The sequence below is a fragment of the Cryobacterium sp. Y82 genome, from assembly GCF_002929495.1.
GTDB lineage: Bacteria > Actinomycetota > Actinomycetes > Actinomycetales > Microbacteriaceae > Cryobacterium > Cryobacterium serini.
Genome location: NZ_PJJJ01000031.1, coordinates 115,343 through 205,110 on the forward strand (window position 1 = coordinate 115,343; position 89,768 = coordinate 205,110).

79 protein-coding genes and 4 pseudogenes (1 of these 83 cut by a window edge) are annotated in these 89,768 nt (G+C 64.4%); 30 read left to right on the plus strand and 53 right to left on the minus strand.

Annotated elements, in window-relative coordinates:
- From CXY70_RS08455 to CXY70_RS08550, 21 genes and pseudogenes are all read right to left on the minus strand, one after another.
- On the minus strand, window positions 1-444 hold the start of the coding sequence (locus CXY70_RS08455) for a flagellar hook protein FlgE (RefSeq protein WP_104191924.1). It extends 753 nt beyond the left edge of the window; only the first 444 of its 1,197 coding nucleotides appear in the window; it begins with the start codon at window positions 442-444; its stop codon lies off the left edge, out of view.
- Between the two features lie 63 nt (window positions 445-507).
- A complete protein-coding gene (locus tag CXY70_RS08460; protein WP_104191925.1) occupies window positions 508-978 on the minus strand; it encodes a flagellar hook capping FlgD N-terminal domain-containing protein in 471 nt (156 codons plus the stop codon).
- Window positions 979-991: 13 nt separating this feature from the next.
- Entirely contained in the window at window positions 992-2,353 is a 1,362-nt protein-coding gene (locus tag CXY70_RS08465; RefSeq protein WP_146066095.1) for a flagellar hook-length control protein FliK, read from the minus strand.
- Between the two features lie 104 nt (window positions 2,354-2,457).
- The gene (locus tag CXY70_RS08470) at window positions 2,458-3,126 is read right to left on the minus strand and encodes a C40 family peptidase (protein ID WP_104191927.1); all 669 of its coding nucleotides are present in this window, start codon (window positions 3,124-3,126) and stop codon (window positions 2,458-2,460) included.
- Window positions 3,123-3,587 carry a flagellar FliJ family protein gene (locus CXY70_RS08475; protein WP_104191928.1) on the minus strand — a complete coding sequence of 155 codons (465 nt, stop codon included), beginning with the start codon at window positions 3,585-3,587 and terminating at the stop codon, window positions 3,123-3,125. Before CXY70_RS08475 ends, CXY70_RS08470 begins: the two co-directional genes overlap by 4 nt.
- Window positions 3,584-4,921, minus strand: coding sequence for a FliI/YscN family ATPase (locus CXY70_RS08480; RefSeq protein ID WP_104191929.1), 1,338 nt, complete (start codon window positions 4,919-4,921; stop codon window positions 3,584-3,586). The genes CXY70_RS08475 and CXY70_RS08480 overlap by 4 nt, the downstream gene beginning before the upstream one ends.
- Window positions 4,918-5,535, minus strand: coding sequence for a FliH/SctL family protein (locus CXY70_RS08485; RefSeq protein ID WP_104191930.1), 618 nt, complete (start codon window positions 5,533-5,535; stop codon window positions 4,918-4,920). The genes CXY70_RS08480 and CXY70_RS08485 overlap by 4 nt, the downstream gene beginning before the upstream one ends.
- A complete protein-coding gene (gene fliG, locus CXY70_RS08490; RefSeq protein WP_104191931.1) occupies window positions 5,525-6,541 on the minus strand; it encodes a flagellar motor switch protein FliG in 1,017 nt (338 codons plus the stop codon). The genes CXY70_RS08485 and fliG overlap by 11 nt, the downstream gene beginning before the upstream one ends.
- Complete coding sequence (gene fliF, locus CXY70_RS08495; protein ID WP_104191932.1) at window positions 6,538-8,154, minus strand: flagellar basal-body MS-ring/collar protein FliF; 1,617 nt, start codon at window positions 8,152-8,154, stop codon at window positions 6,538-6,540. Before fliF ends, fliG begins: the two co-directional genes overlap by 4 nt.
- Window positions 8,154-8,459 carry a flagellar hook-basal body complex protein FliE gene (gene fliE, locus CXY70_RS08500; RefSeq protein ID WP_104191933.1) on the minus strand — a complete coding sequence of 102 codons (306 nt, stop codon included), beginning with the start codon at window positions 8,457-8,459 and terminating at the stop codon, window positions 8,154-8,156. The genes fliF and fliE overlap by 1 nt, the downstream gene beginning before the upstream one ends.
- On the minus strand, window positions 8,459-8,848 hold the full coding sequence (locus CXY70_RS08505; RefSeq protein ID WP_104191934.1) for a flagellar basal body rod protein FlgC: 390 nt from the start codon (window positions 8,846-8,848) through the stop codon (window positions 8,459-8,461). Before CXY70_RS08505 ends, fliE begins: the two co-directional genes overlap by 1 nt.
- Window positions 8,845-9,186 (minus strand): flagellar basal body protein, encoded by a 342-nt coding sequence (locus CXY70_RS08510; protein ID WP_092110173.1) that lies wholly within the window; start codon window positions 9,184-9,186, stop codon window positions 8,845-8,847. The genes CXY70_RS08505 and CXY70_RS08510 overlap by 4 nt, the downstream gene beginning before the upstream one ends.
- A 178-nt stretch (window positions 9,187-9,364) precedes the next feature.
- Window positions 9,365-9,676: a hypothetical protein gene (locus tag CXY70_RS08515; protein WP_146066096.1), complete on the minus strand. Its 312-nt coding sequence runs from the start codon at window positions 9,674-9,676 to the stop codon at window positions 9,365-9,367.
- Window positions 9,669-10,097, minus strand: coding sequence for a flagellar export chaperone FliS (gene fliS / locus CXY70_RS08520; RefSeq protein ID WP_104191936.1), 429 nt, complete (start codon window positions 10,095-10,097; stop codon window positions 9,669-9,671). Before fliS ends, CXY70_RS08515 begins: the two co-directional genes overlap by 8 nt.
- 5 nt (window positions 10,098-10,102) lie before the next feature.
- A complete protein-coding gene (fliD, locus tag CXY70_RS08525; RefSeq protein ID WP_104191937.1) occupies window positions 10,103-11,482 on the minus strand; it encodes a flagellar filament capping protein FliD in 1,380 nt (459 codons plus the stop codon).
- A gap of 112 nt (window positions 11,483-11,594) precedes the next feature.
- On the minus strand, window positions 11,595-12,707 hold the full coding sequence (locus CXY70_RS08530; protein WP_369852266.1) for a flagellin: 1,113 nt from the start codon (window positions 12,705-12,707) through the stop codon (window positions 11,595-11,597).
- A gap of 196 nt (window positions 12,708-12,903) precedes the next feature.
- A complete protein-coding gene (locus CXY70_RS18655) occupies window positions 12,904-13,626 on the minus strand; it encodes a flagellin (protein WP_369852298.1) in 723 nt (240 codons plus the stop codon).
- Window positions 13,627-14,291: 665 nt separating this feature from the next.
- A pseudogene (locus tag CXY70_RS18015) lies at window positions 14,292-14,751 on the minus strand (flagellin); the annotation flags it as partial.
- 204 nt (window positions 14,752-14,955) lie between these two features.
- Window positions 14,956-16,104: a flagellin gene (locus CXY70_RS08540; RefSeq protein ID WP_369852268.1), complete on the minus strand. Its 1,149-nt coding sequence runs from the start codon at window positions 16,102-16,104 to the stop codon at window positions 14,956-14,958.
- A gap of 188 nt (window positions 16,105-16,292) precedes the next feature.
- The gene (locus tag CXY70_RS08545; protein ID WP_158250938.1) at window positions 16,293-16,628 is read right to left on the minus strand and encodes a flagellin; all 336 of its coding nucleotides are present in this window, start codon (window positions 16,626-16,628) and stop codon (window positions 16,293-16,295) included.
- Between the two features lie 73 nt (window positions 16,629-16,701).
- On the minus strand, window positions 16,702-17,535 hold the full coding sequence (locus CXY70_RS08550) for a sigma-70 family RNA polymerase sigma factor (RefSeq protein WP_104191942.1): 834 nt from the start codon (window positions 17,533-17,535) through the stop codon (window positions 16,702-16,704).
- 309 nt (window positions 17,536-17,844) lie between these two features.
- Here CXY70_RS08550 and CXY70_RS08555 point away from each other — a divergent pair, with 309 nt between their 5' ends.
- From CXY70_RS08555 to CXY70_RS08570, 4 genes are read left to right on the plus strand one after another with little or no spacing between them, the layout of a single operon-like run.
- A complete protein-coding gene (locus CXY70_RS08555; protein WP_104191943.1) occupies window positions 17,845-18,330 on the plus strand; it encodes a flagellar protein FlgN in 486 nt (161 codons plus the stop codon).
- A gap of 35 nt (window positions 18,331-18,365) precedes the next feature.
- Entirely contained in the window at window positions 18,366-19,823 is a 1,458-nt protein-coding gene (gene flgK / locus CXY70_RS08560) for a flagellar hook-associated protein FlgK (protein ID WP_104191944.1), read from the plus strand.
- 3 nt (window positions 19,824-19,826) lie between these two features.
- The gene (flgL, locus tag CXY70_RS08565) at window positions 19,827-20,768 is read left to right on the plus strand and encodes a flagellar hook-associated protein FlgL (protein ID WP_104191945.1); all 942 of its coding nucleotides are present in this window, start codon (window positions 19,827-19,829) and stop codon (window positions 20,766-20,768) included.
- Window positions 20,765-21,163, plus strand: coding sequence for a flagellar assembly protein FliW (locus tag CXY70_RS08570; RefSeq protein ID WP_104191946.1), 399 nt, complete (start codon window positions 20,765-20,767; stop codon window positions 21,161-21,163). Before flgL ends, CXY70_RS08570 begins: the two co-directional genes overlap by 4 nt.
- A gap of 227 nt (window positions 21,164-21,390) precedes the next feature.
- Here the strand turns inward: CXY70_RS08570 and sufU are convergent, their stop codons facing one another.
- Together sufU and CXY70_RS08580 are read right to left on the minus strand one after the other, a co-directional pair.
- Entirely contained in the window at window positions 21,391-21,870 is a 480-nt protein-coding gene (sufU, locus tag CXY70_RS08575) for a Fe-S cluster assembly sulfur transfer protein SufU (protein ID WP_104191947.1), read from the minus strand.
- Window positions 21,867-23,207 carry an aminotransferase class V-fold PLP-dependent enzyme gene (locus tag CXY70_RS08580; protein ID WP_104191948.1) on the minus strand — a complete coding sequence of 447 codons (1,341 nt, stop codon included), beginning with the start codon at window positions 23,205-23,207 and terminating at the stop codon, window positions 21,867-21,869. Before CXY70_RS08580 ends, sufU begins: the two co-directional genes overlap by 4 nt.
- A 108-nt stretch (window positions 23,208-23,315) precedes the next feature.
- Between CXY70_RS08580 and clpS the strand changes: the two genes are divergently transcribed.
- Complete coding sequence (clpS, locus tag CXY70_RS08585; protein ID WP_104191949.1) at window positions 23,316-23,600, plus strand: ATP-dependent Clp protease adapter ClpS; 285 nt, start codon at window positions 23,316-23,318, stop codon at window positions 23,598-23,600.
- Window positions 23,597-24,133: a DUF2017 family protein gene (locus CXY70_RS08590; protein WP_104191950.1), complete on the plus strand. Its 537-nt coding sequence runs from the start codon at window positions 23,597-23,599 to the stop codon at window positions 24,131-24,133. Before clpS ends, CXY70_RS08590 begins: the two co-directional genes overlap by 4 nt.
- Here the strand turns inward: CXY70_RS08590 and CXY70_RS08595 are convergent.
- On the minus strand, window positions 24,115-25,608 hold the full coding sequence (locus tag CXY70_RS08595) for an NAD(P)/FAD-dependent oxidoreductase (RefSeq protein WP_233205836.1): 1,494 nt from the start codon (window positions 25,606-25,608) through the stop codon (window positions 24,115-24,117). The two genes, CXY70_RS08590 and CXY70_RS08595, sit on opposite strands and share 19 nt — an antisense overlap.
- 263 nt (window positions 25,609-25,871) lie before the next feature.
- On the opposite strand from CXY70_RS08595, the gene CXY70_RS08600 reads away from it, so the two are divergent.
- From CXY70_RS08600 to CXY70_RS08610, 3 genes are all read left to right on the plus strand, one after another.
- The gene (locus tag CXY70_RS08600) at window positions 25,872-26,693 is read left to right on the plus strand and encodes an FAD binding domain-containing protein (RefSeq protein ID WP_104191951.1); all 822 of its coding nucleotides are present in this window, start codon (window positions 25,872-25,874) and stop codon (window positions 26,691-26,693) included.
- Window positions 26,690-29,560, plus strand: coding sequence for a molybdopterin-dependent oxidoreductase (locus CXY70_RS08605; RefSeq protein ID WP_233205837.1), 2,871 nt, complete (start codon window positions 26,690-26,692; stop codon window positions 29,558-29,560). The genes CXY70_RS08600 and CXY70_RS08605 overlap by 4 nt, the downstream gene beginning before the upstream one ends.
- Before the next feature lie 373 nt (window positions 29,561-29,933).
- Window positions 29,934-30,641, plus strand: coding sequence for an NTP transferase domain-containing protein (locus tag CXY70_RS08610; protein ID WP_104192015.1), 708 nt, complete (start codon window positions 29,934-29,936; stop codon window positions 30,639-30,641).
- 182 nt (window positions 30,642-30,823) lie between these two features.
- Here CXY70_RS08610 and CXY70_RS08615 read toward each other — a convergent pair whose 3' ends face one another.
- From CXY70_RS08615 to CXY70_RS08625, 3 genes are all read right to left on the minus strand, one after another.
- A complete protein-coding gene (locus tag CXY70_RS08615; protein ID WP_104191952.1) occupies window positions 30,824-32,149 on the minus strand; it encodes a nucleotide disphospho-sugar-binding domain-containing protein in 1,326 nt (441 codons plus the stop codon).
- Window positions 32,146-34,479 carry a glycosyltransferase gene (locus tag CXY70_RS08620; RefSeq protein ID WP_104191953.1) on the minus strand — a complete coding sequence of 778 codons (2,334 nt, stop codon included), beginning with the start codon at window positions 34,477-34,479 and terminating at the stop codon, window positions 32,146-32,148. The genes CXY70_RS08615 and CXY70_RS08620 overlap by 4 nt, the downstream gene beginning before the upstream one ends.
- Window positions 34,480-34,879: 400 nt before the next feature.
- The gene (locus CXY70_RS08625; RefSeq protein ID WP_104191954.1) at window positions 34,880-36,274 is read right to left on the minus strand and encodes an OFA family MFS transporter; all 1,395 of its coding nucleotides are present in this window, start codon (window positions 36,272-36,274) and stop codon (window positions 34,880-34,882) included.
- Between the two features lie 206 nt (window positions 36,275-36,480).
- Here CXY70_RS08625 and CXY70_RS08630 point away from each other — a divergent pair, with 206 nt between their 5' ends.
- Window positions 36,481-38,781 (plus strand): FdhF/YdeP family oxidoreductase, encoded by a 2,301-nt coding sequence (locus CXY70_RS08630; RefSeq protein WP_104191955.1) that lies wholly within the window; start codon window positions 36,481-36,483, stop codon window positions 38,779-38,781.
- Between the two features lie 6 nt (window positions 38,782-38,787).
- Here CXY70_RS08630 and fdhD read toward each other — a convergent pair whose 3' ends face one another.
- The 7 genes from fdhD to CXY70_RS08665 all read right to left on the minus strand — a co-directional run bounded on the left by fdhD (window position 38,788) and on the right by CXY70_RS08665 (window position 48,350).
- Window positions 38,788-39,639 (minus strand): formate dehydrogenase accessory sulfurtransferase FdhD, encoded by an 852-nt coding sequence (fdhD, locus tag CXY70_RS08635; protein WP_104191956.1) that lies wholly within the window; start codon window positions 39,637-39,639, stop codon window positions 38,788-38,790.
- 49 nt (window positions 39,640-39,688) lie between these two features.
- A complete protein-coding gene (gene moaA / locus CXY70_RS08640) occupies window positions 39,689-40,705 on the minus strand; it encodes a GTP 3',8-cyclase MoaA (RefSeq protein WP_233205852.1) in 1,017 nt (338 codons plus the stop codon).
- Window positions 40,706-40,937: 232 nt separating this feature from the next.
- Entirely contained in the window at window positions 40,938-42,155 is a 1,218-nt protein-coding gene (gene fdhA / locus CXY70_RS08645) for a formaldehyde dehydrogenase, glutathione-independent (protein WP_104191958.1), read from the minus strand.
- Between the two features lie 180 nt (window positions 42,156-42,335).
- On the minus strand, window positions 42,336-44,366 hold the full coding sequence (locus tag CXY70_RS08650) for a PhoX family phosphatase (protein ID WP_233205853.1): 2,031 nt from the start codon (window positions 44,364-44,366) through the stop codon (window positions 42,336-42,338).
- A 184-nt stretch (window positions 44,367-44,550) separates the two neighbouring features.
- The gene (locus CXY70_RS08655; RefSeq protein WP_104191960.1) at window positions 44,551-45,909 is read right to left on the minus strand and encodes a GntP family permease; all 1,359 of its coding nucleotides are present in this window, start codon (window positions 45,907-45,909) and stop codon (window positions 44,551-44,553) included.
- Window positions 45,910-45,944: 35 nt separating this feature from the next.
- Complete coding sequence (locus CXY70_RS08660; protein ID WP_104191961.1) at window positions 45,945-47,117, minus strand: glycerate kinase; 1,173 nt, start codon at window positions 47,115-47,117, stop codon at window positions 45,945-45,947.
- A gap of 75 nt (window positions 47,118-47,192) precedes the next feature.
- Window positions 47,193-48,350: a sugar diacid recognition domain-containing protein gene (locus CXY70_RS08665; protein WP_158250939.1), complete on the minus strand. Its 1,158-nt coding sequence runs from the start codon at window positions 48,348-48,350 to the stop codon at window positions 47,193-47,195.
- 208 nt (window positions 48,351-48,558) lie between these two features.
- Between CXY70_RS08665 and CXY70_RS08670 the strand changes: the two genes are divergently transcribed.
- Window positions 48,559-48,831: a hypothetical protein gene (locus CXY70_RS08670; RefSeq protein WP_104191963.1), complete on the plus strand. Its 273-nt coding sequence runs from the start codon at window positions 48,559-48,561 to the stop codon at window positions 48,829-48,831.
- Entirely contained in the window at window positions 48,828-52,259 is a 3,432-nt protein-coding gene (locus tag CXY70_RS08675) for a DNA polymerase III subunit alpha (protein ID WP_104191964.1), read from the plus strand. The genes CXY70_RS08670 and CXY70_RS08675 overlap by 4 nt, the downstream gene beginning before the upstream one ends.
- 14 nt (window positions 52,260-52,273) lie before the next feature.
- On the opposite strand, the gene CXY70_RS08680 is transcribed toward CXY70_RS08675, so the two are convergent.
- Complete coding sequence (locus CXY70_RS08680; protein WP_158250940.1) at window positions 52,274-54,553, minus strand: transglycosylase domain-containing protein; 2,280 nt, start codon at window positions 54,551-54,553, stop codon at window positions 52,274-52,276.
- A gap of 175 nt (window positions 54,554-54,728) precedes the next feature.
- Between CXY70_RS08680 and CXY70_RS08685 the strand changes: the two genes are divergently transcribed.
- The 4 genes and pseudogenes from CXY70_RS08685 to CXY70_RS08700 all read left to right on the plus strand — a co-directional run bounded on the left by CXY70_RS08685 (window position 54,729) and on the right by CXY70_RS08700 (window position 57,032).
- A complete protein-coding gene (locus CXY70_RS08685) occupies window positions 54,729-54,971 on the plus strand; it encodes a hypothetical protein (RefSeq protein WP_104191966.1) in 243 nt (80 codons plus the stop codon).
- 90 nt (window positions 54,972-55,061) lie between these two features.
- Window positions 55,062-55,409 (plus strand): annotated as a pseudogene (locus CXY70_RS08690) (glutamate-cysteine ligase family protein); the annotation flags it as partial.
- A 301-nt stretch (window positions 55,410-55,710) separates the two neighbouring features.
- Window positions 55,711-56,154, plus strand: a complete 444-nt coding sequence (locus CXY70_RS08695; protein WP_104191968.1) for a hypothetical protein — start codon at window positions 55,711-55,713, stop codon at window positions 56,152-56,154.
- A gap of 317 nt (window positions 56,155-56,471) precedes the next feature.
- Window positions 56,472-57,032, plus strand: a complete 561-nt coding sequence (locus CXY70_RS08700; protein ID WP_146066098.1) for a PKD domain-containing protein — start codon at window positions 56,472-56,474, stop codon at window positions 57,030-57,032.
- A 171-nt stretch (window positions 57,033-57,203) separates the two neighbouring features.
- Here the strand turns inward: CXY70_RS08700 and CXY70_RS08705 are convergent, their stop codons facing one another.
- Together CXY70_RS08705 and CXY70_RS08710 are read right to left on the minus strand one after the other, a co-directional pair.
- On the minus strand, window positions 57,204-58,700 hold the full coding sequence (locus CXY70_RS08705) for a flotillin family protein (RefSeq protein ID WP_158250941.1): 1,497 nt from the start codon (window positions 58,698-58,700) through the stop codon (window positions 57,204-57,206).
- A 399-nt stretch (window positions 58,701-59,099) separates the two neighbouring features.
- A complete protein-coding gene (locus CXY70_RS08710; RefSeq protein WP_104191971.1) occupies window positions 59,100-59,573 on the minus strand; it encodes a caspase family protein in 474 nt (157 codons plus the stop codon).
- A gap of 33 nt (window positions 59,574-59,606) precedes the next feature.
- On the opposite strand from CXY70_RS08710, the gene CXY70_RS18335 reads away from it, so the two are divergent.
- From CXY70_RS18335 to CXY70_RS08720, 3 genes are all read left to right on the plus strand, one after another.
- On the plus strand, window positions 59,607-59,765 hold the full coding sequence (locus CXY70_RS18335; RefSeq protein WP_233205839.1) for a hypothetical protein: 159 nt from the start codon (window positions 59,607-59,609) through the stop codon (window positions 59,763-59,765).
- Window positions 59,766-59,826: 61 nt separating this feature from the next.
- Window positions 59,827-60,351, plus strand: a complete 525-nt coding sequence (locus CXY70_RS08715) for a bacterial transcriptional activator domain-containing protein (RefSeq protein WP_104191972.1) — start codon at window positions 59,827-59,829, stop codon at window positions 60,349-60,351.
- A 43-nt stretch (window positions 60,352-60,394) separates the two neighbouring features.
- Window positions 60,395-61,249, plus strand: coding sequence for a TIGR00645 family protein (locus CXY70_RS08720; RefSeq protein ID WP_233205840.1), 855 nt, complete (start codon window positions 60,395-60,397; stop codon window positions 61,247-61,249).
- Between the two features lie 6 nt (window positions 61,250-61,255).
- On the opposite strand, the gene CXY70_RS18660 is transcribed toward CXY70_RS08720, so the two are convergent.
- From CXY70_RS18660 to CXY70_RS08735, 4 genes and pseudogenes are all read right to left on the minus strand, one after another.
- Window positions 61,256-61,489 (minus strand): hypothetical protein, encoded by a 234-nt coding sequence (locus CXY70_RS18660; protein WP_369852302.1) that lies wholly within the window; start codon window positions 61,487-61,489, stop codon window positions 61,256-61,258.
- 137 nt (window positions 61,490-61,626) lie between these two features.
- Window positions 61,627-61,671 (minus strand): annotated as a pseudogene (locus CXY70_RS18665) (hypothetical protein); the annotation flags it as partial.
- A gap of 70 nt (window positions 61,672-61,741) precedes the next feature.
- Window positions 61,742-61,971, minus strand: a pseudogene (locus CXY70_RS08730) (glycine radical domain-containing protein); the annotation flags it as partial.
- Window positions 61,972-61,974: 3 nt separating this feature from the next.
- Window positions 61,975-63,678, minus strand: a complete 1,704-nt coding sequence (locus tag CXY70_RS08735) for an AMP-binding protein (protein ID WP_104191974.1) — start codon at window positions 63,676-63,678, stop codon at window positions 61,975-61,977.
- 133 nt (window positions 63,679-63,811) lie between these two features.
- Between CXY70_RS08735 and CXY70_RS08740 the strand changes: the two genes are divergently transcribed.
- Window positions 63,812-64,312 carry a GNAT family N-acetyltransferase gene (locus tag CXY70_RS08740; protein ID WP_104191975.1) on the plus strand — a complete coding sequence of 167 codons (501 nt, stop codon included), beginning with the start codon at window positions 63,812-63,814 and terminating at the stop codon, window positions 64,310-64,312.
- A 695-nt stretch (window positions 64,313-65,007) separates the two neighbouring features.
- Entirely contained in the window at window positions 65,008-66,561 is a 1,554-nt protein-coding gene (locus CXY70_RS08745) for a phosphotransferase (protein ID WP_104191976.1), read from the plus strand.
- Between the two features lie 53 nt (window positions 66,562-66,614).
- Here the strand turns inward: CXY70_RS08745 and CXY70_RS17785 are convergent, their stop codons facing one another.
- Complete coding sequence (locus tag CXY70_RS17785; RefSeq protein ID WP_158250942.1) at window positions 66,615-66,761, minus strand: hypothetical protein; 147 nt, start codon at window positions 66,759-66,761, stop codon at window positions 66,615-66,617.
- A 71-nt stretch (window positions 66,762-66,832) separates the two neighbouring features.
- Between CXY70_RS17785 and CXY70_RS18485 the strand changes: the two genes are divergently transcribed.
- Window positions 66,833-67,003: a nitrilase-related carbon-nitrogen hydrolase gene (locus CXY70_RS18485; RefSeq protein WP_369852283.1), complete on the plus strand. Its 171-nt coding sequence runs from the start codon at window positions 66,833-66,835 to the stop codon at window positions 67,001-67,003.
- A 131-nt stretch (window positions 67,004-67,134) separates the two neighbouring features.
- Here the strand turns inward: CXY70_RS18485 and CXY70_RS08755 are convergent, their stop codons facing one another.
- On the minus strand, window positions 67,135-67,968 hold the full coding sequence (locus tag CXY70_RS08755; RefSeq protein WP_104191977.1) for a Ku protein: 834 nt from the start codon (window positions 67,966-67,968) through the stop codon (window positions 67,135-67,137).
- A 71-nt stretch (window positions 67,969-68,039) separates the two neighbouring features.
- Between CXY70_RS08755 and CXY70_RS08760 the strand changes: the two genes are divergently transcribed.
- Both CXY70_RS08760 and CXY70_RS18340 read left to right on the plus strand, forming a co-directional pair.
- On the plus strand, window positions 68,040-70,532 hold the full coding sequence (locus CXY70_RS08760) for an ATP-dependent DNA ligase (RefSeq protein ID WP_104191978.1): 2,493 nt from the start codon (window positions 68,040-68,042) through the stop codon (window positions 70,530-70,532).
- Window positions 70,533-70,732: 200 nt separating this feature from the next.
- The gene (locus CXY70_RS18340; RefSeq protein ID WP_369852286.1) at window positions 70,733-70,993 is read left to right on the plus strand and encodes a phosphatase PAP2 family protein; all 261 of its coding nucleotides are present in this window, start codon (window positions 70,733-70,735) and stop codon (window positions 70,991-70,993) included.
- Here CXY70_RS18340 and CXY70_RS08775 read toward each other — a convergent pair.
- Together CXY70_RS08775 and CXY70_RS08780 are read right to left on the minus strand one after the other, a co-directional pair.
- On the minus strand, window positions 70,940-71,743 hold the full coding sequence (locus tag CXY70_RS08775; protein WP_104192016.1) for a DUF1206 domain-containing protein: 804 nt from the start codon (window positions 71,741-71,743) through the stop codon (window positions 70,940-70,942). The genes CXY70_RS18340 and CXY70_RS08775 overlap by 54 nt on opposite strands.
- Before the next feature lie 48 nt (window positions 71,744-71,791).
- On the minus strand, window positions 71,792-72,208 hold the full coding sequence (locus tag CXY70_RS08780; RefSeq protein WP_104191980.1) for a VOC family protein: 417 nt from the start codon (window positions 72,206-72,208) through the stop codon (window positions 71,792-71,794).
- A gap of 124 nt (window positions 72,209-72,332) precedes the next feature.
- Here CXY70_RS08780 and CXY70_RS08785 point away from each other — a divergent pair, with 124 nt between their 5' ends.
- Together CXY70_RS08785 and CXY70_RS08790 are read left to right on the plus strand one after the other, a co-directional pair.
- Complete coding sequence (locus tag CXY70_RS08785; RefSeq protein ID WP_104191981.1) at window positions 72,333-72,647, plus strand: hypothetical protein; 315 nt, start codon at window positions 72,333-72,335, stop codon at window positions 72,645-72,647.
- Window positions 72,648-72,689: 42 nt separating this feature from the next.
- A complete protein-coding gene (locus tag CXY70_RS08790; protein ID WP_104191982.1) occupies window positions 72,690-73,691 on the plus strand; it encodes a glutathione S-transferase family protein in 1,002 nt (333 codons plus the stop codon).
- 10 nt (window positions 73,692-73,701) lie between these two features.
- Here the strand turns inward: CXY70_RS08790 and ligD are convergent, their stop codons facing one another.
- The gene (gene ligD / locus CXY70_RS08795; protein ID WP_104191983.1) at window positions 73,702-74,724 is read right to left on the minus strand and encodes a non-homologous end-joining DNA ligase; all 1,023 of its coding nucleotides are present in this window, start codon (window positions 74,722-74,724) and stop codon (window positions 73,702-73,704) included.
- 59 nt (window positions 74,725-74,783) lie between these two features.
- Window positions 74,784-75,617 carry an aldo/keto reductase gene (locus CXY70_RS08800; RefSeq protein WP_104191984.1) on the minus strand — a complete coding sequence of 278 codons (834 nt, stop codon included), beginning with the start codon at window positions 75,615-75,617 and terminating at the stop codon, window positions 74,784-74,786.
- A 360-nt stretch (window positions 75,618-75,977) separates the two neighbouring features.
- On the opposite strand from CXY70_RS08800, the gene CXY70_RS08805 reads away from it, so the two are divergent.
- The 3 genes from CXY70_RS08805 to CXY70_RS08815 all read left to right on the plus strand — a co-directional run bounded on the left by CXY70_RS08805 (window position 75,978) and on the right by CXY70_RS08815 (window position 78,178).
- On the plus strand, window positions 75,978-77,264 hold the full coding sequence (locus CXY70_RS08805) for an MFS transporter (RefSeq protein WP_104191985.1): 1,287 nt from the start codon (window positions 75,978-75,980) through the stop codon (window positions 77,262-77,264).
- Between the two features lie 9 nt (window positions 77,265-77,273).
- The gene (locus tag CXY70_RS08810) at window positions 77,274-77,762 is read left to right on the plus strand and encodes a DUF427 domain-containing protein (RefSeq protein WP_104191986.1); all 489 of its coding nucleotides are present in this window, start codon (window positions 77,274-77,276) and stop codon (window positions 77,760-77,762) included.
- Between the two features lie 98 nt (window positions 77,763-77,860).
- The gene (locus tag CXY70_RS08815; protein WP_104191987.1) at window positions 77,861-78,178 is read left to right on the plus strand and encodes a DUF6457 domain-containing protein; all 318 of its coding nucleotides are present in this window, start codon (window positions 77,861-77,863) and stop codon (window positions 78,176-78,178) included.
- Between the two features lie 9 nt (window positions 78,179-78,187).
- Here CXY70_RS08815 and CXY70_RS08820 read toward each other — a convergent pair whose 3' ends face one another.
- Window positions 78,188-80,479 carry an FdhF/YdeP family oxidoreductase gene (locus tag CXY70_RS08820; protein WP_104191988.1) on the minus strand — a complete coding sequence of 764 codons (2,292 nt, stop codon included), beginning with the start codon at window positions 80,477-80,479 and terminating at the stop codon, window positions 78,188-78,190.
- A gap of 168 nt (window positions 80,480-80,647) precedes the next feature.
- On the opposite strand from CXY70_RS08820, the gene CXY70_RS08825 reads away from it, so the two are divergent.
- Window positions 80,648-81,100, plus strand: a complete 453-nt coding sequence (locus tag CXY70_RS08825; protein ID WP_104191989.1) for a hypothetical protein — start codon at window positions 80,648-80,650, stop codon at window positions 81,098-81,100.
- Here CXY70_RS08825 and CXY70_RS08830 read toward each other — a convergent pair.
- The 5 genes from CXY70_RS08830 to CXY70_RS08850 form a co-directional block, all read right to left on the minus strand.
- Window positions 81,097-81,636, minus strand: coding sequence for a hypothetical protein (locus CXY70_RS08830; protein WP_104191990.1), 540 nt, complete (start codon window positions 81,634-81,636; stop codon window positions 81,097-81,099). The genes CXY70_RS08825 and CXY70_RS08830 overlap by 4 nt on opposite strands.
- A 243-nt stretch (window positions 81,637-81,879) precedes the next feature.
- Window positions 81,880-85,266, minus strand: coding sequence for an ATP-binding protein (locus CXY70_RS08835; protein ID WP_104191991.1), 3,387 nt, complete (start codon window positions 85,264-85,266; stop codon window positions 81,880-81,882).
- Window positions 85,263-85,952, minus strand: a complete 690-nt coding sequence (locus CXY70_RS08840) for a DUF4194 domain-containing protein (RefSeq protein ID WP_104191992.1) — start codon at window positions 85,950-85,952, stop codon at window positions 85,263-85,265. Before CXY70_RS08840 ends, CXY70_RS08835 begins: the two co-directional genes overlap by 4 nt.
- The gene (locus CXY70_RS08845) at window positions 85,945-87,456 is read right to left on the minus strand and encodes a DUF3375 family protein (protein WP_158250943.1); all 1,512 of its coding nucleotides are present in this window, start codon (window positions 87,454-87,456) and stop codon (window positions 85,945-85,947) included. Before CXY70_RS08845 ends, CXY70_RS08840 begins: the two co-directional genes overlap by 8 nt.
- 59 nt (window positions 87,457-87,515) lie before the next feature.
- On the minus strand, window positions 87,516-89,624 hold the full coding sequence (locus CXY70_RS08850; protein ID WP_104191994.1) for a prolyl oligopeptidase family serine peptidase: 2,109 nt from the start codon (window positions 89,622-89,624) through the stop codon (window positions 87,516-87,518).
- Window positions 89,625-89,768: the final 144 nt, after the last annotated feature.

Genomic DNA, 89,768 nt, shown 5'->3' on the forward strand with positions numbered 1-89,768 from the left:
TCCGCCAGCGTTGACGACTCCGTTGGTTGCGCCCCAGCCCTGCACGATCGCGCCGTCGGGCGAGACTAGTCGCCCAGCCGAATCGAAGTTGAAAGAACCGGCCCGGGTGTAGAGGGTTTCTCCGCCGAGCGACGTGACGAAGAAGCCGTCGCCGTTGATCATGAAGTCGGTGGTCTTGCCGGTCGCCTGCGAGGACCCCTGGGCGAAGTTCGTGGAGATTCCCGCTACCTGCACACCGAGGCCGACCTGGGCCGGGTTGGTACCACCGGTAGTGGCCGTGGCGCCGCCAGCGGCCTCGGTCAGCTGCGACAAGGTGTCTTGAAACTGAGCGGCGGACGCCTTGAATGCCGTCGTATTCACGTTGGCGATGTTGTTACCGGTCACGTCGAGCATGGTCTGGTGCGAACGAAGGCCAGAGATACCGGAGTAGAGAGAACGAAGCATGGGATGCTGCCTTTCAGAAAAGAATTATGCGGTGCTGTTGATGGGTCGAGGACAAGCCGCGGATCAGGCCGCAGTCGTCGCCTCCGCGGCGTCTTCGGTGTCTTCGGCACGGGCGCTGGTCACGCCGGAAATAACATCAAGGGCCACCGGTTCACCGTTGACGGTAACCGTAGGCACGGGGCCGGCGAACGAAACCGACGAAACGAGCCCCGTGACTTCGGCGCCGTCGGGGTCGGTATAGGTGACCGTCTCCCCTACCAGGGCTGCCGCCGAGGTGCGCATCTGCAGGGAGAAGCCCTCCCCACTGGCCGTGGCCATTTCGGTGAGCTTTTCCATCATGGCGAGCTGGGTGGTCTGGGCGATCATCTCGTTGGTATCCATCGGGGCGCTGGGATCCTGGTTTTGCAACTGCGTCACCAGCAACGACATGAACACCTCCGAGTCCATGGACTGGTTGGGGGTGCGCGTCGTGGTCGTGGACGAGTACATTCCGGTCGGAGCGGCGGCAGTGGCCGCCACGGCGTCGATTGTCACGATTTTTCTCCTTCTAAGCCAGTACGTCGATGGTGTGGGTGGATCCGAATTGGGGTGGTCGCTGCTCCTGGGGAGTGTCCGGTGCTCGATTGTCCGGTCTACGAGCGTCGGGATTGCGTCCGTCAACCTCGGAGCGGGGCTGGCGGGTAGCACTGGGATTGCCGGCCTGGCTATCGGATGACAGGTCGAGCTGGGCGCTCAGCCCGGAACCGGCGAGGTCACGCCGCAGGTCGGGCAAAATCACACGCAGGGCCTCTCGGGCCAGGTCGGTAGGAGCGAACAGCTCCACCCGAATGCCCTCCCCCGTCACGTGCGCCCGCACGGTGACCGGTCCCAGATTGTCGGGCGACACGCTGATGGTCAATACATGCTCGCCGGGAGCCGCGGTGGCGAGCGAGAACAGCGGCTTCATGATCTGCGCGGCGAGCGGCAGGGCAGTAGCCGAAGCGGGTGCAGCCACCACGGTGGCCGTTGGGGTCGACACCGCGAGGGGAACCGAAGTGGGTGCGGCGGGTGACGAGGGGGTGACGGCTTCGGTGCCGGCGCCTCGCCCGGTCAGCCGCACGGAGTCCGGCAGCGCGGAGCCAGCCGCTCCCGTGCGCTCTAACGCGGCGTTCTGTGCCGCACCGGTCTGTGCCGCACCGGCCTGTGCTGCACCGGCCTGAGCTGCACCAGCCTGTGCTGCACCGGGAAGGCCAGGGGCACCGACCGATGTCGCAGCTCCGGCGGATGCTGACGCGGCCGGGACCGGCAACACGGTGGCAGCCCCTGCGGCATCAGAAGTGGCTGCTGCCGAGGCGGTGGCGCCGACCGCTGTCGCCGCCGCTTTACCGGAAGCGCTCGGAGCGGCTGCCGTGACGACGGAGGCGAACGCCGTGGCGGTCGGCCCTGCGGCGTCGGCACTGCCTCTGGGTAATGCAGCAGCGGTGGTGCTCACTGCGGCGCCGGGAGTCGATGGTGCGGGGATCGTTGACACGGCGGCTGGGATATTCGACGCCGCCGAACCGGCCGCCGCTCCCAGGGTGCCGGCACTTGCAGCCAGGCCCGCAGCGGCCGATGTGAGAGGTGCCGCCGTATCGATTATGCTCCAGCCAGTCCCCGAAGCCGAGGTGCCCGAATGAGGCATACCGTCGACCGCGACTGTTGCCGTGGACATCACGCTTGGGGCCGCCCCGCCGCCGTTGGCCAGCGTCAGAGTCGCCGAGAACAGCATGGGGACCACCGGAATGGCGGCATCCGCTGTGACGGAATCAAGGCGTGTTGGGGACACCGACAACGTCGCCCCAGCTGCAAAATCCCCCTCCTGGTCCCCCTTCGGCTCCGTCGACACCGGAGCCGAAGAAGCGTCAAGGTCCGCCGCAAGGGTGTCATCCATGATGGCCCCGAAGGTGTCGGCACCCGGCGAAATCGACTTTGTCTCGCGGGGAGCAGAGGGCGCGGGCGGCGCTGCAGCTGTCCGAAATTGACCGAGGGTGAGACTCATAGTGCGCTTCCCGTAACTATTGAGTTCTGCTGGGCGAAAGCGGCAAAAGCGGCGTTGAGCCTGTCGGCAGAGCCGGCGCCCGTGACAGCGGTGTCGGTCGGAATGATCCGGCGGATGGTGGTGATGTCGGCATCCGTCATATATGCCTCTCGCAGGCAAACGGTACGGCCCGGATACGGCGCATGAATGACCTTGTTATCGCCGGCGTAGATAAGAATGTGGTCGCCACCGCCGGTGACGATGAGGTCGCCAGGCTGGGCTTCGGCGAGGGAAGCGACCTCGGTTCCCATCTTCATCTGCCCCGACACGAGTCGCGGCAGTTCTATTCCGATATCGGCGTAGACGGTCTGCACGAGTCCGGAGCAGTCCATTCCGCTGGAATCTTCACCACCGAACACGTAGGGCACCCCAAGGTATTTCTCCGCGGAGGCGACCACGTCGGTGCCGGTCGCGCCCGCGCCCGACCCGGTCGCGCTGGGTGCGGTCGTGCCGGCGGTGCCGAGCGCCGCTGCCAGGGTCGCTGCGAAGCTCCCAGCCGAGACGGACGCCGCAGCGGTCGTCGCCGCTGCGGCCGTTGTCGTTACCCGGTCTGCAGACACGCCGGAGAGCTGCTGCAGAGTGGCCTGGATCTGGCTGATTCGCCCCATGGCCGCGATCATCGTCATGGTGTCTCCTGCTCGGTCATCGTGGCGGTGTCGCTCGTGGCGGTATGTGAGCGATGCCAGCGTGCCCCGGCAATTTCGTCGAGCACGGTCTGTTCCGCGTGCTGGTCTGCCGCCAGCAGGGCGGCAGCGTGCCGTTCGTGCAGTTTTTCAAGCGCGACCGACTCGGCCCTGGCCGCGTTGTACGTAATCTGGGCGGAGTCCAGGCTCTCCTGGTAGTTGCGGCCAACGGCTTCGAGCTCGGCCAGCATGCTGCGCGACGACGATCGCGCCGCTGCCATGGCGTTGAGAGCGGCGATGGTTTGCGGGGAATTGCCCAGGGCACCGAGCGCGGTGCGGGCGCGCCCATGGCGGGCCTCGCTCGCCGCCACCCGGGCGTTCGCTTCGGCGAGGTCGAGGGCAGCCTGGTCCTGCTGCAGCCTGCGCAATCGCAGCAATCCGGCGAGGGGAAAGAGGCGGCTCATGCCATGGCCCCGAACGCACGAGTCAGTCGGGTGAGCTGGGCCCAGGCCTGCTCGCTGGGAGTCTGGTCGTTCATCCGCTGCTGGAGAAAGGCTTTGATGGCCAAGTCATTCTCAACTGCCGCATCGACCAGCGGGTTGGTGCCGACCCGGTAGGCTCCGACGTCGAGCAGGTCCTGCGCGCCCTGACGGGCCGCCATCACCGTGCGCAGCGTCGTCGCGATCGCGTTTCGTTCCGCACTGTTCACCCGCGCGGCAACGCGAGAAATGGAGGCGAGTACATCGACCGACGGAAAATGGCCGGTGATTGCGAGCTTACGGTCGAGCACGACGTGACCATCAAGTATGGACCGCGCCGCATCTGCGATCGGTTCGTTGTGGTCATCACCGTCGACGAGCACGGTGTAAATTCCGGTGATCGAGGCGGTTTCACCGGTTCCGGCGCGTTCGAGCAGTCGAGCAAGCACCGAGAACGTCGAGGGCGGGTAGCCACGGGTAGCCGGCGGTTCACCGACCGAGAGGCCGATTTCGCGCTGGGCCATAGCGACCCGGGTGAGCGAGTCCATCATGAGCATGACGTCGGAGCCCTGATCGCGAAACGATTCCGCGATGCGGGTCGCGGTGAACGCAGCGCGCAAGCGCATCATCGCGGGTTCGTCGGAGGTCGACACGACGACTATGGAGCGGGCCAGGCCTTCCGGGCCGAGGTCGTCCTCAAGAAACTCGCGAACCTCACGCCCACGCTCCCCCACCAGTGCGATGACCGAGACCTGGGCATCCGTTCCGCGGGCGATCATAGACAGCAGGGACGACTTTCCAACGCCGGAGCCGGCAAACAGGCCCATTCGCTGGCCGCGGCCAACCGTCGTGAGCGTGTCGAGCACCCGCACGCCGAGGTGCAGCGGGGTCGTGATGCGCGCACGGTGCATGGCCGAGGGGCTGTCATGTTCCAGGGAGACGAAGCCGTCGGAATCGAGCGGGCCCTTGCCGTCAATTGGGCGTCCCAAGCCGTCGATGACGCGTCCGAACAGGCCGCGACCGGTGGGCACGAGGAGCGGCGAGCCGGCCGATCGCACGCGCGCACCGGCCTGCAACCCGGTAATGCGGCCGAGCGGCATGCATCGGATTCCCGTCTGAGTGGTGGCGACGACTTCAGCCTCGATGCCTGCCTGGCCCGGTCGGGCGCCGAGCGTGACAATGTCACCGATTGCCGAGCGCAAGCCGCGCACCTCCACGCCCAGACCAACAATGGAGGACACGATACCGACCCGCTCCGGGCGACCGGCTTCGAGTGCCTGCACGAGCTGCGCGGGGCGCGGGCGCCAGGCGGTGATCATGCTTCGACCTCGGCGAGGGCTGCTTTTGCGCGCGCGAACGCCGTGCTAATACGCGCGTCGAGAAAGCCGTCGCTGAACTCGGCGATGGCGTCACCCCGCTTGAGCCGGGAATCCCCAACAAAACGGATGCTCTCCAGCGCTCGCGTCTGCGCCCCCAGCACCACGAGGTCCTCCGGATGCAGGCGGATGCTGTGCACCTCGCTGCGATCGAGCTGGTCTGGCTGGTGCAGGGCGCGTTCGAGAGCGCGGCGGGCCGACGGTTCGGTATGGCTAAGTTCACAGCCGAGAATGGCTTCGGCCAGTTGCAGAGACGTGTTGACAAGCGTGGCTTCCGCCTGCTGGATGAGCGGAATGCTTCGTTCATTGAGGGCACGGGCGGCGGCAGCGAGCAAACGCACCGCGTGGTCGACCCGCGCTTCACCGAAGCGTTCGTTCTCGGCGTGCTCGGCGTTGATCTCGTCGGCGCGCCTGGCGACGTCCGCGGCCGCCAGCCGTAGCCCCTCGGTGTAGCCGGCGGCGTGGCCCTCGGCGCGCGACTGCTCGTCGACGCGGTCTTGTTCCTCGTCGCGCAGCCGCGGAAAAGCCATCAGGCCGAACCCGGTGTCAGTTGACATATTCGTCCTCGGCACCGCGCTGCACCGTGATGCTGCCCTGCGCTTCCATATCGCGAATAGCGCGCACGATTTCGGCACGGGCGTCTTCAACCTGACGCATCCGCACCGGTCCGAGGCTCTTGGTTTCGTCGTCGAGTACGTCGCGGTTGCGCTCAGAGAGGTTGGCGCGAATGACCTCGGCGACGGCATCGGACGTGCCCTTCATGGCCATAGCGAGCACGGTCGTGTCGATGCCGCGCAGAACCTGCTGCACGTCCCTGCTCTCCAGCTTGACGATGTCGGCAAAGGTGAGCATGCGAGAACGAATCTCTTCGGCCAAGGCCGGGTCGCGTTCCTCGAGCCCTTCCAGAAGTGCACGCTCCGTGGCGGCATCCGCTCGGTTGATGATGTCGACGAGCGGCTGCACGCCCCCGACCACCTCGATCCTCTCGCGCGCGACGATCTTGCCGGTGCGCAACTTGAGCGTGTCGGTGACGACACGAATGGCTTCGGGCGTCGCGCTCGACATGGTCGCGATGCACTGGGCCACGTCGGTGCGCAGGCCAGGGTCCATTCCGGCCAAAATAGCGGATGCCTGGTCGCGCCGCAGGTGCGCCAACACCAGCGCGATGGTCTGGGGCATTTCACCGTCGAGCAGGTTGAGCACATCGCCGGGCTCGGAGGGATCTAGAAACTCAAAGGCCTTGCCGGCCATCGAGGTGGCGACCCGGTTCATGACACCGGCTGCGCGCTCGGCGCCAAAGGACGCTTCGAGCAGGCCGACGGCGAATTCGTGCCCCCCACGGGAGAGCCGGCGACCCTTCAGGGTGATCTCGTGGAATTCGTTGAGCGTGGACTCGGCGACGGCCGGGTCGACGTTGCGCAGCTGCACGATTTCGCCGGCGATGACTTCAGCTTCGATATCGCTGAACTGCTTCATGACCTCGGTTGCGCGCTGGCGATCCATGTTCATGAGTACGACGGCAACTTTTTGGGTGCCGGTCAGCGCTGCGCCTGGCTCGTTCATGCGCGTTGCCGGTCATCCATGAGGCCACGCAGGAACTCGGCCGTGCTGCGCGGGTCGGACTGCGCCAGGGAATCGATCTCGGCACGGCGAAGGTCGGTGTCGGTCGGCACGAACTTGACGGTCGGAATTATCTTGGTGGGGCTGTCGGTCGGATTGTCGAGGAACAGGGAGCCGGCCGACGACGTCACGGAGAGCGGGACAGTGGCCTCTCCGAGCGCATTCTGCATTGCGGTGAGATCGCCGATCTCGACCGATTCCCGGCTCTGGCGACGTGACCGGCGTGCGTAGAGAATAAGGCTGACCACGAGGGTGACGACGATTCCCACGGTGATCACCGACACCCGCAGAATCTCGGTGAGCTGTGCAGCGGCCGCGGCATCCGCTGCTGCCTTGAGCGCTGCGGCGGCAGCGGCGGCCCCCGTGGTGTCGAAGGCCACGACCTCGACGGTCACGGCATCGCCGCGCACGGCGTCGATTCCGGCAGCCGAGGTGACGAGCGAGGTGATGTCGGCCACGTTGAGGTTGGCTGCGGCATCGGCATCGACGGCCACGGAGACCGTCTGACGGGTGATGGCTCCGGCCGGAATGGTGCGGCTCTCGGTGACCTTGTTCACGGCGTTGTTGCGGGTGGTCGACTCGCTCGAGAACGTGCCGTCGGTGGCACCATCGGCCACGGCCGCCGTGTCGGAGCCGAGCACGCCGGCGGCACTGCCTCCGGTACCCGAGTAGGTCTCGGTGTCGACGGATTCGTTGAGGGCGGGGGTCTCGATCGGAGCGGTGAAGGACTCTTCGACCCGTTCGGCCGATTCGTAGCTCATATCAGCGGCGACGACGACGGTGGCGTTACCGGCACCGACGACCTTGTCGAGCATGGCCTGCACGGCGCTGCGCACGCGAGTCTCATAGTCGGAGGCCTGCTGGTCGGCTCCTCCTGTGGCCCCGACGCCGACGGCAGAGAGCACCGCACCGCTCGAGTCGACCACGGCCACGTCGGCGGCCGTCATACCGTCGATCGAAGCGCTGGTCAGGTGCACGATCGCTTGAACCTGGTCGTTGGAGAGCGAAACACCGTTTTGGGTTTCCACGAAAACGGATGCCGTGGGGTCGTTCTTCTGCGACACGAACACGCTGTCTTCGGGGATAGCGAGCTGCACGGAGGCCATTTTGACTCCGTCGAGGGCACCAATAGTCTTGGCCAGTTCGCCCTCGAGCGCTCGCTTATAGGTGACCGACTGCTGAAACTCGCTCGAGGTCACGCCCATGGTGTCGAGCAGGGAATACCCGCCGGTGCTGGAAGTAGGCAGGCCAGCCGAGGCCGACTTGATGCGCTCGTCGTAGACGCTCGCTTCCGGCACCAGAATCGTGGCGCCGCCGTCGGCGAGCTCGTATTCGACTCCGTCGGTGCGCAATTGTTCGACGATGCTGTTGGCGTCTTCGCCGCTGAGGCCGGAGAACAGGGGCGTGAAAGCCGGCTTGGTGATCCACATGCTGAGTGCGGCGATGCCGAGTATAAGCACGGCGACGCCGATGATGGCGACCGTACGCTGGGCAATGGTGAACTCGCGAATCGCGTTTCCGAAGCGCTTGAAGGCGCTGGTGACTTGCCGGGGCATCAGGCTTGCATCCTCATGATCTCGTTGAACGCGTCGACACCTTTATTACGCACGGCGGCGACGAGTTCCATGGTCACCTGGGCGCGGGTGGACGCGATGGTGGCGGTGTGAATGTCACCCAGGTCACCGGTGACGGCCTGAATGGCGAGAGTGTTGGAGGTGCCCTGCAACTGTTGCAGGTTGTCAACGGCACCCGAGAGAGCGGCGCCGAAGCCCGAGCCGTCGGTGCGCTGCGTGGCGGTCGTTGCCGAGGTTCCCATGACCCCGGAGAGGGCGGTGGTCGCGTTGATAGCGCCAAGTGGCATCAGCCACGTCCGATCTGTAGTGCTGCTTCATAGGCAGTTTTGGCCCGGTCGACGACGGCGGCATTGGCCTGGTAGCCACGCTGGGCCATGATGAGGTGGCCCATCTGCTCGGCCATGTCGATGTCGGGGTAGCGCACGTAACCATCGGCATCGGCCAGCGGATGCTCCGGCTCGTAGACCAGGGTTCCCTCGGCGCCACCGAATGCCGCGGTAGCGCTGGCGCCGACGTTACCGGGGCCTTCCTGCGCGAGAATGTAGCGTTCCTGAAAGGCGGCATCCGTTGTGGCGGTCACGGTGTTGGCATTGGCGAGGTTGTCGGCGATGGCGTCGAGCCACTTGCGGTGCAGCGTCATGCCGCTGCCGGCGATGCCGATGGCGTCGACCATCAGGCGGTCTTCATCGCGGCGCGAATCGACGAGACCGGGCCTTCGACCGCCTTGGCGGCGAACTGGTAACGCAGCAGCGCGTCGATGTTGGCGAGGGTCTCGGTGTCGAGGTTCACGTTGTTGCCGTTGAGCAGCGTCGGGTCGAGCGAACGCTCCGTCGTCGCGGCCGAAACGCCGTTGCCGTCAGCGACCGATTTGGCCAGTGCGTTCTCGAACGAGACGACCTTGGCGTGGTAATCGGGGGTGTTGATATTGGCGATGTTGTTCGCGATGGTGCGCTGGCGTAGCGCGAGGCCGTCCAGGGCGCTCGTGAGGGCCAGGGAGGTCACGGAATCAAGCATGATTACCCGCTTCGTCGACAAAAGACAAGACGGCCAATCCGTGGCCCGGTGGTGAGCAATCCGTGCTCACTCCTTGCTATCGGTCACCCCGACAGTTGCGTAAGCAGTTCGTATCAACATTCCGAAATTTTGTTGCGCTACGGCGTGTTGCCAGTGTTTTACTACCCTCGAACGGGGGTCAACCGTTCACATCCAGATAAACGGATGCCCGCGCGTCACGCTCTGGAGGCACCGACCGAACCGCCGTGAGGTGTTTGAGGGTGAGGTTGCGCGCGTGCTCCAGTTCCCCGATGAGCTTCTGCTGGTTGCGCAGCAGGTCCTGCACTCGTGCGGCCAGTTCCGGCGGAATATTTCCGAGCCCCGTCGGCACCGTCCACTCCCCTACGGCCGCGACACCATCGCTGGTCGAGCCTCCCATCGACCGCGCCGCAGCATCCAGCCGATTCTCGAGGTCGTCGAGCGCGGCCTCCCAGACGGCCAGACTAGCCAATGCCGAGCTCACCACTCAGGCGCACGATCGGCACCGGCGCGGCCGGCAGCAACTCGGCCGCCTCATGCCAGGTGAGCCGCAGCGGTTCGAGCAGCGAGATGCACTCGTGGGTGCGGGCCGGGTCGCGGTGGGTGTTGGCGCTGACCATGGCGGTCGAGACATAGGTATAGAGCGAGAACAGCCCCTCGCCGCCGTCCCAGGCGTCGACGTTGAGCGAGGTACTCAGCTCCGACACGATGGCCTGGGCGTGAATCAGGTTGTCTGACGCGATCTGCCAGTCCTGGCGTTGCTGGGCCGCTTCGGCCCGGTTCAGGTCGAGCAGCAGGCGGTCGTAGAGCATGGTGAGCAGACGAACCGGGGTTGCCGAGAGAACCGCGTCGCGGTTGTAACGCGAACGCTGGGCGTTGGTTCCCATTGTCATAGTCATCATTTTCCGTTCGCGCTGTTGAGACCGTCAACCTGGGCGGTGAGCCAGGCGGATTGGGCGTTCATGTTGCTGAGCTGAACCTCGAGAGAGGCATAGGTGCGTTCCAGGGTCGACCGGCGCGAAATGAGGCGCAGATCCCAGTTATCGATCTGGGTGCCGAGGCTCTTGACCAGACTCTCCTGGCCGGTGATTTTGCCGGTGATCATGCCGTCGTACTTGTCGGACGCGCTCGTGGCCGCGGCGGCGACACGGGAAGAGATCTCGGCCAGCACCTTTTCGACGTGATCCGGGTCGGCCTTCATGGCGGCCGCAAACTTGCCGGCGTCGAATTCCATGGTGCCGTTTTTGGTGATGCTGATGCCGATCTCGCTCGGCGAGCGGCCGTCGACCGGGTATGACGCAGCGTCGAGAATCAACTGCTTCACGTCGCGCACGGTGCTGTTGCCGCTGAACACCCCGGCCGAGACCACGGCGTTGCCGCTCGTGTCGGTGCTGTTGACCACGGCCGACTTGGTCGAGATCAGTGCGAACACAGTGTTCAGCGAGCCGACGAGATTCTTGGCGAGGTCACTGACCGCCGCGTTGTCGCGGGCGACCGTGATGGTGACCGGATCGGTGGAGACCTTCGACACCGTCACAGCTACGCCGGGCAGCAGGTCCGCGAAGGTGTTGGTCGAGGAGGTGATGCTCTGCGCGGCGCCGGTTCCGGCCCACAGCGTCACCTGTGCGTCTTGCGCTTGGGTGATCACGGCGGCGCCGGTGGCTTCAAGAATGTTGGTGGCGGTTCCCGCGGTCACGTCGTCGCTCGTGCCCTGGTACAGCTCGAAGCTTCCGCTGAGGCCGGTGTCGTCGGCGACCAGCTGCAGGCGGTATTGCTTATCGCCGGCTGCGTTGGTGCCCGAGGCCACCTTGGTGGCCGTGATGCCGGCGCTCGAGGCGTTGATGGCACTCGCGACGTCGTCGAGTGAGATAGAGGCGGCTTGAATGTCGATGGCCGTGCCGTCACTGCCCACGACGGTGAACGCGGTACCGCTGAACTCCGTCATGGCGGCTGTCACGCCGGACTTCGCCTGGGCGAGAGCGCCGACGACAACGTCGAGGGAGCCGGTGCTGGCGCCGGTGGAGACGGTGGTGCTCATGCTCGAGTTACTGCTCGTCGCCGAGTAGAGGTCGAGCGCATTGGCGACGGTGTTCTTCGTCGCCAGAGTTGCGAGACTGGCAATGGAGGCGTTCAGCCCCTGCAGTGCGGTGACAAAAGTATTAGAGGTGGTGACCTTGGCCTTGAGCAGCGTTTGCGGCCCGGCCTCGAGTTCCATGAGGGAGTTGATCAGTGACGTGGTGTCCAGACCACTGATAAGCCCATCGACAGCGAGTGACATGGGGTTCCCTTTCTGGTTGTCGAACCGGGGGTGGTGCTGGGGTGGCAGCTGCGGGTTTGGTCCCGCACCTGCCACCCGGTCAGATCAACCTGCGATCTGGGTTGTGCTGGTGTTACTGGAGCAGCTGCAGAACGCCCGAGTTGGACTGGTTGGCCTGCGCGAGCATGGCGGTACCGGCCTGCGAGAGAATGTTCGCACGGGTGTACTTGACCATCTCTTCAGCCATGTCGGTGTCGCGAATACGCGAACCAGCAGCGGTGAGGTTCTCCTTCGACACGGCCAGGTTCTTGATGACACTCTCGAACCGGTTCTGGTCAGCACCCAGCGAGGCACGAGCAGTGGAGATACCGGAGATCTGGCGATCCAGGGCGGTGATCGCCGCAGCGGCACCCTCGGCCGAGGAGAAGTCCAGACCACCGATTGTGCTCGTGCTGGTGCCGGCGGTTACACCGGTCGCGGCGGTGATGGCGTCCCCGTTGTTGGCGCGCACGCTCAGTTGGTCAAATTCATCAACACCTGCCGTGTAGACCTTGTTGAACGCGGCATCCGCGTTCAACACCTTCGCTGCGTCAGCAGCGGTACCACCCGTCGACAAGAAATCAGTTGTCGATGCGGTGGTCGAAGTGGTGAGTCCGCCCGAGGTGAAGGTCAAGGCTGCGTCACTGGTAGTTGGTGTCGCGTATGACTTCCCCAGGTTTCCGGCACCAATGGCCTTGGTGACGTCCGAGACATCGGCCTTCGACAGGTCGACCTTGATCTGGCTGCTGGCATCGCCGTTCGCGCCGACCTGGAAGCTCAGGTTCGCTTCGGAGCCGTCGAGCAGCTGGGTGCCGTTGAAGTTCGTCGACTCGCTGATGCGAGTGAGTTCCTTGGTCAGCGCTGCGACCTCGGTCTTGATCGCTCCACGTGACTCTTTGTTGTTCGAGTCGTTACCGGCCTGAACGGCGAGGTCACGAACACGCTGCAGAATCGACTGCACCTCATTCAGCGAACCTTCAGCGGTCTGAATAACACTCACGGCGTCCTGAGCGTTACGAGCGGCAACCGTGAGGCCACCGACCTGCGACTTCAGGCCCTCCGAGATTGCGAGGCCGGCCGCGTCATCCGCTGCACGGTTGATCCGAAGACCACTCGACAGCTTCTCAAGCGACTTCGACAGATCGTTCTGCGTGGTGGCCAGGTTGCGGTACGCGTTGTTGGCCGCGACGTTGGTATTGACTTGCATGCCCATGGTGGATCCTCCGTGACTGGGACTGAATTCTCCGGCCCATCCATGGGCCAGCACTTATAGCTATCGACAGCAACCGGGCTCGGGTTAGAAACTCGCGGCGATCGCGTGTTAAAAAGAGGCGGCATCCGTTCGTAGTGACTACGAGCGGATGCCGCCGATCATGCATCAGGTTCTGACGCGATCGCTGCTGTTACTGGAGCAGCTGCAGAACGCCCGAGTTGCTCTGGTTGGCCTGCGCGAGCATGGCGGTACCAGCCTGCGACAGAATGTTCGCACGGGTGTACTTGACCATCTCTTCAGCCATGTCGGTGTCGCGAATACGCGAACCAGCAGCGGTGAGGTTCTCCTTGGAGACGGCCAGGTTCTTGATGACACTCTCGAACCGGTTCTGGTCCGCACCCAACTCAGCGCGAGCGGTGGACACTGCCGAAATCTGATCGTCGATCTCGATGATCGCCAGGGCAGCCTTCGCGGCGCTGGAGAAGTCCAGCGCACCAATGGTGGTAACGACATTGTTCGTCGTTGACACCTGTGCGTAGGTGTCTAATCCATCGGTGACGCCAGTGGCGGCAACCTCGGGTCCGTCAGTACTTATCGCGGTTCCCGAGGAGGAAAATGCCTTCTGCGACGTGGACGTACCCGTCCCCGTGACGCCCGTTCCGTTCACGGTAATGCCGTTCGTCGAATCGTTAGTTAGCGTTGTACTGAGCGACGTGATCGTCAGGTTGCCACCTACGACGCTCGCCAAGAATTTCGTGTTGAAAGTCGCATTAGCGTTCAAGTCATCACTGGCTAGTGCGGCGGTGGTGTACGCAGCGCCCATCGTGACGGCGCCTGTGGTTGCACCTCCGTTCTGCGCGAACGTGAGTTGGGCTCCAGATGCGTAGGCGTACGTGTTACCCGACGTCGACATCGGTCCGGTGGTGAACCCTGAAGCCGTGATGGCGTTGCTCGTGGTGCTAGTGAGCCCGGTTGCCTTCGACTCAATGTAGAACTCGCCCGTTGTTCCACTCGCCGTAACGCTGAAGTTCGCATTTGACGTCGAAAGCAGCGAGGCGATGCCTTCATCCGTTCGCGAAGCGTCTGCCGTCGAGAAGTCGTACGAGAAGGTGATTGGAGACCCCCCATTTGCCTGCGTCAGGGTTAGGAGGCCGGAGACGGTTTTGGCATTGATAGCGATCCCGGATGCCGCAACCGGCCCAGCGCTTGTTGCAGAGACTGTGATCTCGTTCGCAACCTTGTCCGTGAGGCTAGTAGCCTTGGACTCAATGATGTACTTGCTCGCATCAGTGGCGTCTGCCGTGATCGTGAAATTTGTTCCGGCTGCCGCCTGCAGTTTGCCGAGAACAGTGGTGTTGGTTTCACCCGTTCCGAAGTTGACCGTAAAGTCAAGTCCCCCCTTCTGAAAGATATTGACGTCGCCACTGACCGTCGCGGCGTTGAAGATCACCCCGCTGAGCTGGACCGCGCCATCAGTGACGGTAGTGACAGCAGTCGTCGTGGAGACTCCGCCGATCGCGCCGGCGACAGTCTTGACGTTGGCGTTGGCGAGGTTGACCTTGATCTGGCTGCTGGACTCGCCGTTGGCCCCGACCTGAAAGCTCAAGGACGGCTCCGTGCCGTCGAGAAGCTGGGTGCCGTTGAAGTTGGTCGATTCGCTGATACGAGTGAGCTCCTTGCTCAGTGCATCGACCTCGGTCTTGATCGCTGCACGGGACTCGTCATTGTTTGAGTCGTTACCGGCCTGAACGGCGAGGTCGCGAACACGCTGCAGAATCGACTGCACCTCATTCAGCGAACCTTCAGCGGTCTGAATAACACTGACCGCGTCCTGAGCGTTACGAGCGGCAACCGTGAGGCCACCAACCTGCGACTTCAGACCTTCAGAGATTGCCAGGCCGGCCGCGTCATCCGCTGCACGGTTGATGCGAAGACCGCTGGAGAGCTTTTCCAGCGACTTCGACAGATCGTTCTGAGTAGTTGCCAGGTTGCGGTACGCGTTATTCGCCGCAACGTTGGTGTTGACTTGCATGCCCATTTGAGTTCCTCCATGACTGGGACTACTTACGCCGGCCCATCCATGGGCCAGCATTATGTTCTATCGACCGCGGCGTTCAGCCCGTCAGAAGAACCGGCTGAACAGACGTGTTCGGGGGGTGCCATGACCAGGGAAAGCGCGATCAAATTCGCGGTGTCTCGGCTACGGCGACCGGATCAGAATCTGATCCGGTGGTAAAGCGTGTTACTGGAGCAGCTGCAGAACGCCCGAGTTCGACTGGTTGGCCTGCGCGAGCATGGCGGTGCCAGCCTGCGACAGGATGTTCGCCCGGGTGTACTTGACCATCTCTTCAGCCATGTCGGTGTCGCGAATACGCGAACCGGCAGCGGTGAGGTTCTCCTTGGAGACGGCCAGGTTCTTGATGACACTCTCGAACCGGTTCTGGTCAGCACCCAAAGAGGCGCGAGCGGTGGAGATGCCCGAGATCTGACGGTCCAGAGCCGTGATCGCTGCGGCAGCGCCCTCGGCCGAGGAGAAGTCCAGGCCACCGATTTTCGTGTTGGTCGTCGCTGCCAGGATCGTGGAGTTCGTCGTGTTGGCATCAGCAACAACACCGCCTGCGATGGAACGAACGTTAAGGTTGTTGTTCTCGTCAACGGTGGCCAGAAGCTTGCCTTTGAATCCGCTGTCTGCATTGAGTTTGGCTGCAACGTCCGCAGCCGTCGAGGTAGACGTCAGACCAGCAATCGCGCCGGTTGTGACCTTGTTGGCGGTGTCGCCGTCAATCGTGAAGGAATGCGCCCCGTTGAAGTCAGTAGCGTTCTTGACTGTGCCTTTAGCCAGATCATACGACGTTCCTGTGTTGGTTGAGCCAATGGCCTTGGTGACGTCGGAGACGTCGGCCTTCGACAGGTCGACCTTGATCTGGCTGCTGGCGTCGCCGTTTGCACCGACCTGAAAGCTGAGCGAGGGTTCGGTGCCGTCGAGCAGCTGGGTGCCGTTGAAGTTCGTCGACTCGCTGATGCGAGTGAGTTCCTTGGTCAGTGCTGCGACCTCGGTCTTGATCGCTCCACGTGACTCTTTGTTGTTCGAGTCGTTACCGGCCTGAACGGCGAGGTCACGAACACGCTGCAGAATCGACTGCACCTCATTCAGCGAACCTTCAGCGGTCTGAATAACACTCACGGCGTCCTGAGCGTTACGAGCGGCAACCGTGAGGCCACCGACCTGCGACTTCAGGCCCTCCGAGATTGCGAGGCCGGCCGCGTCATCCGCTGCACGGTTGATCCGAAGACCACTCGACAGCTTCTCAAGCGACTTGGAAAGGTCATTCTGCGTGGTGGCCAGGTTGCGGTACGCGTTGTTGGCCGCGACGTTGGTATTGACTTGCATGCCCATGGTGAATCCTCCGTGAGTGGGTCGTGTTACACCAGCCCATCCATGGCCTGGCAACTCTTGCTATCGACCGTTTTGCTGTGGGGGTTAGATTCCGGTCAAAGATTGCCCCCCGAGCGGGCCACACACAACAAGAAGACGCTGCCCACGAGCGGACAGCATCTTCTCGTGAAAGCGAGCGACAGCTACGCGGCGGGGCGGAGCAGCTGCAGAACGTCGGAGTTCGACTGGTTGGCCTGGGCGGAGACCGCGGTGACGGGTTGGGCGAGAATGCTCACACGGGTGAGGTCGACCATCTGCTCGGCCATGGCGCTGTTGGTCAGGCGCGACGCGGCAGCGAGGGTGTTCTCGGCGGAGACGGCACGCGTCTTACCCTCGAAGTCGGTACTGTCAGCGGCAACGACAGACTCGGTCGAGGCGAGACCGCTCGAAATTGCCACGGTCGGCTGCGTGAGGCCCGTCTGCGATGCAGCGAGCTCACGGTAAGCGTCTGATGCCGAAGTGTTGTTATTGATCTGCATGCCCATGATGGTTTCTTCCGTGAGGTGTTATGAAGCCGGCCCATCCATGGGCCAGCGCGGGGTGGTGCAAAGTTCAGGATGCTGCGCGTTCAGCCGTGTCGAGCTGCAGGTGGTCGTGAGCGGTGCGGGTCATTCCCACCGTGGCGAGGTCGGCGAGTCGGGCGAGATAGGCACTACGGCGAGCCGGAGCGATGCGGGACTCCGGCTGATACGCAGTCGCGGTCTCGATTTCGTCGGCGTAGTGCGTGCTGAGGCCGTCGCGAAGCAGGCGAATCGCCTCGGCGCGCATTTGGGAGACAGCGGAGTGTGTGGTGCCGAGTTCGGCGGCGATGTCCTTGACCGGGCGGTCGTCGAAGTAGATCTGCTCGACGATGGCTCGCATCTTCTCAGGGAGGGCCTCGATGGCCGCGCGCAGGTAGACCAGGCGTTCGGTGGACAGCAGCGACTCTTCGGGCATGGCGGTGTCGGCCACGAGAAACTCGGCGGTCGTGTCATCGAGGGCCGAGAGGGTGCGGGCCGCGTCGGCCAGGCCAGCCGCGGCAGTTTCACGGTCGACACCGAGGGCATCGGCGATCTCGTTCACGTTCGGGGTGCGCCCGAGCGCGGCCGCGAGGGTCTCCTGCACGGCCAGGGTCTCTTTGATGCGGCGGCGAGCCGAGCGGGTGGCCCAGTCGCTTGAGCGCATCTCATCGGCGAATGCGCCGATGATGCGACGGCGGGCGAAGGCTCCGAAGGGAACTCCGAGAGCTGGGTTGAAGGCATCCGCTGACGTGATGAGGGCTACCGCGCCGGCCGAGGCGAGGTCATCGCGGGACAGGTGGCGAGCCTTGGCCCAGACCTCCGAAACGAGGTAGCCGACCAAGGGAAGATTTTCGACGACGAGGGCATTGCGGTCAGTGCGATTCACGTGCGGCCCCCGAGCTTCTCATGCCAATTTTCGAATGTGCACGGAAGGGCTGACGCGCCTCCCGCGAGAGGCCCCAATGCCTGCGAAATCAAAGCTACCCGTACTAAGGGGTAAATGGGTAGCGCTACAAGCCCCATTTGATACATTAGCGTGTCCTCTCTTTAGAGGACACGATTGAGAAAATCAGCAAGAAAGCAGGCCATTTTGCCTAACCGCGTTAATTTCGCGGCCGATAGTGCCAACGAATGAACCAGGGCACACGCACCCGTGTGACCCTGAGCGCGAGTGAAATTGTGGGCTGGAGAAGTCATGGGCGCCAACGAATTGTCTGCGTTGCTGTGGCGAGAACGTGAACTTCTCGAGTTGCTCGTCTTCAAACTTGAAGAGGAACAGCTCTTGCTGCAGGGCGGTAAGTCGCGCTGGCTGCAACACGCCACTCGCGAAGTTGAACAGGTTCTGAACCTCGTGCGCGAAGCCGGACTCGGGCGTTCCGTGGAGGTAGCCGCACTGGCAACCCAGTGGGGAACGGCCGAAGACGCCACCCTGCGTGAACTCGCCGCCAATGCTCCCGAGGGGCCCTGGGGTGAAATCTTTGCCGCACACCTGAAAGCCATGGGCGAACTCACCACCCAGATCAAAGAACTGCGCGACACCAACGAACGTTTCATTCGTGCCGCGGCGCGCTCCACCCAAGAGACGATGACCACGGTCAGTACCAACCCCAAGACCTACGATGCCAGCGGAGTGACCGGCACCCCGGTGACTGCCGCCCGCATTTTCGACCGCAACCTATAACTTATGCACGCCCAACGAGAAGAACGGAGAACACGGTGAGCACATTTGGTGGCTTGAACACCGCGTACACCGGCCTCGTTGCCGCGCGTCAGGGACTCGACGTGGTCGGGCAAAACATTGCCAACGCCAACACGGAGGGCTACACGCGTCAGCGCATATCGACCTCCGCTCTCGGCGCCACGGCCCCTACCGGCATCTTCACCCAGGGCGCCCGCGTCGGTGAGGGCGTTGCCATGGACGGCATCGCTCGCCTGGCCAGCGCCCAACTGGATGCCCGCGTGCGCGCCACCGCAGCGACCGCCGGCTACACGGCGGTGCGGGCCAACGCCCTCGCCTCGGTCGAAGACTCGCTCAACGAGCCCGGGGAAGACGGCATCTCGGCCAAGCTCGATGAGTTCTGGGCCGGCTGGCAGACCCTGTCGAACGGAACCGACACCGCAGCCCCCGCAGCGCTGCTGCTTGGCACGGCCGGTGAACTGCTCACGCAGATCTCCGAGGGCTACCAGGCCGTCTCCGACGAATGGTCAAACGTGCGCAGCGACCTGAACAACATGGTCTCGGAACTCAACGGCGCTGCCACCCAGGTCGCCGCGCTCAACGTGCAGATTCGCCAGAGCCTCGCCACGGGCGGCACGGCCAACGAACTGCTCGACCAGCGCAGCGCCCTCACGACCACGATCGCCGCCCTGACCGGTGCGAGCGTCACCGAGCAGGCCGATGGCACGGTCACCGTGCTCGTGGGCGGCAACGCTCTCGTCTCCGGCGGCACCGCCCATCAGGTGCAGGTCACCGCCGACTCTCCGCGAGTGATGCAGGACAGCGGTGACGTGAACCTGGTGTGGGCCGACAACGCCGACACGGCCGTGACGATGGACCGGGGCGAAATGGCCGGCGCCCTGTCGCTTCTCGGCGAGTCCAACGTCAGTGGCTCCGGTGGCGCACTGGCCGAAGCTGCCGCCTCCTACAACGCGTTTGCGACCGAAATCGCCGACAAGGTCAACGCCATCTATAAAACCGGCTTCAAGCAGGGCGGTGATGTCAGCGGCTTCGAGTTCTTCGCTGTCGCCGACGGTGCACCCGCCGCACAGGGTCTGAGCATCCTGCCGAAGTCATCCGGTGAAATGGCGGTACGGGCATCCGCTACGTCCGGCGCCTACGACGGCACCATAGCGGATGCCATCGCCCAGCTCGGCGCCGGATTCGCGCTGAACGCAGATGGCAGCGCCATCACGTCGCCGAGCACCACCTGGTCGGACTTCGTCACGAAGACCGGCGTACTCACGCAGACCGAGCTGCAGTCCGCGGCGCTGGCCAGCTTGACCGCATCGGGCGCGGCCAACCAGCAGCTCGCCAACTCCTCGGTAGACCTCGACGAAGAGAACGTGAACCTGCTCATGTTCCAGCACGCCTATCAGGGCGCGGCCCGCATGATGACGGCCGTCGACGAGATGCTCGACACTTTGATCAACCGCACCGGATTGGTCGGGAGGTAGCTCATGGTCGACCGGGTAACCACCCACACTCAGATGCGCGCTGCCCAGCGCAACCTGCAAGAGAATATGACGCACCTCGCGCGGTTGCAGGAGCAGGCGAGCACGCTCAAGTCCATCAACCGTTCCTCAGACGACCCCACCGCTGCGGCCGCAGCCATGGCGGTGCGCGCCGAAATGCGTGCGGTCGATCAGTACAGCGCAAATGCCGACAACGGTAACGACTGGCTGACCACGATCGAATCGTCCCTCGGGTCGGTATCGGACATCATGAACCGCGTTCGTTTTCTCACCGTGCAGGGCGCCAACTCCGGTGCGCTCTCCGCCACCGCCAAAGAAGCCATCGCAATTGAGATCGACGGCCTCAAAACCGACCTCCTGTCGCAGGCCAACACGAAGTTTCTCGGGCGCAGCGTCTTTGCCGGCAATTCAGATGCTGCCACGGCGTTCACCCCAGCGGGTACCGACAGCACCGGCGGGGCGATCTATGCATACTCGGGCGACACCGCGGGCGCCAATAGCGTCGAACGGCGCATCAGCGCCACGAGTACCGTGCGGGTGGACGCAGCAGGGGAGACGATCTTCGGTAAAGATGACGAGATTGCCGGCACTTCATCGGTTTTCGCTTTGCTCGACAATATCGTCGCCGACCTGCGCTCGACCGATTCCTCGGTCAACGTAGGCCTACGACTGAACGAACTCGACGATCGGATGGCCATCATGACCGGTCAGCGCAGTGAAATGGGTGCCCGCCAGGTGCAGATGGAACGTGCCCAGTCGACCCTCCTGGAAAAGTCCGGCACACTGGATGCCCAGCGTTCCGGCATCGAAGACGCCGACCTGGGCCAGGTCATCATCGATTTGAAACTGCAGGAAGTGACCTATCAGGCCGCCCTCGCTGTTACCGCCCGTGTACTTCAACCAACCCTGATGGACTTTCTCTCATGACCGCTACCCTCACCAGCCCCACCCTCAGCTTTGTCTCTCCCCCACCCGGACTGGCGCCTCTCACCGACTTCGTGCTCCACGAGATCGAAGGGGCCGCTGGACTCTACTCGCTGCAGGCATCCGCTCACCCGACCACGCGCCTGTTCGTGCTCGACGCTGCAATCTTTTTGCCCAACTACACACCGGCGATTTCGAGCGAGCAGTCGATTACGCTGTCGCTGACGACGCCCGACGACGCCCTCGTGCTCGTGGTCGTCAACCCCGGTGAGAGCACCACGACGGTCAACCTGATGGCACCCATCGTGGTCAACGCTCGCACCGGCGCGTGCGCACAGCTCATTCTGGACGACCAGGACTGGCCCCTGCACGCCGAGCTCGGCACCGGCGACAACTAGTTCCGTCGGGGCGCTGCGCGCTCGTTCCGGCCCTTCGCTGCGCGAGATGCCAACTTCGGCCCCTTTGATTTTGTGACTTGCCAACTTCGGCCCCTTGATTCGTGTTCAAGGGGCCGAACTTGTCGTCTCGCGCGGATGTTGGTCTGCTCATGGGGCCGAATGTGTCGTCTCGCGAGATTCGAGATTCGAGACTCGAGGCCCAGGCCCGGGCGGCCATCCGTCTGCTGCTAGTGCGACTCCACCTCGATCAGGGCGGCCTCGAAGGCGACCCAGGGCAGCATGGCGCACTTAACTCTGGCGGGGTACCGCGACACTCCCCCGAAGGCGGCGGCATCCCCGAGAACTTCCTCGTCGGGCTCAATCTTGCCGCGGGAGCGCAGCATCTCGCGAAAGTTATCGAGCAGGGCGCGTGCCGAGGTGACGCTCAGGCCGCTCAGCGTATCGGTGAGAATCGAAGCGGATGCCTGCGAAATCGAGCAGCCCTCCCCGGTCCAGACCAGGTCGGTGACCGTTTCGGTGTCGAGCGAGACGCGCAGGGTGATCTCGTCACCGCAGGTCGTGTTGATCTGGTGCGATTCGGCCACCCGCAGGCCGCTCGCGTCGCCGAGCGCTACGGCGTCGGCCAGCGGCGTGAGCTCGACCGCCCCGTGGCGAGCTTTCGCGTGCTCGAGAATGATCGTCTGGTAAAGCTGCTGCAGGTCGCTCATGGCTTGACGCCGAAGAAGGGGGCGACCTCGGCAAGGGTGGCCAGAAACAGGTCGACCTCGTCGGTGGTGTTGTAGAGGTAGGTGCTCGCGCGCGTGGAGGCGGTCACGCCCAGGCGGCGGTGCAGCGGTTGGGCGCAGTGGTGGCCGACCCGCACCGCGATTCCGGCATCGTCGAGAAACTGACCGACGTCGTGGGCATGCACTCCGGCAACGTCGACAGCGGCGAGCCCCAGCCGTTCCACGCCGAGTCCGGGGCCGAGCAGACGCACGCCTGCAATCTCGGCGACCCCGGCGACCAGGCGCTGGCCAAGCTGGGCTTCCCACGCTGCGACCCGATCCATGCCGGTTTCGCTCAGGTAGTCGACGGCCGCCGCCAGAGCGATTGCCTGGGAGATGCGCTGCGTACCGGCTTCGAAGCGTTGCGGCGGTGCGAGAAACTCGGCAGCCTGCATGTTCACGGTAGTGATCATCGATCCGCCGGTGAGAAAAGGCGGCATATCGGCGAGCAGTTCTGCCTTGCCGAAAAGAACGCCGATGCCGGTCGGGCCGAGCATCTTGTGGCCCGAGAAGACGGCGAAATCCACATCGAGCGCCTTCACGTCAACCGGCAGGTGCGGCACGGTCTGGCAGGCGTCGAGCACGACCAGCGCCCCGACTTTACGGGCCAGCGCCACGAGTTCGGCGACCGGGTTGATGGTTCCGGTGACATTCGAGCCATGCGTGAAAGCGAGTAATCTCGTGTGTTGGCCGATGACGTCCGCTGCGGAAAGCAGGTCGAGGGTGCCGTCATCGAGCACGGGAATGAAACGCAGGGTGGCGCCGGTGCGCAGCGCCAGTTGCTGCCAGGGAATGAGATTGGCGTGGTGTTCCATCTCGGTGACCACGATCTCGTCGCCGGCGCCCAGGCTGAACCGGCGAGCCGCGGGGCCGCCGAGGCCGAGCGAGGCGTTGGAGAAACTGTAGGCGAGCAGGTTGATGGCCTCGGTGGCGTTGGAGGTCCAGACGATCTCGTCGGTCTCTGCGCCGACGAACGCGGCAACCTTTTCTCGGGCAGCTTCGAAGGCCTCGGTGGCCTCGACGGCGAGCGTGTGCGCGCCGCGGTGCACGGCGGCGTTTCGCTGCTCGTAGTATTCCTGCTCGGCCTCCATCACGCTGATCGGGTTCTGGGAAGTGGCTCCCGAGTCGAGATAGACGAGCGGATGCCCATTCACCGCCTGGTGCAGCACCGGAAAGTCGTTGCGAATGCGTTCAACGTCAATGTTGGTCAGCGGAGCCGGTTCTGGGCGCTGGGCGGCAGGGGTTGCGGAAATGGCGGACGATGGTGCAAAAGACGTCATACCTAAGGATATTCCCTCGGCTCGAATGCGGGCACCGCACAGCGGAGTATGACACGGCGGTATCAGATGGCGGTGGAAAACCCGGCGGTAGCGTGTGAGGCTTGAGGGGTGACCAAGACTGCCGAACACACCGAGCTGCGCGAAGCGGTGTCACTCGACCGACCGTGGGTGACCCTGGTCTGGGACGACCCGGTCAATCTCATGTCGTATGTCGCCTACGTTTTTCGCAGCTATTTCGGTGTCACCCCCAAACAAGCCGAACGACTCATGCTGCAGGTACACAACAACGGCCGGGCCGTCGTGGCTACGGGCAATCGCGAATCGATGGAACGCCACGTCGAGGCCATGCACGGATACGGTCTCTGGGCGACACTGGCGAAGGCCGACGAATGAGCGCCCTGCGGCGATTCACCCCGCAGCCAGACGGCCTATTGCTCGGCCGCTTCGAACCGATCGAAGCAGACCTTCTGCGCCTCGCCACTACCCAGCTTCTCGAAATGCTCCGCTCCGGCACCACCGACCCCCAGCTCACCGCAAGCGATGGAGCATTCGGCCGGCTGCTTCCCGACGCCTACCGGGACGACGACGAAGCGGCGGCGGAGTTTCGCCGCTTTACGGCGACCGGCTTGCTCGAACGCAAAGCGCAGAATGCCCAGATCGTGCTGGACTCCTTGGCTGCCAAGGAACCCAATGCCGCCACGCCCGACAGGGAGGATAGCCAGCCGGTCACGGTCAATGTCGACCCCGACGCCGTGCAGGCCTGGCTGCGCAGCCTCACGGACCTGCGCCTGACCCTCGCCGATCGGTTGCAGATCTCGCCGGACGGCGTCGTGCACCTCGCCACCGAAGACACTCCATTTTTGCGCGAACTCTATGAATGGCTTGGCATGCTGCAGGAAGAACTCGTCTACGCGATCGACGTCTGACCATCCAACGTGACCGCGCTATCGGCCTGCTCTGCTAGCAGGGCTCGGGCAGCGAGCCCGATCACGGCACTGTAGGTGGGGTAGGCGAACCGCACATTTGCCAGCGTGGCCACGTCGATCCCGGCGGCCATCGCCGTCGTCACGGACTGAATGACCTCGACGGCGTTCTCGCCGACCGCGTGGGCACCGAGAATGTGCTCGCGGCGGCGGTCGGCGATGAGTTTGAGGAATCCCCGCTGGCGATCGTCGATCACCGCCCGATCCAGCAACGAATACGGCACCACCGTTGCGACGCACAGCTCGTCGCGACGCCGCGCGTCGACCTCGGTCAGACCGACACCTGCGTAGTCCGGATCGGTGAACCCACCCGCAGGAAGCAAGTGGTGCGGGGTTCGTCGGTTGGCATCCAACACGGCGTTCTCGGCTGCGGCCTCTCCTTCGAATTGTGCGGCCTGCACAAGCATGTCTCGGCCATTGGCGTCGCCAACGGCAAAAATGTGCGCTACCGAACTTCGAAAATACGCATCGACGGGAATAGACGAACGACTCGTGACCACGCCGGCTGTTTCGAGGCCGAGGTCGTCGATATCCGCTGGCCAGCCGGTTGCCATGATCACCGCGTCGAAGCTGTCCGCACTCTCGAGCCCGTTCTCTCGCCAGGTCAGGGTGATCGAGCCGTCAGCGGCGCGTTGAAGGCCGTCAATACCGTCGATGCCCAGGCGGAGTATGACACCTTGCTCGACGAACGCCTGGCCGACGGCGTGCGAGACGGACTCATCAGACGTGGCGAGCACGCGGTCGGCAACATCGAGCAGGGTCACAGCCGAGCCGAAGGAACGAAACACAGTGACCAATTGGGCACCGGTGTTTCCCCCACCGATCACGGCCAGGCGCATGGGAACACTTGGAAGGTCGAGCACGTGCTCCGGTACCGTCGCGAGCTCGGCTCCTGCAACCGGCAGCCGCCGGGAATGACCGCCGACGCACACCAGTACGGCACCGGCGGTGACCCGACGCCCAGATTCCAGCCTGAGCGTGGAGGCATCCAGAAAGGAGGCGCGCCCCTCAAGAATGAGTTTTACACCGGCGTCAGCGAATCGCGTCGCCTCATTTTTCATCACACGCACTCGGTCAACGGTTTGCCGGACACGGGCGACGATGGTGGGCCAATCCAGGGGGCCCTCAGACACGGAAATGCCATAGGCGTCGGCGGTTCGGATCTCCCGCATGAGCCGAGCCGTTTTGGCGAGCACCCGGGTGGGCACGCATCCGGTATTCACGCACGTGCCGCCGAGGCGGTCAGCTTCGCAGACGGCGACGGATGCGCCCAGTTCCGCCGCGCGCAGGGCTGCAGCGGTTCCAGCCGGGCCGGCACCGATCACGACCACATCAAAATGATCGGGGACGAGCTGGTTCGAATCAGCATCCTGTTGTTCGAACGGCATCGTGTGTTCGGGGGTTGGGGCTGCGGTCATCTCGGTCTCCCACCGTCGTAATCGACGAAATACTTACAGTGTCGGCTGGGAATCAACCTGCGCCCGAGTAGCCGAACCGCCCCTGTTGGTGGGGCGCTCTCTTCTCTGCTAATCCCGAGCCTCCACAGGTAGTCTGGTCGCAACCCGGTGGGGCATCTGTTACCGCGTTCGGTTCGCCCCTGGGTCCAAAACCCTGTGCCACCGCCGCGCGCGGACGCGCCACCGACTATCAAGTTGGCTTCACGACATGCGACGGAAGACACATGGACCTCAGCACCCTGACCCAGATCACCGCAGCACGGCAGCGCAGCGACCTCATCGCGCTCGGGCCCACCGTCGTGCCGCTGGCCGGCGGATCCGAGCTGTTCGCCGACCCGCGCGCTCATCTCACCGGTCTCGTCGACCTGCAGACCTTCGGCTGGGCGGCCCTCACGGTGACCGACGACGGCCTCGTCATCGGTGCGACCTGCACGCTGGCCGAGCTCTCCCGGCTGCCGATGCGAGCGGGCTGGACGGCGCATCCGCTGTTCTATCAGTGCTGCACGGCCCTGTTCGGCTCCTTCAAGGTGTGGAACGTCGCGACGGTCGGCGGCAACCTGGCCACCTCGCTGCCGGCCGGCCCCATGATCACCCTCGCGGTCGCCCTCGACGCCGAAGTGCTGGTCTGGCGGGCGAACGGTAGCGACGACATCGTGCCGGCCCGATCGTTCGTGACCGGCAACATGACCAATGTGCTCGCCGACGGCGATGTGTTGCGCTCCATTCACGTGCCGCTCGCCTCGCTGCACGCGCAGACGGCATATCGCAAGATTGCCCTGTCGCCGCTCGGGCGCTCGGGCGCGGTGCTCGCCGGACGGCTCGACTTGCTCGGTGCTTTCGTACTCACGGTGACGGCGGCGACGCTGCACCCGGTGCAGCTGCGCTATGCGGCGCTACCCGCCGCCGACGTTCTCGCCCGCGATATCGCCACGATCGACTGCTGGTTCACGGACGCCCACGGCGCCGCCGACTGGCGACGCGCGATGGGTCTGCTGCTCGGCGAAGAGATTCGCGTCGAACTCGAACTGGCCGGAGGCCGCGCATGACGCTGGAACAGGCGAAAATCGAAGAGATCGGTGCCGTGACCTTCTCGGTCAATGGCACCCGGGTCGAGGCGACGCCGACTCCCGGCCAATGCCTGCGCACTCTGCTGCGCGAACACGAGCATTTCGAGGTGAAGAAGGGGTGCGACAGCGGCGACTGCGGTGCCTGCACCGTGCAGGTCGACGGCACGCCCGTGCACTCCTGCATCTACCCGGCTTACCGAGCCGCCGGAAAGCAGATCACGACGGCGGCCGGGCTGGGCCAGCCGGGCAACCTCGCGCCTGTGCAACAACGTTTCGTCGACTCCGCCGGCTTTCAGTGCGGCTTCTGCACCCCGGGCATGATCGTCACCGCCGCAGCCATCGAGGCGGATGCCGCGCCTTCCGTCGATGACCTGCCCCGTTTATTGACGGGAAATCTATGCCGATGCACCGGCTATCGCTCGATTTCCGATGCGATCGTCGGCGAGCACACCCCGCCGGAAGGGTTTTGCCACACCGCGCCGGGGCGCGAGCATGCCGCGGCATCGAGCCTCGGACCGGTACGGGCGACCGGGCGCACGAGGGGTGCGCGGGCCGCCGGTCTGGTCGGCACCTCCCCCGGCGCGATCGCCGGGGAGCGCGTGGTGAGCGGCCTGGAACCGTACACCCTCGACGTGGCCATCCCCGGTCTGCTGCACCTGGCGGTGCTGGGGAGTCCGCACGCCCACGCACGCATCCGCTCTCTGAATGTGGCGGAGGCTGCCGGGCTACCCGGTGTGCACCGTGTGCTCACCCAGGCCGACTCCCCCAGCACCCTGTTTTCGACCGCGCGGCATGAAAGCCGGTTCGACGACCCCGACGACACGCTGGTCTTCGACCAGACCCTGCGATTTCGCGGGCAACGCGTCGCGGCAGTCGTGGCCGATTCGGTGGCGATCGCCGAGGCTGCCTGTCGGCTGATCGAGGTCGAGTACGACCTGCTGGAGGGCGTCTTCGACCCGCGACTGGCCCTTACCCCCGGCGCGGTGCTCGTGCACGGCGACAAGGACCCGATCGTCTCCCGCCTGGCAGATCCGGGGCGCAACCTGGTCGCCGAGCTGCACGGCGAATTCGGCTCCGTCGAGGCCGGTCTCGCCGAGGCCACTACCGTCGTCTCGGGCAGCTGGCAGACCCAGCGCATCGCCCACACTCACCTCGAAACCCACGCCACGATCGGCTGGCTCGACCAAGAACGGCTGGTCTTGCGCACGAGCTCGCAGGTTCCGTTTTTGGTGCAGAAGGAGATCTGCCGCCTGTTCGACCTCGACCCGGCCGGGGTGCGCGTCTTTACCGCGCGAGTGGGCGGCGGCTTCGGCGGCAAGCAGGAGCTCCTCACGGAAGACCTCGTCACTCTCGCCGTGCTTGAAACCGGGCGTCCGGTGCAGTACGAATTCACCCGCACCGACGAGTTCACGATCGCCCCGGTGCGGCATCCGATGACCATCGACGTCACGCTCGGAGCGCAGGTCGACGGCCGCCTCACCGCATTAAAACTGGACGTTCTTGCCGACACCGGTGCCTACGGCAACCATGCACCCGGCGTGATGTTCCACGGCACGAGTGAATCCGTCGCGCTCTACAACGTGCCCAACAAAAGAGTGGATGCCCAGAGCGTCTACACGAATAATCCCCCGTCGGGCGCCTTCCGCGGCTACGGCCTCGGCCAGATCATTTTCGCAATCGAGGGCGCCCTCGACGAACTGGCCCGCGAGCTTGACCTGGACCCGTTCGAGCTGCGCCGACGCAACTCGGTGCAGCCGGGTGACCCGCTCGTGGTCACGCACGAGGAAGGCCCCGACCTCGTCTTCGGCAGCTACGGCCTCGACCAGTGCCTCGACCTCGCCGAAACCGCCCTGAAACGCGGTAATCGGGTTGTCCCACCGGCCGGGCCCCAGTGGCGGATCGGCACCGGCATGGCGTCGTCGATGATCGCCACCACACCGCCGCGCGGGCACCGCTCGCAGGCATCCGTTCAACTGATGGCCGGCGGCCGCTATCTGGTGCGGGTTGGGACCACCGAGTTCGGTAACGGCACCACGACCGTGCACGCCCAGATCGCGGCGACGGCGCTGCACACGACCGTGGACCGCATCGATCTGGTGCACTCCGATTCGGATGCCGCCGGCTACGACTCCGGCGCGTTCGGCTCGGCCGGTGTCGTTGTGGCCGGCAAGGCCGTGCTCGCCGCGGCGACCGCGCTGGCTGAAACTCTCGTCGAAGCCGCGGCGTCATGGAGCGGACGCAGCCTGACCAGAGGAACCGACGCTGGGACCTGGCAGCTCGAGCGTGACGGGCTACGCACCGTGGAGTCAGTGTCCGAACTCGTCTCGCTTGATACCCTCGTGCACTGGGCCGCGGCCAAGGACGTCGACCTGACCGCCACGCGGCGCGAAGACGGCATGAAGCGGTCCCTCGCCTTCAACGTGCACGCGTTTCGGGTGGCCGTGAACACCGACACCGGCGAGGTGCGCATCCTGCAGTCGATCCAAGCCGCCGATGCCGGCTTCGTCATGAATCCCGAACAGTGCCGCGGGCAGATCGAGGGCGGGGTGGCGCAGGCCCTCGGCACCGCACTGTTCGAGGAAGTTGTGCTCGACGGCGCCGGCGCCGTGACGACCCGGGTGCTGCGTAATTACCACGTTCCCCAGCTCGTGGATCTGCCGGTCACCGAGGTCTATTTTGCGCAGACTCACGACGTGATCGGGCCCTACGGTGCCAAGTCAATGAGCGAATCGACCTACAACCCGGTCGCGCCGGCGCTGGCCAATGCGGTGCGTGACGCGATCGGCATCCGTCCTACCGAGCTGCCCATGACCCGCGACCGCATCTGGCGCCTGCTGCACGGCTGAGCGGATGCTGCTGTCGCGCGACGCGGGAGTTCGAGTCTGGCCAGAACTCCAGCGCCACGCGTCGCGCGGGAGTTGCGCCAGAGCGCGGGAGTTGCGCCTCCCGCGCAGCGGCGCAGCTCCCGCGCACTGTGAAAGGCAGCTAGCGGTCGGCTGCCGCGATAGGTGGAGTACGCGCACGGAGTGGCCGGTCGAGCATCCGCTCGCCGACCCGTGAGTTTGGGGTCGATCGAGACGCCGCGCCGTGAGTTTGGGACCGAAAAAGCCGCGATCGGGGCTCAGGCTCACGGCTCGGCGCTCGACACTCACGGCTCGGTGAGCGAACGCACGCGAACCTGGCACCAGGTCACGGCTCGAGAACCCTACGATGGCAGACATGCAGAAACCAGCTCCGGATCCCCAGCCCGCGAGCATCCCGCTGCCCGCCAGCACCGCCCGAGTAGGCGGGCTCGTGCTCGCCGCCGGCGCTGGTTCCCGCTACGGCATGCCCAAGGCGCTCGTGCACGATGCCGCTGGCCGGTCCTGGCTGCAGAACGCCGTCGACGTGCTCGTAGCAGCAGGCTGTTCCCCGGTCATCGTCGTGCTCGGTGCGAGCGGGGCGCACGCCGCGGCACTGCTCAACGCTGGCGATAATGATCCGGCCTCGACCAACGGGGCGTCAGCCCCGAGCCCGGCGGCCCACAGCGCTCGCCAACACAGCGCGGCCCGGCCGACCGCATCCGTTTTGGTCGTGCACGCCACCGACTGGGCCGAAGGGCTTTCGGCCTCCCTTCGCGCCGGCCTGCGCTGCGCCCTCGAACAGCCCGACCTCGTTGCTGTCGCGGTCATTCCCGTGGACGTGCCCGATCTGAACACCGCCACCGTGGCCCGCTTGATGGGTTTGAGCGACGCCGGCACACTGCGTCAGGCCCGTTTTGCCGGCCGACCGGGGCATCCCGTGGTGATCGGTCGGGCACACTGGGTGCCCCTTCTCGACACTCTCGCCGGCGATACCGGCGCGCGACCGTATCTGCGCGAGCACGACGTCGAAGCGGTTGAGTGCGGCGACCTCGGCACCGGGGCCGACGTCGACCGGCCCGACTAGCCGGTTTCGACCCAGCAGTCCGGCCCGCCGAACCACCGGGCCCATCTTCGGGCCGTGGGCCCATGATCTATCGTGGGCCCACTTTCCGGGCCTGGGCCCGAAAAGCAGTGGAACTCCCCGAACTTCTTGGCCCCGCGAAGTTACAAGACCGCCCGGCGCGACGAAGCTGTGATCCCTCTGAGCTACCCCCGAACCGACACCCGGCTCAGCGCCGCGTAGGCCCGCTCGGCCCCGGATTGCCGGGTCAGCGACAGCGCGAGGGCGTCGAGACGGACGCGCGCGTCGCCACTCGTGTCGGCGCTGAGGCGCAGCATCCGCTCGCAGGCAGCCCGCAGGTCGAGAACCGTGGCGGTATTGGGCGGCAGGGATTCGCCGAAGCCCGCCGTATCGAGGGCGGCCGCACCGGCGAACTGGTCAGTGGAGAACGGCAGCACGACGAGCGGAACTCCGGCCGTCATCGCCTCGGTCACCGAATTGTTGCCGCCGTGTGTCACTGCGAGGGCAGCTTCCTGCAGCAGGCGCACCTGCGGCAAAAACCCGCGCACCAGCCAGGAGTCCGGAATGGGGCCCAACTCGGTGGGGTCGGTCACCCCGGTGGCGATGGCTACCCGAACCGGCAGGGCGCCGAGGGCTGCGGCGACGCGCGCGAGCACATCACCGCGCACTGAGAGAAAACTTCCGAAGCTCACGTAGACGACGGGCCGAGAATCGGCCGCCAGCCAGGCCTCGACCTCGAGGTCGACGGCCTCGGAGCGTACCGCGGACCCGAGAAACACGTGGGGCGGCAGCTGGCTCGTTCGCCCCGGCGCGTGCAGTTCGGCCGGATAGTTGAGCAACAGCACGTCGCCCGATTCCTGGAAGGCGTCCAGGCTCGGCTCGGCGTGAGGGTCGAGCTCGCACAGGGCGTCATTCCACTGGGCCGTAAACGAGTCGCGCACGGCCACGCACTGCCGTTTTAGCAGGGCCAGTTCCGAGGCGGCAGGCGAGAACACCGCGGGCCAGGTCGGCGGGTGACCGTAGACCTCCACGCCAACCGGCAGTGCCGACGGATGCCCGAGCACGACGTCCGCGTGCGCCACACCGGCACTCAGCAAGCCCAGTCTCGCGCTGAAGGCGAGGTGGTCGACGATGACCTGATCTGGCCGCACCCGCTCGACGATGCGCTGCACCTCGCGGGCAATTACGACCGGGTTGTAGAGCAGGTCGCTGCTGCGCGCCCCGGCCTGAAAGCGCAGCGTCTCGACCATGCCGCGGCGGGTCGCATCGAAAAATCCTCGCAGAGCGTCATCTTCGCCGGTGGGCTGCTGCTCGACCCGGATCGTGCCGGGGTTGGAGCCGCGGCCCAGCTGCAGGTTCTCTCGTTCAAACCCGAACGAGGCGACGATGTCAGCCGTGGCCGGCCCGCTCGCCACCACGACGCGTTCGCCAGCCTGCGCCCAGGCTACGCCGAGCGTTGCGAGCGGGTACAGGTGCGAGGCGTAGTCCGGGCTGATGATCAGCAGGGTCACGACACGCTCAGTTCCCAGGCCACCGGCTCGGTCGCCACTGCGACGTCGTGGTAAACCGCGCTGAGTGCCGACGCCATCGCCTCGATCGTGAAATTGTTCGCCACCATGCTGCGGGCTCGGGCCGCATTGGCGCCGCCCTGCGCTCCGGCAGCAAGGTCCACGGCCTCAGCAATGGAGCGAGCGAGAGCGGCCCCGTCACCGGTATCGACGAGAATGCCGGTCACTCCGTGCTCGACGTAAGTGGCCGGTCCACCGCCATTTGGCGCAACCACCGTGAGTCCGGTGGCCATTGCCTCGAGTAGGGCAATTCCAAACTCCTCTTTCATACTCGCGCAGACGTACACCCCGAACGGTGCTGCCAGGCCGGGCCGGCCGTAGCGGGTGGCGGCCAGCCACCGCGCCACGGTGTCGTTGGGGCGATGCCCGGCCAGCAGCAGGCCGTGGGAGGCAGCGTCGTCAAGACCAGCATCAGGCAGGGAGCGAGCCATGCGCGCCAGCTCGGCGACCTCATCAAACGACGGATGCTCCAGGTCGCCGCCCACAATAAGCAGGTTGCAGCGTTGTTGCAGGGTCGCGTTCCCCTTCCAGGCTTCGACCAGAGCGGCCATGCCCTTCACCCGGTGCAGCCGACCGACGCTGATCAGCAACGGCAGTCCGCGCCGGGGCTGAGGCAGGGTGCCGAGTAGGGCGTCGAGTTGGTGAAAGGCGAGCGCAGCGGGTTCGGCGGCGGCGCGATCGTGGGCGTCCTTCGAAACCAGCAGACTTCCGCCGGTCAGTCCGAGCGAGCCGAGCGCATCCGTTCGGGAGCGGTCGATTACCGCAAGATCAATCCCCTCGGGAATGACCGAGTGCCGTTCCGGGTGAGCGTCAATGTCGATTCCAGTGAGACGTTGCATATCTTGCTGCAGTCGCGGACGCGGAAACAGCACGGTGTGAGCGGCATCCGCGGCGAGCCGCTGCACGAGGCGGGCGCGAAACCAGAAGTGCTCGACCGCATCGATGGTGCCGAAGTTGGCCCGGGTGAGCGCGCCATTCGCTTCGAGGGAGTCGATCACGCCGTGCGGGTCTGGCGCGACGGTGAAGACGACGGGAATGTCCAGGTCCCGCGCCACTGTTGCCGCGGCGAGGCTGCCGACGTCGGCCATGCGCAGGTGAATCGCATCGACCACACCGGCCGAGCGTAGGATGCGCCGAATGCCGCGTTGCGCGGCAACCCGCCGAGGCCACGCATCGATCGATGGGACTGCGTCGCCGACGAACGGAATCACCGCGAATGAGTGCCCACGCCGCGGCCTCCCGACATCGGCCAGGCCGCTGAGCGCCGACTCGTGCGTGCCGCGCGACATGGTGATGACCCGTTCTACCGAGTCTTTTTCCATCGCGCGGCCAGCGCTGAAACGACTATCGACAAACGGCGCACGCAGAGCGGATGCCGCGGCACTCAGGGTTTCGCCGCCCGGCTGGCCGGTTGCCCCGGCGACGAGGGCGTCTCCGAGCCGGACCAGCAGGGTTGCGATGCCGCCGTTGTCGCCGACACCCACCTGGGAGAGTTCACCGTCAATATCGGCGTGCAGGAACAGCTGGGCGATCGTCGTGCCCCGGTTCCATTTCGGACGCGGCGCGGCCGTCGCGGTGAGATCGAACAGTGCCAGCCGGGCTACGGCTGCGAGTTCGATCTCATCACCGGCAGCAGTGTTGTTATGCGCGAGAGCGCTGAGCAACCCGAGCACGACTTCATTTGGGGCACGGTCGCCGAGGCCGGCGATTGCGGCGGCACGAGCGCCCAGACTCTCGGCGCTGTCGGTGGCCACCCGGCGCAGCAGACGTTCAGGAACGCGGCCGGGAATCAGGCCGATGGTCTCGATTAGGCGGGCACGGGCATCCGTTTCAGTGATGCCGAACAGCGAACCCTCCAGGAGCAGGGCCACCTGGTCCGCGGCCGAAGAGCCCCACTGTTCCAGGGTGCGCTGGGCGAGCATGCCGGAGAAGCCGCCCTGCCGAACCAGGGTAGCCAGGCCGGCGATCGCGTCGTAGCGCGGCAGCCGGGTACCGAAGGCCCAGGCTGCATGCTCGCGCAGAAAGGCAGAGTCGTGGTTTAGGAGGGCCACCAACACCTCATCGGCAGAGTCGTCGAAGACCTGGGCGAGCGCGTGCACGGCGGCGATAGCGGTGAGCTGGTCGCTCAAATCGGTCGCAGCTTGGGCGAGCAGTCGCACAGCTCGGGCGCCCCCATCGCGGCTGGCTGCCACGGTGAGGTCGTCGGCGCGTCGGATTCCTTCGAGCAACGTTGCGGCGGATCGTTGGTGGTCCAGTGCGGTGTGGGTAGCCATTGGCTGCTCCTTTTCGTGAAACTCCGCGGATCAATCGTGGCAATTCGGGGTTGTCGCGAGTGAAAATGGCTGAATTTCGGCACTTTCAGGTCGAGAAACGGTGAGGATCCCCAAAACAGAAACACACAAATCAGGCATACCTAGCCAGGTTAGCGAATTCCCCATTCGCCATCATTGCATGATTGAGGGCGCTCGGGGTGACAAACTGCCCTGATCGGCACCACGCACTGAACACGCAAAATAGAGCCACGCCCCAGTGAATGGGGCATGGCTCTATCTGTTTATATCTGCACAGGCCGGGTTTAGCCGAACAGGGCCGTCACCTTCGCGAGTGTCTGAGAAATGCCGTAGGCCAGCGGAATCCCCACCAGCGCCCAAGCCACGATGACTTTTAGAACCTTCATGCGTGCGCCTTCTTTACTTTTGCACCGGCGAGCGGCTTTTCGGGTTCATGAAAGTCGGTGTGAACCGGTCGCACGAAGAGGTTCGCCACAAAGCCGACAACGAGCAGCCCGACCATGGTGAGCAGGGCCGGCTGATAGGCCGCTGCCGTCAACTCACCCGGAGCGCCCTGCGCGTCCAGGAACGAGTTAACAATGAGCGGACCGGCAATACCGGCCGCCGACCAGGCTGTCAGCAGCCGGCCATGGATGGCTCCCACCTGGAAGGTTCCGAACAGGTCCCGCAGGTAAGCCGGAGCGGTAGAGAAACCGCCACCGTAGAACGAGATGATGATGAAGGCCAGAAGAACGTAGAGCACTGTCGTGCTCGATCCAAAGAGGGCCAGCAGCAGGTACAAAACCGTGCCTACGCCCAAGTACATCATGTAGATGTTCTTACGCCCGGTCTTGTCCGACGTGGCTGACCAGGCGAAACGTCCACCCATGTTGCCCAGTGACAACAAGCCGACAAAACCACCGGCAACGGTCGCGGAGACCAGTGAGTTGCCGTCGTTCTGCCGGAAGAAGTCCTGGATCATCGGTGCAGCCTGTTCGAGAATGCCGATACCGGCCGTAACGTTGCAGAACAAGACCACCCAGAGCAGCCAGAACTGACGCGTTCGAATGGCATTCTTGGCTGAAACGTGGTTGTTCGTGACGAGGGCCTTAGCACGCACCTTCGACGGATCGAATCCGGCCGGCACCCAATCAGCAGCCGGAACCTTAATTGTGAAAGCGCCAAACATCATGTACGCGAGGTAGACCACGGCGAGGGTAAGAAAAAGCTTGCCCACGGAATCGCCACTGGCCACCCAGTTCGCCGTCCCGGAGTTGGGGTCATAGAGGGCAAGCAGCGCCGTCGACAACGGGCTGGCGATGAGCGCGCCACCTCCGAAGCCCATGATGGCCATGCCAGTGGCGAGTCCCGGACGGTCCGGAAACCATTTGATGAGCGTCGAAACGGGCGAAATGTAGCCGATGCCGAGCCCGATACCACCGATGAAGCCGTAGCCGACGTAGACCAGCCACAGTTGATTCGTGAAGATTCCGAGCGAACCGATGAGGAATCCGCCCGACCAGAACAGAGCCGCGACGAACATGGCCTTGCGCGGCCCGTTGGTGTCGACCCAGGTGCCCATGATGGCCGCCGACAGACCGAGCATCACGATGGCGATTGAGAAGATCACCCCGATCTGCACCAGGCTGGCCTCGAAGTGCGCCACGAGCGCCGTCTTGTAGACACTCGTGGCGTACGCCTGGCCGATACAGAGGTGCACGGCCAGTGCGGCCGGCGGAATCAGCCAGCGATTAAATCCGGGTGGGGCAATAGTGCGGTCTCGATCGAGCCAGCTCATGGGGCGTCCTTGCTGCCGGTAAGGCGATAGCGACTCTGCTGTGCGTTTCGGCTGTCCACGAGGACCGTGAACGTACTCCGCGAACAAATAGATTGAATGGTCTGCGGAGGCAATCCTAGATGATCCACGGAGCAAACTTCGTTCCAAAATGTTACCCATTTTATGATTCGGGGGAATTCCCCTATCCGGCAAGGCAGGATGGGTACATGACACGTTCAGCACCTATCGACGACATCAACGAAAATAATCTTGTCGTCACGGCCCCCAAGACCCACGCGGCGGGCGTCGAAGCCGTAGTAGTGGCGCTCGATCGGGGTATCGCCCAGGCTGGTATCGTGCGCACCGCACGTTCCCTGTTGCGCCTCAATCAGCGCGACGGCACCGACTGCCCCGGATGCGCCTGGCCGGAATCGCAGGGACACCGCAAGACCGCAGAGTTCTGCGAAAACGGCGCGAAGGCCGTCGCCGAAGAGAGCACGCTGCGCACGGTGACGCCCGAGTTCTGGGCAAAGCATTCCATCGCCGAGCTCGCCACCAAGACCGAATACTGGCTCGGCAACCAGGGCCGAATCACGCACCCCGTCGTCATCCGCCCAGGCGATACGCACTACTCGCAAATCTCCTGGGACGATGCCTTCGAGCTCATCGGCGAGCAGATTCGCGCCACTGTACCCGATCGCACCGTTTTCTACACATCTGGCCGCACCGCCAACGAGTCGGCGTTCATGTACCAATTGTTCGCCAGGTCGATCGGCACCAACAACCTGCCCGACTGCTCCAATATGTGCCACGAGTCCTCCGGCTCAGCGCTCAACCCCACGATCGGCATCGGCAAAGGCACGGTCTCGCTCGAGGACATTCACCAGGCTGAACTCATTTTTGTGGTCGGCCAGAACCCGGGCACCAACCACCCGCGCATGCTGTCGGCCTTGGCCGAATGCAAGGACAACGGCGGCAAGATTGTGGCCGTCAACCCTCTGCCCGAAGCGGGACTGTTCAACTTCATGGACCCGCAAACTCCGAAGGGCGTCGTTGGCAAGGGAACCAACCTGGCTGATGAGTTTCTGCAGATCAAGGTCGGCGGTGACCTGGCCCTGTTCCAGGCGCTCGGTCATCTGTTGCTCGAGGAGGAAGCCCGCGTACCGGGGTCGGTCATCGACCACGAGTTCGTCGCCGCGAACACCGATGGGATCGAGGCCTACCGCGCTGCTCGTTCGGTGATCGACTGGGCCGAGACGAAGAAAGCCACCGGCCTGGACCGTGCCGCAATCGAGACTGTGGCGAAGCTGCTCATCGCGAGCAAGGCCACCATCATCTGCTGGGCGCTCGGACTGACCCAGCAGCCACACTCGGTGAACACCCTCAAGGAGATCATCAACCTCCTACTCCTGCAGGGCAACTTCGGCAAGCCCGGCGCCGGAGCGTGCCCGGTACGCGGCCATTCCAACGTGCAGGGCGACCGCACCATGGGTGTGTGGGAAAAGCCGAAAGAGGCCATGCTCGCCGCGCTCGACGCCGAGTTCGGCATCGTGTCCCCTCGCGAGCACGGCCTCGACTCCGTCGACACGGTGGATGCCTTCGTGCACGACCGCGTCGACGTGTTTGTCTCCATGGGCGGCAACTTCGCCCTGGCCTGCTCCGACACTGACCTGCTGGAGAAGGCCATGCAGCGCGTCGGTCTCACCGTGCACGTCTCCACCAAGCCCAATCGCTCGCACGTCATGCACGGTTTGACCTCGCTCATTCTGCCGACGCTCGGCCGTACGGATACCGATGACAAGCATCCGTCTGGCCGCCAGGTGCTCTCGGTGGAAGACTCCATGTCGGTCGTTCGCACCACGCAGGGACGCCTCGACCCGGTGTCGGAGCACCTGCTGGCCGAACCGGTGATCATCGCCCGCATGGCCCACGCCGCGCTCGGAGACGACCATGCGGTCGACTGGAAGGCGATGGCCGAAGACTACGACGTCGTTCGTGACCACATCTCCCGCGTCATTCCCGGCTTTGTCGATTTCAATGTTCGGCTCAAGACCAAGAATGGATTCGTGCTGCCTAACCCGCCGCGCGACACGCGGAGCTTTGCCACCGATATTGGGCTGGCCCGGTTCACGGTGAGCCCGATCGAGTACCTGTCGGCGCCAGAGGGTCACCTGATCTTGCAGACCATCCGCAGCCACGACCAGTACAACACCACGTTCTACGGACTTGATGACCGCTACCGCGGCATCAAGAACGGCCGTCGCGTCATCCTCATCCACGAAGACGACGTCACCGAGCTGGGCTTCGCCGACCGCGACATGGTCGATGTGATCAGCACGTATCAGGGCGTTGAGCGTCGTGCCGACACGTTCCGACTCGTGGTCTATCCGACACCGCGCGGCTGCGCGGCTGCATATTTTCCAGAGGCGAACGCGCTCATGCACCGCGAACTCGTGGCCCGCGAATCGAACACCCCGGGTTACAAGGCCATGACCGTGCGCTTTGTTGCAGCCGGCGCCGACGCCTAGCCTGAGTTAGGCGGCCTGCTCGTCACGCTGTGCGTCGACGATCCGGTCGCCGCCGGCGTAGACGACCATGGAGTTGCCGCGGAGAAAGCCGATGAGGGTCATGCCGACCTCGGCGGCGAACTCCGCGGCGAGCGACGAGGGCGCCGAGACCGCCGCGAGCACCGGAATGCCCGCCATCAGGGCTTTCTGGGTGAGTTCAAAACTCGCCCTGCTCGACACCATTAGCACGGTGCCGGTCAGCGGCAGCCTGTTCTCTTTGACCGCCCAGCCGATGACCTTGTCGACGGCGTTGTGCCGGCCGACATCTTCGCGCAAAACGAGGAGTTCGCCGGTGGCGGCATCGAACAGTCCGGCAGCGTGAATGCCGCCGGTCTTCTCAAACACGTTCTGTCCGGCGCGCAGCTTCTCGGGAAAAGTCGTCAACGCTTCGGCAGTCACTCGCACCGCGTCATGGGCTATCTCGAAAACTGATTTGGTGCGCACGGCGTCGATGCTCTCCTTGCCGCACAGGCCACAGGAGCTATTGGTGATGAGGGAGCGCTCCAGGCTCGGTGCCGGTGGCGCGACGCCCGCGCCCAGGGTGACATCGAGCACGTTATAGGTGTTGACTCCATCGACGGCCCCCGCACAGTAGCGGGCCGAATTGAAGTCTTCACCCTGCGTGATGACGCCCTCCGAGACCAGAAACCCCGCCGCAAGGTCGATGTCGTTACCCGGGGTACGCATCGTGACGGCGAGGCGGCGGCCGTTCACTCGAATTTCCAGGGGTTCTTCGACCGCAAGCAGGTCCTCACCAGCCAGAGGCTGGGCACCAACGGTGATTCGGGTAATTTTGCGTCGTGCGGTAATTCTGTTCATTTTTAAAGTCTCCCACGCTGGTGCCGTTGCCGCACTCCAGCGTTGCCGATTAGCCGCCGATGTAGGACATTTCGATTTTCTTGGCACCAGATGCCCGCAGCTCACTGGTCTTCGCGCTCCGCAGCTGCGAATAGCGGTCGGTGCGCTCCCGCCAGAGGTGCGCCATGACGGTGGAGAGTTCGGCGTCGGAGCAGCCGCCACGCATAAGAGCCCGCAGGTCGTGGCCTTCGGTGGCGAATAGGCAGGTGAACAACTTGCCGTCAGTCGATACCCGCGCCCGCGAGCAGGTCTGGCAGAAGTTTTGGGTCACGCTCGAGATGACGCCGATCTCGCCGCCGCCGTCTTGGTAGCGCCAGCGTCGGGAGGTTTCGCCAGTGTAGTTCGGAGCAATCTCTTCGAGCGGCAACTCGGCATGGATACGCGCAATCACGTCCTTCGACGGCACGACAGCGCCCATCTCCCAGCCGTTGCTGGTGCCGACGTCCATGAATTCGATAAACCGCAAAATGTGAGGGGTGTCCTTGAAATGGCGGGCCATGGCCACGATGTCCTGGTCGTTTTTGCCGCGCTGTACCACCATATTGACCTTGACCGGGCCGAGGCCGACCGCTTCGGCCACGTCGATGCCGTTCAGTACCTTCGCCACGGGAAACTTCACGTCGTTCATGGTGCGAAACGTGGTGTCGTCAAGCGAGTCGAGCGACACGGTTACTCGTTTCAAGCCGGCATCCTTGAGCGCCTGCGCCTTGACGGCCAGCGCCGACCCGTTGGTGGTGAGCGCGATGTCGATCTCACGTCCATCGGGAGTGCGCAGCTCGGCCAGCAGGGCGATGAGGTCTTCGAGCCCCTTGCGCAGCAGTGGTTCACCGCCGGTCAGCCGAATCTTCTCAACGCCATGGGCAACGGCCACGCGCGCGAGCCGGGTCAGCTCTTCGAAGCTGAGGAGTTCGTCATGTTCCATGAACGCAAAGTCTCGACCGAAGATCTCCTTCGGCATGCAATACACACAGCGAAAGTTACATCGGTCGGTGACGCTCAGGCGCAGGTCGTGCAACGGTCGGTTCATCCGGTCGGTCACGGTGCCGGTAGGTGTTTCGAGGTTCAATGGAATGTCCGCGCGCTCTCGATAGAAGCGCGGAGCTGGAAGTGCAAGGTCGGCGCCGGTCATGTTTCCACCCTAACCCCGCGTCCCGCACGGCGATGCCCAGAACTCCGGTTCTAAGCGGATGCTGATGGACGCCGATACGAGAATGCCCCGCCCGGGAGAGTTCCCGGGCGGGGCATCCGCTTACCTGTTACTAGCCCTTGACGTACCCGTTGGGGTTCAGCACGTACTTCGTCGCCGCGCCGGCGTCGAATTCGGCGTAGCCACGCGGGGCATCTTCGAGGCTGATGGCCTGAGCGTTCACGGCCTTGGCGATCTGTACCTTGTCGTGCAGGATCGCCATCATCAGCTGGCGGTTGTACTTCATCACCGGGCACTGACCCGTGGTGAAGGACAGCGACTTGGCCCAGCCGAGGCCCAGCCGAATCGACAGCGAGCCCACCTGGGCAGCCTTTTCCTTGGCCCCCGGGTCACCCGTGACATAGAGGCCCGGAATGCCGAGGGCACCGCCGGCAGCGGTAACCGTCATGAGCGAGTTGAGCACGGTCGCCGGAGCCTCGTGGTCGGCGTCCTTACCGTGACCACGCGCCTCGAAGCCCACGGCGTCGACACCGGCATCGACCTCCGGCACGCCGAGGATCTGCTCGATCTGCTCCCCAGGCTCGCCCTTGCTGAGGTCGATGGTCTCGCAGCCGAAGCTGCGGGCCTGCGCGAGACGATCCGCGTTCATGTCACCGACGATGACGACGGCCGCGCCGAGCAGCTGCGCCGAGACGGCGGCCGCGAGGCCCACCGGGCCAGCTCCGGCCACGTACACGGTCGTTCCGACGCCGGCACCGGCACTGTATGCCCCGTGGAATCCGGTCGGGAAGATGTCGGAGAGCATGGTGAGGTCCATGATTTTTTCGAGCGCCTGGTCCCGGTCAGGAAACTTCAGCAGGTTCCAGTCGGCGTAGGGAACCAGCACGTACTCGGCCTGGCCTCCCACCCAACCGCCCATGTCGACGTAGCCGTATGCACTACCCGGACGGTCCGGGTTGACGTTGAGGCAGATACCGGTCTTGCGTTCCTTGCAGTTGCGACAGCGACCGCAGCTGATGTTGAACGGCACCGACACGATGTCGCCCACCTTGATGAATTCGACGTCGGGGCCAGCTTCGACCACTTCGCCGGTGATTTCGTGACCCAGCACCAGGTTCGCCGGTGCGGTCGTACGGCCACGCACCATGTGCTGGTCGGAGCCGCAAATATTGGTGGTCACTGTTTTGAGAATGACGCCGTGCGGCACCTTCCGACCGACGTTGGCCGGGTTGACGCCCGGTCCGTCTTTGAGTTCGAACGTAGGGTAGTCGATGTCAATGACCTCGACGACTCCGGCGCTCTTGTAGGCAACTGCTCTGTTCCCCGTCATGAACTACCTTCCTCGTTTTTCTTCGCGGAGCAGGCCAAACGACCTTCTCCACACTGGGTGAGCGCTGCGATTCTGACTACAGCCCTCTTACTCCACCACGGATCTCAGAAATTACAATCGGCCAACTCCCAGTTCGTGGCCCCCGTTCTGGCCTAGGGAACGACCAGAACGGGCAGTGAATCAGCTCTTCCAGACCTGCACGACGGATGGCCGCGGCCCCGCCCACGCACCAGCCGAAGCGGTGGCCCCCAGCGCAACGTAGTCGGGGAATCGGCTGGACTGGGCAGCCCAGTTGCCGTTTTCCCCCGGATGCTGCACGGCGACATAAACCATCGATTGCTCCGAGCGGATGACCGGGCCGCAGGTCTCCGCCTGGCGCGGCACCGCGAGGAACTGTTGCACCCGCCCGCGCTCGGGACCGGCGAGCGGAACCTTGAACAGTCCGTCGCAGAATCCAATCGTGCTCGGTGCGCCGTCGGTGGAAATCCACAGGTTGCCCTCGGTGTCGAAGGCCACGTTGTCTGGGCAGGATATTGGCGACACCTTGTCGCTCGGGAAACCGGCGAAATAGGTGCTCGTGTTGGTCTTCGGGTTTCCGCAGACGAGCAGCAGGTTCCAGTCGAAGGTCACCGAGGTGACATCAGATCCGGTTTCGGTGATCTCCACGATGTGGCCGTCGCGGTTGATCGCCCGCGGGTTGGGCTCGGTGGCACCCTCCTTGCCTGGCAGGCCGCGATCGGTGTTGTTGGTGCAGGCGACATAGATCTTGCCGGTCACCGGGCTCGGCTCGACGTCTTCGCAGCGGTCCATTTTGGTGGCGCCGACGGCATCCGCTACCAGGCGGGTGTTCACGAGCGCATCATCCGTCGTGAAGCCGGGAACCTGGCAGACGCCGTCGATGACGAGCGCTACCCACTGTCCGGTGCCGTCGAAGCGTCCGTCGGCCGGCAGCTGGCCGGTGCCGGTGATCTCGGCGGCCGGCGAGTTGCCCGCGAACCGGGCCACGTACAGGGAGCCCCTGGTGAGCAGGGATTTGTTGTGGCTGCGCGCCTTCGGGCTCTTTTTCTTGTCGAAGCGGTCGTGGGAGACGAACTTATAGAGGTAGTCGAAGCGTTCGTCGTCGCCCATGTAGGCGGCGACATGGCCGGTCTTTCCGACGATAACGTTGGCGCCTTCGTGCTTGAACCGGCCGAGGGCTGTGTGCTTGACCGGGGGCTCGTCCGGTGCCTCCGGGTCGATCTCCACGATCCAACCGAATCTGTTCGGCTCGTTCTCGTTGCCGGCGACAGTGGCGTCGAAGCGGTCATCGATCTGTTCCCAGAGCCGACCGGTGGGGCGGTTGGCCAGGCCATAGCGGGCATCAGCTGCACTGGTGCCCGTGGTGCGAAAGTAGCCGTTGAAGTTCTCTTCGCCGGAGAGCACCGTGCCCCAGGGCGTGGTGCCGCCGGCGCAGTTGCCGAGGGTGCCGAGCACGGTGCGGCCGGTGGGGTCGCCCTTCGTCTTCAGCAGATCACTGCCGGCGGCCGGACCGGTAACGGTGAACGGTGTGCTCGCGGTGATGCGCCGGTTGAGGCGGTCACCCACCCGGTAGGTCCAGGGTTGGCCGGCGCGCTTTCGTTCGAGGGCGACCACGGACATGCCGTGGGCCATCATGGCAATGCGACGCTGCTCATCCGCTTCGGCCGGTGTGGTGGCGGGGGCGAACATGATGTTCTCATTGGTGTACTCGTGATTGGTGACGAGGATGCCGTCCCGCCCCTTGCGCCCCGGACCCTCGAGGATGTCGAGGTAATCGTTGTTGTAGCCGAACTGGAGGGCCTGCGACGCGGCCGTCTGGTGTTCCGGGTCGAACCGATCGGTGGCGGCGAACAGCGGGTCCCCCCAGCGGATGATGGGGTTCCAGGAATAGCCGGCGGGCACCGAAAAGGCGTCGACGGCGGCCGGAACGGGCGCGATCGGCGTGAATGCGAGGCCCCGGCTGGCTGGACCGCCGGGTGCCGCCAAGGCGGGTACCGACTGGCCCGACCCGAGTACGATCGCCGCAGCACCCACGCCCGCGCCCACGAGCAGGGAACGACGGCTCAGGGCAGCGCCGACGATGTCGCGAAAGTAGTCGTTCTTGCTCTCGTTGGGCACCGGGTGGAAGCAGGCGTCAGCGCACTTGAGGTGGCAGGTGACCGCGCTGCGCTTGCCGAGCGTGTGCCCCTCCATGGGAAGCAGCGGCAACAACGGCCGATCACGATCGGTCGCGTGCTGGCGGGGGCCGGTGGATTCACGATTCAGCATGCGAGCGCTCCTCATGGTTAGGGTGAGCCCCGAACTGGGGGCAGACCTACCCTGCCGCCGCTCGGTGTCCCGGGGGTTAACCGAACATGAACGCTTGAAGCTGATAGCGCTACAAAACGATGAGCCCGATCACCCAAACGGCGGCGAAACCGGCGACACCCTGAATTGCCGTGGCCGGGGTGAGCGTGCGGTATGCGGTCGCTACTGGAATACGGCTGAGCTGCGACACCACCCAGAAGAAGCTGTCGTTGGCGTGCGAGACCACCATGGCACCGGCGCCGATCGCGAGCACTGAAAGTACCTTGCCCAGGTCAGAATCAAGACCGAGCGCCGGCAGCAGGGGCAACAGCAACACGGAGGTGGTCACCATCGCTACCGTAGATGAGCCCTGGGCAGTCTTGAGTGCGGCCGAGATCACGAACGGCACGGCGAGCCCGAGGCCGAGGGTCGACAGGGAGCTGCCGAGGAAGTCGGTGAGGTCGGAAGCGGCGAGAACGGCTCCGAAGGCAGCTCCGGAGGCCGTGATCAGCAGGATGGGTGCCGAGATGCGAATGCCCTCTGTGACGCGTTCGCCGAACATGTCGAGCTTGCCCTTGCCCCGCAGGAGAAACAGGGAGGCGAGCAAGCCGACGGCCAGGGCGATAACGGGGGTGCCGAGAAAAACAACGGCTAGGTACAGGCCGGACTCGCCGAACGGCAGACTGGGAAGCTTGGCGATCGAGGCGATGCAGATCAGCAGGATCGGCGCGAGAATCGGCAAAAAGGCCATGAACGCGTTGGGCAGTTTGCCGTAGGAGGCGCGAATCTTGTCGTAGTCCTGCTCATCTTCTTCGCCGGCCACTTCCGGCATGAGCTCGATGTTCTTCGTCAGGAACCGGTTCGCCCAGAGCAGCCCGGCCGCCGCAGAAACCGCAGCGGCAATCAGGCCGAATCCGATGATCAGTCCGAGCTGGTCGATGACGTTGAGATTGCCGGCAGCGGCGAGCGGTCCTGGGGTCGGCGGCACGAACACGTGGGTAGCGTACAGGCCGGTCATCAGCGCAATCGTCATCGCCACCAGCGACACCTTGGCGCGGGCGGCGAGCGATTTCTTGAGCGAATTCAGAATGACGAATCCGGAGTCACAGAACACCGGGATCGACACGATGAAGCCGATGACGCTCATGGTGAGGGTCGGGAATCGAGTGCCCAGCACCCGAATGAGTGCTTCGGCCATGGCGATGGCGGCGCCGGTGCGCTCGAGGATCACCCCGATGATGGTGCCGAACAGAATGATCAGACCGATATTTCCGAGAGTGGCGCCGAAGGCCGTCGTGATGGTCGGGGCGATCGTGTCGACCGGCAACCCGAATGCGAAACCACCGACTAAGGCGGCGGCGAGCAAAGCGAGAAAGGGATTGATTTTCAGCTTCGCGGTGGCGAAGACGATTGCGGCGACGAGAGTCACCAGGATGGCGATGCTCAGCATTGAGAGGGCCTTTCTATTTCTGGGTGGAGCGGCAACTAGTGGGACTGAAGAAAGAGGGTGACGGCGTGCGCCGTCGTGTCGCGCACGCGTTCGGCCGCGTGTTGCTGCAGGTCGTCGAGGGTCGCCGGTCCGCCGGCGATCGAGAAGGCGGCGGTGACCCCGGATGCTGCGGTGTCGGCCGCAGGCAGCGCCACCCGTCCTGCGATGACGACGACCGGGCATCCCGCCGGGGCCAGACGAGCGACAGCCACGGCTACCTTGCCGCCGAGGGATTGGGAGTCGAAGCTGCCTTCACCGGTGAGAACGAGGTCGGCGTTGGCGATTTTTTCGGCGAGACCGACGGCATCCGCTACCAGGGTTGAGCCGGGCACCAGCTCGGCACAAAGCAACGGCACCAGAGTGGCCGGTATACCGCCGGCTGCTCCCGCACCGGGCCGGTTGGTCATGTCCTCGCCGGTTTCGTCCAGAACGATGGCGGCGAGGTGGGCCAGACCGGCGTCGAGCTCGGCAATGTCACTCGGCGAGGCACCCTTTTGCGGGCCGAACACCGCGGCGGCGCCGGTCGGGCCGCAGAGTGGATTATTCACGTCGACGGCAACACGCCAGCGCACGGCGCGGGCGTGCGGATGCAGTCCGGCGAGGTCGATTGACTCTATCTGCACCAGGCCGGCCCCGCCGGGAGCGACGATTTCGCCGGCCGCATCGAGGAAGCGTGCGCCGAGCGCGGCGAGCAGGCCGGTTCCACCGTCGGTGCTGGCCGAGCCGCCGATGCAGAGCAGAATCTCCTCGACATTTTGATCGAGCAATTCCCGGGCGAGCAGACCGACGCCGAAGGTGTCGGCGCGCTGGGGTTGGGGCGCGGCATCCGCTACCAGCGGCAAACCATTGGACTCGGCCGCCTCGATCAGGCCGACCCGGCCATTAGTTGACCGCGCATAGTGGGCCAGTCGGCTGCGGCCAAGCGCATCGACGGTGGGCATGGTGCGGGGTTCGACGCCCCAGACGGCGGCGATGGCATCGAGGGTCCCCTCGCCGCCGTCCGCCATCGGACAGAGGGTGATCTGGGCCTGCGGCAGACCGAGAGCGATGGCGGCGTCGCAGGCCCCGTCGGCCATGGCTGCGGCGGCGGCTGCTGCACTGAGGCTTCCCTTGAACGAATCCGGTGCGATGACTATTGTGAGCGGCTTCACTGCCGGGCGACCGTTCATGAGTTCAGGCTAGGTCACAATCGCGCACATATTCAGGTGGAATGAACCCACATTTTTCGCTGGGTTTCGAGACAATTACTGTGTACCGTGCACATAGTGGGCGTCGTCGGCCGCCAGTGCGACCCGCATCGAGACTGCGGAACTGAAATGCCGCATGTTGAAAGTCGTGAGCACTTCGATGCGGTCGAGTCGCTGCACGACGGTATTGCGGTGCACGCCGAGCGCTCGCGCAGCGCCGGCGATCGACAGTTCGTTGCCGAGAAACACCCGGGCGGTTTCGCGCAGGGTGTCACTGAGCGGGGCGAGTACCGACGCGGCGAGGTCGTCAATCATGGCGTCGGGCAGGCCGGCGATCGCAAGTTCGAGCCCCAGCGAGTCGAGCCGAATCTCGGGGCCGGCTCGCGTGGTGAGTGGGACGAGGAGTCCGGGCCGGGCCAGCAGCGTGCCGAGGCGCTCCGCGTCACCGGTGAGTTGCGGCATCGTCGCGCCGACCCGCCCGGTCAGAAACCACAGGGGCTCTACGCGGGACTGTTGCAGGCGTTGCCGGAGCAGTGACAAACCGATCGCCGTCGACGATCCGCTCAGCACCCAGACGGCGCCGTTGATATCGGCGGCCACCACCCCGGAGAGCTCGCGCAGCTGGCGCAGCAGCGACACCGACGAGTTCGCGCCGGGCGCCCTGTTGAAAACTCCGGTCAGGTTCCACGGCGGCTGCAGGGGCACGTCGATGCCCCGCAATCCCGATATCAGGCGGCTTTCGGTGAGCTTACCCAGCGACAAAGTTGAGAGGATGTCCCGGGTCGCCGATTCTCGCCACGACGCGTTGTCGCGCAGTCGTTCCTGGGTGAGCAGCATGTGAACGGTCAGCACGAGCACCTGCGCGACCGGCAGAACCTCGGCGGGGGTTCCGGTGACCCCCACGACCGCGACGACGTGGCCGTCGAGGATCAACGGAATATTCACGCCTGGCCGGGTGCCTTGGTGTTCGTCACCGGGGGCAATGTGTACTGCTTCGCCGCGGAACGCCGCGTCCCGGGCTCCATCGTGCCGGGTACCGATGCGGGCGGCGTCCACCGAGCCAATGATCATGCCGGTCGCATCCATGATGTTCACGTTGTGCACCAGGCTCGGCGCAAGTTGTTCGACCAGACGCTGGGCGAGCTCCCTGGTGATCTGCGCTGTGCTGGGTGAGCTTTCGGTCGGTGCACTGCCGTTCGGTATTACTTCGATCATCTGGCCATCGTAGATCGCGAGCGTCAGCTGGGCCGCGGGCAATCGCCCATGGCGCATGTCGGTGGGGTGACATACACTTTTACTTAGAAGAAATATTCGATAGCCATTGGTTTCAACAAAATTTTGTTCGAACTCATTGCAGGAGTTTTTTAACCATCGCTCATCAGGTTTTTACCATTATCACCCGTCACGAGCCAGGGAGCCCACCTTGCCCCAAATTATTGACGCACCGGTCGACGTTGAGTTGTCCCCCGACGGCGACCCGCGCGCATTCATCTGGAATCGGTTCGAACACACCGTCATCGGACAACCGCAGGCGGTGTTCAAACGCACCCGGTGGTGGGAAAACGAAGGAACCCCCACCCGCATCGACACCGAGCTGTGGCGGCTCGACGCCAGTCGCGGCGGCGAAGAACAGCACCGCTACGACCTGCGTCGCGGCATTGACGGGTCCTGGACTTTAGCATTGGACTGGGGATGAGCAACGCACTGGCGACGAGCTTCGCGCACCTACACGTTGCGAGCGCCTACTCGACCCATTACGGGGTAACGCTTCCCGAAGCTCTGGCCGAGCAGGCGGCCGCGCAGGGCGCGAATTTTCTAGCCGTCACTGACCGTGACGGACTCTACGGAGCTGTCAAACACGTGCGAGCCTGCGAGATCGTGGGTATCCGCCCCGGGCTCGGCGCCGAACTTGCCGTGCACGACGAGGAGTATCGCCCGCTCGGCCGAGTGGTCGTGCTCGCCCACGGTCACACCAACGGTCGCGGGTACGCCGCGCTCTGCCGGGCAGTCAGCTCCGCCCACGACGGTGGTGCCGGTCAACGCTCCGCGCTCACGCCCGGCAGTACCGGACCGAGCATTTCGCGCTCCCGCCTGGCCGACCTGGCCGGCCTCGCCTCGCTCACCGTGCTGCTCGGCCCCGACTCCGACGTCGGCCTCGCGATCGCAAGGCGCGACAATTCAGATGCTGCGGCGCGGCTCGCCCACTGGCAGCGGGCCCTGCCCGCCCAGGCCGTCGTGCTCGAAATCGTCTGTCACCTGGCCGAAAGCGGCACCGTCGGCAGCGTGACCCCGGCCACGCGCATGCTCGCCCTCGCCGAGAACGCGGGGCTCCCCGCAGTGCTCAGTAATGCCGTGCGGTACGGCACGCCCGGCGAGGCGGTCACTGCCGATCTCGCCGATGCCGCACGCTTCCTGCTGCCGCTGGCCGAACTCGAAACCCCCCAAACCAACGGCCAGGCCTGGCTCAAACCGGCCGGAGCGATGCGCCAGGTGGCCCGCATGGTCGTCGATGCCGGTCTGCACGATGACGGGGCGCTTGAACGGCTACTGCGTGACACTGAGCAGCTCGCCGACCGGTGCAGCCTCGACCCGGTTCTCGATATCGGGCTGGGGCGCCCGCGCATGCCGGAGGCGCGCATCATCGGCGTCACCGGCGACCCGGTCACCGAACTGTGGCGGCGCGCCCGAAGCGGTATCGCCGACCTGTACTCCGCGAGCGGCTCGCGCGCGGTCGAAGCGGCCCACGCCCAGCTTGCCCACGAGATGAAAACGGTCGAACACTTAGGTTTTGCCAGCTACTTCCTCACGGTATCCCGGGTGGCCGACATCATTCGCGGGATGGGCATCCGCATTCAGGCGCGCGGTTCGGGGGTCGGCTCGGTGCTCAACTACGCGCTGCGCACCTCCTCGGTCGAACCCATCGCGAACGGACTGCTCTGGGAGCGTTTTCTCTCCCCCGAACGCCAGACGCTGCCCGACATCGACATCGACGTCGAGTCGGCCAGGCGGCACGACATCTACCGCGAGGTGTTTCGTGCCTTCGGCAGCGACCGGGTCTCGCTCATGTCGATGACCAACGCCTACCGGGGCCGTGGCGCCGTGCGCGATGCCGGCCTGGCCCTCGGCCTGCCCGACGCGCAGATCAACGTGATCGCCAAGCAGATGTGGCGATTCAACGCCCGCGACTTTCGCCGCGCCCTCGAGGAGAAACCCGAACTCGAGGCCCTCGCCGCCGAGGTGCGTGAGTCGCAACAGCTCGACCTGCTCGTCGACCTCACCGCCAAGCTTGACCGGCTCCCCCGGCACATCTCGGTGCACCCCTGCGGCGTGATCCTCTCCGACGCGAGCCTGCTCGACCGCACCCCGGTGCAGGCAAGCGGCATGGGCCTGCCGATGTCGCAATATGACAAGCACGACATGGACCCGATGGGGCTGATCAAGCTCGACATTCTCGGCGTGCGCATGCAATCGGCGATGGCGCACGCCGTTGAAGAGCACCACCGACTCACCGGCGAGAGTATCGACCTCGACCGGGTACCACTCGACGATGCGAAAACCTTCGAACTCATTCGTTCCACGCGCACGCTCGGCATTTTCCAGATCGAATCGCCCGGCCAGATGGAGCTGGTCGGCAAGCTGCAACCGGAGGTGTTCAACGACCTCACCGTGGAGATCTCGCTGTTTCGGCCCGGCCCGATGAAGAACAATATGCCGCTCAAATATCTGCAGGCCCGGCATGGCGAGGTCTCCCCCGACTACATTCACCCCCGGTTCGAGCCGATTTTGCGCGAAACCAATGGCGTTGTCATCTTTCACGAACAGGTGATGCGGCTGTTCGACGAACTCACCGGCTGCGGCCTGGGCAAAGCGGATGTCTTTCGCCGCCACCTGGGTAAACCCGAGCAACTCCCCGAGATCGAAGAGTACGTGCGCGAACGGGCGCTGGCGCGCGGGTTCAGCATTGCCGTCATCGACCAGGTCTGGACGGTGCTGGCCGGGTTTGGCAGCTTCGGCTTCGCCAAAGCGCACGGCGCAGCCTTCGCCCTACCTACGTACCAGTCCGCCTGGCTAAAAACCCATCACCCGGCCGCTTTCCTGGCCGGGCTTCTTACCCACGATCCTGGCATGTGGCCCAAAGACCTCATCGTCGCCGAGGCCAGGGTGCTCGGGGTGCCCGTACTCCCCCTCGACGTGCAGTCCAGCGCGCTGGACTACCGGGTGGAGGATCTCGCCGACGGGAGCCAGGGCATCCGTCTGGCGCTGCCGGAACTGGTCGGCAGCACGGACGCGGAGCGGGAGCGCATTGCCCGGCACCAGCCGTTTGGCTCACTGCAAGACTTTCGTGACCGGGTGCACCCTAGGCGGCGCACCTTCGAAGCACTTGCCCGGGTGGGCGCCCTCGACACCTTCATCGGCTACGACCGCACCCGGCGGCACGAACTGCTCGCGCATATCCAGTCGCTGCGCGGCACCGCCGTGGTCATTCGCGCCGACCAGCTCGCGTTTGAGGTGGAACTACCGGTACCGCGATACTCCGGCGACCGCGCCGGCGCCATCACCTCACTCGAACTGCGCGGCCGCACCCAGACCGACCTGGAGCTGCAGGACCTGAACCTGGCCGTCGGGTCACACCAGATGAAACGCTTTCACGCCCTGTTCAAGGAGTTGGGGGTGACCCCGGCGAGTGAGCTCGGCAATCTGCCCGGCGGCACCGAGGTGCTGCTCGCCGGAGTTCGGCGAGCCACGAACACGCCGCCGATGCGCGGCGGCCGCCGCGTGGTGTTCATCAGCCTCGACGATGGCACCGGCCCGGTCGCGAATGTCGTGTTCTTTCACGACGCGCAAGAGCGGGTCGGCGGGCAAGTGTTCCAGACCAATTACATGCTCGTGCGCGGTCGCACACGGCGCTCCGGTGCGCGCGGCGTCTCGGTGACCGGGGAGAATCTGTGGAACCTGTTCGACGTGGCCCGCCAGGTGAAGGAGCGGCACGCCGTCGAACACGCTGCCGCGGCGGAAGCAGCCAGCGCCGCCGCCTACGCGGCTGAACTCGCCGCGCATCCGGCGCAGCTTTCATCTCACGCCGGTGGCACCCTGCACCATCTCAATGCGGTGCAGAGTGCGTAGCCGTTTTCGTCCGGCTACTGCCCCGGCGGGGCGGGGGCCGCATCGGGCGGTGCCGGCGGGGCGACCGGCGGGGCGACCGGCGGAGCGACCGGCGGAGCGACCGGCGGAGCGACGACCACGGGGGGTGGAATGTACTTGGGGGCGAGCTCGTCGAAGGCATCTCCGCCGTACTTGGCGTTAACGACTGACATTACGACCGGCCACATGCGATGCCGGGCCGTCGCGATCTGGTCCCGTCCAAAGAACTGCCGCCGCTGGTTGAGCGCTCCGGTCAGACTCACCACGGCGACTACCGTGGCTACCTTGGTGCTGGCGCCGCTCATCCAGGTGTCTTTGGCGCCATCCGTTGTTCCGGTCTTGCCGATCATCGGTACCGCAGGCACCGTGTTGGCGTTGGACTGCCGTCCGGTGCCGCTCGTCATCACCCGACGCATCGCGTAGGCCATACCGGCCGCGACCGTCGAATCGACCGACTGCGTGCAGGTCGACGGCGGCACCGGAATCTCCACCCCACCCGGACCGACGATGCGATCAATAGCAATCGGCGAGCAGGTGACGCCCTTGTTGGCGATGCCGGCGAAGGCGACGGCCATGGTCAGCGGCGCAACCTCGTTGGTTCCGATCACGGATGCTCCAGACTGCGAGAGCGGGTTGCCGTCAGCCCGGTGCACCCCAAACGCCTCAGCCGTCTTGCGAATTCCGCAGAGGTCCAGCCGCTTGGCCATTCCGATGAAACCAGTATTGATCGAGCCAACGGTGGCCTGCAGCGCGCTGTAATTGGCGCCGGATTCGTTTGCATCGTTACGCGGGTTAAAGCCCTCCTTGTTGTAGTTCTGCGGTCCGAGGCAGCTGTCCTGAAAAGTACCCCAGTTCGCTTTGCGCCTTGAGTCAACGCGCTCGTTGAGAGAGTGGCCCTCCTTGAGCCACTCCGCGAGGGTGAAGACCTTATAGGTCGACCCGGGTTGAAACCCGCTCGACCCGCCCTCGGCGAAGTCGGTGGCGTAGTTGATGCCGGTGTAGTTGGCTCCGGTCGCCTGCACTGTGGGGTCCTGGCTGTAGTCCTTGTTCTGGGTCATGGCAAGCACCCGGCCGGTGCCGACCTGCACGCTCGTGATCACCGCGCCCACGTCCCCGCCGGCGTAGACCTTGGGCACCTGCTGATTCATGGTGGTCACGGCCGCGTTCTGCACATCGAGGTCAAGGGTCGTGTAGACGTCATAACCACCGCGCCGAAAGTTGAGCATTCGAGTGGCAGCATCCGTGCCGAAGATGGGAGCGTTCTGCAGAATTTTGGTCACATAGTCGCAGAAGTACGCGTTGGCCGCGGCAGTCTGGCAGCCAGTGCTCGGTTCGGTGATAATGGGCTCGACCGGTAACGCGACGGCGGCGTCGTAGTCGGAGTTCGTGATCTTCTGGTACCGCAGCATCTCGCGCAAAATATAGTCGCGGCGTTGTTTGTTGGCCGCGTAACCGTTTGCGGCCCCATTGGTTTCGCTCGCAGGCCTGTCGAGCTGAAACTTCACCGGGTTGTTCACAATAGCGACCAGGCTCGCCGCCTGCGTCAGGGTGAGGTTTGCCGCGGTGGTGTTGAAATAGTAATTGGCTGCGGCCTCGATGCCGTAGACAGTGCCGCCGAAGCCGGTGATATTGAAATATTGCTGCAATATGTCGTGCTTGCCGTATTTCTTCTCGACCCCGATGGCGAGCCGCATTTCCTTGAGTTTGCGATCTGGCGTGGTCTCGGTCGCCGCTCGGTAGCACGCATCGTGCGCCCGCTTGTCGGTGATCAGCTCGCACTTCTGCACGAGCACATTCTTCACATACTGCTGCGTGATCGATGACCCACCCTGCGTGTTTCCGCCGGCCACCGTTGTGGCCGTGGCCCGCAGCGTGCCCTGCAGATCCACCCCGCCATGCTCATAGAATCGGGGGTCTTCTCCCGACACCGCGGCATCCTTCGCAAACTGGCCGATCGCATCCCAACTCACCTCGATGCGGTTCTGATCGTAGAACGAGGCGAGCAGTTCGACCGTTCCGTCACTGCGGGTGGCGAAGATGTCACTCTTCTGCGACAGGGGCTCGATGTTGACGTAACCCGGCAGATTCTCGAACACCGAGATCGTGTTGGTCGCAGCTATGCCCGAGAGTGCCACGACCGGGGTCACCGACACGGCGACCAAGACGCCGGCTGCCGCGCTCATAGCGACGAACCCGAGCAGGCCGCCGAGAACGCCATGAAGAGAACGCCGCCATGACTGGGCCGCGCCGGCCGGAACCTCGGTTACTTGCACCACGTTTACCCCCAACTGAGTCGATAAGTGCGAGAGCCCACGCCTGCACATCAATTCATGATTATTGGTCATGTTAGTCAGGTGTCAGTGCGAATGTGACCGGCTGGCGGATTTGAGAATGTATCGGCTTGATACCGGTTTTTCAAGTAGTGTCCGGTGAAAGTGCCGGAGGTGGGAAATGCGACCGTTCGGCATTGAGGAGGAATTCATCTTTTTGAAGCCGGCAACTCTGCAGCCGGCAAACGTCGGCGACGAAGTGCATGCCGAGCTCCTCGGCCACTCTTTGGTGTCGCGATTCATTAGCCACGAGTTTCTCGCTTCGCAGATCGAACGATCGACGCCGATCTTTGATCGCTTTGAACAGGCATCCGCTGATCCGCTCGCTTTTCGGTCGAGGCTGGCCCGAGGTGACGAATGTTGAGCGTTTCGGGGGGTTGGTACCCGATTACCTCATCAACGGACTGCATGTGCACGTCGGTATTTCCAGCCGGGAGGCCAGGTACAGGCGCTCAACCGGGTGCGGGTTTGGCTGCCGACGCTGCTCGCGCTCGCCGTGAATTCACCGTTCTGGCACGGAGCAGATACCGGATTCTCCAGCTGGCGCAGCGTGCACATGCGTCGGTGGTCGACGATTGGGTGCCCACCGCTGTTTGCGAATGCCGCCGAGTACGACCGTCGAATTCGCCGGCTAGTCGGCGTTGGCGGGACCAACGACGAGGTCGGCAACCTCGAACAAGTTCTGAAGTTACTGGACCGGATGCAGCGGCTCGCACCGGAGTCGAGCGTCAGCGCGCCGCCATGCAATCCGGCGGGCAGCCCGCGCTGGCCGCGCTGGCCGCGCTGCTTTCGCACGCACTGACCGCGCACGACTGAGCCGCAGATTTTGAGTGAAGGGTGCAGTTTGCTCGCGGGCACGTTGCAGTGATTCTTACCGTTCTCGCGGCTTCAATACCAGCCTGTGGAAAGTCTCGGCAGGATTGTAGCAATCCGTCTATCCTGACCCCATGCGAATCCCGTCGCGTCACCGTCCGCCGCACAACGCAGTGCTCGGCGCCCTTTTACTGTCACTTTTACTAAGCGGATGCATGGCCACGCCAGCCCCGCCCGTCACGGTGTCCCCGGTGCCGGTGGCGACGGCTGTCCCCACGGAGTCTCCCCCAGTGTTTGCGTCGAACGAGGATGCACTGGCTGCCGCGACGGCCGCCTATGCCGCCTACCTAGCCGCAGGCGACAGTGTTGACGATATGGAGTCGGCCTCCTGGGGTCAGTACCTTGCATTAACGACCGGACCGGAGCGAGACGACGAGATCAAGACCAAGAAAGTTCTTGAGGAAAAAGGGTGGAGATTCTCGGGCACCACAACCTTTGACTCGATGACCGTGCAGTCTTTCGGTCCTCTAGCGAATGCAACATCGGAAATACGAACCTACGTTTGTCTCGATGTAAGCCAAAGCCAAAAGGTGGATATGACCGGGCAAATCGTTTCCGATCCAGATCGTTTGGCGCGCTGGCCACTCGTCGTGACCTTCACCACCCCAGATGAAATCTCCCATGACCTTCTCATTTCGGAGTCAACAGTATGGTCCGGTTCAAACTTCTGCTAGCTGTCGGTGCTCTCTCGTTCCTCACGATTACCTCTGCAGCAATTTCACCGGCCTACGCTGGTGATCTTGCTTGCAGCTCAAGTGACATAAAGAATGAAACGTGCCCACCAGGGCTTGTATCCGGGGGAATTTCAACCGGGGACGGGGTTGACCTGACCGCAGAAAATAATGACCGATCCGGCGGCGGATCGGGCGGGGATCGTGGTTCGGGCGGCCGGGCTGGGACCGGGCAAACACTGACCGAGATCTGCGCCCACCCCGTTGGCCGGCTGACCTCGGAGCAGGAGTGGACGCTTTGTGGCTCCGGCGACTTCCCGGTGATCTCACGCCACCCCGAGTGGCCACCCACCATCGCCGCCCCCACAACGCCCTGCCCGAATTGTTCGCCAGACACCATCGTGCGCGTCTCCGACCTGGAGAACTTCCCTGCACCAGCGGCCCCCTCCGGCATGGAACCCAATGGCTGGGCGGTCGTTGGACTGGCCGCGAATTTCTGGGCCGGAGCATCCGCTCAAGTTGGCGAGGGACTACTGCTTGGCCAGCCCGCGCAGGTGATGTTCACCCCGATCGGCTACCGCTGGAACTATGGCGACGGCACGGCTGGATCGAGCGTAACCGGCGGGGCCAGCTGGGAAGATCTCGGCCTCGCGGAATTCGCCAGCACCGCCACGAGCCACGTCTACACAACGAAGGGTACTTATTCGGTGGTGTTGACAGTCGAGTACCGAGCCGACTACAGCTTCGGCGACCAGGGCTGGCGCCCCGTCGAGGGCATCGTCACCGTGCCGTCAGGCCCGTTCGCCGTCGTGGCAGCGAACGAATCGACGGTACTCGTCGCCGAAGACTGCAACGTGAACCCCCACGGCCCCGGCTGTTGACTTAGCCGAGTTGCAACGCACGTCTACATCTACGTTGCAGCCGCGATTACGACCGCCGCGTTGTCATCAGCGTCGAAATCAACGCCGTTGATCGACAGCGACGGATGCTCACGCTGCCGAACGCGCGGCTCCGGCGGCCGTCGCGGAAACGACCGAACGAGGCGCCAAAAGTCATTCTGAAGGCGCGGCTTCAAAGGCCCCTTCAGATACCGAAGTCGACTTCACCGCGTCAGCCAGTGGGCCAGCGGCGGTCGCAGTCGAAAGCGTCGATGCGCCACTGGGTGAAACGGACGCGCCAGTGGGCGCGGCGTTCCGCAGGGCGGCTCCGGCCGTGCCGCCGAGCAACCCGCCCAGCAGGTCTTTGATGCCGATTCCCATGGTGGAGCCGAGTACGGCATCGACCTCGCTGAAGCCCGACGCGACGTTCTTGGAGAGTTGGCTGGCGCCATCCGTTGAGATGACGGTGAGCTGGTCGATATTACCCATGGGAGCGGCGAGCTCGTGCGCGATCTGCGGAAGCATCTCGATCAGCCGTAGCTGGATGAGCGCCTCAGATTGCTGGGCGACGGCCTCGGCCGAGAGACGGGTGGCGGTCGCTTCGGCCGTACCACGGGCGAGAATGGCATCGGCGTCGGCCTGACCCTCAGCACGAGTGGCGTCGGCGTTGGCGACACGGCTGTCACGGTCGGCGGTGGCCTTGGCGACGGAGGCCTCGGCTGCGGCAATCGCGGTCACGCGGATTCGGTACGCGTCGGCGTCGGCGATCGCGTTGACCTCGGACTCCAGCTCAGCCTTGCGCAGGCTCGCACGGCGCTGGGCGGTGAGTTCCTGCTCCTGCACAATGGCCTGCTGCGCCTTTGCCTCGGCGAGGGGCCGCGACGCGGAGGCCTCGGCGGAGGCTTTGTCTGTGTCGAGCTGCAGCGCGGCCTTGCGCAGGGCGAGTGTGTTCTGCGCTTCGGCGATGGCCTGCTCGGCGGTGATCAGGGCTTCCTGCGATTCGCGGTTCGCGACGTGCTCGGCAACCTCGGCCTGGCGACGCACCTTGGCCTGCTCGGCACGACCGATGTCGCGAATGTAGTCGTTCTCGTCGGTGATGCCCTTGATCTCGAACGAGTCAACGTCAAGGCCCTGATTGGCGAGCGACTCACGTGCGGTGGCGAGCACCGAGCTGCCGAGCTCATCGCGTTTCTGGATGACGGTCATGACGTCGGTCGCGCCGATCGAGGAACGCAGCGAACCGCTCAACACCTCTTGCGCGAAGCCATCGATGTTCTTGTCCTGGCCCAGAAAGCGCTGGGCCGCGGCGCGAATCGCGGCGGGGTCGTCGCCGACCTTGACGATGGCGACGGCTTCAACCGACAGCGTGATGCCGTTGCGGTCCTGCGCAACGGCAGTGATTTCGATCGCCCGGCTGCGCAGGCTGATCTTGAACGCCTTCTGGAAGAAGGGAGTGATGAAGACGCCCTGTCCGTGCACGACGCGCTGACCGGATTCCTCGAGTGTGGCACCATCGACGATCGTCTTACGGCTCTTCTTACCGGTGATGATGAGGGCCTCGTCGGGCCCGGCGTTCTTATAGATGGTCTTGGCGTAAACCAGGGCAATGAGCAGAACCACAATGATCATGAAAATGATCACCGGGATCGGGCTAAACAGAAAATCGAGCATGGAGTCCTTCCGAGGCGCATAGCGTGTACGTCGTTTGGGCGATCCGGTCTGTCTCCCGTGGCGCCGAGCCGTGCCTTCAGTCTGGCAGGACACAGCGCCGGATGCGAAAGATGTCGCCATTCAGAGTGGGCGGTCGCAGCCTGCGACCGGTACCGTCGCGTCAGGGTGCTCGGGAGTTGCGCCGCTGCGTGGGCGGCGCAACTCCCGAGCACTGGCGCACCTCCCGCGCAGCGGGGCGTTACGGAGGGCTATCCGTCGATGAAGTCTGCGGCAGCGCGCAGGAACGCGGCAGCGGCAAGGGCGCGCACCGCGGTATCCGTTTCGCGCGAGCCAGCACTGCCCATCACTCCTGCAGGGCCAGCGGATCCCGCGGTCGAGTCGATCCCGCCCGCACCGACCTCAGGCCCTAGGCCGGCGGCCGCGTCGAGCAGTGCCGAAATTGAGACCGGGATCGCAGCGCATCGAGAAGAAAGCGGGTGAATGCCCCGTTGTACCGGCCACCAAAGTTTGCCCGCTGCCGCTGTGGCAGGTATCGAGAATCACATCGAGCAGTACGCCCTTGGGCAGTCGGGCGAACAAATCGTGCAGCTCGTCGTCGATGATTAAGGAGCTCGCGTTCCAGACGGCACCGTTCTGCTTAAGGTCATAGGTGGCAAAGGCCTCGTCGACCTGGTCGGCCTCATCCCCGCTCGTGTCGGGCAATTGGGTGCCATGACTCGACATGGTAAACACGATGTGGTTGAGGTGTTCCCCCGGCGTAGCCGCACGGTCGAGCGCCTCGCTCATCGCGCCGAGCACGGCGTCCTTGGTCGCGGCCTGATCGGTCAGCACGGTGATGCCTGAGTCGGCGAAGCCGTAAGCCGCGCTGAGCAGTGCGCTGACATCGGCGGCACATCACGAGGCGGGTTGCGCAGGCCGAAGGGCTGGGATCTTCGCGTGCTGGGGTACTGGCAGTTGCGCTTCAACGGCGCACCGGTTGAGGTCGGCGCCCGGCAACAGCGCCTCCTCGCAGCCCTCGCCGTGCTGCACACCCAGCCGCGACCGGTGCTGGCCGCACGGCTCTGACCCGACAGCCCAGAGCGCCAGTCGGCAGGCAACTTGCGGGCGAGCGTGTTTCGTACCTCACATGAGCTGCCGCGTTTGCTGCGTACTACCGATCCCCGCCCAGCTCGATCCGGCGGTGCGCATCGATCTGCGCCAGGTGCGGGAACTGACCACCGACATAACGCTGAACGGCGGCCGATCAGTGCCGCCGGAATCGATCGACCTGTTGGAGGAGGCGAATCTCCTCCCGGGCTGGTACGAAGAGTGGGTCTTCGGCCAACAGGAGCGCCTGCTCGATCACCGGGTGGATTCCCTGGAAGCCCTGGCTCGTTCCTATCTCGTGGCCGGCAGTTTCAGCCGGGCCCTGATGGCGGCACGGGCAGCGGCGGTCGTGGATCCCCTGCGCGAAAGCGCCCAGCACCTGCTCGTGCGCTGCCACCTCGCCGAGAACAACTATGCATCGGCAGTGCACGTTTACCGCAGTTTTCGCGCCCACCTGGGCCGCGAACTCGGCGTCGAACCGTCGGAGCATTTCGCCAAGTTGCTCGGACTGGATCTTGCAATCATCGACTCCCGGCTGCTGGCGCGGGTCCTGAAAACCAGCTGAGCTCACAGGGGGTTCACAATCGGACTCTACCTAAGATCGACCGGTGACTGAAACAGCCCTCCCCCGCCCCTTCCGTCCCCAGTCCAGCTGGGTACGCAGCGTCGGCCTGATGATTTTCTTCAGCCGCTGGCTGCAGGCGCCCCTGTATATTGGCCTCATCATCGCGCAGATTATCTATGTGATCGTGTTCATGGTCGAGCTCATCAACCTCGGCGGCGACGTATGGACCTCACTGACCGTGCCCGGCGACGACGGTGGCATCCACGTTGAAGAAGCCGCGATCATGCTCTCGGTGCTCGGCCTGATCGACGTCGTGATGATTGCGAACCTGCTGATCATGGTCATCATTGGCGGCTACGAGACGTTCGTCTCGCGCATCCGCTTAGACGGTCACCCTGACCAGCCGGAGTGGCTCAGCCACGTCAACGCGAACGTGCTCAAGGTCAAGCTCGCCATGGCCATCGTGGGAATCTCCTCAATTCACCTGCTAAAAACCTTCATCGAGGTTGGCGATCTGGCCGCGCGCGGCACGCCGGTCAGCTCGGACCCGACCGAGACTATTACCGGCAACGTCTACACCTGGGACGGCGTTCTCTGGCAGGTCATCATCCACATGGTGTTCATTCTCTCGGCGATCGCGCTGGCTTGGATCGACCGCACGTCGCAGGCCGGGCACGCAGCCCCGCCCGCACCCTCACCCGCGGCCGTGCACGGACCGGCCACCGTTCCGGGGCCGGTCGCAGCCCTGAATGCCGCACCCATCCGTCGCGAACTCGCGCCCGCGACATCCACCGGTATCGCCCTGCACTTGACCCAATTGGGTCAGCTGCGTGACGCCGGCGTGGTGACGGATGCCGAATTCCTCGCCAAAAAGACGGAACTTCTCGCGCGTTACTAATAGTGGCTAGAACGCCGTGAGGCCGCGGGCGGGAAACTGGGCGCGCACGCGCTCGAGCACTGCGGCATCGGGCGGGTGTACCCCGTGCAGCGGGTAGGGAATGGCGAGGCGGTTCCATTTTTCCTCGCCCATCTCGTGAAACGGCAGCACCTCGACCCGTGAGACGTTGGGCCAGCGAGCCACGATTTCGGCAACCGCGTCGACGTTCTCCACCGCATCGGTTCTTCCGGGAACAAGCACGAACCGCACCCATACGTTCGTGCCGCGTTCGCACAGCCGGTCGCCGCGAGCACACCGCGGTAGCGACGGATGCCCGCCAGCACGTCGTCGATCGGCGACAGCGCGCCGTCCCTCATCTTCCAGGTATCCGGGTTGTGGCAGTACTGGCAGCGCAGCAGACAGCCGGAGAGAAAATAGGTCAACCGGGTGTACCCGGTCCGTCGACCGCCGTGACCAGTTCCCAGGAATGCACGCTCGCCATCGTGCCGTCGGGTGTCCGTCGATCAGGCCGACCAGGTCGCTGACCCGCTCTGCCGGGTGTGGCCGAGCCCGGCCGGTACGGCCGTGTTGGTCAGGGAGATACCGTTTTGCGCTTCGGAGGAGGGCAGTTTCGCCACGCTCAGCGCCGAGGCGAGCATGCCGTGGGTGTCGCGGCCGTTCATCGGGTTGGCGCCGGGTGCGAATGGCGCGCCGGCCCGACGACCGTCGGGGGTGTTGCCGGTCTTCTAGCGCTTGAGCCCCGGAAACTGGTCGTCGCGCCACTCGTTCGACAGAGGGGTACCCGTAGCGGCCGCGTCGTCTTCACGCTCGCGCAGCTCAACTCGGCGAATCTTGCCCGAGATGGTTTTGGGCAGATCGAAGAACTCCACCCGCCGCACCCGCATGTAGGCCGGCAGCCCGGTGCGGGCGTGTCGCAGCACGGCTTCGGCGGTCTCCGCCGTCGGTTCCCAGCCCGGTGCGAGATGAATGTAGGCCTTGGGAATGTTCAGGCGGGTCGCATCGGGCGCGGGAACGACGGCGGCTTCGGCGACCGCGGGGTGTTCGAGCAACACGCTCTCCACTTCGAACGGCGACACCTTGTAGTCGCTCGACTTGAAGACGTCGTCGGTGCGGCCGATGAAAGTGAGGTAACCGTTGGCATCCACCGTTGCGACGTCGCCGGTGTGGAAGAAACCGCCGCGAATGGCATGGGCGGTGAGGTCGGGTTGGCCGTGGTAGCCGGTCATGAGGTTGACCGGGCTCTGCGAGAGGTCGAGGCAGATTTCGCCCTCGTCGGCGGGCAGCTCGGTGATCGGGTCGAGCAGCTTGATCGAGACGCCGGGCAGGGGCAGGCCCATTGACCCGGCTTTCAGTAAGGATCCGGGTCCGTTTCCGACGATGGCGGTGGTCTCGGTCTGACCGAATCCGTCGCGGATGGTCAGCTTCCAGCCGTTGTCGATCTGCCGGATGACCTCGGGGTTGAGTGGTTCTCCAGCCGAGAGCAACTCGCGCAGGCTGGCCGGGCGGGCGCCGACATCCGCTTGAATAAGCATGCGCCAGACCGTCGGCGGTGCGCAGAACGTGCTGACCTCGGCGCGATGGAGCTGCGCGATCAGGGCGGCCGGGTCGAACTTGGAGTAGTTGTAAACGAACACGGTCGCCTCGGCGATCCACGGGGCGAAGAAGCAGCTCCAGGCGTGTTTGCCCCAGCCGGGCGAGCTGATTGCGAGGTGGACGTCGCCGGGACGCAGGCCCAGCCAGTACATGGTGGAGAGGTGGCCGACCGGGTAGGAGGTCTGCGAGTGCAGCACCATTTTCGGCTTGCTTGTCGTACCAGAGGTGAAGTAGATCAGTGAGGGATCGGCGGAGTCGACAACCGTCGTGATCGGTTCAGGGGTGACCCGATACGCGTCCGCGAAGTCGGCCCACCCGGGGCGGGGCGGGCCGACAGCGATGCGGGTGTAGTCGCCGGGAACGTCGTCGAATTTGGCCGCGTCTGCCGAGTTGGCGATTACGTGGGCGACGCCGCCGCGCTGCACCCGGTCGGTCAGATCGTGCGAGGCGAGCACGGCGCTCGTGGGCATGATGACGGCGCCGACCTTCATGATGGCGAGCATCGCCTCCCAGATCTCGCGCTGGTTGCCGAGCATGAGCATGACGTGATCGCCACGCCCGACGCCCTGGTGGCTGAGCCAGGTGGCGACCTGGTCGGATCGATGGGCCATCTCATCAAAGGTGAGCTTTTGCTCACTGCCGTCTTCTTCGACGATCCACAGCGCGATTTTGTCGTTGCCGCGAGCGAGCACGTCAAACCAGTCCGTGGCCCAGTTGAAGTGCTCTCCCACATCGGGCCAGCGAAACTCCTGTGCGGCACGCGCGTGATCGTCGCGCAGGGCCAGAAGCTGGTCGCGTGCGGCACGGTAGTTGTTAGTGCTCACCTGGTGAGTCATACGCCGTTGTCTCCTTGAACGAGTCGCCACGTGCGAAACGGCGACAGTCTATTCTGTCAGGGCTTCGGGTCAGCCAGAGCGTGGCCGACAGGGAGCCGTGTGCTCGGCAAGTTGCAAGGCCTATCGTTAATGGATGACATTCTCTATTCGCTCTCTCGTACGCGACGACCTGCCGCGCTTGCTCGCGCTCAACAATGCAGCCGTGCCCGCGGTCAATGAGCTGGATGCCGAAGCGTTGGCCGCGCTCGTCGAGCACAGCAATCTCGCGATTGCTGTCGTTGACGATGATGCGACCGATAGCGTCATCGGCTTCGCCATTCTGTTCATCGCGGGGGCCGAGTACGCGAGCGAGAACTACCACTGGTTCTCCAGCCGGTCCACCGATTTTCTCTACGTCGACCGCATCGTCGTGGCCGACGGGTATCGCGGGCAGGGCCTCGGCCAGGTGCTCTACGACGCCATCTTCGGCGCTGCCCGCCGCCTTAAGCTCACCGAGGTATTCTGCGAGGTCAACCTCGAACCGCCGAACCCGGGCTCGCTCGCCTTTCACGACCGCCTCGGGTTCACCGAGGTCGGCCAGCTCTCAACGAAAGAGGACACCGTCGTCGTGAGCCTGCTGGCGGTTTCCGTTTAGAGAAGACCACTGTCACTGACGGTGGCTAGTCGTTCGTCCTGGGTATCGCTCGCGGCAGGTCAAGTCGTTCGAGGACGGACTGCAGGGAGTCCCTGAATACACAGTAGGCAGTCGCTGAATCCATTCATGTGACCGGGCGCCGATGGCGCGGGCTGGCGTCCGCCGAAACGGGGACAGACGGACTGCTCTGTATACATAAATCGGCGAGAAGTTCAAGGGGGTGCGGCAATAGGCGATTGCCCCCTATGTTCAATCTGACGCGAGTTATCGCTTGCGCAGAACCAAGCCAAGGGACAACCCTCGATGCGAATTACCTGCCCGTTTTGCAAGTCACAGGCCGACCTGAAACCGAACCCCGCGCAAGCCCTTCGGCTCTCGCTCCCCCTCTACGTTCTCAAATGCACGGGTTGCGAACGCACCAGCATTCGCGTCGAACCCGCGCGCCAGCCGCACGTCCTCGTCTCCGCATAGCTGCCTGAGGGCTGTGTATTCTCCCCGACGCGTGCCGCTGCCCCGTTAGCTCGGCCGGTCAGCAGCGCACGCAGGGCGAGTCGCGCATGATGCGCGGGTTGCGAACGCACCAGCATTCGCGTTGAACCGCGCGCCACGCTCGTCGGCATGAGCCGCGCGAATCACCAGCGAAGGCACGCCCGAACACACCGACTTAATCCGGGCGGGAAGGATACGCTGACGGCATGATCGATGGAGACAGCGCCCCGAATGCAGATCCCACCGCTAATCCCGACCTCGCCCCGGCCTATAGGGGCACCCCGATGCCCGATTATGTCAACGCGTGGGTATCGACACAGCGGTGGTTCGGCAACAAAGGGCAGGTTCCGGCTCTTCGCAGCATTGGCCATTTCTCCCTAGACTCGTTCGACCCGGACGTGACCATTCGCATCGACCTCATGTTGGATACCGCGAGCCTGAGGCTCACCCTCTACCAGCTGCCGACCACGGAACGGGTATTTGAACTTGCTGGCTCACCCAATGCCCTGATCACCGTACGCAGACCCGGTTCCGACCGAGCACGCTTTATTTATGACGCCGCCTATGATCCGATCTTCGCCGCTGCAGTGCTCAACTTCATGGAACTGCAGAGCGTGACGGGTTCGACTCACCCTCCGGCGACCGATCGAACCGGCGTCAGTGCGCACGGTGAGGACTTGAGGCCGGATATCGCCTCCCCTCGGGGGACTACGGTGGTCTCCAGTCGCGTCCTCAGCGGTGAGCAATCCAACACCTCGATTATCGTGCAGCGCACGGACGCAACCGGTGCGCCGACAATCCCGATCATCTGCAAGGTTTTTCGCATCATTCATGCCGGTGAGAATCCTGACGTAGTGGTGCAGGCAGCGCTGTCCAACGCTGGATCAGTGCGAATCCCGCTCCCGTTCGGTGACGTTCTTGGCCAGTGGGATGATCCCGCCGAACCTGACGGTCGGGCTGTCGGCCATCTCGTATTTGCTCAGGAATTTCTGCCCGATGCCCCAGATGCGTGGCGTACAGCCCTGGTCGCTGCAGCTTCCGGCAGCGACTTCACCGGTCCGGCTTTTCGACTGGGACAGGCCACCGCCGACGTACACGCAGACCTCGCCCGTACTCTGCCGACACTAGATGTGACCCCCGCGGTCATCGCCGGCGAAATGGCCACGATGCGGCAGCGTTGCCACCAAGCCCTGCACGAAATACCGATGCTGACCAAGCACGGCGATGCCATCGAGGCGGTCTTCGCTCGCGCGGAGGCAGCGACCTGGCCGCGATTGCAACGCATTCACGGTGATTTCCACCTCGGCCAGGTGCTCGACGTGCGGGATCGTGGCTGGGTATTGCTGGACTTTGAGGGGGAACCCCTGCGCACCCTCCGGGAACGCACTCGGCCCGATATCGCGCTGCGCGATGTCGCCGGAATGCTGCGATCATTCTCCTACGTTGCGGGTGCTATGACGGCAGCGATGCCCGACTCGACCGGGATGGAGGCGCCGGGCGAACCAGTCGCCGACGAAACGACGAATGCCGGACCCACTATTTTCGAGTGGGCCTTGGCATGCCGCAATGCCTTCCTGAACGGTTATGCGGAACGCTCCGGCATTAAACTCGCCGATCAAAAAGCCTTGCTCGATGCCTTCGAACTCGACAAGGCGCTCTATGAAGCCGTCTACGAGATTCGTAACCGCCCGACCTGGCTGCCGATCCCTCTCGCCGCCATCGAGCGGCTGGTCGGCGTGTCACACAAATCGCCGTTGTAGAAAATGCCGCGGCGGTGAACAGCGTTGTTACTTCGCGCGCTACTGAATTCGGTCTAACCCTGAGCGAGCCCGACGAACATCGAGTCGTGCAGTACCGACACGTGCTGCCTGAATATGGCCACAGCGGCCACCGGGTCGTGCTCGCGCAGGGCTACCACCAGGCGGGCATGCTCACGGTTCACGCCGTGCAGATAGCCCACCGGGTAGGGCAGAAAATACCGATATAGCGCGTGCAGCGCGGTGGTGTACTGCGGCGGGGCGGTTTGGCGAGTTGCTGCGCATCGGCCTGATGACCTGTTACGACCTGCGTTTCCCCGAGCTCGGCCGCGAACTGGCCGATGCCGGCGCCGAACTCGTTCTGGTCTGTTCCTCTTGGGTGCCGGGGCCAGGCACGCCAGCGCAATCCAGCGCAATCCAGCGCTCGATCATCGTCGCCACATAGTTCAACCGCGTGCGTAAAGTTTCGCACCTGGGTCCCGGAGGCCATGCGCGGGAGTTGCGCCAGTGCGTGGGACTTCCACCTCCCGCGCAGCGGCGCAACTCCTGCGGATCGTAATGCTCGGGGGTGCCGGCTCAGGAGGCCGAACGGGACTGCTTCGGTTTCGACTTGGGTTTGGCTCGGTCACGGCTGGCCTCGACGCTGCGCCGTAGTGCTTCCATCAGGTCGAGCACTTCGCCGCCCTCGCCTTCCTCCGGTATTTCACCGAAGGTCGCCTCGGTCGACACCGCATCGCCGCTCTTCAACTTGGCCTCGATCAGCGCCCGTAGCTCATCCTGATAATCGTCGTTGAAGGCATCCGGTGCGAAATCGGCCGCGAAAGACTCGACCAGCGCCGCTGACATGTCGAGCTCTTTCGCGCTGATGTTCACCCGGTCGTCGAGGGACGCAAATTTAGCCTCGCGCACCTCGTCATCCCACAGCAGCGATTGCAGCATCAGCACCTCGCCGTGCACGCGCAGCGCGCCGAGACGGGTCTTCTGCCGCAGCGCGAAGTGCACGATCGCGGTGCGGTCGGTGGCTTCGAGCGTGCGCCGAAGCAACACGTAGGCCTTCGATGACTTACCGTCGGGTTCAAGAAAATAGCTCCTGTCGAGCATGATCGGGTCGATCTGGTCGCTCGGAACGAATTCGACCACGTCGATCTCCTTGCTGTGCTCGGCCGGCAGCGATGCGAAATCGTCGGCGGTGAGCACCACGGTCTGCTCGCCGTCGTCAAAAGCCTTGTTGATGTGGTCGAAGGGCACGACTTTGGCGCAGATCTCACACCGCCGTTGATAGCGGATGCGCCCCCCGTCGGCATCGTGTACCTGGTGCAGTGCGACGTCGTGGTCTTCGGTGGCGCTGTACACCTTGACGGGCACGTTGACGAGCCCGAAGGTGATCGCACCGGTCCAGATGCTTCTCATACGACCAGTACACACCCGAACGAGACATTCGTCGCCTAGTAGACGCGGAGTTTCCGCGGCACAGTTGACGCATGAACGCCAGCAGCCAGGTGGTCTCCGTCGAGGGGTACCGCATTACGCTCACCCATCTCGACAAGGTCCTGTACCCGGAGACCGGAACCACCAAGGCCGATGTCCTGGCCTATTACGCAGCGATCGCCGACGTGCTCGTCGGCCACGCCGCGAACCGCCCGGCCACCCGCAAACGCTGGGTGCACGGCGTCGGGACGAGTGAGAACCCGGGCGCAATGTTCTTTCAGAAGAATCTGGAGCCTTCAACGCCGAGCTGGGTGAAACGGCGCGAGATCCAGCACAAAGACCATGTGAACGTCTATCCACTCGTGAACGACCTCGCTACTCTCACCTGGCTCGGGCAGATGAGCGCCCTGGAAATTCACGTGCCGCAGTGGCAGTTCGGTCGTACCGGCACCCCGCGCAATCCCGACCGGCTCGTGCTCGATCTCGACCCGGGGCCGGGTGTTGGACTGCTCGAGTGCGCTGAGGTGGCGCGGTTAGCCCGCGCGATTTTGCACGACATGGGGCTGGAACCGATGCCGGTGACCAGCGGGAGCAAGGGCATCCACCTGTATGCCGCGCTCGACCTGTCCTACAGCTCCGATCAGGTCTCGGCCGTGGCGCACGAACTGGCACGCGCCCTCGAGACCGACCACCGTGACCTCGTGGTCAGCGATATGAAAAAGAGCCTACGACCCGGCAAAGTATTGGTGGACTGGAGCCAGAACAACGCAGCCAAGACCACCATCACGCCGTACTCACTGCGGGGGCGCAGCCATCCCATGGTCGCAACCCCGCGTACCTGGAAGGAGCTCGCCTCGGCCGACCTCGAGCAGCTCGACTACAAGCAGGTACTCGCACGACTGAAGCGACGGGAAGATCCGCTCGCGCTACTCACAGCCGGGTCCTTCGATCACTCTGTGGGTGACGCCAGTGCGGCGAGCGCAGGCTCGGCCCCGGCGCTCGTCACGCCGGACCGGCTGACGGCGTACCGCGGCAAGCGTGATGCCGCAAAGACACCCGAACCGGTTCCGGCGGTGTCAGCCGCGGCATCCGCTGGCACGTCGTTCGTCATTCAGGAACACCACGCCCGCAGCCTGCACTGGGACTTTCGGCTTGAACACGACGGGGTGCTCGTATCGTGGGCCCTGCCTCGCGGCGTGCCGGTAACACCCGCGCAGAACCGGCTCGCGGTACACGTCGAGGATCATCCGCTTGAGTACGGCAGTTTCGAGGGAAATATTCCGGTCGGAGAATACGGTGCGGGCGACGTGTCGATCTGGGACCGCGGTGAGTACGAACTTGAAAAGTGGCGCGATGACGAGGTAATCGTGATCCTGCACGGAGAACCAGAGGCCGGGCTCGGCGGGACCGCCCGGTTTGCCCTCATTCGCACGAGCGACAGCCACAGCAGCAAGACAACGAACAACTGGCTGATTCACCGCATGAAAACGAACACTGGGGCCTCAGGCGGCTCGCGCACGAATGCCCGCCCGCACACCAACCCCGCTGCGACCATCATGCCCGCAGCGCCGAAGAACGCCTACTCCCCCATGCTCGCCGCCGCTGGCTCCGAAGCCGACCTCGGCGACGAAGGGTGGGCCTTCGAAATGAAGTGGGATGGGATGCGAGCCCTCGCCTATGTGGCGCTGCGCGAGCAGACTGTTCGCCTGATCACCCGCAACGGGCACGATGTGACCGCTTCGTATCCAGATCTCGTGGCCGACCTGCTCGCCACGGTTTCAGCACGATCAGGAACGGATTCCGTGGTGCTCGACGGCGAGATCGTGGCCGTCGATAAACGCGGACGGCCCGATTTCGGCCTCCTGCAGACGCGGATGAAACTTACCGAGGCTCGGGAAATCGTCTCGGCAGCCAAGAAAGCGCCCGTGCAATTCATGTTGTTTGATCTGCTCGAAGTCAACGGGCACCCACTCACCGCGCTGCCCTACAGCACGAGACGCGACCGGCTTGAGTTAACGGTCACGGCGACCGGCTCGACCCAGGTGCCGCCACGGTTTGACGGTGACTTTTCCGAGGCGTTCCACACCAGCCGCCAACTCGGACTCGAGGGGCTCATGGCCAAACGGCTCGACGGGCGCTACACGATGGGTCACCGGTCTCACGACTGGGTGAAGATCAAACATTTTCGCCACCAGGAAGTGGTGGTGGGCGGCTGGCGACCCGGCCGCGGCAACCGGTCCGGCGCGATCGGCTCGCTGCTGCTGGGAGTACCGACCGACGGGGGCCTGCGCTACGTGGGCCGGGTCGGTACGGGGTTCGGGGAACGCGACCTGACCAACATCCGTTCCCGACTGACCGGGCTCGTTCGAAAGACCACACCGTTCAGCGATATTCCGCCAACGGATGCCCAAGGCGCGGTTTGGGTGCGCCCCACTCTTGTCGCCGAGGTGGAGTTCTCCGAGTGGACGGCGACCGGTCGGCTGCGCCAGCCGTCCTGGCGAGGGTGGCGCCCCGACAAAATACCCGGCGACATCACGATCGAATAGTGCGGGCTGGCTGACTGACACAATTGGCGCCCTGCTCCTCGGCGTGGGCATTGCCGCTGTAGTCTGGGCGCCGCTGGCTGCAAAACTTGACGGCGAACGCCGGCTTGGGCGGGGTCAGGAGTAGCCACGAACCATCGTCTTGTCGGCACGTCATTACTATCGACAGGACGCGAAATGAGCGATACACGGCCCACAACGGTGTGGCGCATTCGCATCGAGGAACTCATCATCGGCCCACGGCCACTATCGTCGGATTCACCATCGCCCTGGCCTGCATCGGGCTCGCCGCGATCAGCCGCCTCTATCTCGGCTATCACTGGGCGACGGATGCGCTCGCCTCCCTGTCGATCTCGCTCATGGTGCTTGGCGCTGTGATCGCTTGGGATACCCGCCATGCAGCGCGCGGACTACAGCCGCGCTCGCCGGGCCCGAACAAAACAGTAGACGCCGTAGGCGATTAGGCCGAGGGCGATCAGTATCAGCGCAATCGTTCCGTACGGGAGGGCGGCGAGCGCCTTAATGGCTCCATCGAGCCCCGTGGACTTGCTGGCATCACGAGTGAGCGCGGCGACGCCGACGAGAATCGCCACCACCCCGAGAGCAACGCCCTTGGCGATGTACCCGACGACCCCGAGCATGACGACCGCGCGCCCGGCCGTTCCGCCAGGCACGGAGAGGTCCGAGCGAAACTTCTGCGCCGCACCCTTATAGATGAAGTAGCCTGCGACGCCGAGCACGGCCACTCCCGCAAGAAACAGCAAAATCGCGCCTCCGGGCGATGAAAGCAGCGACGAGCTGGCACTCTGGGTACTTCCCGCCGAACTGGACGAGCCGCCTTGGGCGAAGGTCAGCGCGGTAGCGCCGATAGCAAAGTAAACGATGGCTTTGGCAATGTTTGCCAGACGACGCCCCCACTTACGTTTGGGATCGTCGTGCACAATAAACGCCGAGACGACCAGCCACAGCCCCAGGGCGAACATGCCGACAACGACAGTCCACAGCAGAAATACACCACCGGGGTTTGAAGCCAGCTGGGAGAGAGCCCCGGTCTGATCGGCAGAGCCACTGCCGGCTCCCACCGCCACGGTGATCGCGAGAAATCCGATCAGGATGTGCAGTAGCCCGTTGACGGCGAAACCCAGCCGCGCGAGCAGTTGCAGTGCCGCACTGTTGCTCGCGTCACGAGCGATGTGTGTTGCCGATGCATTCATCACGGCCTCAGCATAGGCGCGCACACACCGTGGCGCCCAGAAACTTCTTTAGGCGGACGCTCCCGCGATATTGACCATCCAGGAGGTACCGAACTTGTCGGTCAGCATACCGAAGCTGTCGCCCCAGGGCGCCTTGCTCAGCGGCATGATTGCTGTGCCACCGTCGAGGAGTTTATCCCAGTACCCGGTCAATTCGGCTTCGTCATCGCCGCTGAGGGAGACGGTGATGCTGCTGCTCGTGGGAAGCTCCATGCCGTTAGGGGTATCCGACGCCATCAGCGAGAACCCATTCGTGGTCGTCAATTCCGAGTGCATGATCTTGTCCTGCTCTGACGGATCTTCGCTCGCGTTGAACTCTCCATACGTGGTTCGCGTGATTTCGCCCCCAAAAACGCCCTGGTAGAAGTCCATTGCCTCGCGGGCGTTGTCGCGAAAGCCGAGATACGGGTTGAGACGACTGCTCATGGTTGGTTCTCCTTATCGTTTGTTGGGAATGCTGTTGTGATTATTGCCCGGATCAGTCGTTAGCACGAGTGACTGGCCTTCTGTGCTGCGGGCCGGATGCGGGGCTGCGAGTACAGTAACGGGCATGAAGCTGATCGCCATCGACCCGCCCACCCGGAGCTTTTCGCGCTGGCTGACCGACGAAGAAATAGGGCGGGTTCTCGCCCACAAGCGCGGCTGGCGTCAGGCACCCGATGGCAGCGTGTTGGCCGGCAAGATTCGCAAGACGCTCATCAGCGCTTCGCTCGCGCAACTCGGTGCCGCCGCCGTCGCGCGTGGCTGGGCCAGTCGGCCACGCCTCGAGCCGAGCGACGGCAGCGGCCCGACCCACATGATGTGGGGCATCATCGATGCGCGCACCGACGCGGAGATCACGACGCAGTTGGCCGAAGAGGTCTAAACCGGCCCAGCCGATTCGGCGCCAGTCGCGTAGCGTGGGTACATGAGCCTGAACCCCAGTTACATTCAGCCCGGCCAAGACTTCAACCGCGACACCAATTACATTGAGGATCGCATCACGCGGGATGGCCGCGACGGCTGGCCCGTCGAACCGGGCCGCTACCGGCTGGTCGCGGCCCGCGCCTGTCCGTGGGCAAACCGCACCACGATTGTGCGCCGCCTGCTCGGCCTTGAGGGTGTCATCTCGCTCGGCCTGCCCGGCCCTACCCACGACAAGAACAGCTGGACCTTCGACCTCGACCCGGGTGGGGTCGACCCGGTGCTTGGCATCGAACGCCTGCAGCAGGCGTTCTTCGCCCGTTTTCCCGACTACCCGCGCGGCATTACCGTGCCGGCGATCGTCGACGTACCGAGCGGCAAGGTCGTCACCAACAACTATCCGCAGATCACTTTAGATTTTGAGCTCGAGTGGACCGAGTACCACCGAGCCGGCGCCCCTGACCTCTACCCCGAAGCGCTGCGGGAGGAGATCGACGAGGTCGCCAACCTCATCTTTCACGACGTGAATAACGGCGTTTACAAGTGCGGTTTTGCTGGCAGCCAGAAATCCTACGAGCGGGCGTACGACGTTCTCTTCGCCCGCCTGGACTGGCTTGAAGAGCGTCTGGCCGGGCAGCGGTATCTCGTGGGTGACACGATCACCGAGGCGGACATCCGCTTGTTCACCACGCTCGCCCGTTTCGACGCGGTGTATCACGGACATTTCAAGTGCAATCGCAACAAGCTCAGCGAGATGCCGGTGCTGTGGGCCTACGCTCGCGACCTGTTCCAGACACCCGGTTTCGGCGACACGATCGATTTCGAGCAAGTCAAGAGGCACTACTACGTGACCCACGTCGACATCAATCCCAGCGGTATCGTGCCGAAGGGACCGGATGCGCGCGCGTGGCTGGCTCCGCACGCGCGCGCCGACCTCGGAGGCCGACCGTTCGGAAACGGCACCCCGCCGAAAGCCCCGCTCCCCGCAGAGCGGATCGTGAACTAGTCGCTTCGGGCTAGTCGACCTTACGCGCCCGACTGGGCTGCACGCGCGGTGGCTCCCCCGGCATCTTGGGAAAATCCGGCGGAAAAGGTAACTCACCAAGTCCGTCTTCGAGATCGCGTTCCCACCAGGAATACAGGGTGTCGATCGTGCCGGGGTGCTCGTGCATCGCCGCCCAGGGGTCACCGTTGTCCCGTAGCCGACCTGGCACGGTGAGAACCGTGAATGCCTGCGGGTCGGCGCTGGCTAGTTCGCTCCATTCCAGCGGGCAGGAGACCGGTGCGTGCAGCAGCGGCCGGGGGCTGTAGGCACCGGCCATGGTGCGGTCCCGGTTGGCCTGGTTGTAATCGATGAAGATGCGCTCGCCACGCTCTTCTTTCCACCAGTTTGTGGTGACCCGGGTGGGCATCCGTCGTTCCAGCTCGCGCGCTGCGCCGATGACCGCGTGCCGCACATCGAGAAATTCACGGGTCGGCCTGATGGGCGCGAAGACGTGCAGCCCGCGATTTCCGGAGGTCTTCACGAATGCCGTGAGACCAGCGTCGGCCAGCAGATTCTTCAGCTCATTGGCGACGGGCACGGTGTCGGCGAAGTCTGTTCCGGGCTGCGGATCGAGGTCGATACGCAGTTCATCGGGATTGTCCGTAAGTTCGGCCCTGGATGGCCAGGGGTGAAACACGATCGTGTTCATCTGTACCGCCCACACCGCAGCCGCCGGTTCGTCGATCACGAGCTGCGGATGCGTACGCCCACTCGGGTAGACCACAGGAACGGACCGCACGTAGTCAGGCACGCCCTTAGGCGGGTTCTTCGAAAAGAACTGCTCGCCGTCAATGCCCCCACTGAACCGTTGCAGCGACACTGGACGGTCACCGTTGGCCTGCACGAAGGCCTCGCCCACCACGATGACGTAGTGGGCGAGGTCAAGTTTGGTAATTCCTGATTTGGGCCAGAGCACCCGGCTCGGGCTCGAAAGGCGAATCTCGCGCGCGCCGTGCGGCCCAGCAACCGTTAGAACCACCGCATCAGAGCTCATGCAAACACTGTAACCAAATTTGTTGGCAGCGACAGAGTTCAGCGTGCGCTCACGACAAACTACGGGATGTAGTTGAACTCGTCGGGGTTAGGGCCCGTGCGCTCGTCGCGGTTCAGGGCAGTGATCGCAGCGATATCCGCTTCGGTGAGGACGAAGTCGAACAGGGCGAAGTTTTCGTCGACTCGGCTGCGGGTGACGGACTTCGGGAAGACGATGTCGCCTCGCTGCAGGTGCCAGCGCAGGGTGACCTGAGCGGCGGACTTACCAAGACGGTCGGCAATGCCCGTGATCACCGGGTCGGAGAGAACTGCGCCCTGCGCGAGCGGCGACCATGCTTCGGTCGCAATGCCGTGCTCAGTATTGAAAGCCCGCAGCGTGTCCTGCGTGAGGTACGGGTGAACCTCGATCTGGTTGACGGCCGGCACTGTGTCGGTCTCGTCGAACAGACGCTGCAGGTGCTCTTGCTGAAAGTTGCTCACGCCAATGGTGCGAACGCGGCCGGAGCGCTGCATTTCCTCCATTGCTTTCCAGGTCTCGACAAAGTCTCCAACAGCCGGGAGTGGCCAGTGGATGAGAAACAGGTCGAGGTACTCGAAACCGAGGGCGTCCAGGGTGCGATCGAAAGCAGCCAGGGCGTCGACGCGGTCATGAAACCCGTTGTTGAGCTTGCTCGTAACGTAGATCTCGGACCGGTTCAGCGCAGACTCTGCGATAGCTTCACCGACCTCTTTTTCATTGCCGTACATCTCGGCCGTGTCGATGTGTCGGTAGCCGGCCTCAAGAGCGGCAAGGGTCGCCGCCTTGGTCGTCTCCGGGGTGACCTGATAGGTGCCAAATCCGAGCTGGGGAATCGCGGTGTCGTTATTGAGGGTGATGTTGGGAACTACAGTCATGGATTTATCTCTTCGTTCGAAATTTAAGTGCTCCGGTATCTGTCTCGCCGGTGACTTCACCGCTGGTGTCACCCATCGACGGTGAGGTTGCTCGGTCGATGTGGGAACGCCAACCTGTCACAGTCAACGTACCCAACAGCGAGCACCCTGGCCGAAACCACCCTACCGAAGGAGATATTCCCTGCGCATAATGACCCAGACACACTCCCAGCCCGCACACAGTTGGCGCATTGTCGCGAAATACCACTGTGCGTCCGCAGGACGCCTCGTGCGCCCGCTTCAGCTCGATTTCACTGGCACCTGCTGACGCTCCCGGCACGCGTACGCTAAGGACGTGCCCCGAGTCGTGACCACCCATTGATGACGTTCGCGCACCCGGGCCGCGCTGAGGCATCCGCGGCCTGGAACGGGCATTCGCACGGCAGCTCCGACTATCGCAAGCTGCTGGCGGGCCTGTTCTTCGCCGGTATCGCCACCTTCGCCCAGTTGTATTCGCCGCAGGCTGTGCTCGCGCAAATCGCCGATGATGTCGGCGTCAGCGCAGCGGATGCTGCCCTCGTCATCTCCGCATCGACGCTCGGCCTGGCCGTCGGCGTGATTCCCTGGTCGCTCGTTGCCGATCGGCTCGGCCGGGTACAGGCCATGTCGATCGCCGTAATCGCGGCAACGGTGTTTGGACTGCTCGTGCCCTTCGCGCCCACCTTCTCACTGTTGCTCACCGGGCGCTTTGTCGAGGGGTTGATGCTCGGCGGTGTGCCGGCTATCGCGATCGCCTACCTGAGTGAGGAGATTGAGCCGCGCCACGCCGCCCGCGCGGCCGGCACTTACGTCGCGGGCACCACGATCGGCGGGTTGCTCGGGCGTATCGTGGCCGGACCGATCACCGAGCTCATCAACTGGCGCCTCGCCGTCTTCACCGTCGGCGTCCTGTGCGCTGTGTCAGCCGTATTGTTCATCACACTCATTCCGGTACCCCGCGGCTTCGTGCCCCGCCGCTTCGTCCGTCGCCGTGCGCGCGAGCGCGGCACCGATCTGAGCCTGGTCATGCTGCTACGCACCAATTTGAGGTCTGCGCGCCTGCTCGCGCTCTATGCCCAGGGGTTTCTGCTGATGGGCGGGTTCGTCGCTCTCTACAACTACCTCGGTTTTCGGCTCGCCAACGACCCGTTCAACCTGCCCCAAGCATTGATCAGTCTCGTTTTCGTGGCGTACCTGGCTGGTACGTGGTCGTCGGCCCAGGCCGGCATTCTCGCGGCTCGATTCGGCCGCTGGTCGGTTCTGCTCTGTGCGCTTGTCTCCATGACCATGGGAGTGCTGCTGACCCTGTCGCCCCTGCTTGTGATCGTTCTACTCGGCGTGCTACTGGCCACAGCCGGCTTCTTTGCCGCCCACGCCGTCGCCTCCGGCTGGACCGGCGCCGAGGCCACGGTCGGTCGAGCCCAGGCGTCGTCGTTATACAACCTCTCGTACTATGCGGGGTCAAGCCTGTTCGGCTGGCTGGGAGGCTTGTTCTTCGTGCAATGGGGCTGGGGCGGAACCGTCGGTATGGTGGCCGGGCTCATGGCGGTGGCCGCCGCTGTCACCGTAGCCCTGTTACGACCGCCGAACCGGAACCCGGCGACAGCTCTTCGCAGGTTACCGACCTAGCATCGGATCATGATTGAACCAGTGAAACGCGACCCCATCCACCCCGGCCAGGAATCCGTCTGGGACTACCCACGCCCACCCCGCGTCGAACACACCGGGGAACACATCACCATTGAACTCGACGGCGTGACCGTCGCCGACACGAGAGACGTCGTGCGGGTGCTCGAGACCAGCCATCCACCGGTGTATTACCTGCCGCGGGGTGCCTTCACGCCGGGCGTGCTGCAACCGGATGCCGGTCATTCTTATTGCGAGTTCAAGGGCGCTGCCGGATACCTCTCGGTCGGCTCCCGTGCCCGGTCCGCCTGGTTTTATCCCACACCAAATGCAGGTTTCGAGTCTCTAACCGACCGCGTCGCTGTCTATCCCGGGGCGATGGACCGGTGTACGGTCGACGGTGAAACGGTGCGCGCACAAGACGGCGACTTTTACGGCGGCTGGATAACCGAAAAAATCGTCGGGCCATTCAAGGGCGCGGCGGGCACCATGGGCTGGTAGCCCACGGTTCGACACAATTTCATTGCCCGGAATTTCGCAGCTTGGGGTAGCCTCGGACCAACCAGGCATCCGACGTACTCGAAACTGAAGGAGCTGCTGTGACCCACAACGCCGTAGACGAAGAGATTCTCAAGCAGTGGATCCGTCGCCTCAGTCAGGCACTGCAGATTGTGGACCTCGAGGTAGACAACGACCTTGTGCTCACCGTCGCCGATGAAGCCGCCCACGCGGTGAATCCGATGGCCGCCCCGATCACGACGTTCATGGTCGGCTACGCCGCCGGTCTCGCCGCAGCCAACCCGGCGATGCCCTCACGCACAGCCGTGGCCCGGGCTGTGGATGTGGTCACCGCCGTCTGCCAGCAGCCCGAGACGGAACACCCCGACGCCACCGGCTGGGTGAACACCGCTCAGTAGCGTCACGATTCACGCAGCACGCTCCAGTCGAATAATGACAGCCTTCGACACCGGTGTGTTGCTGCCGTCGGCGACACTATCGAGCGGCACGAGCACGTTCGCCTCCGGATAATAAGCGGCGGCGCAACCGCGCGGTGTCGGGTATGCAACCAGCCGATAGCCGCGTAACACCCGGTCGACGTTGTCACTGAACTCGCTGTGCACGTCGACCAGATCGCCATCGACGAAACCTAGGGTGAGCAGATCTTTCTTGTTGATGAAGACAACATGGCGACCCTTCTTGATACCGCGATAGCGGTCATCGAGGCCGTAGATGGTGGTGTTGAACTGGTCGTGACTGCGCAGCGTCTGCAGCACCAGACGCCCGGGCGGTACTTCAAGATACTCCAGGGTGTTCGTGGTCAGCATAGCCTTGCCGATCGGGGTGTTGAAGGTGCGCGAGTCCCGCGGCCCGTTCGGCAACATGAATCCGCCCTCCTGCCGGATGCGTTCGTTGTAGTTCTCAAATCCCTCGACCACGTGGGCGATGTGGTCACGAATACGGTCGTAGTCGGCCTCGAATCCGGCCCAGTCGACCGCGACCGAGTCAGCGAGCACAGCGCTGGCCAGTCGCGAAATAATCGCGACCTCCGAGAGCAGGTTTGATGCGACCGGCTCGAGCTTTCCCCACGACGGATGCACCGCACAGACTGTGTCCTCCACGGAGACAAACTGCACCCCGCCGGCCTGCTCGTCGATTTCGGTGCGCCCCAGGGTCGGTAGTATCAGCGCCTCCTCGCCGGTCACAGCATGCGAGCGATTCAGTTTGGTGGAGATCTGCACGCTCATTTCGGTGCGTTGCATGGCGGCCTCGGCAATGCCGGTGTCGGACATGGCTGCAACGAAGTTGCCGCCAAGCCCCACCCACACCTTCAACTTTCCGTCGCGCATCGCACGCACTCCGTAGACGGCATCAACGCCGTGCTCGCGCGGCGGGTTGAAACCGAACTCGGCTTGCAGGGCATTGAGGAAAGCCGGCGGCATCTGCTCCCAGATACCCATGGTGCGGTCACCCTGCACGTTGCTATGGCCACGAATCGGCGAGGCACCGGCACCGGGCTTGCCGATGTTGCCGCGCAGCAGCAGCAGGTTGATGATTTCCTTGACGGTATCTATGCCTTTTTTCTGTTGCGTCACCCCCATCGCCCACGTGATGATCACCCGATCAGCGCTTAGGTAGCGTTTGGCCAATTCGTCAATTTGTGCCGCGCGCAAGCCGGTTGCGGCCAACACCATCCGCTCGTCAAGTTCGGAGAGATGCTGCCGCAGCTCGGTCAGCCCGTGGCAGTGTTCGTCAAGAAAAGCCTGGTCGAGGACGGTTCCTGGGGCAGCGTCCTCGGCGTCGAGCACCCGCTTCGAGACGGCCTGCAGCAATGCCATGTCGCCACCGAGGCGAACTTGCAGAAACTGGTCTGCTATCTCGGTGCCATGGCCAATCACTCCGCGCACCCGCTGCGGGTTCTTGTAGCGGCGCAGGCCGGCCTCGGGCAGCGGGTTGATCGCAACGATCTGCGCGCCAGCATCTTTGGCTTCTTCGAGCGCGGTGAGCATGCGTGGATGGTTGGTACCAGGGTTTTGACCGATGATGATGATGAGGTCGGATTTCGCAAAGTCGTCGTAGCTGACCGTGCTCTTGCCAATGCCGACGGTCATGCCCATGGCCCAGCCGGTGGATTCATGGCACATATTGGAGCAGTCCGGCAGGTTGTTGGTGCCGTAAGCGCGCGCGAACAGCTGGTACGCGAATGCGGCCTCGTTGGAGGCGCGGCCACTCGTGTAGAAGGCGGCTTGGTCGGGCGAGTCAAGACCGTTGAGCTTGGCGGCGATCATGCGAAAAGCCTCGGGCCAGCTGACCGGACGGTAGTGGTCGCTGCCGGCTGGCTTGTAGACGGGTTCGACAAGTCTGCCCTGCATGCCAAGCCAGTATTCGCTCTTCTCCCGCAGGTCTGTCAGGGAGTGTTCGGCCCAGAAGTTGGTCGGGATGGTGATCGGGGTGGCCTCCCAGGTGACCGCTTTGGCACCGTTCTCGCAGAATTCGAAGGTCTTGCGGTGCCCGGGGTCGGGCCAGGCGCAACTCATGCAGTCGAATCCGTCTTTCTGGTTCAGCGATAGCAGAGCGCGCATTCCGCGCACAGCGCCCATCTGCGTGATCGCCGGCTGCATGGAGTGCAGCACGCCCGGAACGCCAGCGGCCCAGGCTTTGGAGTGGGTGACCTCGATGTCGATGTCTGTCACGTCATTGATCGGGGGTTCACTGCTCATGCTGCACCGCTCTCATCGCATTATCGCTTCGCCGCCATTACGGTCGACGCTGGCACGATACACCTACTGGGATGGAAGTACTTGTTTGCGCCGTGACTGTGTCATGCGACTGCGAACGAAAGAGGCTCAGCCTGGGCAGAGCGCGAGCAAACAATTACACTTCAGACAATGACTATCCAAGAATCTCGCGGAGCCAAATCGAGCCCGCGCCGTTCGCTGCCGCGGCTGCTCGGCCGATTGACACTCGGCGCCGCGCTGCTTTTGGCTGGAATCAGCCATCTCACATTCAACCGGGAGGCATTTCACGCGCAGGTCCCGGCGTGGGTTCCGCTGGACACCGACTTGGTCGTCGTACTCTCTGGAATAGCCGAGATATTGCTGGGAACCGCGTTACTTGCGCTGCACCGCTGGCGGGTGCCCGTCGGCTGGGTCGTCGCCGCGTTCTTCGTGGCCATTTTTCCCGGAAACATCTCACAGTTCGTCACGGCGACCGACTCCTTCGGACTGAATTCGGATCTGTCCCGGGGCATCCGCCTCGCCTTCCAGCCCCTGCTCGTACTGTGGGCGCTCTGGGCTACCGATGCGTGGCGGTCTTGGCGCGCAGGCCGCTCGGCGCCTTAAGGGGCGGTACTGATGGGGCGTGAGCGCAACCACATGCCCGACGAGGGATAAAACGGCAGCAGGAAATGCAAGAGGAGTCCGGACAGCGCCGTGACGATCACCGCTCCGATGGCGCCGAAATTAGTGAACTGGGCCTCGACGTTGACCCCGGCCAGCGTCGTCACAGTCCATCCCAGCGCCCACAGCGTGGCCATACCCAGGGCCCACAGCCAGCGTCGGCGCGTGCGCGGCGGCAACCCCATGGCCTGGGCTGCACCGAGCACGATCCCGGTGATCGCTCCCATCAGTGCCAACTCCGGCAGCGTCGTGCGATAGTCGACCACCGTCGAGCCCAGGAGCAGACCCAAGCCCAAACCAATGCCGGTCAGCGGAACCCAGTTCAGCGGGTTGAGACGACGCCGACTGACCATCACCTGACCGAAGCCGATGACGACCCCACAGACCGCGCCACCGATAAGGGCCGACACGGGGTTACTGACGCGCCCACCGACCGCCGTGCCGGCGAGGCCCGCGATCGGGAACGCGAGAAATCCCACGGTCCACAGTAACCAGGTCGAGAAAAATGTGGGGTTTCGGAAGCCGGGATTGCGATGAAGTCGCCGCATTCTGGTCAAGGTTCTGCTCCAGTCCAAGGTGCTAGTCGGTGAGTGCAGGCCAAGTCATGGAGGAGAATCTTGGACCGACATGCAGACATGCTACGCCCACGCCCACGTGGCACCTGATCGGCGGACCCCGCTGCGGCAACGGCACGTGCGCTTCCGCACGCAGTGCCGCCCGGACTACGCGGCCGACGCTCCGGCCACAACCAACTCAGGCGACGCCAACGGTGTGATGTACGAGTAACCGGTGGTCGTGTTCTTCGTGACCGACAGCACGAGCTGCATGGATGGTTCAAGCGCGGTGACCTTGTCGAGCGGAGCCCCGACGATGAGTTGAAAGCCGAGGCCCTTCCACGCGGCAACGGCTCGGCCGGCGAATTCAGCGTCGGATTTGACGAAGGCCTCGTCGAGGAACACGGGCGCGAAGCGCGGCCGGGTGCGGCTTTCATCGCCGAGTTGGAAGCGCAGGGCTGCGCCGACCACGAAAGCTACGAGCTCCTGCGACTCGCCGCCGCTCTTGCCGCCGAGGGACGAGTAGGTGCTGACGCGGGTGCCGTCCTGAGTCACGCGAACGGCCGTGATCTCGACGTGCTGGCGCACATCGAGCAGCACATCACGCTGGGACGTGGCGGTATCGTCAGGCCGTCGAATCACAGCCATGAACTGCTGGAGCCGAGTGAAGCGGTCCTCAGTTTGATCGTCGGTGAATTCTTCCGTCGCGCCGGAGGAGAGCGCCTTGAGCTCCTTGCGGAACGCGCTCGCGTCGTCGCGGTGCAGTCGGCGCAGCGAAATCTGTAGACGGTCGCGGGTTGCGCCGAATGGCAGGGTCGCGAGGATCTCATTGATCGGTCGCAACCGGTCTTCAATCTCTTCGATGGCCGTGTTAAACGCGCCGGTGAGCGGCACGAGGTCCTGCCCGCTCCACGCTGAGAGCCGGCGCTTCCATTCCTGGCGACGCTCAGAGAGGCCGAGTGTGCGAATGGCGTCGAGAATATCCGTGTAACTCGTGACCGATTCGAGCGCTACACCGATATTCGGGTCGGGCCACCGAGCCTGGTAAGTCTCGAAGATGCCCATCATGGTGGCCCGGTCGCGGGCGGCACTGTCACGATCCTGCGCCGATTGATTGATCAGCCGCTCACGCAGGCGTTTCAGGCCGCCGGAGAAAGCGGCGAGGTCGTTCTGGTCGGTGACGCGCGCGAACTGCTCATCGAGGTGCAGAGAATGTTCCAGCGACAGGGTCAGCGCGCTGCTCTGTTCAATCTGTTCGAGTCGATCATTCACCGCGTCCTGTGCGTCGACGATGCTGGCCTGCTCGTCGTTGAGCACAGCCGCGGCCTGATCGGTGCTGTGCTTGAGTTTCTGGGCAGCATCGAGCTCGAGGGCGAGCCGGGCCTCTTCGATACTGAGTGCACGCAGAAGATCACTGCTGGCCAGCATCCGCTCTTGTTCCGATTTCTTGCCCTGAATGCGTTCGGCCGCTGTCGCAACGTCAATGGTCGACCAGTCGGTGTCGAGAATGTACTGATGAGCGGCCAGTTGGTCGCGCAGTTCACCGAGTTGCTCAGTAACAGCGGATGCCCGCTGCGCGATCGCGTCAGCGGCCAGCCCCTGCGCGGCCACCTCTACGGCAATGTCTTCGAGCCGGGCGCGGCTGGAAAACCCGATGATGGACTTCTGGCCGGTGTTCCAGCCATGGGCGCCACGGGAACCGTTGCGCGTCTGCCCGCTCGGCGTCACCCGGGCGCCCTCACCAACCAGCTCGGACGGGTTGGCCACGCAGAGCGCGTCGATGTTCGACGACCGAAGGCGCCCCTGCACCCAGCTGCTAAACGGCGAGTCCTTCAGGTCGAGCTTGCCAGACACATACCGGGCGTCACCGGTCACGGCTTGATGCTGCTTCAGTGCCACGCCCTCGAAGTGGATGCGCAGAGGCAGCTGCAGCGGGTCGATCGCCGCGCTCAGGTGCGCCAGGCGCGTCTCATCGACGAGTAGAACCCGGACGACCGACGACAGGGTCACCTCGGCGGCCTGCCGCCACAGTTCTTCACCGGCGGCGATGTCGATGAGTTCGGCCACGAACGGCAGTTCCTCGGTCGGAATCCCCGCCGCTTCGGCGATCAGCAGCCGCGCCTGGTGCAGGGACTGTGGCACCAGGCTCTCGCGCCCGGTCAGGAATACGCGTTCCTTTTTGAGCGAGCGGATGCCCTCCTCCACGGGATACGCCTCACGCTGCAGTGCCGAGCGGGTCACCTCCAGGGCTGACTCGGCGGCGGCGAACTCGGCGGCAAAGCGGTTGGCCTCCCGCTGGGCGGCCGCGAAGGTAGCGACGGAATCGATCGGCGCCGCCAGAACGTGCACTCGCTGACGGAAATTTTCGTGCTCCCGAGCCACATCGTCGCGCTGGTCACTGAGGTGAACGAGCTCGGTCTGCAGCCGTTCGAGCACATCGCCGCCGTTGTCGCGCTCCTGCCGTTGCAACTCGACAACCCGGATTTTCAGCGCGGTCTCGGCGTCACGGGCCTGGACGAGGGCGGCCTGGTTGTCGCGGCGAGCTGCCCGGTTGTTGCCGGCGGCATTCTCAAGCAGGGTGTGCTCGGTGAGCAGCTGCCACAGCACAAAGGGGGTGTCCCCTGCCCGGTGCACACCGAAGGTGTCGACCAGTTCGGCTTTGGCAGTCGCGGCCTCGTAAGCCTGGTGCAGTTCGGGCAGGCGGTCGAGCACCTGGGCCTTCTGCGCCTCGGTGACCATGGCACCGTAGGAACGTTCCAGGTCTTCGAAGTGGTCGACCGCTTTGTCGGCGGCAGCGAAGGTCGCAGGCTCTTCGAGCACCATCGACTTGTAGAGTCCGTCGACCGTTTTCACCTGCTGGCCGGCCTGGATGCGGGCGAGCAGGCGCAAAGCCTTGCCGCCCTCGCCGTTGGCGCCGATGCCGAGCCGGGTGTACAGCGTTTGGGCGAACCCCGCGTAGGTGTCGAACACCTCGAGGCCCTCGAAGCGGGCCTTGAGGGCGCGCTTGTCAAACCTGTTCTCGGCACAGGAGGCGAGGTCGCGTAGGTCGAGGTGTCCGTCGGTCGTGACCATTTTCATGGCGACGTCGGCGAATTTATGGGCGCCACGCGGCACGAAGTAGGCTCGCAGCACGGTGAACCGGCGCTCGTTGTCGTCGATGAAGGTCATGGCGATGGCACCCCAGGTAGCCTCGTGCGCGCCCCGCAGCACCTGGTCGGTCAGCTCGCCGGTTGCCCCTTCCCGATTGGCGTCGGTCTTGCCACGCAGGTAGGTCATCAGGTTGCGCTGGTCGTGGCTTCGGGCTCGGCCGGAGCCGGCGTCGTTCGAGGCACCGTTGAACGGGGTGTCCGAGGGCATCATCAGCGCAAGGTAGGCGTCGAGCAGGCTGCTCTTGCCGGTGCCTGACGCCCCGGAGACGAGCGTGGCCGCGGCGCTGAAGTCGATCGCGTGGTGGCCGTGAAATCCGCCCCAGTTGACCAGTTGCATGGATTCGGCTCGCCACTGGGTGGTGCCCTCGGTGGCACCGTCGATGTAGAACAGCGGGGAATCGTTCATACGAGGGGCTCCAGGTGCGAGGCGGCGAGCGGTTGCGTATCTTCAGCACGGTTTTCCTGACGCAGCCAGTCCAGCAGTTCGCCGAGGCGTTCCACGGACAACAGCACTTCGATCACGGCCGAGATGCGAAACCGGTCTGGGTCGCTGGTCTTCAGCAGTACCCGTGCCTTGGCGAGGCTGTCGACCGCGGCAGCGGCCTTTCGGGCGTCACCGGAAAGGTCGGTGGCGTATTCCGGGCGAAAGTGTGCAACGTTCTCGACCAGGTTGTCCCGGTCGACGAGTACGATTTCCTGTCCGTTGGCCCGTTCGCTGCGAAAGCGCTGGCGCAGCAGTACAAGCAGAATTGTCTCCTCGCGGGTGTAGGCCACGTCGTGCAGCAGCGTCGGAAACCGTTCGCCGCCCTCCGCTAGGGCCTGCCTCTTGAAAGCGACCTCGTAATGGAGGTCAACGTGCAGGTCGAGGAAAACGTCGTTGAGGCGGGACTTGAGCAGGGTTTGCGACTGCAGCAGCGTCTGCCATTCGGCGGGCTGCAGGGCCGCCGAGATATAGCGGTGTTTCAGCAGCAGCACGAGAGTGCGGCGCTGCGGGGCGCTCAATCCGCCCTCGTCGCCCTCGAACAGGGAGAGGGTCTGGGGGTCGCTGTCGATGCCGGTAGCGGTGCCCTCAGCCGAAAAGTCGTCAATCATGCTGGGAACCCAAATTCTGGGCGGCCAGGGCCGCCATGTCGTCGTCGGTCAGGGTGCGGCGCGGCACGTCGAATACCCGCACCGAGCCATCCGGTCGTATCGTTTTAAAGCTCTCCAGCTCGGCCGGGCTGGTCGAAGCATTCAGCTGGGCGGCCAGTTGCAGCAGGCCGAGAATCTCGACCGGGCGGCGCAGGCTTGCACCAAATCCGTTGAAGGCGCTGCCGACGGATGCTGCCTCCCCCGCCCCGAAAGCGGCCACGAGGGCGTCGCGCAGATCTTCGAGCAGTGGCCCGCCCTGGAGGCGCAGGTCGCCGAGGCTCGGTGCTGTGGGAGCAGCGTCGGAAACGTCGGCCAGCGCGGGCGGTCCGAGATGGGCGACCGGATCGTAGAAACGTTCGCGCAGGTGTTCAACCTCGAGAGTGCCAGGCATGAGCTCGGTGGCGACAGTGGCGCGGGGGCCGGCGGTCTGCATCCAGACGGCAAGTTCGCGGTTGATGCCCCGCAGTACGAGCTCGAGCTCGCGATCTTTCACCACGTCGTGGTTGACGATGTGCTCGCGCAGGGTGGTCGTGAGTCCCTTGCGCTGGGTGAGAACGTCGTCGATACCCTTGCGCAGCAGCGTCACCGTGCTCATGAAGCTGCGCCGTTCGTTCAGGCCCAGTTCCAAGGCGAACGGATGCAGCAAAATCGTCTCCAGATCGTCCTTCAGACCCTGCATGAGAGTGTCGTTGCGCAGCAGGGTGAACGCTCCCTCGAAGGCGCGACCCTCAGCGGTCGAGGACATGAGGGCATCCGTTTTGGCCAGGTAGTCGTCGAGAACCTCGCTGATCGGGCGTTCCTCGCCGCGAAAGTCATTAACGATCTGCCGGTGCATGGCCGCGACCGACTCCTCGACCCGTTTGAAGTCGCTTGGAAGCTGCTGGATAAGGTCGATGAGGTTGGCGTAGCCCTCGTGCATCTGCTCGTTCGAGGCCGCTTCGATAGCGCCGCCGCGAGCGAGACGATCGCGCTCGCTGGTCAGTTCGTCGATCTGCTGGTCGAGGCGGCGAACCCGCTCTTCGCGATCGGGGTTGGCCTCGGTGGCCCGGTGGCGCACGGTGTCGACGATCGTCGACAGCCTGGATTCGCTGATCAGCGCCCGATCGCGCGCGAGACTATCGACCAGAAGCAGGGCTTCGAGGGCGTGGCTGGTGAGCGAGTAGTGTTCTTCGCTCCCGTCGCCCGCGTCGCGGACTTCGCGGTACAGCCAGAGGTCGTTCATCCACTGCACGCACAGGGCACGGCCGGTCTTCTCGGGGGCGTCGACACCGGTGCTGCGGAGGTCGGCGAGGTAGGCATCCACCTGGGCGTGCAGCAGCTCGCACGCCACGCTGCGGCGGTCCCGGCTGAACGAGCTCTTGAACACCGCGAGCACGAACGGCGCCCATTTGCGGTCGAGCAGGCGCAGGGTCGGTTTGTCGAAGGCTTCGCGTACCCGCGCCAATTCGCTCGCAATATCACTCAATAGCTGGTTCCTCTCCAGCTCTCCACTTTAACCGACTGGGCGGGTTGCCCCTGACCCGCTCAGCCGAGCAGGCTCGGCCGCTTCCAGTCGGCGCCGTGCACGTGCTGATCGAGAAAGGCAAAGACGGTCTGGTACCAGACGACGGCGTGCTGCGGCTTCAACACCCAATGGTTCTCATCGGGAAAGAAGAGGAACTTGTGCTGGGTGCTGCCGTCGGCATTGGCGTGGTGCTCGGCGAGCTCCGACCACAGTCGCAGGCTTTCGCCGATCGGCACCCGGTAGTCGTGGTCGCCGTGAATCACGAGCATGGGGGTGACAATGTCGCGCACGGCCTGGTGCGGCGAATTGTCAACCATGCCCTGCGTCGAAAAGATGCTCTGCCAGTACTCGGAGTTGTCGGTCGTGCCGTTGAACTGGTCGAGTGCCCAGAGGCTCGCGTGGCTGACGATGGCGCGGAATCGGTCGGTGTGCCCGGCGACCCAGTTGGCCATGTATCCGCCGAAGGATCCGCCCATCGCTGCCGTGAGGGTCTCGTCAATCTCGGGGAGGGCTTCGGCGGCATCGGTGATCGCGAGCAGGTCGGTGTAGGGCTTAACGCCCCAAGCGTTCCAGCCGCGCGCAATGAAATCGAGACCGTAGCCGGTGGACAGCGCGGGGTCGGGCAACAGCACAGCGTAGCCGCGGGCCACGGCGAGCAGCGGGCTCCATCGCCAGCTCCAGGCGTTCCAGCTGTTCAGCGGTCCGCCATGGATCCACAGCAACAGCGGGGCCGGATGCTGCGCCGAGGCTCCGTCAGGCAGCAGCAGCCAGGCGCGCACCCGCGCTCCGTCCTCGGCGAGGGTCTCGACCTCGGTGATCGTGCCGGGAACGTCGGGCAGTGCGGCCGGTGTGGCCAGCCTGGTGACGGAGCCGGAACGGCTGATGCGCACCGGATGCGCCGGTGTGACCCACGAGGAGCGCAACGCCACGAGGTCACCGGTCTGGGCGTCGACGCACACATTGGTGTAGCTGAAGTCATCGGTGGTGAGCTGTTCCGGGGCCCCGCCGTCGAGCGGTACCCGAAAGATGGGTCCGCGGCCGTTGTGGTCGGCGGTGACGATGAGGGACTGGTTGGATTCGCCCGGAGCGCCACCGTTCGGCGCGTCGAAGACCAGGCTGGTCGGCCAGCGGTCCCATTCGGTGGCGAGGCGGCGGGGGTGGCCGCCGTCGAGGTCGGCGACCCAGATTTCCTGGTCAGCCGGGCCTTCCGGGGTACTGACGGCGGACCTCACGAAGGCGATCAGTCGCCCGTCGAGGCTGATGGCGGGTGCCTCGAAGTCGACCTTCGGTTCGTCGAACAGCGTGGTCTGGGTGCCGGTCGAAACGTCGATGGAGACCAGAACGTAGCGGCCGGAGCGCTGCTCGGCCACCCGCCGGGCCACGATGAGGGTTGCTCCGTCGGGGGTCAGTGCCTGGCCGGCGGTGTCCATGGTGCGGCCGGGGTTGGGGGTGAGGTCTCGGGGACGTGGCAGATCGGCGGGGTAGGGAGCGGGGGCATCCGCTGGGGTAACGCTTGCGGGGCCGACGATCGTGTCCTGCAGGTCGGCGAGGTCGAGTGCGAGCAGGTGCGGCTCGGCGGGGCCGAGGTCGTGGTCCCAGTAACGCACCGGGTAGCTCTCGTGCAGAATGGCCACGACCTTCTTCTCGGTGCGTTCCGTGCGTGCGACGCTTTCCGATTCGAGGTCGAGGGCGCTCGGCAGCAGGTCGGCGGCGATCACAAGCGAGTTGGCGGCCACGGCGACCGCGGCAATACCGGATACTCCCCCGGCGAGGCGAGTGATAGCGCGGGCCTCCCCGCTGGCGGCGGGCAGCAACCAGAGCTGGGCGGCCTCGGTGTCTTTTTCTGCACCAGCATCGGGCCGGCCGGAGACGAACAGAACGTCGCCCGCAGCGGTGAAAGCCGCCCCCGATTCGCCCTTAGCCGACCGGGTCAGACGGGTCGGAACCCCCGTGCCGTCGGCACCGACCGACCAGAGTGCCCGCTCGTAGGTCGTGCGATCACGGGCGAGTGTGGCGACGGTCAGCACGACGCGTGCTCCGTCGGGTGAGAGGGTGAGACTTTCCACGCGGGGCAACGCGATGTAGTCGTCGAGGCTGGAAAATGGCGTGGTGTGGGACTCCGATGTCATGGTTGCAGGCTAGCGGATGCGGATGCTTGCCCTCGTGCTCACCATGAGTGGCACCGTTTGTCTAGGTGCGCCAGGGTGGTTCGGGGCTGGGGGTGTTGGCGCGGTGGGTGTGGGCGGGGCACCAGGTTTGGGTGGGGTCCCAGA

Coding starts and splice junctions, on each gene's coding strand:
- CXY70_RS08665 (WP_158250939.1), bottom strand. CDS start 48,350: ATGATCGAAGTAATACCGAACGGCAGTGCACCGACCGAAAGCTCACCC.
- CXY70_RS08685 (WP_104191966.1), top strand. CDS start 54,729: ATGCGACCGTTCGGCATTGAGGAGGAATTCATCTTTTTGAAGCCGGCA.
- flgL (WP_104191945.1), top strand. CDS start 19,827: ATGGTCGACCGGGTAACCACCCACACTCAGATGCGCGCTGCCCAGCGC.
- CXY70_RS08715 (WP_104191972.1), top strand. CDS start 59,827: ATGAGCTGCCGCGTTTGCTGCGTACTACCGATCCCCGCCCAGCTCGAT.
- CXY70_RS08820 (WP_104191988.1), bottom strand. CDS start 80,479: ATGAGCAGTGAACCCCCGATCAATGACGTGACAGACATCGACATCGAG.
- CXY70_RS08630 (WP_104191955.1), top strand. CDS start 36,481: ATGACACGTTCAGCACCTATCGACGACATCAACGAAAATAATCTTGTC.
- CXY70_RS08570 (WP_104191946.1), top strand. CDS start 20,765: ATGACCGCTACCCTCACCAGCCCCACCCTCAGCTTTGTCTCTCCCCCA.
- fliD (WP_104191937.1), bottom strand. CDS start 11,482: ATGTCACTCGCTGTCGATGGGCTTATCAGTGGTCTGGACACCACGTCA.
- CXY70_RS08555 (WP_104191943.1), top strand. CDS start 17,845: ATGGGCGCCAACGAATTGTCTGCGTTGCTGTGGCGAGAACGTGAACTT.
- CXY70_RS08485 (WP_104191930.1), bottom strand. CDS start 5,535: ATGTCAACTGACACCGGGTTCGGCCTGATGGCTTTTCCGCGGCTGCGC.
- CXY70_RS08835 (WP_104191991.1), bottom strand. CDS start 85,266: ATGAACGATTCCCCGCTGTTCTACATCGACGGTGCCACCGAGGGCACC.
- CXY70_RS08810 (WP_104191986.1), top strand. CDS start 77,274: ATGATTGAACCAGTGAAACGCGACCCCATCCACCCCGGCCAGGAATCC.
- CXY70_RS08595 (WP_233205836.1), bottom strand. CDS start 25,608: ATGACCGCAGCCCCAACCCCCGAACACACGATGCCGTTCGAACAACAG.
- CXY70_RS08465 (WP_146066095.1), bottom strand. CDS start 2,353: ATGGATGACACCCTTGCGGCGGACCTTGACGCTTCTTCGGCTCCGGTG.
- CXY70_RS08475 (WP_104191928.1), bottom strand. CDS start 3,587: ATGAGCCGCCTCTTTCCCCTCGCCGGATTGCTGCGATTGCGCAGGCTG.
- CXY70_RS08790 (WP_104191982.1), top strand. CDS start 72,690: ATGAGCCTGAACCCCAGTTACATTCAGCCCGGCCAAGACTTCAACCGC.
- CXY70_RS08745 (WP_104191976.1), top strand. CDS start 65,008: ATGATCGATGGAGACAGCGCCCCGAATGCAGATCCCACCGCTAATCCC.
- CXY70_RS08590 (WP_104191950.1), top strand. CDS start 23,597: ATGAGCGCCCTGCGGCGATTCACCCCGCAGCCAGACGGCCTATTGCTC.
- CXY70_RS08735 (WP_104191974.1), bottom strand. CDS start 63,678: ATGACTCACCAGGTGAGCACTAACAACTACCGTGCCGCACGCGACCAG.
- CXY70_RS08850 (WP_104191994.1), bottom strand. CDS start 89,624: ATGACATCGGAGTCCCACACCACGCCATTTTCCAGCCTCGACGACTAC.
- fliG (WP_104191931.1), bottom strand. CDS start 6,541: ATGAACGAGCCAGGCGCAGCGCTGACCGGCACCCAAAAAGTTGCCGTC.
- CXY70_RS08800 (WP_104191984.1), bottom strand. CDS start 75,617: ATGACTGTAGTTCCCAACATCACCCTCAATAACGACACCGCGATTCCC.
- fdhA (WP_104191958.1), bottom strand. CDS start 42,155: ATGACGGGGAACAGAGCAGTTGCCTACAAGAGCGCCGGAGTCGTCGAG.
- moaA (WP_233205852.1), bottom strand. CDS start 40,705: ATGAACCGACCGTTGCACGACCTGCGCCTGAGCGTCACCGACCGATGT.
- CXY70_RS08655 (WP_104191960.1), bottom strand. CDS start 45,909: ATGCTGAGCATCGCCATCCTGGTGACTCTCGTCGCCGCAATCGTCTTC.
- CXY70_RS08605 (WP_233205837.1), top strand. CDS start 26,690: ATGACGCTGGAACAGGCGAAAATCGAAGAGATCGGTGCCGTGACCTTC.
- CXY70_RS08530 (WP_369852266.1), bottom strand. CDS start 12,707: ATGCAAGTCAATACCAACGTCGCGGCCAACAACGCGTACCGCAACCTG.
- CXY70_RS08760 (WP_104191978.1), top strand. CDS start 68,040: ATGAACGCCAGCAGCCAGGTGGTCTCCGTCGAGGGGTACCGCATTACG.
- CXY70_RS08620 (WP_104191953.1), bottom strand. CDS start 34,479: ATGGCTACCCACACCGCACTGGACCACCAACGATCCGCCGCAACGTTG.
- CXY70_RS08470 (WP_104191927.1), bottom strand. CDS start 3,126: ATGACGATGATCGCGGCCATGGGGCGAATCAGCCAGATCCAGGCCACT.
- CXY70_RS08545 (WP_158250938.1), bottom strand. CDS start 16,628: ATGCAGATCAATAACAACACTTCGGCATCAGACGCTTACCGTGAGCTC.
- fdhD (WP_104191956.1), bottom strand. CDS start 39,639: ATGAACAGAATTACCGCACGACGCAAAATTACCCGAATCACCGTTGGT.
- CXY70_RS08785 (WP_104191981.1), top strand. CDS start 72,333: ATGAAGCTGATCGCCATCGACCCGCCCACCCGGAGCTTTTCGCGCTGG.
- CXY70_RS08660 (WP_104191961.1), bottom strand. CDS start 47,117: ATGAACGGTCGCCCGGCAGTGAAGCCGCTCACAATAGTCATCGCACCG.
- CXY70_RS08825 (WP_104191989.1), top strand. CDS start 80,648: ATGACTATCCAAGAATCTCGCGGAGCCAAATCGAGCCCGCGCCGTTCG.
- CXY70_RS08775 (WP_104192016.1), bottom strand. CDS start 71,743: ATGAATGCATCGGCAACACACATCGCTCGTGACGCGAGCAACAGTGCG.
- fliF (WP_104191932.1), bottom strand. CDS start 8,154: ATGCCCCGGCAAGTCACCAGCGCCTTCAAGCGCTTCGGAAACGCGATT.
- CXY70_RS08755 (WP_104191977.1), bottom strand. CDS start 67,968: ATGAGAAGCATCTGGACCGGTGCGATCACCTTCGGGCTCGTCAACGTG.
- sufU (WP_104191947.1), bottom strand. CDS start 21,870: ATGAGCGACCTGCAGCAGCTTTACCAGACGATCATTCTCGAGCACGCG.
- CXY70_RS08580 (WP_104191948.1), bottom strand. CDS start 23,207: ATGACGTCTTTTGCACCATCGTCCGCCATTTCCGCAACCCCTGCCGCC.
- CXY70_RS18655 (WP_369852298.1), bottom strand. CDS start 13,626: ATGTCGACGTCGGGTAACACGTACGCCTACGCATCTGGAGCCCAACTC.
- CXY70_RS08600 (WP_104191951.1), top strand. CDS start 25,872: ATGGACCTCAGCACCCTGACCCAGATCACCGCAGCACGGCAGCGCAGC.
- CXY70_RS08840 (WP_104191992.1), bottom strand. CDS start 85,952: ATGATTGACGACTTTTCGGCTGAGGGCACCGCTACCGGCATCGACAGC.
- CXY70_RS08805 (WP_104191985.1), top strand. CDS start 75,978: ATGACGTTCGCGCACCCGGGCCGCGCTGAGGCATCCGCGGCCTGGAAC.
- CXY70_RS08625 (WP_104191954.1), bottom strand. CDS start 36,274: ATGAGCTGGCTCGATCGAGACCGCACTATTGCCCCACCCGGATTTAAT.
- CXY70_RS08740 (WP_104191975.1), top strand. CDS start 63,812: ATGACATTCTCTATTCGCTCTCTCGTACGCGACGACCTGCCGCGCTTG.
- CXY70_RS08650 (WP_233205853.1), bottom strand. CDS start 44,366: ATGGAGGGGCACACGCTCGGCAAGCGCAGCGCGGTCACCTGCCACCTC.
- CXY70_RS08510 (WP_092110173.1), bottom strand. CDS start 9,186: ATGCTTGATTCCGTGACCTCCCTGGCCCTCACGAGCGCCCTGGACGGC.
- CXY70_RS08780 (WP_104191980.1), bottom strand. CDS start 72,208: ATGAGCAGTCGTCTCAACCCGTATCTCGGCTTTCGCGACAACGCCCGC.
- CXY70_RS08480 (WP_104191929.1), bottom strand. CDS start 4,921: ATGATCACCGCCTGGCGCCCGCGCCCCGCGCAGCTCGTGCAGGCACTC.
- CXY70_RS08610 (WP_104192015.1), top strand. CDS start 29,934: ATGCAGAAACCAGCTCCGGATCCCCAGCCCGCGAGCATCCCGCTGCCC.
- CXY70_RS08540 (WP_369852268.1), bottom strand. CDS start 16,104: ATGCAAGTCAATACCAACGTCGCGGCCAACAACGCGTACCGCAACCTG.
- CXY70_RS08675 (WP_104191964.1), top strand. CDS start 48,828: ATGAGCAACGCACTGGCGACGAGCTTCGCGCACCTACACGTTGCGAGC.
- fliS (WP_104191936.1), bottom strand. CDS start 10,097: ATGACAATGGGAACCAACGCCCAGCGTTCGCGTTACAACCGCGACGCG.
- ligD (WP_104191983.1), bottom strand. CDS start 74,724: ATGAGCTCTGATGCGGTGGTTCTAACGGTTGCTGGGCCGCACGGCGCG.
- CXY70_RS08705 (WP_158250941.1), bottom strand. CDS start 58,700: ATGCTCGATTTTCTGTTTAGCCCGATCCCGGTGATCATTTTCATGATC.
- fliE (WP_104191933.1), bottom strand. CDS start 8,459: ATGCCACTTGGCGCTATCAACGCGACCACCGCCCTCTCCGGGGTCATG.